The following is a 111,708-nucleotide window of genomic DNA, read 5'->3' as shown; positions in this document are numbered from 1 at the left end:
AACCACGCCGCCGCGCGGATCGCCTTCATCGCCTCGCGGCGGCGTTCGGTGGGCAGGGTCTGGATGTAGACCTGCCCGTCGAGGTGGGCGACCTCGTGCTGGAGCATCTGCGCGAAGACCTCGGTGCCCGAGACCTCCACCGCCGCACCCGTCGCATCGACTCCGCGCACCCGCGCGAACTCCCAGCGCGGTGTCGGGAAGAAGAGGCCGGGCACGGACAGGCACCCTTCGTCGATGTCGCGCAGCCGGCCACCCACCTCGACGATCTCCGGGTTGAAGACCACGCCGGTGCGATCGTCGAGGTCGTAGCCGAAGGCCCGGAGGCCGACCCCGATCTGGGGGGCCGCGACCGCCGCGCGGCCCGCAGGCCGCGCGGTGTCGGCGAGGTCCTCGGCCAGAGCCGCGGTGCTCGCGTCGAACGTGGTCACCGGCGCGCACGGGCTGCGCAGCACCGGGTCGCCCCAGAGCCGGATCTCCCGTTCAGCCATCGATGACCACCACGAGGTCGCCGCCCTCGAGCTGCTGGACGTTGCCGATCGCCACGCGGGAGACCGTTCCGGACACCTGGGTGGTGATGGCGGCCTCCATCTTCATCGCCTCGATCGTCGCGACGGTCGCCCCGGCCTCGACCTCATCGCCGACGCCGACCTGGAGGGTGACGACTCCGGCGAAGGGGCTGGCGACGTGCTGCGGGTTCGTCGGGTCGGCCTTCTCCGCGGTCTTGACGTCGATCTCCACGGACCGGTCGCGGACCTGCAGGGGGCGGAGCTGTCCGTTGAGGGTGAACATCACCGAGCGCATCCCGCGCTCGTCGGTCTCGCCGATCGCCTGGACGCCGATGAGCAGGTTCTTGCCCTTCGCCAGCTGCACGACATGCTCCTGGCCGGCGCTGAGGCCGTAGAGGTACTCCGAGGTCTCGACGACGGAGAGGTCTCCGTAGTTGGCCCGCATCCGCTCGAACTCCTTCGTCGGCCCGGGGAACAGGAGCTCGTTGAGCTTCGCCTGCCGGGTCGCACCGGGAGCCTTCAGCGCCGCCTCGTCCGCGGGGTCGAGGTGCTCGGCGACGGGCCTGTGGTTCCGGCCGGCCAGCGCCTTGGTCCGGAACGGCTCGGGCCAGCCGCCGGGAGGATCGCCGAGCTCCCCGTTGAGGAATCCGATCACCGAGTCGGGGATGTCGAACTTCTCCGGGCTGGAGGCGAAGACCTCCGGATCGGCGCCGACGCCGACGAGGTGGAGCGCGAGGTCTCCGACGACCTTCGAGGAGGGCGTGACCTTGACGAGGTGGCCGAGGATGTCGTCGGCGGCCTCGTACATCCGCTCGATCTGCTCGAACTTCTCCCCCAGGCCCAGTGCCACGGCCTGCTGGCGCAGGTTCGACAGCTGTCCGCCCGGGATCTCGTGGCGGTAGACGCGCCCGGTCGGCCCGGGCAGTCCCGATTCGAACGGTGCGTAGACCTTGCGCACGGACTCCCAGTACGGCTCGAGATCGCTGACGGCGGAGAGGCTGAGCCCGGTGTCGCGCGGGGTGTTCTCGAACGCGGCCACAAGCGCGGAGAGACTCGGCTGACTGGTGGTCCCCGCCATCGCCGCCGAGGCGCCGTCGACGGCGTCCGCGCCGGCCCCTGCGGCGGCGAACAGGGTCGCGAGCTGACCGCCGGCGGTGTCGTGCGTGTGCACGTGGACCGGCAGGTCGAAGTTCTCGCGCAGTGCGGTGACGAGCCGAGCGGCGGCGGCCGGGCGGAGCAGACCGGCCATGTCCTTGATCGCGAGCACGTGTGCACCGGCCTCGACGATCTCCTCGGCGAGCCTGAGGTAGTAGTCGAGGGTGTAGAGCTCCTCACGCGGATCGAGGATGTCCGAGGTGTAGCACAGGGCCACCTCGGCGACGGTGGTGTTCGTCCCGCGCACGGCCTCGATCGCCGGTCGCATCTGTGCGACGTCGTTGAGGGCGTCGAAGATGCGGAAGACGTCGATGCCGGTGCGGGCCGCCTCGTCGACGAAGGCGTCGGTGACCGCGGTCGGGTACGGGGTGTAGCCGACGGTGTTGCGCCCGCGCAGCAGCATCTGCAGGGCGATGTTCGGCACCGCCTCGCGCAGCTGGGCCAGCCGCTCCCACGGATCCTCGCCGAGGAAGCGCAGCGCGACGTCGTAGGTCGCCCCGCCCCAGGCCTCGATGCTCAACAGCTCCGGAGTCATCCGCGAGACGTGCCCGGCGACGGCGAGCAGGTCGCGAGTGCGCACGCGGGTCGCGAGCAGCGACTGGTGGGCGTCGCGGAACGTCGTGTCGGTGACGGCCAGTGCGGTCTGCTCGCGCAGGGCCCGGGCGAAGCCCTCGGGGCCGAGCTCGAGGAGACGATCGCGGCTGCCGGGGGCGCCCGGGGTGCCGAGGTCGATCTCGGGCAGCTTGTCGGCGGGGCGGATGCGCACGCTCGGCTCGCCGTGGGGGCGGTTGACGGTGACATCGGCGAGGAAGTCGAGGATCTTCGATCCCCGGTCCGCGCTGACGCGGGCGTCGAGCAGGTGCGGGCGCTCCTCGATGAACGAGGTCGCGAGGTCGCCGGCGACGAAGGACTCGTCCTCGAGCACGGCCTGGAGGAACCCGATGTTCGACGACACCCCGCGGATGCGGAACTCGGCGAGTGCGCGCCGGGCCCGGGACACCGCCTGACGGAAGTCGCGGCCGCGGCAGGAGAGCTTGACGAGCATCGAGTCGAAGTGCGCGCTCACCGAGGCGCCGGCGTGGACGGTGCCGCCGTCGAGGCGGACTCCGGCCCCCCCCGCCGACCGGTAGGCGGTGATGGTGCCGGTGTCGGGGCGGAAGGAGTTGGCCGGGTCCTCGGTGGTGATGCGGCACTGCAGTGCGGCTCCCCTGATCCGCATGTCCTCCTGGCGCAGTCCGAGGTCAACGAGGCTCTCCCCCGCGGCGATGCGCATCTGGGAGGCGACGAGGTCGACGTCGGTGATCTCCTCGGTGACGGTGTGCTCGACCTGGATGCGCGGGTTCATCTCGATGAAGACGTGCTGCCCGGCGCGCGGACCCTCCGTCTCGAGGAGGAACTCGACGGTGCCCGCGTTCTGGTAGCCGAGCGCCTCGGCGAACTTCAGCGCATCGGCGTGGAGCGCCTCGGCGATGGCGGGGTCGAGGTTGGGCGCCGGAGCGATCTCGATGACCTTCTGGTGCCGGCGCTGCACGGAGCAGTCGCGCTCGAAGAGGTGGATCGCATTCGAGTCGTTGTCGGCGAGCACCTGCACCTCGATGTGCCGCGGGCGCTGGACCGCCTGCTCGATGAAGACCGTCGGATCGCCGAAGGCGCCTTCGGCCTCGCGCATCGCCGCCTTGAGCGCCTCCTCGAGCTGCGCGGGTTCGGACACCCGGCGCATGCCGCGGCCGCCGCCGCCGGCGACGGCCTTGACGAAGAGCGGGAAGTGCATGGACTCGGCGTCGGCGAGCAGCTGTGCGATGTCGGCCGAGGGCCGAGTGGAGTCGAGCACCGGGATGCCGGCCGAGCGGGCCGCGGCCAGCGCCTGGACCTTGTTGCCGGCGAGTTCGAGGACATCGGCGGAAGGCCCGATGAAGGTGATCCCGTTCTCCTGGCACGCCCGCGCCAGGTCGGGGTTCTCGGAGAGGAAACCGTACCCGGGGTAGATCGCGTCGGCGCCGGACTCCTTGGCCACGCGCAGGATCTCCTCAACGCTGAGGTAGGCGCGGACGGGATGGCCCTTCTCGCCGATCTGGTAGGCCTCGTCGGCCTTCATCCGATGCTCGGAATTGCGATCCTCCCAGGGGAAGACGGCGACCGTGGAGGCACCGAGCTCATAGGCCGCACGGAACGCGCGGACGGCGATCTCCCCACGGTTTGCCACAAGAACTTTGGAGAACGTCATAGTCTCTCTCTTCGTATTCGATCGCCGCATGGCGACTGGTCGACGGTCTGGCGTGACCAACTCTACTCAGTGACCTTCGTTACCCCGACGAGGGGGTCGCGGACCGCGACTCGGGCGTGGTCGAGACGGGAGTTGAGGCGGCGATACGTTACCGTAGGAGAGTGCTTGTCCTAAGTATCAGCAGCCTCAAAGGCGGAGTCGGTAAGACGTCCGTGACGCTCGGCCTGGCCTCGGCCGCCTACAACCGGGGAATACCGACGCTCGTCGTCGACATGGACCCGCAGGCGGACTCCTCGACCGGCCTCGACGTGCCGACGTCGACGCGCGTTGACATCGCTGATGTCCTCGCCGCCCCCAAGTCGCAGAAGATCCTCTCCGAGGCGATCCTGCCATCCGGGTGGGTCGGCGAGAAGATGGGCCACCTCGACGTGATCTCCGGGTCTCCCCGCGCCGCCGAGTTCGACCGTCCCTCCCTCTCCGAGAGGTACCTGCGCCGGCTCGATGACGCCCTGGTCCGGATCGCGAAGGGCTACCGTCTCGTCCTCATCGACTGCCCGCCGAGCCTCAACGGGCTCACCCGCACCGCCTGGTCGGCGAGCTCCCGGGTCGCCGTCGTCACCGAGCCGAGCCTGTTCTCGGTGGCCGCCGCCGACCGCGCCCTGCGCGCCGCCGACGAGCTGCGGCAGCGCGGCGCCTCCGATCTCCAGCCGCTGGGACTCGTCGTCAACCGGGTCCGCGCCGGATCGACCGAGCACGACTACCGGATCCAGGAGATGCGGGAGATGTTCGGTCCCCTCGTCCTCAATCCCCCGCTCGCCGAGCGCGCCGTCATGCAGCAGTCCCAGGGCTCGGCTCGTCCGATCCACTCCTGGCCGGGCAAGCCCGCCGAGGAGGTCGCCGCCTCGTTCGACACTCTCCTCGAGCGCGCACTGCGCTCCGAGAGCATCAGGTCCCGGCGGAGCACCGGCCGCAAGGACGGGGACGGGGCATCGACTCGCACCCCGTCGACCGGTGGCGGCTCGACCGGCGGCGCAGAGGCGAAGACGCCCGAGAGGAGCCGTCGGGGGCGGTAGTCGCCCGCATCCGACAGCTCCGACGACACAGATCCGACGACGACACAGATCCGACTGAGCGTCCATGACACGGATCCGACTGAGCGTCGATGACACGGATCCGACTGAGCGTCGATGACACAGCATCCAGGAGACGACAGAGCTGGGGCCCGACCGAAAGGTCGGGCCCCAGCTCTGTCGTCTCTGCCGTTTCGCTGCCCGGTCGGGCTCGGCGGGCTCTCACCGCCGTCGCGCGGTGCTCAGCCCAGCTTCTTCGCCCGGCGCTGGGCGAGTTCGTCCATCGCGACGACGGTGGAGTCGTCCTCGGGCAGGCGCTCGCTCGGGAGCTCGGACAGGCTGCCCTCGACCTCGTTCCAGACCCGGCCGACGGCGATGCCGAAGACGCCCTGACCGCCCTGGAGGAGGTCGACGACCTCGTCGGGCGAGGTGCACTCGAAGACGCTCGCGCCATCGGACATCAGGGTGATCTGCGAGAGGTCCTCGACTCCGCGCGAGCGCAGGTGCTCGACGGCGGTGCGGATCGACTGCAGCCCGACTCCGGTGTCGAGCAGGCGCTTGACGATCTTGAGCACGAGGATGTCGCGGAAGCTGTAGAGGCGCTGGCTGCCCGATCCGGTCGCGTTGCGGATCGAGGGCGTGACGAGATCGGTGCGTGCCCAGTAGTCGAGTCGCCGGTAGCTGATGCCGACGACCTTGCACACTGTCGGACCACGGTAGCCTGCCTCTTCGTCGAGCACGGGCAGATCGTCATCGAACAGGAGACCTTGAGCAGCCGACGGCAGCGGCGCCGACTGATAGGTTTCATGACTTGAGCGGTTCACACCGACTCCTCCTTATAGTCCCTGGGGGAAGCGAGGTCGCTTGGAAGGGCAGAGAACAGTGCTATTCTAACGCTCTTCGCTCGGCGAACCTACAGCGGGATTCAACAACTCCAAACTATTCGGGCCCGCCGCCCGGGACAAACACCTCGAGGTAACGATTTGCGCGTGTCGCCGTTACCGGAGTATTCGAACAGCCTACTTCTCGTCGGCCCTCTTCGGCTTCGCGGAGGTGAGCAGCTTGGTCTTCACCGTCGAGGCGTACTTGTCGACATACTCCTGGCCGGACAGCCGCATGATCTCGTACATGATCTCGTCGGTGATCGACCGCAGGAGGAACCGGTCGGTCGGCAGGCCCTCGTACTTGGAGAAGTCCATCGGCGTGCCGAAGACGACGCCGACCCGGGCGAACTTCGGCAGCAGCCGCCCGGCCGGGGAGATCCGGTCGGTGCCGATGATCGCCACGGGGATGACCGGAGCTCCGGACTCGAGGACGAGCCGGGCGACCCCGGTGCGTCCGCGGTAGAGCTTCCCGTCGGGGCTGCGGGTCCCCTCGGGGTAGATGCCGAGCGAGTTGCCCTCGCGCAGCACCTTGAGCCCCGATTCGAGGGAGGCCTGGGACCCGCTGCCGCCGGCGCGGTCCATCGGCAGCTGGTTGTTGAGCTTGAAGAACCAGCGGGTGACCGTCCCCTTGATGCCGCGCCCCGTGAAGTAGTCCTTCTTCGCGAGGTAGACGACCGGTCGGGGGGCGAGGAGCGGAACGAAGATGGAATCCATGAAGTGCATGTGGTTTCCGGCGATGATGGCGGGACCTTCTGTCGGCAGATTGTCGACACCGCGAACCCAGGGACGGAAGAGAATCCGCAAGATGGGTCCGGCCACGACTCGCTTGAGAAACCAATAGAACACGAGCACCCTTCCATGTCACGACGCTTTGTCGTCACCGGTCATCCTATCGCGGCGCCGGCGGCGTCCATCCATGCCATGCTAATGGCATGGAGATCGACTTCACGCCACAGACTCCGGCCACCGCCGCGTACCGCCGTCTGCGTCCCGGCGCCTCGGCGGCAGTCCTCTTCCTCCACGGGATCACCGGCTCACCGGCGGCGTGGACGCCCATCGCCCGAGCCATCGGCGAGGAGGGCCTGAGCGTGAGCGTGCCGCTGCTGCCCGGCCACGGAAGCACCTGGCAGGAGCTCAACCGCACGGGGTGGCGCGAATGGAACGAGGCCGCCGTCGCCGAGTACCGTGCGCTGGGATCAGCTCACGAGCGCGTGGTCGTCGCGGGCCTGTCGATGGGCGGGGCCCTCGCGCTGTCCCTGGGCACGCTCGACACCCCGCCCGCGGAGATCCTCGTCGTCAATCCCGCCCTGCGGGTCGACTCCCCGCTGGCTCCGGGACTGGGGGTGCTCAAGCACCTCGTCAGATCCGTGCCGGCGATAGGCAACGACATCGCCCACCCCGACCGCGACGAGCACGCCTACGAGCGCACGCCCGTCGGCGCCGTCGCCTCCTTCTCCTCGGCGCTCAAGGGACTGCGCGAGACCCTGTGGACGATCGACACGCCGATCACCGTGTTCGTGTCGGGCAGCGACAACGTCGTCGGTCCCCGGTCGCTGGCTCTCCTGCGGTCCCGGCTGCCCCGGACACCCCGCATCGTGTCGCTGCGGCGCAGCCGGCACGTCGCGACCCTCGACCACGACGCACCGCTCATCGCCGAGGCGATCCTCGAGTCCGCGCGCGGCGGGACGGCCGGGGACCGGGAATAGGTCGGGCGTCGGGATTGCTGAGGTGGACATGACAGACGAGAACGACGAGCACTGGCGCGATGAGGTGCCCGACGTCGAGCGGATCGGCGACTCGGACCGGATCAGCGACCGGGACTGGACCGAACTCGTCGACCGCCTCGGCGAGGCGGAGACCTCCGCGGCCGACCTCCCCGTGAACGAGGTGCGCGAACGCCTCGAGGAGGCCGAGCGGTGGGAGCCGGGACCGGCCGCTCCCGTCGGCTGGCGCACGGCCTCGCCGACCCTGGTCCTGTCCGCGGTCGCGGCTCTGGCGGCCGTCGTCGGGCTCCTCGTCGGGGTCCTCTTCCTCCGCCCCCTTCCGGGCTGGTACCTGCCGGTGGTCATCGCCCTCGGCCTGGCCGGCGCGGTCGGCCTGTTCTTCCACCTGCCCACGCAGCGCGGGCTCGACGACGGCGACGGAGCCGCGGTGTGAGCCGGTCGATCGTCCCGGCCGAGCGCCGCTGCCCGAGGGACCGGTCGCGCCAGGGCGGGATCCGCTCGTGTCAGGACCGGATGGCACACTGACATCCATGTCAGGTCATACTCCCTTCGATCGCGCTCCGTCGGCCGTCGACCGCGGCCAGCTGTCGTTCGACAGCCTCGGCACTCCCCTGCACGAGGTGACGTTCGTCGTCGTCGACCTCGAGACGACGGGGACCACGGCCGGACGCTCGGAGATCACCGAGATCGGAGCCGTGAAGACCCGCGGCGGCGAGGTCATCGGTGAGTTCCAGTCCCTCGTCAAGCCCGAGGAATCGGTCATCAGCCCCTTCGTCGCCAGGCTCACCGGGATCACTCATGCCCTCGTCGACGATGCGCCGTCGATCCGGTCGGTCCTGCCGAGCTTCCTCGAGTTCGCGGTCGGATCCGTGCTCGTGGCCCACAACGCCCCGTTCGACATCGGGTTCCTCAGAGCCGCCTGCGAGAGGCTCGACTACCACTGGCCCCGGCCCACGGTCCTCGACACCGTCACCCTCTCCCGCCGGGTGCTCGGCCGCGATGAGGTCCGCAACCACAAGCTCGCGACCCTCGCCGCCCACTTCGGCACCGCCGTCGAACCCGATCACCGCGCCCTCTCCGATGCCCGCGCCACGAGCGAGGTCCTCCACCGGCTCCTCGAGCGGTTCGGCGGCTTCGGGGTGACGACGCTCGAGGACCTCGCGACGGTGCGACAGGCCGGATGGGCCAAACGGCAGGCGAAGTCCCACCTCGCCGCCGGTGTTCCGGCCGAGCCCGGCGTCTACATGTTCCTCGACGGAACCCGCCGGGTCCTCTACATCGGCAAGTCCGGCAACATGGCCCGCCGGGTCCGCGGCTATTTCAACGCCTCGGAGAACAGGGGCCGGATGGCGGAGATGATCACCGCGGCCCAGGAGGTCAGCTGCCTGCCCTGTGCGCACTCGCTCGAGGCCGAGGTCCGCGAGGTGCGGCTGATCGGGGAGCTCGCCCCGCCCTACAATCGGCGCTCGAAGAACCCGGAGCGCAACTCGTGGATCGCGCTCAGCGGCGAGGACTTCCCCCGCCTGTCCGTCGTCCGGTCGCCCGCGGCCCTCGAGCGCTCGCCCGCCCCGGCGCTCGGCCCCTTCCGGTCCCGGAAGTCCGCGCAGGCCGTCAAGGAGCTCCTCGACACCCTCTACCCGGTGAGGCGCTGCACGACGAAGATCAGGGCCTCCCGGCTCGAGGCGCACCGGCCCTGCGTCAGCGCCCAGGTCGGGCAGTGCGGCGGACCCTGCTCCGGGGTCATGGACCGACAGGCCTACCTCGAGCAGATCTCCGGTCTCGTCACGGCACTCGGCGGCGACCTCACCGGGTTCCGAGCGCTCTGCGCCGAGCGCATGGCCAGGCTCTCGGGAGAGGCGCGGTACGAGAGCGCCGCCGAGGTCCGCGATGCGATGCGCTCTCTCGAGGTGACGACCGCCCGCGCCGAGCTGAGCTCCTCACTGCGCGGGATCGAGGAGATCCTCGCCTGGGCTCCCGGCGAGGAGCGCGGCATCGACCTCGCGGTCATCCGGCACGGCAGGCTCGCCGGGGCGGGTCATGTCGGCTCCCCCGGACTCGTCGACAGCACGCTCCGGTCGCTGCGGGCGACCGCCGAATGGGTGCCCAGGCCCGGCCGGTACCCCGCACCCACCGACACTCTGCCGGAGGAGACGCGGCTGCTGGCCCGGTGGCTCGAGGCCGCCACACCCGTGGTCATGACGGACGGCTGGGCGCTGCCCCGGGTCGGGGCCGCGAGCCGGGGACCGGACTCAGGGAGCGGTCGCCTCGGCGACGGAGCGTGAGACGGCGATGAGCTCATCGAGCTTCTGCGCCCCGAGACCGGTGTCGATGGTGTCTGCGGCGAGGGAGACCTTCGCGGCGATCCGTTCGGTGAAGCTGCCGGCCGCCGATTCGTCGGCCGCCACGAGCGCCGCGGCGGCGTTGATGAGGACGATGTCCCGGACCGCCGACCGCTGACCGCCGAGCACGGAGCGCATGATCGCGGCGTTCTCGTCCGGGCCTCCCCCGCGCAGGTCGGCCTTCGTCACGCGCTCGAAGCCGAGGTCGAGCGCGTCGAACGTCGTGTGCTCCACCTCGCCGTGCCGGACCTCCCAGACGTCGTTGATGTCGGTGTTGCTCAGCTCGTCGAGCCCGTCCCGGGATCGGAACACGACGGCCTGATGCCCGCGCGCGGCGAGAGTGCCGACGACGAGGGGCGCCATCTGGGCGTCGGCGACGCCGATCGCGGTGTGCCTCGCGTGAGCCGGATTGGTCAGGGGACCGAGGATGTTGAAGGCGGTGGGCACGGCGATCTGCCGACGCACCGCGGCGACGAACTGCATCGAGGGATGGAAGACGTTGGCGAAGCAGAACGCCAGCCCCACCGTCCGAGCGATGTGACCGGTCTGCTCCGGTGTGATGTCGAAGCGCACGCCCAGGGCCTCGAGGACGTCGGCCGAGCCCGACGCCGAGGAGGTCGCGCGGTTGCCGTGCTTGACGACGCACTGCCCGGTCGCCGCGACGATCATCGCGGCCGTCGAGGAGATGTTCGCGGTCTTCGCACGGTCCCCACCGGTGCCGACGATGTCGACGGAGTCCTCGAGGCCGGGCAGGGGCACGGCGTGGTCCATCATCGCCGAGACGAGTCCGGTGATCTCCTCGACCGTCTCGCCCTTCGTGTGGTGCGCGGCGAGGAAGGCGGCCATCGTCACATCGGGAGTCTTCCCCGACATGATCTGGTCCATCGCCCACGCGGCCGTGCGGCCGTCGAGGTCCTGCTGGTGCATGAGACGCATGAGCAGGTCCGGCCAGTTGGGGGACTCATCGTGCGCTGCGGGCGCGGACCCGGCCGGACCATTCGTGCTGGGGGTGTGCGTCATGGCGAAGAGTGCTTTCCTGTGGGCTCTGCCACCGGCGGCGACCGCCTCGGTGGACCTTCCTGCGGCATCCTATCCTGTCCGCCTCACACCCGCCGCGAGCGTCCGACACGCGGGCGAAACGCGAGGTCGGAGGGCGCCTGACGCACCAGCGCGCGGTTTTCGCTACATCGTGTAGAAAAATATCGACCGAAACCTGGGTAAAAGGTGAAAACTCACCTCAAGACGAGTAATAATGGGTCTGTGTCAACTGCCACTGCATCTCAGACAGCGCCAGCACATCCGGTTGTCAATCGTCCGAATGTGACCACGGTGGGCTTCATCGTGTTCCTCGCGAGCGACCTGATGTTCTTTGCCGCGCTCTTCGCCATGTACTTCACCATCCGATCCGTCGTGCCGGGTCTGTGGGAGACGCAGACCGAGATCCTGAACGTCCCGTTCGCTCTCGGCAACACCATCGTCCTGGTGTCGTCCTCCTTCACCTGCCAGATGGGCGTCTTCGCAGCCGAGAGGTTCCGTCCGCGCCGCACCGGTTCGCTGCTCAACATCTCCAAGTGGGGAATGATCGAGTGGTTCTACCTCACGTTCCTCCTCGGTGCGATCTTCGTCTCCGGACAGGTCATGGAGTATGCAGAACTGGTCCACGAGGGCATCGCCATCAACTCCGACGGCTACGGCTCGGTCTTCTACCTGACCACGGGCTTCCACGGCATTCACGTGACGATCGGTCTGATCTGCTTCCTGCTCGTCATCGGACGCGCCTACGGAGCGAAGAAGTTCGGTCACCACGAAGCCACCTTCGCCATCTGCGTGTCCTACTACTGGCACTTCGTCGACGTCGTCTGGATCGGACTCTTCGGCGTCATCTATCTCCTCCAGTAGAGCACCGACGATCAACGGCTGACGGACCCACGACATTTACAAGCAAAGGACGATCACGTGAAGCTTCTAGCAGATCGCCGCAGACACCCCATGGCACTGGTTGTGCTCCTGCTGGTGGGCTTGCTGCTGACAGGTGGAGCATACGCACTCTTCACCCAAACCTCGAGCGCGAAGGCCACGACTGCCAGCGCCTCGGACATCGACGAGGGGCAGAAGCTCTTCGCCGCCAACTGTGCGACCTGCCACGGCATGAACGCCGAGGGCACCCGCAACGGCCCGAGCCTCATCGGCGTCGGCGCCGCCGCTGTCGACTTCCAGGTGGGCACGGGACGCATGCCGCTGCAGGCCAACGGACCGCAGGCACCGGTCAAGGAGCCGCAGTTCGATGACGAGCAGACCGCCCAACTGGCCGCGTACGTCGCGTCTCTCGGCCCCGGTCCCGCCATTCCCGAGGACGAGTACCTCGATGCCTCGAAGGGAGACCCGGCCGCCGGCGGAGGACTCTTCCGCACCAACTGCGCCATGTGCCACAACGTCGTCGGAGCCGGCGGAGCGCTGACCCGCGGCAAGTATGCGCCGAACCTCTCCGAGGTCAGCAACAAGCACCTCTACGAGGCCATGCAGACCGGCCCGCAGAACATGCCCATCTTCAACGACGCGAACCTGACTCCGGAGGACAAGCGCGACGTCATCGCCTACGTCAACGAGGTCACGGACAACCCGTCGCCGGGCGGCTTCAAGCTCGGCTCGCTGGGACCTGTGGCCGAGGGCCTCTTCATCTGGTTCTTCGGACTCGGCGCCGTCATCGCGCTCACCGTGTGGCTGTCGTCCAGGGCGAAGTGAGTCCGAAATTGTCGTTACCCAACCATCACGAGAAAAGACGGGGAATTCAATGACCTCGAAAGAGCACTCCGGCGGCGGCAGCCAGCTCGAGGAGTTGAACGGGTTCACCAACCCGGGGCTGCCGGAACACAAGCCCAGGCTCACCGACAGCGACCCCAAGGCTCAGAAGGTCGCCGAGCGCCAGGTGGCACTGTGGTTCCTCCTGTCGATGATCGGAACCATCTGGTTCATCGTCGCGTACTTCCTGTTCCCCCTCGAGGAGTCGATGCAGAGCATCCGCCTGCACACGACGTTCGTCGGACTCGGTGCGGCCCTCGCGATGTTCGGCATCGGCGCCGGTGCCGTCCTGTGGGCGAAGAACCTCATGAGCGATCACGAGGGAATCGACGAGCGCCACGACATCAACGGCAGCGAGGAGGATCAGGCGATCGCCCTGGAGATCCTCCACCAGGCCAATGAGGAGTCGGGCATCGGACGCCGTCCGCTGATCCGCAACACCCTCATCGCCGCTCTGGCCCTCGCTCCCCTGCCCGCGGTCCTCGTCTTCCGCGACCTGGGACCGCTGCCCGGCGACAGCCTGTTCCACACCCTGTGGGACAAGGGCGTGCGTCTCATCCGCGATCCGGGCGGCATCCCCAGCCCCGAGTCCGAACGTCCCATCCGCGCCGACGAGGTGACGATCGGGTCGGCCTACCACGTCCTTCCCTCGGGCATCGGTGACCACGACAACACCGACCACCCCATCAATGAGAAGGCCAAGGCCGCGGTGCTGCTCATGCGCATCGATCCCAAGGAGCTCAAGGAGGATCCGGCCCGCGCGAACTGGTCGCACGACGGCATCGTCGCGTACTCGAAGATCTGCACCCACGTGGGCTGTCCGGTCGCCCTGTACGAGCACCAGACGCATCACTTGCTCTGCCCGTGCCATCAGTCGACCTTCGACGTCACCGAGCACTGCAAGGTCATCTTCGGACCGGCCAAGCGCCCGCTCCCCCAGCTGCCCATCACCGTGGACAGCGAGGGCTACCTCGTGGCGCAGTCGGACTTCCCTGAGCCCGTCGGACCTACGTTCTGGGAGATCAACCACCCATGAGTACAACACAGCCCACCACCGCCATCGGGAAGGCCGCGAACTTCACCGAGACCCGCGTCGGGGCATCCGTTCTGGTTCGCGAGTTCGGTCGGAAGATCTTCCCTTCCCACTGGTCGTTCATGCTCGGTGAGGTTGCTCTCTACAGCTTCGTCATCGTCGTCCTCTCGGGGACCTTCCTCACGTTCTTCTTCCATCCTGCGATGGGCGAACTCCACTACGAGGGTCCCTTCGTCCCGCTGCGCGGTGTCGAGATCTCGGAGGCGTACAACTCGACGCTGGCGATCTCGTTCGAGATCAGGGGCGGACTCTTCATCCGTCAGATGCACCACTGGGGTGCCCTGCTGTTCGTCGCGGCCCTGAGCATCCACATGCTCCGCGTGTTCTTCACGGGTGCCTTCCGTCGGCCGCGCGAGCTCAACTGGATCGTCGGCGTCCTGCTCCTCATCATGGGCATGGCCGCCGGGTTCACCGGCTACTCGCTGCCAGATGACCTGTTGTCGGGCAACGGTCTGCGCATCATCGACGGCATCATCAAGTCACTGCCGCTGGTCGGGACGTACGTGTCGTTCTTCCTCTTCGGCGGGGAGTTCCCCGGCATCGACATCGTCTCGCGCCTGTACACCCTGCACATCATGATCGTGCCGGCTCTGATCATCGCGCTCATCGGCGTCCACCTCGTGTTCGTCGTCGTCCACAAGCACACTCAGTGGCCCGGCGCCGGACACACGGAGAAGAACGTCGTCGGCGAACCCGTGCTGCCGACCTTTGCGGCCAAGGGCGGAGGGTTCTTCTTCCTCATCTTCGGTCTGCTCTCGGCGATCTCGGCGCTGTTCACGATCAACCCGATCTGGAACTACGGCCCCTACGATCCCTCCCCAGTGTCGGCGGGCACACAGCCCGACTGGTACATCGGATGGGCCGACGGCTTCCTTCGCATCGTTCCGGGCTGGTTCGAGTTCTACATCGCCGGATGGCCGATCTCGTTCAACATCAACAGCGCGGTCATCGTCATGGGCGGGGTCTTCGGAGTCATGTTCGTCTACCCGTTCTTCGAGGCCTGGCTGCTCAAGGACAAGCGCGAGCATCACATCCTCGATCGTCCGCGCAACAACCCCACGCGCACCGCGATCGGCGTGGCCGGGATCATCTTCTACTGCAACATGTGGGCCGCGGCCTCGGGCGACCTCATCGCCGTGTTCTTCCACATGTCGCTCAACGACATGATCTACATCTTCCGGTTCCTGTTCTTCTTCGGACCGATCATCGGCTACATCATCACGAAGCGGATGTGCATCGGCCTGCAGCGCAAGGATCGCGAGATCGCCCTGCACGGGCGGGAGACGGCCAACATCATCCGACTCCCCCACGGCGAGTTCCTCGAGCGTCACGAGGCCCTTCCCCCGCACAAGCTGTGGAAGCTCACCTCGTTCGAGTCGCCGGAGTACGTGCCGGCGGAGCCGAACGCCGACGGCAAGATCACCCGTGGGGAGAAGATCCGCGGATCGCTGTCGAAGTTCTTCTTCGAGGACCGTGTCGCACCCGTGACCAAGCAGGAGCTCGACGAGTCCCATCACGGTCACCATGAAGTCGGAGCCGGCGACAAGGCGCAGATCGGTCACTGACCGATGAACGTCGCCGGTTGAGACCGGATCAGCGAAGAGGGGCCAGCATCGTGCTGGCCCCTCTTTCGTCGTGCCCGGACGCACGGATCGGTGATGTGGCCGGTCGCCCTCGCACAGACTGAGGTGCAGGCTGCAACGGCGGACTGTGGCGAACCGGCCCCGCTCCCGGCCCTGTTCGCCATAGTCTGCCCTTGCCTGCTCCCCCGCGAGATGACCGTGGCACGCAACCGGAAGCGATCCTCCCACGGCGTCGGTGACATCGTCCTTCAGTCCCCCTCGGCACCTGCTGGACTCTCGCTGTCGACGATGAATCTGTCGCACCTCCAGCTGGACGGTCGCAGCAGCCCGGGCAAGCGGTCGTCCGACGCGATTGTCAACGGCCAGTAGGAATTGCCCATCAACGGTCACAGGACACCAGGCGATGCAGTACTCACGGGCGCCTGTGGCCCTCGCCCGGCGCCGAGGAAGTCGTTGGAACCGCGCACTGTACTGACTTCGGCTCGATCAACGGCGGCATTTCGATCCGGAGTTGGCCTATTGCATGGTTTCAATGACCTCCAGCCGCCCAAGGCTCTTCGGCTGTCACCCGGTGGTCGCGATATGCCGCATTCCCCGAGGTTTCTCACCCGACACCCATGTCACTTCTCTGCCGAGGCGCTGCCCAGTTCTCTGCGAATGTGGCGGCACCTGCCCAGAGACACCGCAGTGAGGACGTGCCGTTCGCGCTCCGGTGCTTCCACGTGGTCCCGGAGGCGCTGGGTCTGCCCTTCTTCGCCGTCCCAGTTGGACGTGCCGGTTCCCGTGGGTCCGCGCGCTTCCATGGCCGCCAACGCATGTCCGGGTGACGCGGGCCTACGCCGGCCCTCAGTTGACGCCGATCCTGAGCCTCCGCGCACCTCCTGACGGTCCGGTCCCGCCCAGACGGTCCGGTCCCGCCCAGACGGTCCGGTCGCGCACCGAAGGCGTGCAGCAAGCCAGACGGCCTTGCCCCTGCGCGCTTGACCGACGATCGGACGTCTGCGGGTGAATGCACCGGCGGCCCGGACTCGAGTGAGTCCGGGCCACCGGTGTCAGTGCTTCAGCCGTAGGACAATCCCTGGCGGGGAAAACCGACGGGTCAGTGCGCGTGATCTCCGCGGTCGTGCTCGTAGGTCAGACCGACGAGGGCGACGAGGCCGATGACGACGCCGAAGGGGAAGATCCACCAGCCCATCGCGATGCCGTAGAAGGCGACCGCCGCGCCGGCGGCGCACACGATCGGCCACCAGCTCCACGGGCTGAAGAACCCGTAGTCGGCGTCGGCGTCGGAGATCTCGGCGTGGTCGTTGTCCTGAGGCTGGACGCCGACACGACGGTCGGTCAGCCACAGGTACACACCGATCATGATCGCCATCACCCCGACGAGCAGCAGTGCCGGGAAGCCGACGAGCTCCGAGTAGTCGGTGTGCCAGCCGTAGTAGATGCCGACGAGGATGAAGAACACGCCGCACAGGTTGAAGACATAGATCGACGACTTCACTTGGAGCTACCTCCGACGAGTTGGGGCTCGGACTGGCCGTGGGCGTATTCGAGCAGTTCCGGGTGGTTCACATCGAATGCCGGGCGCTCCGAGCGGATGCGCGGCAGCGAGGTGAAGTTGTGGCGCGGGGGCGGGCACGAGGTCGCCCACTCCAGGGAACCGCCGTAGCCCCACGGATCGTCGACCGTGACCTTCGGAGCATTGCGGGCGGTGACCCACACGTTCCAGAAGAACGGAACCATCGACAGACCCAGGAGCAGCGCACCGACGGTGGAGACCTGGTTCATCCAGGTGAACCCGTCCTGCGGCAGGTAGTCTGCGTAGCGACGCGGCATGCCGTCGACGCCGAGCCAGTGCTGGACGAGGAAGGTGCCGTGGAAGCCGAGGAACAGCATCCAGAAGTGGATGTGCCCGAGCTTCTCGTTGAGCATCCTGCCCGTCCACTTCGGCCACCAGAAGTAGAATCCGGCGAACATCGCGAACACGACGGTGCCGAACACCACGTAGTGGAAGTGGGCGACGACGAAGTACGAGTCCGAGACCGACTGGTCGAGCGCGGGGCTGGCCAGGATGATGCCGGTGAGTCCGCCGAAGAGGAAGGTCACGAGGAAGCCGATCGCCCACACCATCGGAGTCTCGAAGGTGATCGACCCTCGCCACATCGTGCCGATCCAGGCGAGGAACTTCACCCCTGTCGGCACCGCGATGAGCATCGTCATGAAGGCGAAGAACGGCAGGGCGACCACGCCGGTGACGTACATGTGGTGAGCCCACACGGTCACGGACAGTGCGGCGATCGCGATCGTCGCGAAGACGAGGCTCTTGTAGCCGAAGATCGGCTTGCGGCTGAACACGGGGATGATCTCGGTGATGATGCCGAAGAACGGCAGAGCGATGACGTAGACCTCTGGGTGTCCGAAGAACCAGAACAGGTGCTGCCAGAGCACCGGACCTCCGTTCCCGGGACTGAACACATGGGATCCGAGCACGCGGTCGGTGCCGAGCACCAGCAGAGCCGCCGCCAGGGGCTGGAAGGCCATGAGCACGAGGATGCCGGTGATGAGGACGTTCCAGGAGAAGATCGGCATGCGGAACATGGTCATGCCGGGGGCACGCATCGTGATGACGGTCGTGATGAAGTTGACCGAACCGAGGATGGTGCCGAATCCCTGCAGAGCGAGCCCGAACACCCACAGGTTGCCGCCGGCCCCCGGTGTGAATGTCGTGTTGCTCAGCGGCGCGTAGGCGGTCCATCCGAAGGCCGCCGCACCCTGCGGGGTGAGGAAGCCGGAGATCGCGATGAGGCTGCCGAAGAGGTACATCCAGAAGGCGAACGCATTGAGGCGCGGGAACGCCACATCGGGAGCGCCGATCTGCAGAGGCATGATGACATTGGCGAAGCCCGCGAACAGAGGGGTCGCGAACATCAGCAGCATGAGTGTGCCGTGCATCGTGAACAGCTGGTTGTACTGTTCCTTGGTCTCGATGATCTGCATTCCGGGCTCGAAGAGCTCGAGGCGGATGATGAGCGCCATCACACCGCCGACGCAGAAGAAGAAGAACGACCCGATCAGGTACATGTACCCGATCGTCTTGTGGTCCGTCGACGTGATCCAGTCGACGATGATCCTGCCCTTGCTCCGCGGAGTCAGCGGAGCGTCAAGAGCCGGCTGATTCATGGTAGCCGTCATGGCTGCGCACCTTCTTTCGGGTACCAGTTGCGGTCGTATTCCGGTCCGAGGATGCCGGTGTTGCCCTGATCGGCCAACGACTGCGTGTATTCGGCGAACTCCTCCTGGGAGACGACGCGCACGTTGAAGAGCATCTCGGAGTGGTACTCACCGCAGAGCTCGGCGCACTTGCCGACGTACTCGCCTTCCTTCTCGGCACGCACATGCAGACTCTGGTCGTGCCCGGGGATCATGTCGCGCTTCTCGAGGAAGGCCGGGATCCAGAAGGAGTGGATGACGTCACGGGACCGCAGGCGGATCTCGAGGTCGGTGTCAACGGGAAGGTAGAGCGTCGGGGCGTTCTCCCCCGGAGCCTCGGTGCCGTCGAGCGGAACCTGGGTGCCCGCGTAGTGGACGTTCTCGGTGACGTAGTTGAAGTCCCACGCCCACTGCTTGCCGGCGACCTCGATGACCTGCTCACCCGGAGTCCGGTCATCGGTGGTCTTCTCCATGACCTGGACGGACTGGAAGAAGAACCCGAGGATCACGATGATCGGCGTCACCGTGAACAGGATCTCGATCGGCATGCTGTAGCGCAGCTGGACCGGCAGTCCGCGATCGTTCTTGCGCCGTCGATAGGCGATCATCGCCCACAGGATGAGGGCCCAGACGACGACGCCCAGCACCAGCAGGGCGATCCAGGCTCCGTTCCACAGCGCCGTGTAGGCCTCGGTGTGGTTCGTCGCACCCTTCGATTCGACGGGGAAGAATCCTGTTGCAATCTGCTCTTTCGTGCAACCCGATAGCAGCGCCGGTACAGTCACGGCGCCCAGAATGCCGAGCCGCTTCGCCCAGGACCTCTTCGGTCCCGGCTGATTCGGAGAATCCACGTGCAGCCTTTCACAACCTTCTTCGCCTCGCACGAGGTGCCAGGCGAATCCTTACTTTGTCATCTACCAGACTACCGCTACAGGCGGTAGAAATTCACATGCAGATGATCATTTGTTGAGAATAGCCTGACAGTGGTTGCCTCGGAGTGCGGAATCTAGCCGCGCGGCGTACTCGAGGCCGCTGATCTCCGACACGCCGAGGGTGGCCAGATGTGGTGTCTGCCACTGGGTGTCGATGATCCAGCTCGCATCCCCATCGGCGGCATCCTCCGAGGTGGAGGGGCTGTGAGAGGGTGCGTCGTCGAAGATTCCGACGAGGTGGGCGAGGGCGGCCTTCGAGGCGTCCGTCTCGGTGTGGAACATCGACTCGCCTGCGAAGAGCGAGCCGATCGCGACCCCGTAGAGACCGCCGACGAGCCGCCCCGAGGACCACACCTCGACCGAATGCGCCCACCCCTCGCGATGGAGCTGCGTGTAGAGGCGGATGATGTCGGCGGTGATCCAACGCCCCGGTCGGGAGGGATCGGCACAGGCACGGATGACCTCTTCGAAGGCCCGGTCGACGCTGAACTCGAACCGCCGCGCCGACTTCCTCAGGCTCTTGCTCACTCTGAGGCGGCCGGGCAGCAGCACGCCTCGGCGACGCGGCGCCCACCAGCCGATGCGCCCGGTGCCGCCCTCCCCGATCCCCATCGGGAACAGACCGGCCCGGTACGCGGAAAGGGCCTGGGGCTGCGTGGCCGTGGGTGACACGGCACGCAGATCCTCCAGGTCCATCAGCGGTGAGTCTGTCGTGAGCGGCGGGTCAGTGGAACGAGTCGCCGCATGCGCAGGAGCCGCCCGCGTTCGGGTTGTCGATCGTGAAGCCCTGCTTCTCGATCGTGTCCGAGAAGTCGATGGTCGAACCGTTGAGGTACGGAACGCTCATCCTGTCGACGATGACCTCGACGCCGCCGAAGTCGCGCACGGCATCACCGTCGAGGTAGCGCTCGTCGAAGTAGAGCTGGTAGATCAGGCCGGAGCAGCCGCCGGGCTGCACGGCGACTCGCAGCCGCAGATCGTCGCGCCCCTCCTGCTGGAGAAGGCTGCGCACCTTGTCGGCCGCGGCAGGGGACAGATCGACCTCGTGGGTGGCGATCTCTTCGTTGGTCGCAGTCATCGTTTCTCCTTCTATGCTCCTACCTCAAGCCTACATGCCCCTCAACGCCGACAGGGTCCCGCCCTATTCCCGAGCGGTCGGCATTCCCGTCAGGCATTCCCCTCCCGTCAGGGGTTCCGGGAGTGCCCCGTCGACAGGCGTGAGAGCAGGAGCGCCTCGGCGACGATCGCGGCTCTGAAGTCGGGCAGGTAGAGCGATTCGTTGGCGCTGTGGGCCCGCGCGTCCGGGTCCTCGACCCCGGTGACGAGGATCGAGGCCTCGGGGAACACCTCGAGGAGGTCGGCGATGAACGGGATCGATCCGCCGATGCCCATCGTCACCGAGTCGACTCCCCAGGCGTCGGTCAGCGCGTCCCGCGCCGTGCGCACCACGGGGTCGTCGAGGTTCGCCTGCCACGGGCTGCCGCCCTCGGTGGCGCCGATCGTCAGGGAGGCGCCGAAGGGCAGGTGCGCGCGCAGGTGGTCCGACACGGCCCGGACCGCGTTCTCCGGGGTGTCCCCCGGCGCCAGGCGGATGGAGAGCTTCGCCCGCAGACTCGACTGCAGGGTGTTCGAGGACATCGCGACGTCGGGGATGTCGAGTCCGATGACGGTGATCGACGGCTGCGACCACAGTCGTGAGGCCAGGGTGCCCCGGCCGATGAGGGAGGTCGAGTCGAGCACGCCGGAGTCGGTGCGGATCGTCTCCTCGTCGTAGTCGATCGCGGAGTCCGTGTCAGCGACGAGTCCGGGCACGGCCACCGACCCGTCCTCATCGTGGAGGCTCGCGAGGACGCGGGTCATCGCGAGCATCGCATCGGGCACGACACCTCCGTACATCCCCGAGTGCACCGCATGGTCGAGGGTGGCGATCTCGAACTCGAGGGCGCACATTCCGCGCAGGCTCGTCGTCAGCGCCGGGACGCCCGCCGCCCAGTTCCCGGAGTCCGCGACGACGATGACGTCCGCGGCGAGCTTCGACTCATAGGTGTCGAGGAAGCTGCGGAAGCTCGGGCTGCCCGCCTCCTCCTCCCCCTCGATGAAGAGGGTGACTCCCACGCCGAGGCGCTCGCGCAGCAGCCGCAGCGCCGTGAGGTGGACCATGATGCCCGCCTTGTCGTCGGCGGCTCCGCGACCGTAGAGCCGGTCCCCGACCTGCGTCGCGGTGAACGGCTCGGTGTTCCACAGCTCGGCCCTGCCGGGAGGCTGGACGTCATGATGGGCGTAGAGGAGGACGGTCGGGGCGCCGTCGGGAGCGGGAAGGCTCGCGACGACCGCCGGATAGCCCTCCGACCCGTCCGGGGTCCGGGCGGTGAGGATCTCCGTCTCCAGGCCGAGGTCGGCCGCGAGCCGGGCGACCGCCTCGGCGCTGGCCCTGACCTGACCGGGATCGAAGCTCTCCCAGGCCACGGAGGGGATGGACACGAGCTCGCTCAGCTGTGCCACCACCTCGTCGAAGATCTCATCCAGTTCCGCGGCCAGCTGCGCACTCCCGAGTGCTGATGTCGATTCGCTCATCCTCCAACGGTAGTATTCATTGGGTGTTCGGAAGCAAAAAGACCCCCGAGGATGCGGAATCCTCCAGCCAGCCCGTCGACCACTCAGCCGAGGCCGCTGCGGCGCGCCGTGCCGCGGAGCAGAAGAAGGGGCGGCCCACCCCCAAGCGCCGCGAACAGGAGTCGGTGCGCAGGCAGCCGCTGGTGTCGAAGGATCGCAAGGTCGCGAATCAGAAGGCCAAGGAGCAGATCCGGAAGGAGCGCGACCGCGCCAGGATCGGCATGATGAATGGCGAGGAGAAGTACCTGACCCGGCGCGACCGCGGCCCGCAGCGTCGCTATGTCCGCGACTACGTCGACGCGCGGTTCTCCATCGGCGAGCTGTTCATCCCGGCGGCGATCCTCATCCTCGTCATCGCGTTCACTCAGCCGGTGACCGTCCAGCAGTACTTCACGTATGCGGTGTGGGGACTGCTGGCGCTCGTCATCCTCGACGGCTTCATCCTCAACTACCTCCTCAAGAGCCGTCTGCGGGCGAAGTTCGGCGAGGTCGAGCGCGGACTGACGTTCTACGCGGTGATGCGCAGCGTCCAGCTGCGACCGCTGCGCATGCCCAAGCCGCAGGTCAAGCGCCGCCAGTACCCCCAGTGACCCGCCGGCACCTGGGCTGAGGCATTCACAGACCGTGCCCGCACCGACGCGGGCACGGTCAGTCGCGTCTGCTGACGCGGGCACGGTCAATCGCGTCCGGTGACGCACGCACCGTCGCGACGGCCATGGACCCGAGGGCGATCACCACTGCCCCGGTTCGTCACGCAGGACCCCTCTGTGAGAGGGCCCCACGTGACGAACCGGGGCAGTCGTCGTCCCTGACCGGGGCCGGCGCCGCGGACCGGGGCCGCCGACGCGGACCGGCAGCGCGAACCGGGGCCGCGGCTGCTCGATGCGCGACTGCTCTCGCTACCGCTGTGCGGCGAGCAGCCCGTGCGCCTTGGTTCCGCGGATGACCCGGCCGGGCCAGAAGGGGCCCGAGTAGATCATCTCGGAGTAGACCTGAACGAGGTCGGCGCCGGCGGCGAGGCGGGCGCGGACATCCCTGGCATCGGCGATCCCGCCGACGGAGATGACCGTGAGCTCGTTCCCGACGGTCGCCTTGACCAGCCGCAGCACCTCGAGTGAGCGGGCGGCGAGCGGCCGGCCCGAGATCCCTCCGGACTGCGACCTGGCGAACTCGGCCTCCTCACCGTTCAGGACGTCACGGTCGATCGTCGTGTTCGTGGTGATGAGGCCGTCGACGCCGAGGCGCACCGCGAGCCGGCAGATCTCGATGACGTCCTCGTCGTTGAGGTCGGGGGCGATCTTGACGAGCAGCGGCACATGGCCGAGCGTCGAGCGCGGGTTCTCGACCACCTCGGCGGCGGTCGCCTTGACCGCGGACACGATGGGTTCGAGGCTCGCCACCGACTGCAGATCCCGCAGTCCCGGGGTGTTCGGTGAACTGACATTGATGACGAGATAGTCCGCCAGCGGGGCGAGTGCCCGGGCGGAGGCGGCGTAGTCCTCGACGGCGTCCGCGCCGGGGACGACCTTCGTCTTGCCGATGTTGATCCCGACGATGGGACGGGCGCGCCCGGGCAGGGCCGACAGCGCCCTGCGCTGGGCCTCGATGTTGAACGAGGCCTGCCGGGCGCCCTGATTGTTGAACCCCATCCGATTGAGCAGGGCCAGGTTCTCACGCAGGCGGAACAGTCGGGGCCGGTCATTGCCCGGCTGCGCGTGGGCGGTGATCGTGCCGACCTCGATGTGGCCGAATCCCAGAGCGGACAGCGCGCGCACCCCCTCACCGTTCTTGTCGAAACCGGCGGCCAGTCCGACCCGATTGGGGAACGGCAGGCCGAGGACCTCGACCTCGTCCCTCGTGCCCCGCGCGAGGACGAGTCGCAGGAGGCGATTGAGCAGGGGCAGGGAATCGAGGAATCGCAATGCGGAGAACGACACGTGATGTGCACGTTCGGCATCCATCGGGACGAAGAGAAGTCTGAAAATCAGTGAGTACACGCATTCCAGAATACAAGGGGCGGACCTGGTCAGATGACGTGCGGTTTGAACTTCGATTCGCAATTGGCATTAGGATCGAACCCAACGCCCATCGACGACGAAAGGGAGCACATGCCTCGTGCCACCACCTCGAGCAGCTTCGCCTCGAGTGCGCCCACGAAGACCCGAGCATCGGTTCTGGTGCTGGCAGCCGCAGACGGATCGGCCCTCGGCCTCGACTCCGTGAGATCGGCCCGCACCGCCGTCGAGGACATCATGAGAGCCATCGGGTTCACCGGAAAGGCCGGGGCCACCGCCCGCATCCCCGCCCCCAAGGGCTTCTCCGCGGACAGCATCCTCCTCGTGGGCCTCGGTTCCGAATCCACCGGCTCCGACCCGGGACCGGCCGGCCTCGAGGCTCTGCGTCGGGCGGCCGGCACCGCGCTGCGGGCGCTCGACGGAGCGGACGCCATCGCCCTGGCCCTTCCCGCGAGCACCCCTGCCGCCGTCGAGGCCGTGACGGTCGGCGCCGAACTCGGCGCCTACCGGTTCCTCGCCTACGTCACCGAGGACGAGGACAAGGCGCCCGGGACGATCACGGTGCTCGGACCCAAGGGCAGGGCGTTCACCGCCGCACACGAATCCGGTGCGATCGTCGCCGCAGCGACCAACCGGGCGCGCGACCTCGTCAACACTCCCCCGCTCGACCTCCACCCCGCCTCCTTCGCGCGGATCGTCGAGGAGCAGAGCGGCAGCCGGAAGGTCACGGTCACAGTCCTCGGCGAGAAGGAGCTCGAGGCGGGCGGCTACGGCGGCATCCTCGGCGTCGGCCAGGGATCGACGCGAGGGCCGCGGCTCGTCAAGGTCGAGTACAGCCCCCGGGGAGCCAAGCGCCACCTGTCGTTCGTCGGCAAGGGGATCACCTTCGACTCGGGCGGGCTCTCGCTCAAGCCGGCGGCGAGCATGGAGGACATGAAGTCCGACATGTCCGGGGCCGCTGCCGTCGTCCAGGCGGTGTTCGCGATCGCCGACCTCCGGCTGCCCGTGCGGGCGACCGCATGGCTGCCGCTGGCGGAGAACATGCCCGGCTCCTCGGCCATCCGCCCCAGCGACGTCCTCCGGATGCGCAGCGGCAAGACCGTCGAGGTGACGAACACCGATGCGGAGGGCCGACTCGTCCTCGCCGACGCCCTTGCCGACGCCGGGGCCGAGAACCCCGATCTGCTCGTCGACGTCGCCACCCTCACGGGGGCCCAGATCGTCGCCCTCGGCAAGCGGACCTCGGGTGTCATGGGCACCGAGTCCGCCCGGACTCAGGTCACCGAGGCGGCTGAGGCTGTGGGCGAGCAGATGTGGGCGATGCCCATCCCCGAGGAGATGCTCGCGGGCTTCGACTCGAATGCCGCCGACCTCAAGAACTCCGGGCCCAGGGAGGGCGGAATGCTCGCCGCGGCGGCGTTCCTCCGCGAGTTCGTCGACGAGGACCGCGATTGGGCCCACATCGACATCGCCGGGCCGAGCTTCAACACCGGGTCCGCGTTCGGCTACACCCCGGTGGCCGGAACCGGCGCCGCGGTGCGGACCCTGGTCGAGCTGGCGAAGCGATCCGACTGAGAGGGAATTTCTACCGGACGTCGAAAACGACGTGATGATGCACACCTTGATCGATTCGGGCGGCCTGTGCTTTCACCACCCGCGAGAAAAGTGGAAAGATAAAGAGGAAAGCTGCCGGCGGCAGTCTTATCCGAAAGCTACGAGGAGTAATCCGTGAGTGATTCATTGACCTACGACCTTGTCGTCCTCGGCGGCGGAACCGGTGGCTATGCCGCGGCTCTGCGCGCTGCAGAGCTCGATATGAAGGTTGCTTTGATCGAAAACGACAAGGTTGGGGGCACGTGCCTTCACCGTGGCTGCATCCCCACCAAGGCCCTGCTGCACTCGGCGGAAGTCGCCGAGTCGGCCAAGGAGTCCGCGAAGTTCGGCATCGAGGCCGAGTTCAAGGGCGTCGACATCGCCAAGGTGCTCGAGTACAAGGACAGCGTCATCACGCGCAACTACAAGGGCCTGCAGGGCCTGGTCAAGGCGCGCGGCATCGACACCTACTTCGGCACCGGCAAGCTCGTCGGGCAGGACACCGTCGAGGTCAGCGGTGAGGACGGAATGCAGACCGTCAAGGGCAAGAACATCCTCCTGTCGACCGGATCCACCTCGAAGACCATCGGTCTCGAGGTCACTGAGCGGGTCATCACGAGCACCGAGGCGCTGCAGCTCCAGACGGTCCCGAACTCCGTCGTCGTCCTCGGCGGAGGCGTCATCGGCGTCGAGTTCGCGAGCGTGTGGAACTCCTTCGGAGCGAAGGTGACCATCGTCGAGGGCCTCAAGCACCTCGTCGCCAATGAGGACGAGACGATCTCGAAGAACCTCGAGCGCGCCTTCAAGAAGCGCAAGATCGACTTCAAGCTCGGCGTCATGTTCAAGGGCGTCGAGGAGACCGCCGACGGTGTCAAGGTCACCCTCGACGACGGCTCCGTCCTCGAGGCCGAGTACCTCCTCGTCGCCGTCGGACGCGGGCCCGTCACCGCAGGCTTCGGGTTCGAGGAGCAGGGCATCCCGATGGACCGCGGTTTCGTGCTCGCCAACGAGCGCCTGCACACCGGGGTCGGCAACATCTACGCGTGCGGCGACATCGTCCCGGGACTGCAGCTCGCCCACCGGGCGTTCGGCCAGGGCATCTTCGTGGCCGAGGAGATCGCCGGCCTCGATCCGGTCCCGGTCGCCGAGTCCGGCATCCCCCGCGTGACCTACTGCGAGCCCGAGATCTTCTCTGTCGGACTCACGTCCAAGCAGGCCGAGGAGCAGTACGGGGCGGACAAGGTCGAAGCCATCGAATACAACCTGGGCGGCAACGGCAAGTCCGTGATCCTGGGCACCACTGGTCTGATCAAGGTCATCCGCGAGAAGGAAGGACCTGTTGTCGGCATCCACGGCATCGGCGCTCGACTGAGCGAGCAGGCCGGAGAAGCCCAACTGATCGTCAACTGGGAGGCATTCCCAGAGGAAGTCGCGCAGCTCATCCATGCGCATCCGACGCAGAATGAAGCGCTCGGCGAGGCTCACCTGGCCCTCGCCGGAAAACCCCTGCACTTCCACTCATAAGATCCGAGGAGACGAAAGACATGTCGAATTCCGTGCAGATGCCGGCTCTCGGTGAGTCGGTGACCGAAGGCACCGTCACCCGGTGGCTCAAAGAGGTCGGCGACGAGGTCGAGGTCGACGAGCCATTGCTCGAGGTGTCGACCGACAAGGTCGACACCGAGATCCCCAGCCCCTACGCGGGCGTGCTGGAGAAGATCCTTGCCGACGAGGACGATGTCGTCGAAGTCGGCGGCGATCTCGCGTACATCGGTGACGGCAGCGGCGCCGGTTCGGACGAGTCCGGGTCCGACGAGGCGCCGGCCGAGGACGAGGCTCCGGCACAGGAGGAGCCCGCCGAGGCTCCGTCCGAACCGGAACAGGCCCCCGCTGAATCCGGCGGTTCGTCGGACGACGGCTCCGGCACCTCCGGCGGCGAGGGGACCGAGGTCACGATGCCCGCCCTGGGCGAATCGGTGACCGAGGGAACCGTCACCCGCTGGCTCAAGGAGGTCGGCGAAGAGGTCGAGGTCGACGAGCCCCTCCTCGAGGTCTCGACCGACAAGGTCGACACCGAGGTGCCGTCCCCGGTCTCCGGCGTCGTGCAGAAGCACCTCGCCGCCGAGGACGAGACCGTCGAGGTCGGTGCCGCGCTCGCGATCATCGGCTCCGGTGCTCCCGCCGAGGAGGAGGCTCCGGCCGAGGAGCCCGCCGAGGACGAGGCTCCCGCGCAGCAGGCTCCCGCGCAGCAGGCTCCCGCGCAGGAGAAGCCTGCCGAGTCCGCGCCGGAGAAGCCGGCCGAGCAGAAGCCGGACACGGCTTCCGAGCCGGCCGAGGCCGAAGCCGAGTCGATCGCGGCTCAGGAGCCGTCGCAGGCTCCCACCCAGACGAAGCCCGCGCCCAAGCAGGAGTCCGCTCAGACGGCCGCAGCCTCCCAGGCCGCGGAGACCGTGGGCGAGAACGCCGCCTACGTCACTCCGCTCGTGCGTCGACTCGCCCGTGAGAAGGGCGTCGATCTCGGTGCGATCACCGGCACCGGGGTGGGCGGACGCATCCGCAAGCAGGACGTGCTCGAAGCGGCGTCGAGCCGGACGGCGACACCTGCCGCGGCACCGGCCGGCGGTGAGCAGGCACCGTTCAAGCTCGAGATCCCGGAGGAGGCCGCGAAGCTGCGCGGCACGACGGAGAAGGCCTCGCGGATCCGCAAGACCATCGCCAAGCGGATGAGCGAATCCCTCGAGGTCTCGGCTCAGCTGACCCAGGTCATCGAGGTCGACATGACTCGGGTGGCGAAGCTGCGCAAGGCCAACAAGGACGCGTTCCAGTCGAAGCACGGCGTCAAGCTCACCTACCTTCCGTTCTTCGCGAAGGCCATCGTCGAGGCGCTCAAGCAGCACCCGAAGGTGAACGCCCAGTACGACCTGGAGTCCCAGGAGATCACGTACTTCGATCACGAGCACCTCGCCGTGGCCGTGGACACCCCGCGCGGACTGCTGGTCCCCGTCGTCAAGGACGCTGGAGACATGAGCATCGCCGAACTCGCCAAGGCGATCGACGATGTCGCCGATCGGACCCGGAACAACAAGATCCAACCGGACGAACTGTCCGGCGGCACGTTCACGGTGACGAACATCGGGTCGGTCGGTGCGCTGTTCGACACGCCGATCATCAACCAGCCGCAGATGGGCATCATCGGCACCGGCGCGATCGTGCGTCGTCCCGTGGTCGTCAAGACCGCGGACGGGGAGGAGTCCATCGCGATCCGCGACATGGTCTACCTGCCTCTGACGTACAACCACCAGCTGGTCGACGGAGCGGATGCGGGACGCTTCCTGCAGACGATCAAGGCTCGACTGGAGGACGGCAACTTCCAGGCGGATCTCGAACTCTGATCCACCTTGCCCCGAAGGGCCGGTCGCCCAACGCGACCGGCCCTTCGCCGTTCCCGCCCGCGCCGCCCTGGTGCCGGCCGACGGTGAACTCGGCGGCCGCGCCGACGGGGACGTCGGCCGGGCTTCGCGCCGTCTCAGGAGCCGGTGTCGATCACCTCGGCGACCTTCCACTCCCCCTCGATCCGGGTGAGACGGAATTCGACGGTGCGGGCGTCGAAGTCGACGACCTCGTCGTCGATCGTCGAGGTCGTCGACATACGCGCCGTGACGACGAGTTCGTCCGGCAACCGGTCCGTCACGTGGATCTCAGCGAGGTCGATCGTGTGCTCGGCGCCCGCGAAGGCCGCGAGGTCGATGAGCTCGTCGGCCGCGGCCGCCGTCGATCCCGGAGCCGTGAGGTCCTCGAGCGCCTCGGCGTCGCCGGCCTCGAGCGCCTCGGCGCGGCGCTCGCAGAGCTCCCCGAGGACATCGGTGACCTCGTCATCGCTCATGTCCCCTCCCGCCCCTGCGCCATCCTCAGCCGCGCCGTCCTGTCCGGGCCGATCGTCCCCAGCGTCGGAGGTGTCCCGTGCTGCGGCCGTCTCGTCAGGCTCATGCGCCGACGGCCAGGACTGGATGAGGACGGCGGTCCCGACGACGACGAGGCAGGCGGCGACGGCGAGCAGGATCGTCAGCCGACTCGAGGGCGGGCGCATGGTCAGCAGCGACGGCAGGGCGCTCAGACGGTGGCGCCATCCGGATCGTTGACGGCTCGCCCGGCGCAGCCGACGTGCCGGGTCCGCAAGGCCACCGTCGCCGGACCCACCCGCTCGCGGCGAGTCGGCTCCGCCTCCGGACCCATCAGTCCGCGCAGACGCCGCTCGAGCTCCCGACGTGCCCGCTCTCGCGGTGGTACGAGCGCTGCCATGGGATCGGGACCGAGCCGCGGGCGCCGCCTGGGCCCGGTCGCCCGTCCGGGCGGCCCCGGATGCCGGAGGCGCGGAGCCCCCCGAACGGGCCGGGCCCTCGCTCCCGCGCAGGCCGTCGCGAATAGTCCCTGCGCGCAGCCGTGCCGTCAGCGCCTGACCGGGATCGAGATCGCGCTCGGCAGGCAGCAGCGGGAGCGGGCCGGGCGTCGTCGACGCCCTCAGGCACGCGCTCACCTCGGCGATCGCCGCCGCGAGATCCTCCGCCGTCCCGCGCTTGCGGCCTCGGACCTCATCGCGACGGAGGAGATCTCGGCGCAGCGACGTCACCGCGTCGTCCGTCCCGGGTGCGTCGCCGGTCCCGGGCGCTTCGGAGGTGTCGTTGAGGAGGTCGCCGACGAGCTCCCTGAGCGGCTCCGGATGCTCCTGCAGTGCGCTGGCGACGGGCAGGAGGCAGGCGACCCACGAGGAGCCGAACGCCGCCTCATAGAGCATCTCCCCCAGACCCCGGCGGACGGAGGTGCGCCGAGGAGAGGCGATGCCCGGGATGATCCGCGGACGACCCTCGGCGTCGAGCCCGATCGCCTCGAGGGTGAGCCGGGTGGCCTCGGGACGCTCACGCAGCTCGGCGAAGAAGCCGAGGAACAGCGTGCCCAGCTCGGAGGAGGTGAGTCCGCGATACGAGCGGACGATGTCGAGGACGAGGCCGCCCGGGAGAGGATCGACGAGGAGCAGAGACCTCGTGCCCGCGGGCAGGGCGACCTCGGCCGTGCCCGCCGCCCGCGGATCGTCCTCGTCCCGACCGTGATGGTCGATCCCCCATGCGATCTCGCCGGTGGAGGATTCGAGGCGATGGATGTGGTCCGACAGGATCGCCAGATGTCGCCAAGTCATAGTTCGTCATCCCCATCGATGCCCACAACGCCTTATCATGTTATTCAATGATGTTTGATGCAGTTTGATACGTCAAGAGCGAGGTCGAAAGTGTTCTGGATCATGCTCCGACAAATTGAACACCCGCACCAAGAGTCCTAGTGTTGAGTCATGCCTCTGGCCACGGAAACGCTGGGTTTCGCGCCGAACTTCTCGGACTACCGCCGAACCTGGGACTTGCAGAAGAGATATCACGACGAAGTGATCGCCGGGACACGCGACTCGACGATCCTTCTGCTCGAACATGCTCCGGTCTACACCGCCGGGAAGCGGACGGAGGATCATGAGCGCCCCGTCGACGGCACCGAGGTCGTCGACGTCGACCGCGGCGGCAAGATCACCTGGCACGGACCGGGCCAGCTCGTCGCCTATTTCATCTACCGGCTCAACGACCCCAAAGAGGTCCGGCTCTTCGTCTCGCAGCTCGAGGACTCGATGATCCGGCTGCTCTCCGAGTACGGGATCGACGCGACGACGGTCGAGGGCCGGGCCGGCGTCTGGATCCTCGGTGACGGCCTGCGCCGCGATCGGAAGGTCGGGGCCATCGGCATCAGGATCCACGAAGGGGTGACGATGCACGGGCTCGCCCTCAACTGCAGCAACGAGCTGGGGGCGTTCTCGTCGATCATCCCCTGCGGCATCACCGACGCGGACACCACTTCCATCAGCGCCGAGCTCGGTCGGGTCGTGACGCCCGCGGATGTCGCGAACAGACTCGACGAGATTCTGCACGAGACCATCACAGCCTAGGAGATCAGACGTGACCATTGCGCCCGAAGGCCGCCGCATGCTGCGAGTCGAGGCCAGGAACTCGCAGACCCCGATCGAGGCGAAGCCGGCCTGGATCAAGGCCAAGGCCCACATCGGCCCCGAATACACTTCCCTGAAGTCCCTCGTGCGCAAGCAGGATCTCCACACGGTGTGCGAGGAGGCCGGCTGCCCCAACATCTTCGAATGCTGGGAGGATCGGGAGGCGACGTTCCTCATCGGCGGTGAGCAGTGCACCCGGCGCTGCGACTTCTGCCAGATCGACACCGGCCGGCCCGCCGACTTCGACGCCGACGAGCCCCGCCGGGTCGCCGCCTCGGTGGCGGAGATGGGTCTGCGCTACTCGACGATCACCGGAGTCGCGCGTGACGACCTCCCCGACGGCGGCGCCTGGCTCTACGCCGAGACCGTGCGCCGGATCCACGACCTCGACTACGTCGACGGCCGCGGCACCGGTGTCGAACTCCTCATCCCCGACTTCAACGCGGATCCCGACCAGCTCGCCGAGGTGTTCTCCTCGCGCCCCGAGGTGCTCGCCCACAACGTCGAGACGGTGCCGCGGATCTTCAAGCGCATCCGCCCCGCCTTCCGCTACGAGCGCTCCCTGTCGGTCATCACGCAGGCCCGGGAGGCCGGGCTGATCACCAAATCGAACCTCATCCTCGGCATGGGCGAGACCAATGAGGAGATCATCGACGCCCTCCAGGATCTCCACGACGCCGGCTGCGACCTCATCACGATCACGCAGTACCTGCGCCCCTCCCCCCGCCACCACCCCGTCACCCGCTGGGTCAAGCCCGGTGACTTCGTCATGCTGCGCGACGCCGCCGAGGAGATCGGCTTCCTCGGCGTCATGTCCGGACCGCTCGTGCGCTCGTCGTACCGCGCCGGACGCCTGTGGGCGACGGCGATGCGCCGGCGCGGGGAGACGATCCCCGAGCACCTCGCGCACCTCGACAAGCACACCCCGGCGCGGCAGGAGGCGCAGGCCGTCGTCGACACATTCGGCGCGGGCGAAGAGGTAGACTTGTCTGCTGAGCAATGAATCGGCTCCGGGCCCCTTCGATGACCTCCTTCGTCGATGACCTCGAGGCCGATGCCGCCCGCAAAGAGCAAGTGAGAGAATGAGCGAAGAACCGCGCAAAGGACTTTTCCGCCGCAAGCCGAAGGATCCCAACCGGAAGCCGGGGCGACTGGCGCAGATGCGCCAGGTGTACGAACTCGCCGCCAAGCACAACAAGGCCACCCCCTGGCTGCTTGCCGCGGCGATCCTCGGCTGCACGATCCTCGGCCTCGGCGTCGGTCTCGTGTTCTCGGGTGCCGTCTTCACCACGATCCTCGGCTTCATGGTCGGCCTCCTGCTCGCCATGTTCATGCTCGGACGCTTCGCCGAGACAGCGGCATTCGCCCAGATGGAGGGTCAGCCGGGTGCCTTCGGCGCGGTGCTCAACACCGCTCGCCGCGGCTACCTCATGGATGAGCAGCCGATCGCCGTCGATCCCAAGAGCCGCGACCTCGTGTTCCGTTCGACCGGCCGCTCCGGCGTCGTCCTCCTCAGCGAGGGGCCCAAGGCGCGCAGCGCCAAGCTGCTCGCCAAGGAGAAGAAGCGCCACGAGCGGATCCTGCCCAACGTGCCGGTTCACACCCTCCAGGGCGGGAATGAAGAGGGACAGCTGACGATGAAGCAGATCGTGCCCACCGTGCACAAGCTACCGCGCAAGCTCAACCGCGCCGAGGTGCTCGCGGTGCGCAACCGCCTCGCTGCACTCGGCACCCAGGCCAGCAGGCCTCCGATCCCCAAGGGCATCGACCCGAACAAGGCCCGGCCGAACCATCGGGCCATGCGCGGCCGCTGACCCGCACCGACCCACACTGAAGGGGGACTGCCGATTTCCGGTGGTCCCCCTTCTGGTCTCTGGGTTTCAGGTCTGTGGTCGGCTCCCCTGGGGAGCATCCCGTGCGCGCCGGTCAGCGCCTGAGGATGACGGTTCCCGCCGCCAGATCGTGGATTCCCCGGTGGTCGCGGTCGAAGATCACCGCGGGGATGACGAGGACGACGAGCAGTGCCCGGATGGTCGCCTTCGCGAAGCCGGGCACATGCCCGTCGAGCCGGCGCACCTCGATGCCGAGGATCCGATGCCCCACGGTGTACCCGAGAGTGGCGACGAGGAGGATGTTCTCCACGGCGAAGATCGCCGGGGCGAGGAGCGGGTTGTCCGAGCCGATGAGGTTGGCGATGAGCAGGCACATGAACCAGTCGATGAGGAGGGCGAGGAATCTGCGCCACGCCGGCGCGAGCGAGTGGGCTCCGGTCTGCGGGAGGCCGAGGCGCCTTCCCGGCCAGTCCCCCTCCTCGCGCTCGGTTTGAGGTCCGGACAGCCACGATCCGATGTCGTCTCGATTGATCACGGACCCAGCCTAGCGAAGTCCCGGCTGAGAGGAACCCAGGAAACATGCCCGAAACATGGGCGTCATCACCGCTTCACGCCCGGGCAATTAAGATGGACCGTGGTCACGCCGAAAAGACCACAAGAATCTATCTAGGAGACCTAAGTGTTCTCGTCTGCTGAAGAACTCGTCAAGTACATCGAGGAGAACGACGTCAAGTTCGTCGATGTCCGCTTCTGCGACCTCCCCGGTGTCGTCCAGCACTTCAACCTTCCCGCCTCCGCGTACGGCGTGGAGGAGATCACCGAAGGCCTCCTCTTCGACGGATCGTCCATCACCGGCTTCCAGGGCATCCACGAATCCGACATGAAGCTGCTCGCCGACGTCGAGACAGCGTTCGTCGATCCCTACCGCGAGGCGAAGACGCTGGTCGTCACCCACTCGATCGTCGACCCCTTCACCGATGAGCCGTACTCCCGCGATCCCCGGCAGGTCGCCGCGAAGGCCGAGGCCTACCTCAAGTCCACCGGCATCGCCGACACCGTGTTCTTCGGCGCCGAGGCGGAATTCTACCTCTTCGACTCCATCCGCTACAGCAACACCCCGGGCAACAGCTTCTACCACATCGACTCCGAGGAGGCGGCCTGGAACTCCGGCGCCGAGGAGCTCGGCGGCAACCTCGGCTACAAGACCCCGTTCAAGGGCGGATACTTCCCGGTCTCCCCGCAGGACCACTTCTCCGACATCCGCGATCAGATGTCGCTGACGCTCGAGCAGATCGGCTTCGAGATGGAGCGCGCCCACCACGAGGTCGGCACCGCCGGTCAGCAGGAGATCAACTACAAGTTCAACACCCTCCAGCACGCCGCCGACCAGCTGCTCGACTTCAAGTACGTGATCAAGAACACGGCCTTCGAGTTCGGCAAGTCCGCGACCTTCATGCCGAAGCCGCTCTTCGACGACAACGGATCGGGTATGCACTGCCACCAGTCGCTGTGGAAGAACGGCGAGCCCCTCATGTACGACGAGAACGGCTATGCCGGGCTCTCGGACATCGCCCGGTGGTACATCGGCGGGCTGATCGAGCACGCCGGTGCCGTGCTCGCCTTCACCAACCCCACGATCAACTCCTACCGCCGGCTGGTCCCCGGCTATGAGGCGCCGGTCAACCTCGTCTACTCCGCCCGGAACCGTTCGGCCGCGATCCGCATCCCGGTCACCGGCTCCTCGCCGAAGGCCAAGCGGCTCGAATTCCGCGTGCCCGATCCCTCGACCAACCCGTACCTCGCGTTCTCCGCGCAGCTGATGGCCGGGCTCGACGGGATCCGCAACCGGATCGAACCGCCGGAGCCGATCGACAAGGACCTCTACGAGCTGCCCCCGGAGGAGGCCAAGGACATCAAGCTCGTCCCCGGGTCGCTCGACGAGGCGCTCCTCGAGCTCGAGAAGGACCACGACTTCCTCACTGCTGGAGACGTGTTCACTCCCGACCTCATCGAGACCTGGATCCGGATCAAGCGCGAGAACGAGATCGAGGTCGCCAGGCTGCGCCCGACCCCGACGGAGTTCGAGCTCTACTACGCACTCTGAGGAACCTCGTCAGGGAATACAGTGGGGGTGTCGCGGGTTCTTCCCGCGACACCCCCACTCCCCTGTGCCGGTGATCCCCGCCGGCGCGGACTCGACCATGGACGGACAATGACGCATTACGATCTGCTGGTGATCGGCACCGGCTCGGGCAACACGATCCTCGACGAGCGGTTCGCCGGTCTCAGTGTGGCGATCGCCGAGGAATGGCACTTCGGCGGCACCTGCCTCAATGTCGGCTGCATCCCGACGAAGATGTTCGTCTATCCGGCCACGATCGCCGAGCACGCCGCCCGTGCCGCCCGCTACGACGTCACGGCGGAGTACGGCGGGGTCGACTGGCCCGCCCTGCAGAAGCGGATCTTCGACCGCATCGACGCCATCGAGGCCGGCGGGCGCGCCTTCCGAAGCCGGCAGCGCCAGCCCGATGTCACCGTCTACCCCGAGCATGTGCACTTCACCGGGCCGAAGACCGTGCGCACCGCCTCCGGCGAGGAGGTCTCGGCCGATCGGGTCGTCATCGCCGCCGGCGCCTCGCCGCACATCCCCGAGGTGGCGGGCCTCGACGTCGACCGCGTCGACACCCCGGGATACCCGGTGCACACCTCGAACACGATCATGCGCGTCTCCGAGCTCCCCCGACGCCTCGTCATCGTCGGCTCCGGCGTCATCGCCGCGGAGTTCGCGCACATCTTCGCGGCCCTGGGCACCGAGGTCACGGTCGTCGTGCGCGGGGACTCGATGCTCGGCGCCCTCGACGCCGACGCCTCGGCGACGTTCACGGAGATCTTCCGTCAGCGGCACACCGTGCTCACCGGCGTCCAGCCTGCCGCGATCACGGTCGCCGACGCCGAGGTGACGGTGGGGCTGGAGTCCAGCGGTCGCCTCGGCGAGGTCGACCATCCCTCCGAGCTGCGCGCCGACGCCGTTCTCATCGCCACCGGGCGGACCCCGAACACCACCGGACTTGCGGTGCGCGACGCCGGCTACGACGTCCATGACGACGGCAGGCTCGCCGTCGACGGGCACCAGCGGGTGCTCTCGGCCGGACGACCGGTGCCCGGCGTCTACGCCCTCGGTGACATCTGCTCGCCCCACCAGCTCAAGCACGTCGCCAACCACGAGGCGAAGATCGTCGCGGCGAACCTCGCCGTCGACATCGCCGCCGGGGCCCCGGGGGCCGCCGCCGAGGCGGAGCTCGCCACCGCCGTCCACCACGCGGTTCCCGGAGCGGTGTTCTCCTCCCCCGAGGCGGCCTTCGTCGGCGTGACCGAGGAGGAAGCCCGGGCGGCCGGGCACGATGTGACGATCAAGGTCCAGCAGTACAAGGACGTCGCCTACGGCTGGGCGATGGCCGACGATCCCGGGATCGCGAAGATCATCGCCGATCGGCACAGCCGGCTCATCCTCGGCGCCCACATCGTCGGCCACGAGGCGTCGATGATCATCCAGCCCCTCATCCAGGCGATGGCGTTCGGCCAGGCCGCCGACGTCGTCGCCCGCGGACAGTACTGGATCCACCCGGCGCTGCCCGAGGTCGTGGAGAACGCTCTGCTCGGACTCGACTTCGACGACTGACGGTCCCCGGGCTCAGTCGAACCCGTAGAACCGATGCTCCATGACGGTGCGGGCATGCCGCGTCGCGCGCAGGTAGTCGTCCTCGAGGTCGTGCCCGCCCCCGGCGGGGTAGCCGAGGAGGCGTGCGGTCGCCTCGAGCTCCGAGTACTCCGTCGGCAGCGAATGCGTCGTCCGGCCCTTGTAGAGCATGACCGCCGAACGGACGTTCGTCGCGAGCTGCCAGGCCGCCGCGAGCTCCTCGGCGTCCGCGGACGGGATGAGGTCCTCGGCAGCGGCGGCCCGCAGCGCCGGCAGCGTCGAGGTCGTCCGCAGTCCCGCGACCCGATGCGCGTGCTGGAGCTGGAGCAGCTGCACCGTCCACTCGACGTCGGAGAGGGATCCGCGGCCGAGCTTGAGATGGCGGCGCTTGTCCGCGTTGCGCGGCAGCCTCTCCTCCTCCATCCTCGCCTTCAGCGTCCGGACCTGGGTCAGCGCCTTCGACGACATCTGAGCGGGATAGCGCAGCGGATCGACGAGAGCCGTGAAATCGGCGATGAGCGCCTCGTCACCGGCGACCGGACGGGCCCGCAGCAGGGCCTGGGCCTCCCACGGCTGCGACCACTTGGCATAGTAGGCCTGATAGGACGAGAGGCTGCGGACCAGCGGGCCGTTCTTGCCCTCGGGGCGCAGGTCCGCATCGAGTTCGATGCCCTGGGCGCCCTCTGACGATCCCAGGCGGCTCGCCAGCTGGAGGGCCACCTTGGTGACGTGCCTGCTCAGCGCGGCCTTCGCCTCGGCGTCGAGGCTCTCCTCCCGCGGACGGTAGACGTACATGGCGTCGGCGTCGGAGAAGTACCCGATCTCCTTCCCGCCCCACCGACCCATCGCGATGACGGCGAGATCGTAGTCGGGAGTCTCCGGGGTGTCGAGGTCGAGGCGCACGGCGCGCAGGGCACCGGCGACGGTGAGGTCCATGAGCCGGCTGAGGTCGCCGGGGACCTCAGCCCTCTCCCCGATGCCGAGGACGTCACGCAGCGAGATGCGCAGCAGCTCACGGCTGTAGGTCTCGCGCAGCCGGCTCACCGCGCGGCCGCCGTGGCGCCGGAGCAGGCCGTCGACCTCCGCGTGCAGGACCTGGGGATCACGGGCGCGCAGGTTCTCGTAGTCGTCGAGCCAGGCCACGGCGGCCGGCTGGCGCAGCAGCAGCTCGGTCGCGTAACGCGACAGCGACAGCACCTCGGCCACGGACTTCGCGGCGAGGCCCGAGTCACGCAGCATCTTGAGGAACCAGCCCGAGGACGACAGGGATTCGCTCAGCCGGCGGAACGCGAGCAGACCGGCATCGGGCTCGACGCCTTCGGAGAACCAGTCGAGGAGAGCCGGCAGCACCTGACGGATGACGAGCGCCGCGCGTGACATGCCGCTCGTCAGCGCCTTGATGTGCCCGAGCGCCCCCTCGGGGTCGACGTAGCCGAAGGCGCGCAGCCGGTCCGCGGCCGCCTGCAGGCTCGTCCCCCGACTGTGGGCGTCGACGACGGCGCCGTGCACGCCGACCGCCGCTTCGAGGATCGGCCGGTAGAAGATCTGCTCGTGCAGCCGGGTGACCTTCTTCGCGTAGTCCTTCCGCGCCTCCTCGAGCCGGTCGGCGGTGCGCGGCCCGAACCGGAACACCGACCGGGCGAGGAGCCGCAGCCGGTCGTCGGTGTCGGGGATGAGGGCGTTGCGCAGCATCCGCGGGATCTGGACCCGATGCTCGATGACCCGCATGAACCGGTAGGCCGCGGAGAAGACGTGGGCGTCCTGCTGGCCGATGTACCCGTGCTCGCCGAGGGCGTCGAGGGCGAGCAGGGTGTTCGGGGTGCGGATGTCGGGGTCGCTACGTCCGTGGACGAGCTGGAGGAGCTGGGCGGAGAACTCGACGTCGCGCAGTCCGCCGCGTCCCAGCTTGATCTGCCGGGGCGCCTCGGCGGCGGGGATGAGGTCGACGACGCGACGGCGCATCGCCCGGATCCCGTCGATGAAGCCCTGCCGGCTCGCGGCCTCCCAGACCAGGGGCAGCAGCGTCTCGACGTACTCGCGGCCGAGCTCGGCGTCCCCGGCGACGGGTCGGGCCTTGAGGAGGGCCTGGAACTCCCAGTTCTTCGCGATGTCGGCGTAGTAGCGGGTGAACTCACTCATCGTGCGCACGAGCGCCCCGGCCTTGCCCTCGGGTCGCAGCGCGGTGTCGACCTCCCACAGTGCGGGCTCGGACCCGGGGTCGGAGAGGATCGCGCGCATCCGCTGCGCCATCTCCGTCGCCTTCGCCCGCTGCCTGTCGTCGGCGCCCGAGGCGAGGACGAAGACGACGTCGACGTCGGAGACGTAATTGAGCTCCCTCGCACCCGTCTTGCCGAGCGCGATCACGGACATCCGGACGTCGGCGTCCGCGTCGATCTCGCTCCGGGCGATGGCCAGCGCCGCGTCCATGGCGGCGGCCGCGAGGTCGGAGAGCACCGCCATCACCTGGTCGACGACCTCCTCGGGCTGCTCGGCGGCGAGGTCGTCGGCGACGAGGCGCAGCTGCGCGTCCCGGTAGGCCCGGCGCAGCGCCGTGATCCCCTCGTCGCCGAGGCGAGCGGCCCGGGGAGCGGGATCGCCGGGGTCGGCGCCCACGGCGCCGAGGAGGGACTCCCGCAGCGCCGACACCGAGGCGCCGGGGGTGGAGATCATGAGGAACGGCGCGGGATCGAGCAGCAGGGCGAGGGAGTCGGGGTGGCGCACGAGGTGGTCGACCATCGCCTCGGAGGTGCCGAGGACGCCGAGCAGCCGCGCGAGCAGCGGCCGGTTGAGCTCGTCCTCGGCGAGGTTCTCCGCCTCTCCCGCACGGATCGCGGAGGCGAAGACCGACACCGGGTCCTCGGCCTGTTCGAGCACGCGGAGCAGGCCGAGTGCCGCGGCATGCGGATCGGGAACCGCCTCGAGGAGGTCGATGAAGCGCGAGTCCACCGCCAAGGGCAGGCCGAGGAGCTCGTCGATGCCCGCGAGGAAGCGGGCGGCGGATTCGGAGACGGCGCTGCGGGAGGTGAGTCGGGCCATCACACGCCTACATCGAGGTGAAGTGCTTGCTGAGTTCGTACGGCGTGACCTGCGCGCGGTACTCGTTCCATTCCTGCCGCTTGTTGCGCAGGAAGAAGTCGAAGACCTCCTCGCCGAGGGTCTCGGCCACGAGATCGGACTGCTCCATCGTCTCCAGGGCATGGGAGAGGCTCGACGGCAGGGCCTGGATGCCCATCGCCCGGCGTTCGATGTCGGAGAGGAGCCAGACGTTGTCCTCGGCCTCGTCGGGCAGCTCGTACTCCTCCTCGATGCCCTTGAGCCCGGCGGCGAGCATGAGGGCGTAGGACAGGTACGGATTCGCCGAGGAGTCGAGCGCGCGGTACTCGACGCGCGCCGAGGAGGACTTCCCGGAGTTGTACTGCGGGACCCGGACGAGGGCTGAGCGGTTGCGGTGGCCCCAGCAGATGTACGAGGGCGCCTCATGTCCGGTCCACAGGCGCTTGTAGGAGTTGACGTTCTGGTTGGTCACCGCGGTGATCTCAGCGGCGTGGGTGAGGAGGCCGGCGATGAACTGCCGTCCCGTCCTCGACAGCTGGTAGGTTGCTCCGGGTTCGAAGAAGGCGTTGTTCTCCCCCTCGAACAGGGACACGTGCGTGTGCATCCCGTTGCCCGGATGGTCGGCGAGAGGCTTGGGCATGAACGACGCATAGACGCCCTGGGAGATCGCGACCTCCTTGATCACCGAGCGGAAGGTCATGATGTTGTCGGCCATCGTCAGCGCGTCGGCGTAGCGGAGGTCGATCTCGTTCTGCCCCGGCCCCGCCTCGTGATGGGAGAACTCGACCGAGAGGCCCATCGCCTCGAGCATCGTCACCGCCGAGCGGCGGAAGTCGTTGGCGGTGCCGCCGTTGACATGGTCGAAGTAGCCCGCGGAGTCGACGGGGACCGGTCGCGCGCCTTCGACGATCCCCGTGCGCGGGTCGAGGTTGTCGGTCTTGAACAGGTAGAACTCGACCTCGGGGTGGACGTAGAAGGTGAAGCCCTTCTCGGCCGCCTTGGCCAGGGTCCTCTTGAGGACGTTGCGCGGGTCGGCCGGCGCCGGCTCTCCCCCGGGCACGTGGATGTCGCAGAACATCCGTCCCGTCGGCTCCGTCTCCCCGCGCCAGGGCAGCAGGGAGAATGTCGACGGGTCGGGCTTGAGCACCATGTCGGCCTCGAACACCCGGGAGAGCCCCTCCACGGCGGAGCCGTCGAAGCCGATGCCCTCGGAGAAGGCGCCTTCGAGCTCCGCGGGGACGATCGACACCGATTTGAGCCCGCCGAGGACGTCGGTGAACCACAGTCGGATGAAGCGGACCTCACGATCCTCGACGGTGCGGAGGACGAACTCTTCCTGACGGCTCATCCTTCAGCCGTTCCATTCCGCGTCGTCGTCATCCCACGCCTCGTTGCGGGCCTTGGCCTTCTCGAGGGCCGCACGGGCCTCGGCTTCGGTGTCATAGGGGCCCATCCGGTGATTCCAGTCGCTGACCAGGCCCTTCTCGACGGCGTTGGTCTCCACGTTGAAGTAGTACTTCGAATTGGCATCCTCGACATCTCTGAACAGTCCCATGTCGACCCTTCCCTCGCGGCGTGCAGTCCTTGCCGCTTCAGCTTACCGGCTCACCCCCTCCCGCCGAGGACCGAACCTGCCGGAGCAGTTGCGGAACCCGCGGCGACAGCTGCGGAACCTGCGGGGCAACCTGCGGAGGCGGAGCCTGCCGGGGCGGACGCGGAGGCGTCGAGACTGGAACCGTTCCGGAAAACCTGCGTTATCAGTGGCATTGACCATGCTTTCAGTGCATCGGTTCCCTGCATGTCCACTGATTCCGCAAGATTTCGACCGAATCGAGCCAAAAAGGTTTGCCCCTCAGACCTTAAGCGGAATACAGTGAGATGTACCCTCAGCCGGGTCATCACGCGGCTGGATCTGCCCACGTTGGAACGGGGCGAAATGAGAGAGGAAAGCAATGCGCATTTCTGTGCCCACCGAGGTCAAGAACAACGAGTTCCGGGTCGCCATCACGGCAGCTGGCGTCCACGAGCTCGTGTCCCAGGGACACGAGGTCACGGTCCAGGCCGGGGCCGGTGAAGGTTCGTTCATCAGCGACGAGGAGTACACCGAGGCCGGTGCCACGATCGCTCCCGACGCAGCCTCGACGTGGGAGGCCGGTGACCTGGTCCTCAAGGTCAAGGAGCCCGTCGCCCAGGAGTACGGCTTCCTGCGCAAGGACCTCGTCCTGTTCACCTACCTCCACCTCGCCGCCGATGAGGCGCTGACCCAGGCGCTCATGAAGGCAGGCACCACGGCGATCGCCTATGAGACGGTGCAGCCGGACAGCGGCGGACTGCCCCTCCTGGCCCCGATGAGCGAGATCGCCGGTCGCCTCTCGACCCAGGTCGGCGCCCACAGCCTCCTCAAAGCCGAGGGCGGACGCGGCATCCTCCTCTCCGGCGTGCCCGGGGTCGACCGCGCGAACGTCGTCGTCATCGGCGCCGGCGTCGCCGGCACCAATGCCGCACGCATGGCGCTGGGCCTGGGCGCCACCGTCGAGGTCATCGACATCAACATCCCGCGCCTGCGCCAGATCGATGAGACGTTCGCCGGTGCCATCGCCACCAAGGTGTCGAACAAGTACGAGATCACGAAGTCCCTGGCCACCGCCGACCTCGTCATCGGCTCCGTCCTCATCCCCGGCAAGAAGGCCCCCAAGCTCGTCACCGACGAGATGGTCGCCGGCATGAAGCCGGGCTCGGTCCTCGTCGACATCGCCATCGACCAGGGCGGCTGCTTCGAGAACTCGCGTCCGACCACCCACGACGACCCGACCTTCACGGTTCACAACTCGGTCTACTACTGCGTGGCGAACATGCCCGGCGCGGTGCCGAACACGGCGACCAAGGCGCTGACCAACGCGACCCTGCCCTTCGCGGTGAAGCTGGCCAATCAGGGGTGGCACCAGGCCCTGTCGAACGATTCGGCTCTGGCGCGCGGCCTCAACACCCACAACGGCCACGTGACCAACGACAACGTCGCCGAAGCCTTCGGCCTCGAGGCGGTCTCGGTCCAGCACGCCCTGGCCAACTGATCCGGCGCCCGGCGGGATGTCCCGCCGGGTGGCGTGCCCCGCCGGACGTGGCTCGACGGCCGCGCTGTTCGCCGGGCGGCAGATCACACACCGCACCGTCAGCTGTACGACATCCTGTTCCACAGGGGTGGAGTGCGGCCGACGGTGCGGTGTGCTGTCTCGCCGGGGTGATGGTCTCAGGCGGGAGGCGGGGTCGTCGTCGAGCGGAAATGCTCCTCGCACAGTCGTCCGGACTCCAGCGAGTCCCCAGCCGCGATCGCCTCGACGATCGCGGCATGGTCGTGGACGGCCCGCTCGAACAGCTCGGCGGAGAACGGGTCGTGGCGGAATCCCGCGTTGATCTTCGTGTCGATGTCGATCGCGATCCGGGAGAGCTCGGGATTGTGGCAGGCCTGGGCGATCGCGAAGTGGAACTGCGCGTCGGCGGTGCGGGCGGCGGCCGCCTCGGCGAGTTCGGAGTACTTCTCCGCCAGTCTGCGGAGCCGGTGCAGCTCCTCATCCGTGCGCCGCAGAGCGGCGACCGCGGCCAGGGTGTTGTGGACGACGGCACGGGCGTCGAGGAGGTTCTTCCGCTCGGCGTGGAACTCCTCGATCCGCTCGGCCATCGGCGCGAGAGTCGCGGGCTCCGCGCTCTTGACGAACGTCCCTCCCCCGCGTCCGCGGCGGCGCTCGACGACGCCGAGGCGCTCGAGCCGCAGCAGCGCGGCGCGCACGCTCGATCGCGACACCTGCAGAGCGGCCGCCAGCGCCCGCTCTCCGGGCAGCATCGTGCCCACGGGAAGTGCGCCGACTGCGATGCCCGAGAGGATGTGGTCGGCGATCTGCTGCGGGGCGCTCGTGAGGCTGACGACGTCGCCGAGCCCGGCGAACTCCTGCGCACCTGGATCATTCGGATCGTTCATCGCACCTCCCGGTTCTCCTGCCGCCGCGCCCGGCGATCCGGCCGCCGTCCCCGGCGCATCCGTTCGCACTCGGCGATCCAGCCGCCCACGGCAGCTCGCTCCGCCCTCGGCGGTCGTGCCGCACGCGTTCGGCGGCACGACCGAGTCTAGACCGCATGGCCGACCGGCGACGCGACGACAGGCAGGGCAGGTGTGGGACAACCGCGCGATTCCACCCTAGAATCGACTCATCATGAACCCAGCTCCACGCCTGCTCACACCCGGCACGGTCTCCCCCGAGCGCCCGGTGCCCCCGCACATCGTCCGGCCCGAGTACGTCGGACGCGCCGATGCCGACGAGGGCCGCGACAGCAACTTCTACACCCCCGACGAGGTCGAGAAGGTGCGCCGGGCGGGCTCGATCGCCGCCAACGCCCTGGCCGCCGTCGGCGAGATCATCGCGCCCGGGGTCACCACCGACGAGATCGACGCGCTCGCCCACGAGTACATGTGCGATCACGGCGCCTACCCGTCGACCCTGGGCTACCGCGGGTTCCCCAAATCCGTGTGCACCTCGATCAACGAGGTCATCTGCCATGGGATCCCCGACTCGACCGTGCTCGCCGACGGTGACATCGTCAACGTCGACATCACCGCCTACATCGGCGGGATGCACGGAGACACGAACTACACGTTCTGCGTCGGCGAGGTCGACGAGGAGTCCCGGCTGCTCATCGAGCGGACCTGGGAGGCGATGATGCGCGGGATCAAGGCGGTGCGGCCCGGCCGGCAGCTCAACGTCGTCGGACGCGTCATCGAGAAGTACGCCAAGCGCTTCGGCTACGGCGTCGTCCGCGACTACAGCGGCCACGGCGTCGGACGCGAGTTCCACTCCGGTCTCATCATCCCCCACTACGACGCCGCCCCCGCCCACGCCGAGGTGATGGAGCCGGGAATGATCTTCACCATCGAGCCCATGCTCAACCTGGGCACCGAGGCCTGGGACGTCTGGGACGACTCCTGGACCGTGGTGACGAAGGATCGGAAACGATCAGCGCAGTTCGAACACACCCTCGTCGTCACCGAGACCGGTGCCGACATCCTCACCCTGCCCGATCAGGACACCGCGATCGCGCAGGGCCCCACGACCCTCGAGGACTCCAGATGACACACGGACCACAGTCACGGCTGGCCATCGGCATCGACATCGGCGGCACCGGGATCAAAGCGGCGCTCGTCGACATCGAGACCGGGAAGCTCCTGTTCAAGAGAGTGCGCATCTACACCCCGAAGCCGAGCACGCCCGAGGCGGTCGCCCAGGCGATCGGCGAGGTGTACGAACTCCTCGTCGCACGGGCGCTCGAGTCCGAGTGCGTCTCGGACCGCAGTGCGCTCGACGCGCTTCCGCTCGGCTGCGGGTTCCCCGGAGTCGTCTGCGACGGTCGGGTCGAGTTCATCGCCAACCTCGACCAGCGCTGGCGCCACTGGCCCATCGAGGACTATCTGCGGGAGCAGACCGGCAAGACCGTGTACGTGATGAATGACGCCGACGCCGCCGGTCTGGCCGAGATGAGCTTCGGCGCCGGGCGCAGGCACCGGAAGAAGACGGTGCTGATGACGACCCTGGGCACCGGGATCGGCACCGCGCTCTTCACCCAGGGGCGGTTGGTGCCCTACACGGAGTTCGGGCACATCGAGATGAACGGTCGCGACGCGGAGACGCAGGCGGCGGAGTCGGTCAAGGTGCGCGAAGGACTCGACTACCCCGAGTGGGCCCAGCGCCTGCAGCAGTACTACTCGATGATGGAGCTCCTCGTCTGCCCGGATCTCATCATCGTCGGCGGCGGCGTCTCGAAGTCCCATCAGTACTTCCTGCCGCTGATCACGACCAGGGCGCGGATGGAGCCGGCGAAGTTCCGCAACGACGCGGGCACGATCGGAGCCGCGGTGCTCGCCTCCAACGGGGGCAAGGCGAAGGTCCGGAAACGGCAGAAGGCCCCCGCCGAGGCGGTCTGACGCCGTGATCGCGTCCGTGACGAGCGCCTCGCCCTCGGCCCGTCACGGAGCCCGCCTGCTCGCCTACTCGCATCTCACCGTCGACTTCCATCAGGGCGCGATCGCGGCACTCGTGCCGTTCCTCGTCCTCGAGCGCGGGTACACGTATGCGGCCGCCGCCGGGATCGTCCTCGCCTCGGCACTGTCGTCGTCGGTCGTCCAGCCGCTGTTCGGCGCCCTCGGGGACCGCTGGCGGATGCGATGGCTGATCCCCGTGAGCATCGTCGTCGCGGGAGCGGGCATCGCGGCCATCGCACTCACGGAATCGTTCTGGGCCACCGCGCTCCTCGCCTCGGTGTCGGGGATGGGGGTCGCGGCCTTCCATCCCGCCGGCGCCGGGCGGGCGCGGGAGATCAGCGGCAACGACCATGTGCTCATGTCGTGGTTCTCCCTGGGCGGGAACATCGGCTTCGCGATCGCTCCGCTGTTCGTCGCGGTGACCGTCGGCGTCCTCGGTCTGCGCGCGAGCCCGCTGCTCATGATCCCGGCGCTGACCGGCGTCGTCGCCGTCGGCCTCATCGCGCGAGTCCATCCGGCCGGGAGTTCGGCCGGGCCGGGGCGCGGGCAGGCGGAGGGAGTTGATGATCGGCGCGGCTTCACCCGGCTGTCGCTGGCGATCGTGTGCCGGTCCATCGTGTTCGTCGGCATCGGTTCGTTCATCGTGCTCTTCATGCACCAGTATCGCGACGTCCCGGAGGGGCTGGCGGCGGCATCGCTGTTCGTCTTCTACCTCGGCGGAGCCTTCGGCACGGCGATCGGCGGTCACCTCGCCCGCCGCTGGTCCCGGACCGTGATCCTGAGGTGGTCCTACCTGGCCGGGGTTCCGGTCGTCGCCGGCATGCTCCTCATCCCCGGTCCGCTCGCCTGGGTGTGCATCGGTCTGGCGTCGATCACGCTCTACGTGCCGTTCTCCCTGCACGTCACCCTCGGCCAGGATCTCCTGCCGCGGCACATGGGCACCGCGAGCGGCGTCACGCTCGGACTGGCCGTCTCGGTCGGGGGTCTCGCCTCCCCGCTCATCGGGGCGCTCGCGGACAGGATCGGCCTGGAGTCCGCGCTGCTGCCGCTCATCGGATTGCCGGCGCTCGCGTTCCTCGTCCTTCTCGGAATGAGGGACCCTCGCGTGGATGGGTGAACCGGTGACGGGTCGTCCACTACAGTGAAGGCGTACTCACACGAGGATCGAACGGAGAAGGCCCCCAGTGGAGACAGGACGACCGAGCTCTTCTCGGGAGCGAATCGGCGCGACTCTGCTTGTCCTGAGCGCGATTCTCATTCCCGTGCAGATCGTCGTGGCAGCCGCATGGCCCAGCGGGTACTCGCTCACCGACCATGCGATCAGCGACCTGGGTGTGACCACCTGTGGAGAGTTCTCCGAACAGGGACACCGGCTCCGCACCGTCTGCTCGCCGCTGCACCCCCTGTTCAACGCCGGGATGGTGCTCAGCGGTGCGCTCATCCTCGCCGGCGCCCTGCTGACGGTCGATCACTGGCGGTCGCGGTTGGGCGGAGTCGGCATGGCATTCCTCGGACTCAGCGGTCTCGGGGTCGTCGGCGCGGGCCTCGCACCCTGGGATGTCTCTCCTGACGTGCACGACCTCGCCGCGCTCGTCCAGGCCGCCGCTCAATGGGTGGCCATGATCTGCGTCGCTGTCGTGGCCGGCCGCTGTGCACTCCGGTGGCTGACGATCGCCGCGCTCGGACTGTCGCTGCTCGGCTTCGTGGGCTTCATCCTGGCAGTGGACGGCCTCGATATTCCGCTGGTGGGATTCGGCGGTGCCGAGCGCCTGTCGTTCGACACACTCACGGTCTGGGTGGCTGTCCTCGGTGTCGTCATCCTCGAGCGCACGCGCAGGGCCTCACGGGCTCAGAGGATCGCGAGCCTCGGGTGAGAAGAGGACAGGCCACCGATACGCCGGATTCTGTGGTCGAGTCGGTCACCCTCCTCGACTGACGGCCATCTATCTGGGACCGATGTCGCCACCGGCCTCGAGCGATCCACCCGACGACTCGGCGAGCAGCCTCGAACGTCGTCTGTCTGATCTTGCTCCGGATGGGGTTTACCCAGCAGCACCGGTCACCCGGCACTCTGGTGGTCTCTTACACCACCGTTTCACCCTTACCGACCGCCCCGATCCGAGGATCGGAGGCGGCAGGCGGTCTGCTTTCTGTTGCACTTGCCCGCGGGTTGCCCCGGGTGGGCGTTACCCACCATCCTGCTCTGCGGAGTCCGGACGTTCCTCAGCCCTGCCCTAGAGCGGCACAGGACCGCGGCCGTCTGGTGACCTGTCCTCAAGCTCACCATCCTACCCGCGTCCGCCCTGACCACCGACCCGGGCGCACGGCGCCCGAGGCCCCATGTCCGCACTCTTCGTGCTTTTGCGCACGCGACCGGTGGCGCCGAGGTGAGCAAACTCACGAGAGACCGCCCGACGTCACCGTCCCGGCCCCACCTACGATGGTGGGGTGAAGATCCTGCTGCCGCCCTCCGAGGGCAAGACGCCCGCGAGTTCGGGTGATCCGCTCGACTTCGCGGCCCTCTCGGCCCCCGACCTCAACCCGCACCGGCACACGGTCCTCGCCCAGCTCAAGCAGGTATCCGAACGCGACGACGCGCTCGAGGTGCTCGGCGTCGGAGCGACCTTGGCCGGCGACGTCGCCCGCAACGTCGAGATCGACTCGCTCCCCTGCGCTCCCGCCCTGCTCACCTACTCGGGCGTGCTCTACGAGGCGATGGGCGCACCGGATCTCGTCACCGCTGCCGAGGCGGACGACACCCTCGCGGCGAAGCTGCGCGACGTCCACGTGTTCTCCGCCCTCTTCGGCCACGTCCACGGACTCGACCCGATCCCGGCCTACCGGCTGGCGATGAAGACCGAACTCGGCGCCCTCGGGAAGCTGACGTCGTGGTGGAAGCCGACCCTGGCCCAGACGTTCCGAGTCGATCCCGCCGAGGTGATCCTCGACTGCCGCTCGAGCGACTACCGGGCGGCGTGGCCGGGTCCCAAGGACCAGGTCATCACCCTCGGGGCGGTCAAGGACTCCGGCACCAAGCGCAGCGTCGTCTCACACTGGGCGAAGTACTACCGGGGCGAGTTCGTCGGTCGTCTCCTCGCCGACGAGCGGCGTCTCCCGCAGTCCCACGACGAGCTGCTCGGCCGCGCCGCCGAGCACTACGAGGTCGAGTACACGGCGGCCGCGGGCAGCAGGCCGGCGGCACTGACGATCGTCCTGCGCGACTGAGCACGACCGCGACGACGGTCGGCGCCGGTCCGGCACCGCCTCGGCGGCCGCACCTCAGCCGCGACGCAGCAGGACCGCCTCGCACTCCTCGCACTCATAGGTCTCGTTGACGTCTCCGCCGAGCATCGTCGTCCAGATCATGCCGCTGATCTCCTGACCGCAGGCCTGACAGTGCGGTCCCCCGAGGATCGCCGCGCCCGGTCCTCCCTGGGCGACGTTGTGCTCGAACCGACGGACGAGATCGCCGGGCAGCTGTGACTTGAGCCGACGCTCCTCCTCCTCGACCTCGGTGAGCTCGGCGGCGATCGCGGCAGTGCGCTCCTTGATCGAGGCCTGGGTCGTGCGTCCAGCGGCGGTCACCTCGGCGAGCCGGGTCTCGATCTCCAAGAGTTCGGACTCCGCGGTCTCGAGCTCCTCCATGAGCCCGAGCTCGGCCTCCTCGAGCTCGGCGACCCTGTCCCCGTGGCCGGCGATCTCGTGCTGGAGGGTGACGAGATCCCGGCTCGTCAGACCCGTGCCGGCGTTGAGCTCGGCGGTCTTCTTCCCGCTCAGACCGGTCTGCTTGTCGATCGCGGCGCTCAGCTCGGCGATGTCGGTCCGCAGCCTCTCCACCGTCTCGGCGGCCGCAGTCCTCTCCGCGGTGACGGCCTTGTGCTTCGCGACCAGCTCGGCCAGGGCCGGACCGTCCTTGGGGTTGTCGTGCTCGTGCCGGAGTCCGCGGCGGCGGGCGGAGAGGTCGATGAGCGCCTCGAGGCTCTCACGTTGATCGGCGGTGATCAGCATGGGCTGGTCCTTGTCGTCGTCGGGTGGGTGGTCAGTAGCGTTCGACCCACGGGTCGGTGTTCACCGCCGAGCGCTGCAGCCCGACGGTGAAGCCTCGAGCGGAGAACTCGGCGTCCAGCGCCGCGGCGGCGGCGTCGAGCCACACGGATTCCGAGGCCCAGTGAGAGACGTCGATGAGATGGGGATGGCCGCCGCGGCGATTGGCCGTGTCCCTGGCCTCGGTGGCCGGGTGGTGCCTGAGGTCGGCCGTGATGTAGACCTCCGCGCCGCTGGCGCGCACGGCGTCGAAGAGGGAGTCTCCCGCCCCTCCGCAGACGGCGACCCTGCTGACTTCGGCGGCCGGATCACCGGCGATCCTCACGCCCGTCGTCGTGCGCGGCAGCCGCGCGGACAGCGTCCGGGCGATCTCGCGCACGGGTGTCGGCGTCTCGAGGTCGCCGACCCGGCCGATGCCGGTGCCGAGTTCGCCGGACGAACCGTTTGCGGGGGCGCCCTCGGCATGGGGCACGAGGGGCTCGGCGTCCTCGATGCCCAGCAAGGAGATGAGCGCGTCGGAGACTCCCCCGCGGGCGGAATCCGCATTCGTGTGCGCGTTGTACGTCGCGACGCCGTTGCTGATGAGGGTGTGGATCGCCCCGCCCTTGAGCGTCGCCGCGCTCACCGTCGAGACCGGCCTGAGCAGGAGCGGATGATGCGTGAAGACGAGGTCGACGTCGAGGAGCATCGCCTCGGCGATGACGGAGTCCATCGGGTCGAGGGCCAGCAGGATCGACCGGACCTCGGCACCGGGATCCCCGACGGCCAGACCCACCGAGTCCCAGCCCTCCGCCAGAGCCGGCGGCCACAGCGTCTCGAACACGTCCACACAATCGCTGACCAACGGATACGTCATGGCCTCCACACTATTACACCGGTGAGCGCCCATCACCGCCGCCCGCGGCCGGGACTCTGTTCACATCTGGCCGGTCGCGAACTAGATTGGGGCCATGACCACAGCCGAGTCGATGACGACTTCTCCCCCACCCCCGATCCCCTCCGATGCTCCCCCGGCCACTCCGTCGACCGTCGCCGACATCGTCCGCCGCAGCGCGGGTCGCCACCGGGAGTCGGTGGCGATCGAGTTCGGCGACCGCACCTGGACGTACACCGCGCTCGACGCCGCAGTCACCGCCGTGGCCAGGGAACTCGTCCGCCTCGGCGCACAGAGGGGTGAGCGGATCGCCGCCTATGGCAGGAACTCGGATCTCTACGTCCTCCTCTACCTCGCCTGCGCCCGGGCGGGCCTCATCCACGTCCCGGTGAACTTCCAACTGACGAACGACGAGCTCGACCACATCCTCACCGATTCGGGAGCGCGCATCGTCTTCGCCGACTCCGAGCTCATCGCGGCCGTCGGTCGGACGGCGGCCGGAGCCGCGGCCGAGGTCCACGACTTCACCACCCTCCTGGCCCCCGCCTCGGCGGCAGCGATCGCCCCGGTCGCCGACGGCGAGTTCACCGTGGCCGACGCGGACGTCGCCCAGCTCCTCTACACCTCGGGCACCACCTCGGCGCCGAAGGGCGCGGTGATGACCCACCGCGCGCTCGTCCACGAGTACCTCTCGTGCCTGCACGCGCTCGACTTCGCGGCCTCCGACCGTGCCGTCCATGCGCTGCCCCTCTACCATTCGGCGCAGATGCATGTGTTCATGCTCCCCCTGCTCGCGGTGGGCGCGCACAACATCATCGTCCCGGCACCCGTTCCCGACCAGCTGCTCGAGCTCATCGAGGAGCGGCGGATCAACTCGTTCTTCGCCGCACCCACCGTCTGGGTGGCGCTGGCGAACAGTCCCGACCTCGCGACCCGGGATCTCGAGAGCCTCCGCAAGGCCTACTACGGGGCCTCGATCATGCCCGGGCCGGTGCTGGCGAAGCTGCGGGAGCGGCTGCCTGACCTCGGTTTCTACAACTGCTTCGGCCAATCGGAGATGGGGCCGCTGTGCACCGTATTGCGCCCGGAGGAGCACGACGACCATCCTGGATCGGCCGGCCGTCCCGTCCTCTTCGTCGAGACCCGCGTCGTCGACGACTCCGGTGCCGACGTCGCCCCCGGCGAGCTCGGGGAGATCCTCTACCGCTCGCCCCAGCTGTGCTCGGGCTATTGGCACCGGCCGGAGGCGACCGCCGAGGCATTCGACGCAGGGTGGTTCCATTCCGGCGACCTGGTGCGGATGGACGAGCAGGGTTACGTCGAGGTCGTCGACCGGGTCAAGGACGTCATCAACACCGGCGGTGTGCTCGTGGCGAGCCGGCAGGTCGAGGATGCGATCTTCGAGCTCGATGAGGTCGCCGAGGTGGCCGTCGTCGGGGTGGCCGACGAGAAGTGGATCGAGGCGATCACTGCCTTCGTCGTCCTCAGGCCGGCGGCCGCGGAGACATCTGGTGGGCTCACCGAGGCCGACGTCATCGCCCATGTCCGCGCCCGGTTGGCCGCGTTCAAGGTGCCCAAGCGCGTCGAGTTCGTCGCGGCCCTGCCGAAGAACTCGGCGGGCAAGATCCTCAAACGACGACTGCGCGGCTGAGCGCGGCCGCCGGTCACTTCCGCCGCCGGCGCCAGAGGCGCTTGAGCCGGGCCGGCAGCAGGGACAAGCGGGGCGGGTCGGGGACGTCCACCTCGGCATCGTGCTTCTCGATGAGCCCCCGAGCCTGGTCGGGTTCGACACCGGCGAAGACCATGATGTCGATCGCGGTCGTCCGGACCACCGCACGCGCCTGCGCGGACTTCTGGGGATCGGACTCATCCGCTTCGAGCATCCGATAGGACTCGAGTGCGCCTTCGGCCGCCTTCTGCCGAGCCCCCTGGTCGCCGGGGTCGACGGCCAGGGCGCGGAGCACCTCGGCGATCCTGCCGGTCACCGGTGCGAAGTCGTCCCTGTCCTCCTCGGGCAGGGCGAAGACCGACCGGATGAGCATGAGCAGACTGTTGTTGAGCAGGTCCAGCTGCCCGGCGTTCTCACTCTCCCTGACGATCGGGGCGGACCGCCACCACCACACGGGGGCATGACGGACCGTGCGGCTGCTGTTCTCCCGGGTGTCGGCGAGTTCGGTGAGCTTGTCGCGCAGGGACCGCAGGCCCCCGATCGCCTGCTCGGCACGGTCGTCGACCTCGTGCCTGAGGGATTCGGCGGTGAGTTCGAGCGAGGTCGCCATCCCCCCGAGCACATCCGCCTCGGCGCGGCGGAGGAGCGCGATGGGACGGGCCGGGAAGAGTATCTGGCTGAAGACGAGGGCGACCCCGGCCCCGATGAGGGCGTCAATGATCCGCTCGGGACCGAACTCGGGTTGACCGCCGGCGACGGTGAGGATGGCGCCGACGGCTCCCTGGGCGATGACGAGGCGGCTGCCGTCGAACGCCGTCGCCGCCGCCATCCCCACCAGGGTGGCGATGCCCATGACCGCGAATCCGGTGCCGAAGAAGGAGAGCGCCACCTCTCCCACGATGATGCCCAGCAGCACTCCGAAGAGCAGGTGGATCGCGTTGGTCCCCCGTCTCCCCGGATTCGCGTTGAGCGCGATGACCGCGGCGATCGGGGCGAAGAACGGCTGCGGATGACCGGCGAGGCGCAGCGCGATCCACCAGGCGATGGCCGCGGCGAGTGCCCCCTGGACCATGGGCCAGAAGCTCTCGCCGACGCGGGTCAGGGCTCGGCCGCTCATCGCCGTGACACGGTGCTGAGCGCGCCGAGCCCGGGACGAGATGTCAGCGCTCAGGCGTGACATGCCGCTGTCCGATCATTTCCCTGACTTCACCTTCTCCCCGGTGTCCGGATCGCGGTGGAAGCGCTTGAGCAGAGCCGCGTCGATCTCCTCGAACTCGCGGTCCTTGGTCTCCGGCACGTAGCGGCCGATGAACCACAGTCCCAGGGCGCAGATGATCGCGAAGATCCAGAAGGTCTGGCCCTGGCCGATGGCGTGGACCACGCTGAGGAAGACGAGGCTGACGAGGAAGTTCGACGCCCAGTTGACGCCGGTCGAGGCGCTCGACCCGTTGGCCCTGGCCTCGGCGGGGAAGATCTCCCCGACGAGCGTCCAGAAGATCGGTCCGAGTCCCACCGCGTAGACGGCGATGTAGAGGACCATGAACACCAGGGACACGATCGGGCTCCAGCCGGCGACGAAGGAGAGTCCGAGCAGTGCCAGGGTCACCGTCATCCCCGACAGGGAGACGAGGAGCAGCTTCCTCCGCCCGGTGCGGTCGATGAGCCGCACCGCGACGATCGTCATCGCGAGGTTGATGACGCCGATCGCGATGGAGTAGAAGATCGAGTTCGACGCGGTCAGCCCGGTCGACTGCATGATCGACGGCGCGTAGTAGATGATCGTGTTGATGCCGCCGAACTGCTGGATCGCGCCGAGGGTCAGGCCGACGATGAGCGCCGGTCGGACCCGCTCGGTCAGCAGCACGCGCCAGCTGGTCTTCTCGGAGTCGTTCGCCGGGTCCTGACCGGCGGACGAATTCGTCTTCTCCTCATCGCCCTGCCGGCGCTGTTCGATGACCCTGTCGGCGGTCTCCTCGTCGGTGATCGTCACGAAGAACTTCCGCGCCTCGTCCTCGCGGCCGTTGGCCAACTGCCACTGCGGGGACTCGGGGAGGAACCACAGGGCACCGGCGACGATGATCAGAGCGGGAACGGCGCCGACGCCGATCATCTCCCGCCAGCCCTCGATCGGGGAGAACGCCAGGTTGACGAAGTACGCGACGAGGATGCCGACGGTGATGAGGAGCTGATTGAGGGTGAGCATGCGCCCGCGAATCGCCGTCGGTGCGACCTCGGAGAGATAGATCGGGACCGTCGCCGAGGCGGCGCCCACTGCGAGTCCGAGGACGAACCGCGCGATGAGCAGCGTCCAGTAGCCCACGGCGAACACGGCGATGGCCGTGCCGATGAGGAAGATCACGCCCTGCAGTCCCAGGGCCTTGCGCCGTCCGAGGCGGTCGGAGAGCCGGCTGATCCCCAGCGCCCCGATCAGTGCGCCGAGCAGCAGGACGCTGACGACCGACCCCTGTTCGAAGGGAGTGAGGTCGAAATCGGTCTTGATGAACAGCAGAGCACCGGAGATGACACCGGTGTCGAACCCGAAGAGGAAGCCGCCGACGGCGATGATGACGCACCAGCGCCGGACTTTGCGCAGTCCTTCCTTGGGGACCTCCTCGAGCGGATCCTCGGCCTCGGCCGAGTTGGAGTCGTCGCGAGCCATTGTCCTCCTCCATTCCTGCGATGGTCCGGTTCTGTGCCGAACGCGATGTGCCGACGACTCTAACGAATGGTCGCGGCGCACGACAGAAGCTGTGGTGAATCAGCAGTTTCGACCGTCTGAGCACTTCAGTGTCGCGCATGGACCTGTCACGCAGTCGGTGCCGGCCATACACTGGCACCGAGGAGGTCGTGCCGAATGACAGTCATCATCGCCTTCTGTGCGAATCTGCTCGTGGCCATCGCGAAAACCGTGGTCGCGCTTGTCACCGGTTCGGCGTCGATGATGGCCGAGGCCGCCCACTCCTGGGCCGACGCGGGAAACGAGATCTTCCTGCTCATCGCCGACCGGCGTTCGGCTCGGGCGAAGGACGCACGTCATCCCCTCGGCTACGGCCGCGAAGCATACGTGTGGTCCCTGTTCGCCGCCGTCGGGATCTTCACCGCCGGGGCGGTCTTCTCGGTCACCCACGGCATCCATGAGCTGGCCGAACCCGCTCCCGTCGAATCGACGAATCTCGCCTACATCACCCTCGGCGTCGCGTTCCTGCTCGAGGGCGCATCATTCACCCAGGCCGTGGTGCAGGCGCGCAGGAATGCCCGCAAAGCGGATACCTCCGTGCTCCGCCTGGTGCTTGGCACCTCGGACACGACACTGCGAGCGGTGGTCGCCGAGGATGCGGCGGCGCTGGCCGGGATCGTCGTCGCCGCCGCAGGAATCCGGCTCCACGAGATCACGGGCAAAGCCGTCTGGGACGCCGTCGGATCGATCGTCGTCGGGGTGCTGCTGGGCGTCGTCGCTCTCATCCTCATCGACCGCAACCGTCACTTCCTCGTCGGGGCCAGCTCGACCCCGGCGATCCGCAGCCGGGTCGGTCGGGCGCTCCAGGAGCATCCGGACATCAACCGGGTGACCTACCTCCACCTCGAGTACATCGGGCCCGGGCGACTGTTCCTCGTCGCCGAGGTGGACCTCGACGGCGACGACCGCGAGGAGGAGGTCGCCCGGCAGATGCGCCGGATCGAGCAGGAGCTCGAAGGGCACGACCTCATCGAGACAGCCGTCCTGTCACTCTCGGTCAGCGACGAGGCCTCACTGGAGTTCTGAGGCGACGCTCCGGATGAGGATCGACGGATCGAAAGGGTAGCCTGATATATCAACTGTGTACTAGACTCTGCACTGCACGGCACCAACAGAACTCGACGAGGAGTGGATCAACATGCAGCAACTCGCGCAACGGCTCGACCGACTGGGCACCGAAACCGCCTTCAGCGTCGCCCAGGCAGCCGCCGCCTGGAAGGCGAAGGGGAACCGGGTCTACCCCTTCCACCTCGGCGACATCAACATCCCCACCGCCCCGAACATCGTCGAGGCGATGAACAAGGCGATCGCCGACGGCTACACCGGCTACTGCCCCGGCCCGGGGATCCCGCAGCTGCGCGAGGCCCTCGCCGAGGACATCGGATCCCGCCGCGGGATGGAGCTCGACCCGGGCAACGTCGTCGTCATGACCGGCGGCAAGCCCGTCATCACCAAGTTCCTCCAGGCGGTCATGAACCCCGGCCAGGAGGTCCTCTACCCCAACCCCGGATTCCCGATCTACGAATCGCAGATCGAGTACCTCGGCGGAACCGCCGTGCCCTACCGGTACCTGCCCACCGACTCCGGCTTCGCCATCGACCTCGACCAGGTGCGCGACGCCATCACCGAGAACACCGCGGCGATCATCTACAACGACCTGCAGAATCCGATCTCCGCGGAGTCGACGGACGCCGAGCGCGAAGCGATCGCCCGCATCGCCGAGGAGCACGACCTCTGGGTGCTCTCCGACGAGGCCTACTTCGAGACCCGCTACGAGGGCGTGTCGAGTTCGATCGCCTCGCTGCCGGGCATGGCCGAGCGCACCGTCATCCTCTACACGTTCAGCAAGAAGTTCGCGATGACCGGATCCCGGCTCGGCTGTGCGGTCGCCCCCACGGAGATCGCCGAGGTGCTCAGCACCCTGAACACGAACGACGAGTCGTGCACGACCCACTATGTGCAGTGGGCGGGCGTCGAGGCGCTGCGCGGCACCCAGGAGCCGGTGGCGCAGATGCTCGACGTCCTCCGGGATCGTCGGGACGCCGCATGCGAGGTCCTCAACTCGATCCCGGGGATGAACATCGCGGTCCCGCAGTCGACGTTCTACCTGTTCCCCGATGTCACCGAGGCGATGGAGCGCAAGGGCTTCGCCGAGGTCGGCGACTTCGCCTCGGCGGCCCTGTACGAGACCGGGGTGTCCTTCTGCACCCGCGAGCACTTCGGCCGGCGCCAGCCCGGTGAGGACCGGCAGTACATCCGCCTGGCCTACTCCGGCATCGACACCGACGACATCCGTGAGGGCCTCGGCCGCCTGCGCGAATGGGTCGAGGCATGAGCCGCGTCGTCGTCACGGGGCGCATCCCCGACGCCGCGCTCGAGAAGCTGCGCGCCGAGCACGAGGTCGATGCGTGGACCGAGGCGGATTCGATCGGCCGCGACGAGCTGCTCAGCCGCGTCTCCGGAGCCGATGCGATCGTCAGCCTGCTCACGGAGAGGATCGACCCCGAACTCCTCGACGCCGCAGGACCCCAGCTCAAGGTCGTCGCCAACGTCGCGGTCGGCTACGACAACATCGATGTGCCCGCATGCACCGAGCGCGACGTCGTCGCGACGAACACCCCCGGCGTGCTCACCGAGGCGACCGCCGACATCGCGTTCGGGCTCATCCTCATGTCCACCCGCCGCCTCGGCGAGGGTGAGCGGCTCATCCGCTCCGGTCAGGCGTGGAAGTGGGGCATGTTCTTCCTGCTCGGCTCCGGTCTGCAGGGCAAGACGCTGGGCATCATCGGCATGGGCGGGATCGGGCAGGCGACCGCGCGGCGGGCGAAGGCCTTCGGCATGGAGGTCGTCTACCAGTCGCGCAGCGAGATCGATCCGTCCACCGCGGCGGAGCTCGGTGCCCGCCGGGTCGATCTCGACGAGCTGCTCGCCGTCTCCGACGTCGTCTCGGTGCACTGCCCCTACGGTCCTGCGACCCGCCATCTCATCGGCGCCGAGCAGCTCGCGGCGATGAAGGACTCGGCATACCTCATCAACACCGCACGCGGTCCGATCGTCGACGAGGCGGCCCTGGCCGTCGCCCTGCGCGATGGCACGATCGCCGGTGCCGGTCTCGACGTGTTCGAGAACGAGCCCCAGGTCCACCCCGACCTCCTCGACCTCGAGAACGTCGCCCTGGTGCCCCATCTGGGGTCGGCGACGATCGAGACCCGCACGGCGATGGCGACGCTCGCCGCCGACAACGCGCTCGCCGTCCTGAGGGGAGACGAACCACCGACGCCGGTCCGGTGAGCGCATCGCACGCTGATGTCGCGGCTCTCCGCCTGGAGAGCCGCGACCTTCTTCGTATCCGGTGCTCGCCCGAGGCCCGCTACAGCAGGGCCGCGACCTTCTGCGCGGTCTCCGCGGCCGAGCTCGGGTTCTGACCGGTGACGAGCCGGCGGTCGGTGATCGCGAACGAGACGAACGGCAGCTTCGCCTTCATGTAGTGGGCGCCGCGCTTCTTCATCTCCTCCTCGGCGTTATAGGGGACGAGCTTGTCGACACGGGCCAGGACCTCCTCCTGCCAGGCGAAGCCGGTGACGGTCCTGCCGGCGACGAGGAGCGAGCCGTCGGACAGCCGCGTGTTCAGCAGACCGCAGTACCCATGGCACACCGCGGAGACGATGCCGCCGCGCTCCCAGATCTCGCGCGTGATCCTCTGCAGGCCTGCGCTGCCCGGGAAGTCGTACATCACCGCGTGTCCGCCCGTGAAGTAGATCGCATCGTACTCGGTGGAGTCGACCTCGTCGGGGCTGAGTGTGCTGTCGAGCAGGGCCATCCGCTCCGCGTCGTGATGCCAGGCCTTCGCGACCTTGTCGTACGTGGGGAACTTCAGTGATCGCGGCTCCAGAGGTGATCTCCCGCCCTGCGGGCTGACGATCGACTGGGCGAACCCGTGGTCGTCGAACACCTCCCAGGCGTGGACGAGTTCGGAGAGCCACAGTCCCGTGGGGTGAGAAGGGTCGTCGTAGTGGCTGACGTTGGTGACGACGTGGAGAATGCGCTTGGTCATGGGAGGTTCTCGCTTCCTCGGCAGCGGTCCGGACACCGGCATCGGTCGGGTGTCTCGGTTCCACGAGGCTATGAACTGATGCGAGCACTGTCAACGGCTCCGGCGGTCGGACTCACCGGTGGTGAGGGCTGACGTACCATGAGTCCATGTCCGTGGCCGTGCGCAGACGAGACGTGGTCGAGCCTCTGGGAGTGGCGGTTGCCGGCCTGCTGGTGGCGGCCGGGCTCGTCTCCCTGCGCGTGAGCGGACACGCGAGCTTCGCGACGGATCCGCTGGGCGCGCTGGCCCTGGTCGGTGCCGCCGTCGTCGCGGCCGCGGCAGGGGTCCGGCTCTCCGCGGCCGGTGCCCGCCGCGCGGCGACTTGGTCGAGGTGGCTGACCCTCGCCGTTCTCATCTATCCGGTCACGGCCCTGTGGGCGGTCGGATCCCATGCCGTCGGCCTCCCGGGCGCGGCGCTCGCCATCGCGGTGTGGAGCTCTGCGTGGATCCCATCGCTGGTCTTCGGACAGCTGACGGCCTCGGCCGCGATTCGGGAGGTCGGACGGCGCCGATCCTGGCCGCACGCGGTGGTGCTCGTGTCGATGGGCCTGGCCGTGGTGACCAACCTCGTGCTCGTCGTGCCCGCAGCGCCGTTCACCGGTGTCCCCACCATCGCACCGGAATCCTGGCACACCCGCCTCGCCCCGCTCGGCCTCGCGGTCACGCTCCTGAGCGGGCTCGCCCTGCTCCTCCTGCCGGTCCGCCTCTGGCGGGCGGCCCTGACATCCGAGGGCGCTGCCCGTTCCCGGTTCGCCGTGGCGGCGGCAGGGACGAGTGCCGCACCGCTGACGATCGTGTTCTGCCTGCTGCTCGCGGCAGCGCGCAGTCCTGGCGGTGTTGACCCGTCGCTCGGTTCAGTGGCCTTCCTCGTGGCGTTGGCGGCCTCGGGCGCCTTGAGTGCGGCGTGCGCGGTGCTGGCCTCCCGTGGTGCCGTCGCTCCCTCTCACCTGTTGATCGTCGTGCGCGGAACGGGGATGACCGCCGCGGCTCTCCTCGTCATCGGACTCGGCACCATGGCGGCCGCACCCGGCGTCGGATTCGGGGCCACCGCGACCGCTGTGCTCATCGCGGCCGCCACCGTGGTGGTCCTCGGTGGGGCATGGTTCGGCACCGGGGCGCTGGCGCGGTCCCTGCTCACCGTCGCCGATCCCCTCGCCGCAGTGCCGACGCGGCTGGAGCGGCTGACACCCCGGGAGAACGAGGTGCTCGCCCTCCTCGCCGAAGGCGCGAGCAACGCCGGGATCGCGCAGCAGCTCGTCGTCTCCACCCGCACCGTCGATGCCCACCTGCGCTCGATCTTCGCGAAACTCGACCTCGGCGGCCCCGGCGACCTGACGAACCGACGGGTCAGGGCGGCCCGTATCTGGCTCGAGGCCCAGGAATAGGTGGAACCGCCGAGGCGCATCGGCGTCATCGCCGATGCCCTCCACCTGCCCGGTCGGGGAGAGTCGAAGGTAGCGCGGCCCGCGCCACCGATGTCGACTCGACCCGGGAGAGAACCATGACCACCGCCGAAGTGCCATCCCCATCACCCGTCTCCCTCCCCCACCCGCCCCTCGGTCGATCCGCGCCGTCTCGGGTGACGCTCGTCGTCCTCTTCGTCCTGCTGCTGGTCAGCCTTGCCGCCCGGACCGTGTTCACGCTGTGGGAGCCGGTCTTCGACGGCGAGATCCGCTACGACGACGTGCGCCGGCTCGGCGACGCCTATTGGCCGATGAATCTGTATGTGGGCGGTCCCGGCTACGCGGTCTCCTGGGTGGTGACCGCCGTCTTCATGGTGCTGCTCGGTCGGGGCCGAAGCGCCGTGGTCAACCTCATCGGCGCCCACCTCGCAGGGGTGGGCGGAATGATCTTCGCCCTGGCCATCACCGCCGAGGTACTGCCGTTCGTCTTCGCCGACAGCTCGGCGCTGCCGGAAGTTGAAGCCCGAGCCCTGTTCGACGCCTTCAACGCGCAGCTGCCTCTGCTGGTCCCGGCGATCCTCGGGGCGACGACCGCGATCGGTCTCGGCGTCCTGCTCGTGTTCGCGACCGCCCTGTGGACCGGGGCAACGCCGAGGTGGTTCGCGGCAGTGGGCATCATCAGCCTCGTGGTGCTCCTCGGCGCCCCGCTCGAGAGGCTGCCGCACATGGTCACGGTCGTCAGCTACCTGCTCCAGGTCACGCTCCTCGCCGGACTCGGCTGGTACGGACTCCGGAGCGGTCTGCGTGCCACCGCTGCTCAGGCACGGTGAGGCTGCGAGGATCGAAAGCCATCGGCGGGAGGAGAGGATCCACGCCGGATTCTGCTGCGGCGGGGGTGACGTCCAGGGCGACGCCCGGGTGACTTCGCTTCCGCGGTGAGAGTTCGATGGTGGGCCCAGAGGGACTCGAATTCTCTGCCGAGGGGTGACCACTCCCCCACTACCCCGGTTTCAAGCGGTTCTGGCTTCCCTTGCATGTCGTTAGATCACCCAGTTTTACGATGAAAGTGAGTCAAATGTGAGTCACGAGATTCGGGCCCGGAAACCACGAACCCCCGGCGGGCCGGAATGAATCGGCTGGCCGGGGGTCGGTGGTTCTTCAGAGGTGGTCCCATTCTACCTCAGTTGGCCCTTCCCAGGAGCTGGACGGCCTGGAAGATCGGCTTGCCGTAGCGGAAGCGAACCTCGGGGGCGTCGATCGTGTAGTCGTATCCCTGCCACCGAATCCGCGTGTACCTCGGGTCATACTCGATCGGCTCCATGAGCGCGGTCAGCTGCCGAGTGAAGACCAGGCCAGGACTGGTGCCCTGATCGTCAAGGCCAGTCGATTCGTAGTAGACGTGAGACTTGACCGGGATCAGGGTCGGGTTGTTCCAGTCCGGAGTGGGGACGCCGCGCACGTCGACCAGCGTCGCAATGACCAGCTGGATCGTCTGAGTGTAGTGAATCCCGATCATCACAGTGCCCGTTTCCGGTAGGCGTTGAGCACCGCCAGCTCTGCGAGCGTGAAGCCCTCGAACACGGTCGGCGTCTCCGAGTACTCGCCCACCTGGAACCGCTTCACCTGCGTCGGGTTCGCCGCGACCCGGATGACGGCGAGCTTGACCGCGGAGACGACAGACGGCTTGGCCTGCAGACCGTCGATCGAGAAGCCTTCCCCGCGGGTGTACTCCTTCGCCATTTCCCAGATCACGTCGACGTACGCCGAGGCGAGGGTGACCGCCTCGGCGTCGTCGGCGCGGTTCATGAGCGTGGCGATCTCGGCCCCGGTCGGCTTCGACTGCCAGTCAGCCATGATCAGGGCGCATCCGTGAGGACGATGACGCCCTCGGGGTGGAGCAGCCCGAGGTCGAACCGTGCAGTGACCCGGATCGCCTGCTCGTCGAACTCGGCGTAGCGCTGATCGAGCAGCTTCACGGTCGGGTTGGTGTCGCGGGCGACGGCGACCTCGGCCATGTTCGCCAGGACCGCCTTGCCGGTCGGCAGCTTGTTCGTGACGGTCACCGGGATGCCGAACAGGGTGTACGACGCGCCGGCAGTGAGGTCGGAGACGATCAGGTACTTACCGTCCGCATCCTTGAGCTTGCGCAGCGCGAAGAAGTCCGTCCCGCTGATGAACCACCGGGTCGGGGTCACCTCCGCAGCCGAGGCCATGGCAAGGGCGTCGAGCAGGCTGTCCGGGTTGGTGGTGTCGAGAACGGCCTGCTGAGCGCCAGCCTGGTTGACGATGCCGGTCACGGATCCGTTGGTCCCGTCACCAACGAGGAACGCGGTGTCGAGCTTGCGGGACACGTCGGAGACGAGGCGCTCCTTGAGCACCGCGTCGAGGCCGACAGTGGACTGGCGCAGCAGTTCGTTCGTGAAGCGGATGAGCGTCTTGATCGACTTCCGGTCCCGCGGCATCAGCGTCACCTCGTCGAAGTTGACGTCGTGCTCGGGGATGAGCTCACCCTCACCGACCCATGCGGGGCTCGAGGACGAGACGAGCTTCGGGATGCGCAGCGGCTCGGCGGTGTCGAAGATCCGCACGCCCGAAGACAGGAAGATCGACTGCGCCTCAAGTGGCTGGATGAGCAGGGCGGACACCTGCTCTTTGAGCAGTTCGGGATTCGCAGCGGTGGTTTCAACCATGATTGGCACCTTTCAGAGAAATGAGTGATCGTTTCCCTCGGTGCCAGACCGACGATGGGGAGCCGCCACCAGGACGACTCCCCACCAGTATACCCCCGCGGGGTGTTCCAACTATTCTGTCGGCGCTTCAAACTTCCGCAGGTCGTCTTCAAGCGACTTCAAGAAATTGCTCGCGCGGTTGAGCTCAACGGTCGCTTCTTGCGCCAGCTCTTCGGCGTGACTGGCCATATAGCCGACGAACATCGAAGCGTCGGATCCGTTCGTGGTCCTAAACTTCACTTCGATTGGCCCGAACTTGAGGTCGGCCATTGTGTGGTTCTTCCCGGCGTATCCATCGAAAGCACGGGCGATCTTCTGCTTCTCGATCTCCGTGAGCTCCCGGTCCATCCGCACGGTCACATAGGCCGTGTTGTGAACTGAGTACCAGTCAACGTCGGATTGGTCTCGGTCAACCGTTACTTGCTCAAGGCGGTAGGGGTTCAATGGTTCCATGGCTTCTCCTTCACGTTCGCGACCGCAGTATCGCTGCGAGATCGACCGTAGCACTGTCCTCTGACACGCCCTGGCCGACATTGCCGGTCGGGGTGCGCTTGGCCAGGTACGGCTTGCGGGCCAGCAGCTCGTCGATCGCCGCCGTCAGTGCCTCGGCGTCCTCGAGGTGCTTCTCGTTGAACTCGAGGTCGTCGGGGTCCATGAGTCGCCCTGTGGCCGCGACGTAGGCGCTGTGGAGCTTGTGCGCCAGGTCGTCGGCACGCTGGGCCCGCTGGCGGTAGCGGGCGTTCTCATCCCGCAGCTTCTCGACGTACTCACGCGGGAAGGTGTCGTCCTCGCCCTGCTCCTGGTCCTCGGGCGTCTCGTCGGTGGGGTGTGTCTGGTCTACCCCATCCTCGTTGGGCGCCTCGGTTGCCGGCTCCTGCCCGGTGGCGGTGACCTCGACGTCCTCGGTCTCGGTGACGGTCTGGTCGGTCATGATGCTTCTCCTTGTCGTGTTTCATTGGCAGCGGCGAACAGCCCCGCCGCCGCCAGACTTGCGGGCTTGTTCATTCCCCGGCTCTCGAGGATCTGGGCGAGGTCGGCGCGGGCCTGCACATCGGCGATCGCGCCGCGTGCTGCTTCCCGGTCCTTTGCCGCCTCGATGCGGGAGATCTCGTCGGCGTTGTAGCCGAGGCGCTCGAGCGCGACCGCGGCGGGCAGGACGCCGGCCTGGACGAGCTTCGTCACCGCGTCGGCCTCCTGCGCGGCTGAGCGGGTCGACGGGTCCGCCCACGTCACCCCGATCTCGACCGTCGCCGGGTCGACACCGGTCTGGACCGCGGTGATGAGCTGAGCGACCTGCTTCCATGAGCGTCCGAAGATGCCCTGCTTCGCCTCGGCCTTCGCTGTCAGGGTGGCCTCGGATGCGCGGATGCTGTCGGCGCTGGTCGGGTTCGACCCGGACAGGCCGAGCATGTGATCGGGCAGACCAGAGACCGCACTGATCTCGCGCATGATGACCCCGATCGCGTTCTCGTAGCCGATGAGGTCGGCGCCGGCCAGTTGACCGAACTTCGCATCGGCCGCTTCCGAGATCATCATCCGGTCGGATTCGCCGTAGGGGTTGACGACCTCCTTGGTCCCGTCCTCGGCTTCGATTTCGTCGAGTTCGATGCCGGTCGCCCACCGGCGCGGGCGGGCCGAATACTCCGAGGCGGTGAGCAGGTCCGTCGTCAGCTTCACCGCGGCATCGGTGAGGGCGAGCACGTCGAGCATCTCGGACACGCCGCGGGTGAGCAGCCGGCCACCGTTGCGGAACGCGACGACCGGGGGCCGGCCAAGCGAGTTCGGCAGCGCCTCGACGGGCTCGAATCCCGTCGTCGTGGCACCTGTCGTGCGGGAGACGTAGTGCACGATCTCGTCCGGGCCGTACCAGACGGCTCGGGCGCCGTCCTTCGTCGACCACCGCTTCACCGCCGAGGTGACCTGCCGAGTTGCCGGGTCAGTGGTCACAGCGACTTGCGTGGCCGATTCCACGGACACCAGCGGTCGCCCCTGAGTGTCAGCCCAGACGATGACGTAGGAGTCGCCGAGCAGCAGGGCTTCACGGTGAACGACCGACGAGAGCGTGTCCATGTCGTTGGACAGCCACGCCGACCACACGTCAGGGCGGGTGAACCCGGTGACGCGCAGACGCTCCGCGATCGTCTCGACGACCAGGCGCGGGACGTTGACCGAGACCGACGACAGGCGGTTGCCGAGGTTCTCCCGCGCCTCGGGCGACAGGAACGTCAACGGCTGCTTGCCTTCGTAGTAGCGGGTCAGCCGAGTGTACTCAGCCGCCGGCTCGTCGATCTTCTGCAGGATCTCCGTGAGCTCGTTCTTCGTTGGCATCTTTCTACCTCCTGAATGACACCGTGCGGCGTCTCTTCGGTTTCTTCGTCGCCCTCCACGTGGCTCGTGAGTGGGCCATGACCAGGCACGCGGCCAGGTCGATCTTGCGGGCGTGGCGCGACCTCGAGGCCTTCGCCAGCCTGATCCCGCGGTCACCCTCCGTCACCACAGCGGCGGCGACATGGGCGGCGAGCTTCGGGTCGCCCGAGTGCGAGAGCTTCCCGTTGACGGCGGCTGAGTACAGATCCCCAGTCGCCGCAGTCAGTCGGGTCGGTGAGTGCGGGAACTCCACGACCGGCAGACCCTCGGCCTCGAGCACCTGCAGTGTCCGCGTCCACCGGAACGGGTCGGCAATGATCTCAACGACCTCGAATCGCCGGCACGCCGCCCTGATCGTGTCCTCGACCTCCGAGACCGGCACCCGCCAATGGTCGTCACCGGGAGGCTTCTCCCACACGGCAAGGGGGTGGAAGTGGGGCTCCGTCGCCACGGTGCCGATGAGCAGCGCCGTGGTGTCGTCGGAGAAGCTGCCGTCGAGAGCGATCACGACCTCGGCGCCGTCCTCGATGAGCTCACCAGTGTTCAGGCCGTCCCACACACCGGGCGGCAGGAACCCGCCCTCGGTCTCCGACGCCAGCTGACACAGCCGAGCACGCCGGAACGTCGCCTCGCGCGTCTTCGGCGGCATCAGGGCGTGGAGAGCGTCACGGTGAAGGAAATCGTCGAGAGCGGGATTGGCAAGCTCCCAGCAGTGAGTGCAGTCGACCGGGTGGTGCTCGAATCCTGCCGCCGAGTACTCCCGGAACCGCAGTGTCGTGTCCTCAGGGTGGTCGGCGGCGTACTCGCGCAACGACAGGAGCACCTGATCGTCAAGATTCGGGCCCGGTGTCCCGATCGCCACCAGCACGGACCGTTCCCGCTTGCCCTGAGCCAACTGCACGACCTCGAACAAGTCACGGTTGACGACGCCGGCCTCATCGACGATCGCCATGACGTAATCGAGCCCCTCTGCCGATGCTGCCGAGGCCGGCATGACCTGGAACGTCGAGTCGGTGGCCGGATAGTACAGGCGGTCCTTGAACACCTGGCACCGGGCCGAGAGTTCGTCGGAGAGCTCCACCATGCGACGGGCCGCGTTGAACGCCAGACCCGCCTGCCGCTCGTCGACGGCGAACACGACGACGTTCGCCCCGTCGCCCCAGTTGAAGAACGCGTACAGGGCGATCGCGGCGTTGAGCGTCGTCTTGCCTTGGCCGCGGGGCAGCATCAGCCCGACAGTGCGAGCACCCGAGTCGAGGACGTCGGCGGCGATCTCCACCTGCCACGGGCGCAGCCTCAGCTTCGTCCGCGCCCCGGTGCCCTTGGGCACCTTGACGAACTTCTCCGTCCACTTCACGAACCGCTCCGATTCGACCTTCGTCCGGGGACGGAATGGCAGCGGAGAGTCATCGACAGCGGCCTTCGGCCCAGCCTTCACGGTCGGTCTCCCTTCTGCCCGAAAATACCCCGCGGGGGTGTATAACGCTCCCTGCGGCTACCGGGCGGCGTCGGGGAGTAACTTAGGTGGGGGTCATCCCCCCGGATCTTCGCGGCGATAGCTGCTTCGACTTCGGGACTCGCCTTGACTCCGGCGAGTTCCGAGTTACAGGGCTTGCACAGCACGCGGAGGTTGGGCAGTTCGTAGGCCCATTCGGGTCGGTCCGTGAAGCGGACGATGTGGTCGACGCTGAGCCGGTCTCTGGATCCGCAGCGTTCGCAGAAGGGCTGTTGCCGGCGCAGTCGTCGACTGAGGTTCTTCCATCTCGTGCGGTTCGCATATGCGGGATGGTCGACGTTGGGTGTGCCTGAGTGCGTCGGCAGCTGGTGGTCGTCGCACCGAGTGTCGAGGCTGGGCGTGCCGCAGACGATGCACGGCTTGAGTCGGGTCATGGCGCCATGTCCTCCGTCCAGGTGTTCTCACAGCCGTCGCACTCGTAGGCATACGCGATCTTCGTGCCCCATGGTTCTGCAGTGCAGGGCTCGGTCCTGGTGCCGCATGAGGGGCACGATGAGAGTGGCCTACTCATCGGTGATCCTCGGGTGGTTCTCGATCTGCTCGCGCAGTTGCACGAGGAATCGGGTCGGATCTCCTGGTGTCCCGGTCGCGCTCGAGCCGGTGCCGAGGATGATGTCGACGAGGGCAGCGATCAGTCCCACCGGGTCGGCGTTGTGGACGATCGCCTCGATCGCCTTGTGGTCGTCATTCGCTTGGGCCTGAACGAGGGCCAGGGCGTCGAGATAGTTGTCTCGCAGTGTCATGGTCAGCTCACCTTCAGTTCGTAGTTGACTCCCGTTGCGAAGTCGGACGGCGGTTGCCGTCCTTGCGTTGGGTCGAAGTAGCGTCCATCGTTGATCGCAGTACGCAGGAACGTCTTGAGCCACTTCCCGGCTTCGTAGCGATCGGCTGCTTTCGCGGGGATTGAGAACTTCTCTTCGAAGTACTCAGCGAAGTCCTCACCGAACATCTCCCAGATCTCCCCTGAGACCTTCTCGGCTGCTTCGTCGTATTCGAGTTGGCAGACTTCTTGGCTGACTCTGCCGATCTTCGACTGCTTCATGGCTTCACCGGCGGTCTGAATCCACGTGAGCAGATTCTTGTACGCGGTCTGGTCGAGATCCTTGAGCGCCACGATGTTGGTGGCGGGCGCGATCGATTCGGCAGAATCGGTCGTAACACAGTCCATGATCTGATCTATGTTCTGATCTATAACCTGATGGGGTCCCACTGAGTGTGACCCTTCCTGCACAGTGGGTGTGACCCTTGTGCACACTGAGTGTGACCCTTCGCCCACTGAGTGTGACCCTTGTGGATCGAGAAGGGTCACAGTGGGTGTGACCCTTTCATCTCCTGGATTCTCGCCGTGGAGCCGATGCGGATAGCCGAGGCGGTAGACGTTCGCCCAGCCCTTCTTGACCTGGTTTCCCCCTTGCTCGACGAGGACGAGATAGCCGAGCTCGATGAGGCGGTTGAGGCACTTGTCCAGGCTGTTCCGGTGGATGCACGATTCCTCGATGAGGCGTTTGCGTCCCGGCCTGATGTTCGCGCCTTTCGCGTCCGAGTAGCTCCACAGAATCGTCAGCAGCCTGTGCTCAGCGTGGCTGAGGTCATCGGCGCCCCGCATGCACGCGTTGAACCAGTCGAACTTCTTCATGGCCTATACCTGAGCTCGAGCCCTGGGGTACGCCGGACGTACCCCAGGCGAGCTCATTCCCTTCTCTCCCGGCATGGGCGTTACGGTTGGTTGTCACGCGCGAGGTCGCGCCCTGGCGGGTCTCTCGGGTCGGGTCGGCGCCGGCTCGATATCGTCGAGCATGAGCGGGTCGACGAGGATCTGAGCCACGCGGTCGGGGTCATCGTCGAATCGTGCGAGCACGGCCTCGGGCTTGCAGGTGGCGACCCAGACCACTCGATCCTCACGCGGATACAGAGTGTTCGTGACCAACGCCTGCGCCGTGGCCTTGTCCGCGGTCCACGACATGCGATCGACCTCTTCGGGCACGGCGGTGCGGTAGATGACCCGCGGGAGCCGCGTCATCGGCGTGCGGATGCCGTTGACCACGTAGCCGACCGCCCGGAACAGTTCGATCCACTTGCGCTGCCCGAGCAGATCCTCGGGATAGTACGATTCCCGCATCCACGCATAGCCGAGATGGTCGGCCAAGTTGTCGAGGTCGTCGATGCGGCCTTCTTCGAGCCGGCGGTAGAGCTGTTTGGCGGTCAGCACGACGACGGCCCCCTGAGGTCCAGTCCGGGCTCGTCGCCGAGCTTGCGCACCCGCTCGGCGAGAGCGCAGAACCAGTCGGCCATGGTCTCGAGGTCGTCGAGCTCGATGCTCAGGCACGCCCGACGCTCGCCATTCGACCCGACCTGCAGATCCACGTACCAGGGCGTGGTGTAGCCGTAGCCTCGCTCCTCGAGGCGCATGGGCGTGGCCTCGAGGAAGTACGACTCCCCATCGGTCTCGGCGACTCGCTCGAATCGACGCGACGGACCCTGGTGGGCAACGTCGGGCCCGCCGTGCGAGGTGCACAGAGACGGAACACACCCGGCCATGTGACGAATCGGCTTGTAGGTCGGATCTTCGAACTTCTCCCATTCGCGCTCGACGGGAGTCGTGTCAGTGGGCTGTGGGACAATGGGGGTATCGTTCTTCATGGTCTGTTCACCTTCCAAGGGGTTCGGATCGGCGGCATCGGGTGAGTTCTTGGCGGGACCCCCGGTGCCGCTTTCGTTGTTGTGGCGAGCGATCGCATCGCCCGAGACCTCGAATGGGTCATCGTCAGGGACGCGCTCGTACATGGCGTTGAGCTTGGCCGCTGACAGATTGCCGAGGACGGCGACGTCGCGCCGGTCGTCGTCGAGGGTGTTCATGCCGTCCGCTCCTGTATGGCGTCCCGCTCGTAGGCGAGCACGTCCTCGAGCCGGTAGTAGACGCGGCGCCCGAGCTTGAAGAATCGCGGCCCCTTGCCCTTGTGCCGGAGAGCGGCGAGGGCTGGCGGCGTGGTGTCGTATCGCTTCGCGAGCTCTTCGGGAGTGAAGACCTCGGAGGTCGTCGTGGTGGTCATTTTCGCATCCCTTCGTTTCCACTACGGTGTATTGCACCGCGTTATGGGATACGTTGTCATCATTTATTGATCGTGTCAAGCCTGGTGCGGTATCGTTTCCAATATGGCGGATAAGAGTGATAGACAACGGGGTAATCCAATTGATCAGACTGGGATGCAGGTCGCGACGAACGTCAGAAGATGCAGGCTCCGACAAGACTGGTCGCTGTCGACTCTCGCGGAGGTGATGACCACCAAGGCGGGGAGAACCATCAACGCCTCGGGTCTGCAGAAGATCGAGGCGGGAGTACGCCGTGTCGACGTCGATGACCTCATGGCGCTCGCACTGTGCCTCGGGGTGACTCCCAACACGCTACTGCTTCCGTACTCGTATTCCGACGAAACGTCTTACGCGATCACCGGGGGCGCCGATGCCTGGACTGGTCGGCAGCTGTGGGAATGGGCAAGGGGTCGCGAGGCGCTGCCCGTCGAGGTGGCTAACACCGAGGTGGCGCAGCTACTCGACCAGCTAAGGCGTCACGAGTTCGTGCTCAACAACAACCCAGACGAGAGTGACGGCCAGGACGATGGCGACGATTGAGGCATACGAGACCAAGGCGGGCAAGCGCTACCGGGTGCAGTACACGAAACCGGACGGCAACCGCACGATGAAGCGCGGCTTCGCCACCAAGCGGGACGCCAATGACTGGCTGGCGCAGACTCAGGTGAACGTCGCCAGCGGATCATATGTGGCGCCCTCGGCTGGACGAGTGACGGTCGGCAGCTTGTGGCCGGCCTGGTACAAACGCAAGTCGCGACTCAAGAAGTCGACTCTCCGCGGTTACGAGACAGCGTGGCGAGTCCATGTCGAGCCGGTCTGGGGCTCGAGGGCCGTGGCGACGATCAAACCCACTGCCGTCGAGGACTGGATCGCAGAGCTCAGCGGGTCTGGCAAGTCGGCCACGGTTGTCAAGCGGGCCAATGGGGTGCTCAGTGGCATTCTTGCCGACGCCGTGAAGGATCAACGCATTGCCTCGAATCCTGCGGCCAAGCCCGAGAACATGCCGAAGAAGTCGAGCCGCGATCACGTCTATCTCACACACCAGCAGGTGCAGACGATGGCCGACAGTGCCGACGGGCAGTGGTCGACTCTCATCCTGTTCGCCTGCTACACAGGACTCCGGTGGGGTGAGCTCACGGGGCTTCGAGTGAAGGCGCTCGACATGCTTCGGCGCCGGGTGCGGGTCGCCGTCAACGCGGTCGAGGTGGGATCGACGATCGTCGAGGGTGAGCCGAAGTCGTGGGAGCGCCGCTGGGTGCCGTTCCCGAAGTTCCTCGCACCACTCCTGGCGCAGCAGTGCGAGGGCAAGCAGCCTGACGATCTGGTGTTCACCGCACCATTGCGCGGCGGCTTCATGCGACACCCGAAGACGGGCAAGGGGTGGTTTCACCGGGCCTCGCTCGCAGCCGGCGCCGAGGGAATGGTCATTCATGACATGAGGGCGACTGCGGCGAGCTTGGCGGTCTCCGCTGGGGCGAACGTCAAGGTCATCCAGCGGATGCTCGGGCACAAGTCCGCTGCCATGACTCTCGACACCTATAGCGACCTTTTCGACGACGACCTCAACGCCGTTTCGGACGCGCTAGATTCCGCTCGTTCAGCACAGCTTTCACAGAATGTGAGTCAAAAACGAGTCAATTCGGCCTCGGAGTGAATGCACAAGAGCCGCGATCCTTGAATTCTCGGGGATCGCGGCTCTGATTTCGACGTGGGCCCAGAGGGACTCGAACCCCCGACCCTCTCGGTGTAAGCGAGATGCTCTAGCCAACTGAGCTATAGGCCCCACCTGCATGTTCAGCGCAGATGCCGCTCAACGTGCTCAACCAGTATGCCACACTCGCCGATGACGACAGAATCTCCTGCCGCCGCGGCGAACGCGTCATCCGGAGCACTCCGATTCCGCGCGCACCTCCCGGAGCAGCTGTTCGGAGATGCGGACGAACCGCTCCCCCGCCTCGGCGTCGTCGATGTCGAACATCGCGCGATTCTGCTCGATCGCCACCGCCCCCAATGCGTGAGCCATGATGCCTGCCGAGGCCGAGCCCAGACGGTCGGGCGAGAGCGCGGCGGGAACGACTGCGACCGGCGAGAGTGAATAGCCGAGGAGCATGATCTCGGCCCCGTCCCTGAAGCGCAGCATCACGTCACGCAGGGCGATGACCACCGTCAGCGGATCCGTCGAAGCAGGGCAACGGGCGCTCACCTCGGCGCTCATCCGCTCGGCGAGGAGCACGAGCAGCTCCTGCTTGCTCTTGACGTGCCAGTACAGAGCGGACGGCTGAACGTCCAGCTCACGGGCCAGTCGTCGCATCGAGAGGTCACCCAGACCGTACCGGGAGAGGATGTCCAGAGCGGTCGTCGTGATGGTCTCGACGGTCAGGGCCAATGAGACGTTCCTTTCATCTGCGCGCATCCCACGATCTCGATTTCTCAGATCGCGTTGTCCTCGCTATAGTAGTTCCTGGTCACGGGATATGGCGCAGGTTGGTAGCGCGCCTCGTTCGGGACGAGGAGGTCGTGGGTTCAAATCCCGCTATCCCGACCATTGGAATGTGCCGCGACATCGTTCACTCGATGTCGCGGCACATTTCTCATTTCCGGGCCCTTGTGATCACGGCTCGGCCTGCCTCCGCGTGCGTGGCTTCACCGAGGGTGCACTGATCGGACGAGAGTGGAGCTCACGAGGTGACCCGTCAGCGAGTCAATGCACTTTCGGCGGCCGGCGGCGGCGAAGGACAAGGCCCCTTTTGCGAACGAGGTCCGGGTGATAGAAAGGACGGACCGCCTGATGATGGGAGGCCGCGATGGCCAGGAGTGAACGCACCAGTCCGATCACGCCCGCCGGGGAGGGCAAGGGCGCATGGCTCACCGCATTGGAGCAGGGGGCGAATCTGCTGCAGAATACGACCCCGCTCAAGGACTTCGACGTCTACGTCGTGGGGTTCCATCCGGCAAAGGACGATCCGCAGATGCAGATGGAGGCCCACCACTTCTGCCGCGTCGTCAACGACGATCTCATCCAATGCATCCTCTTCGACGGGAACACCCGCGAGGCGAACCTCATCGGCATCGAGTACATCGTCTCCGAGGACCTGTTCGCCACCCTCCCCGCCGAGGAGCGCTCCTACTGGCATCCGCACAACTTCGAGATCCTCTCCGGACAGCTCATCGCCCCGGGCCTGCCCGCAGCAGCGGAGTAGGCACTGATGAAGCGCCTGCTCAACAGCTACGGCAAGACCTGGCACACGTGGCACACCGGTCGCCATGACCGGCCCGGCGAGGGGCACCGGCTGCCTCTGGGAGACCCGATGCTCATGTGGTCGTTCAATCGCGACGGCGAATGCGATCCGGCCATCGAGCACGACCGGGAGGAAGCGATGGATCTCGACACCTCGACGACGCGGGCTCAGCGGGAGTCCTTGGCCGCCGAGGCGCATCCGCAGGAGGGAGTCAATGCCCTGGCCGACGCGTTCAGCGGGTCCGCTGCCCTGCCCGGGGTCGTCGATGTCGAGGATGCTCGGCCCTGACGAGCCTTGCCGACCGATGTCGCCGATCTCCGCTGTCCGGTCTCCTCTCGCATCCGCTGTCGACTAGGGTACTACTCATGACGTCACATCACAGGTCCGGCGAGCCGGTCCTCGACCTGCGCTCCGTTCCCGCCGCCGCACGAGGGCAGGCGGTGAACCGGGCGGTCGACCAACTCGGCGTGGGAGACAGCCTCCTTCTCCTCAGTGACGGCGACTCCCGGCAGTTGGGGTCCGAGCTGGAGCGGGAGTACGCCGAAGCGCTCACCTGGGAGATCGCCCCCGATCCTGACACCGTCGGAATCCGCGTGACGAAGCATGCCTCGACCGCGCTGCCGCGCAGAGTCGGCTCGAGCGTCGAGGACGCCGCACCTGCGACTGCCTCTGCCGGCTCCGTGTGGCAGCTCCGGCCCTCACGCCGGAGCCTCGACGCCAACGTCATCGCCCTCCCGCCCGGAGACGAGATCCGCGACCATGTCGGCCCCGACCTCGATGTCCTCATCCACGTCCTCTCCGGGACCGGGGTGTTGACGACCGAGACGACCCGGATCACACTGGAACCCGGCGGGCTCGTGTGGCTGCCGCGCCGCTCCCGGCGCCGTTTCACCGCGGGCCCGGGCGGCCTGCGTTATTTCACGGTGCATCAGCGGAAGCAGGGGCTGGGCATCGCCGCCGCTCCCCCGCCGCATTCTCTTTGAAGGACGCTGATCATGGCTCCCACACCCACCGGTTCCCGCGAACGGCACGACGACGGCGACCACCTCGTGCTCACCCGGCGGATCAGGGCCGCTCGCGCCGAGGTGTGGGCCGCGCTCACCGTCCCCGCTCGCACAGCGGTGTGGATCGGGACCTGGACGGGCGACCCGCGCAGCGGGACGGTCGACGTGACGATGGGCTTCGAAGGCGACGGGGCCGAACCGCAGACGTTCACCATCGACGACTGCCAGGCACCCCACCGCCTTGCGGTCACCTCGGCGGCGCCAGGGGCCGAGGGGCCCGACGAGGTCTGGCACATCGAGATCGACCTCGTCGAAGCGGTCTCCGGAGACAACGCCGAGACCGAACTGCGCTTCAGCCAGCCGCTGTCGGATCCGGCCGCCGCCGAGAGCATCGGACCGGGATGGGAGTACTACATCGACAGGCTCGCCGCGGCCGCGGTCGGCACCGATGTCGAGGCGATCGACTTCGCCGACTACTTTCCGGCGCAGAGCCGCTACTACCGCGATCTCTTCACGACCCGGCCGTGACCGGCACCTGCGTTTCGGACCGGTCCTTGGTCAGCCCGCCGGACCGGTCCCTCGTCAGCCCGCCGGGTCGGGGTCGTCGGTGCGGGACCAGGCGATCGCGATGAGCCTGCGCAGCACCGCCTCGTCGATGTCCGAGAGCTTCTTCACGTACACGCAGCCGGCACCCTCCGTGTAGGTGCCCAGAGACGGCAGCAGGGCGGCTCCGTCCGGAAGGTCCTTGAGCCCGTAGAGGGAGAGCTGCGCCTTCCGCGGGGAGAAGCCGGTCTTCGGCCACACTCCTCGTGTGCGCGGGTTGGCGGGCGAGACGTACCTGTACTCCCCGTACCCGACGATCGACGGTCCCCACATGACGGGCCGGGCTCCGGTCACCTCGGTGAAGATCGCCTCGAGGCGCAGTCCGTCGAGACGGCGCCGCTCGGGAGTCGCGGACTCGAGGAACTCGTGGACATCGACGTCGGTGGGCAGGGTCTTCTGAGTGGCCATGGTCCCAGTATGGCCGACTCACCGCCGCGTGAACATCTCCTCGATGATATCGAGGAGCGCCATCGCCTCGTCGAAGTCCCCGCGCATCGTCCAGTAGGGCAGATCGTGGGCCTGGCCGTCGGCGAAGGCCGGAATCCGCGAGTACGGCGACTCGTTCTCGAGGTCGTCGACGCCGATGTCCGCGTTGTTGAAGCCGATGACGAACACGGTCTCCGACCGCACGACGTCGGGAAGGACCTCGAGCGAGGGGGCGAAGAGATCCCCGCCGGGAGTGTAGGGCTCGATGTCGTTCTCCTCGAACAGCGGTGCGGTCCTGAAGCCCAGGGGCTCGAGTTCGGCGGAGAGGCTCTTGCCCTCGATGAGGATGTAGGGGGTGTCGAGCCGGTCGATCGAGAGGATGGAGATCTCACCCTCAGGGACAGTGATGTTCTCCCTGACCTCGGCGACGCGGGCGTCGTACTCCTCGACGGCCCGATCGTACGCGTCCTTGCGGCCGAGTACGTCGGCGGCGATGAAGGAGAACTGGTCCTGCCACGTCTGCTTGTCTCCCGAGACGATGACCGTGGGGGCGATCTCCTGCAGCCGGTCGTAGGAGTCGGTCGCATGCTTGAGCGGGAATCCGATGCCTCCGGCGATGATGAGATCGGGGTCGGCCTCGATGATCGCCTCGAGATCGAAGCCGTCATTGCTCCAGGGCAGGAAGGTCGTCCCCTGCTTCTGAGCCTTCTCGGCCCAGAACTCGGAGTACTCGCCCTCCGCATTCGTCACCTCGGGGGTCATCGCCGCCACCGGAGCGTCCATGTCGTAGAGGTATCCGGCGAGGGCGTAGTTGAGCACGACGATCCGCTGGGGATCGGCCGGCACCTCGACCTCGCCCTGCTCGGTCGCCACAGTCCGGGCCGAACTCGCCGGCGGTGCGGACTCGGGTGAGTCCGACGAACCGCTGCACGCGCTGACCACGAGCATGGTGGAGGCGAGGACGACGGCGGTGATTCTGCGGAACACGGACATGGAGCACCTCTGGTTCTGGGAACATTGCCTCAGCAGAGGCTAACCTAAGTATCACGACCGACTTCGACAAAGGCGACATGAGAACCCGACCAGCACGACACCGACTCCTCCCGCCCGACACTGCCGATCCCCATCGCGCCGTCCGGTTCGACGGACACGCCGTCCATTCCCATGACCACCCCCAGCTCATCCACGTCGTCAGCGGCTCCGTCGTCGTCGACGTCGGCACTGAGGCAGTGGCACTCGGGCGCGGATGCAGTCTGTGGCTGGCAACCGGGGTTCCCCACGCGGTCCGGTCCCAGCGGGACAGCATCATCCTCGGTCCGCAGCTCTCGTCGGGGACCGAGCCCCCGGACCGCTGGCTCCTCCTCGAGCGGAACGAGACGCTGGGCGAACTCGCGCTGCTCATCCTCGCCCGGTCCCCGATGTCCGCCGCCGAGATCCCACGGTTCCGGGCCGCCCTCGACGAGCACCTTCGCGACCTCGCCGCTGATGATCTCTTCGTCCCCGAGGTGAGGCATCCCAGGATCAGGACCCTCGCCACCGACCCGTTGATCCTGCGCTCACCGCTGACCTCACTCGCCGCCGCCCGCGGACTGAGCACCAGGCACCTCGAGCGGCTGATCAGGGCCGAGACGGGGATGACCTTCGTCGCCTGGCGGACGCGGAGGCGGATCAACCAGGCGCTGCGGCTCATCCGCGCCGGGGCCGGACGATCCGCGGCCGCCCGCGCGGTGGGCTATCAGAGCAGCGACGGACTGCTCAAGGCGATCGAGCGGCTGACGGGGCTGTCCCGTGAGGATCTGCGGGAGGACCTGTCCGGTGCCGTGCGCGACTGGTGCCGACAGCGACGGTCGGCACCGGCGTCAGTCCTGACCGAGTGAGCTCACCCAGTCCGTGCCGTCCTGCACCTGGTAGATGAGATTGGTCCGCGTGTGCGCGACGGCTGGGTACCGGGTGAGGTAGTCGAGGACGAACGACTGCACCTCCTCGGTGTCGCGGGCGACGATGTGCAGGAGATAGTCGTCGGCACCTGCCATGTGGTACATCCTCACGACGCCGGGGAACCGCGGGACCGCGGCGGTGAAGGCGTCGATCTCGGCACGGTCGTGCTTGGCCAGGCGGATCGAGATGAGCGCCTGCAGGGGGATGCCCACTGCCCGGGCGTCGATGTCGATCCCGAAACCCCTGATCACTCCGCTCGTCCGCAGCCGCCGCAGCCGCAGTGACACCGTCGACTCGGAGATCCCGAGCTGGGCGGCCAGGGCCGCCCCGGGCGCCCGCGCGTCCTCGCTCAGGGCGCGAAGCAGCTTCCGATCGATCTCATCGAGTTCCACCTTCTGCGACATGGCTCACAGTCTGGCAGACTTTCCTCAAGAACCTGCGGCAGACAGGGCCGATTCCGCAGATTCGTGAGAACTGCTGGATCGCTGCGGCAGAACGCGCTTCGATGAGGTCATGACTACGCTGCATCCTCAGACCCGAATGGTCCACGGGGGAATGGACGGCCTCACCGAGGCGGGCGTCCATGTCCCCTCCATCGATCTCTCCACGACGAACCCGGTGATCGACATCGGCACCGGCGGCGACTCGTACGAATGGCTCGCGGGCGGACACGCGCTGCGGGACTCGGACTCCGCGGTCTACCAGCGCCTGTGGCAGCCGGGCGTCGCCCGGTTCGAGACCGCGCTCGCCGACCTCGAAGGCGCCGCCGAGGCGGTCGCCTTCTCCACCGGGATGGCCGCGCTCACCGCGGCCCTGCTCGCCGCGGTCGACGCGGGCACCGGACACATCGTCGCCGTGCGCCCGCTCTACGGCGGCAGCGATCATCTCCTCGAGTCCGGACTGCTCGGCACCCGGGTCACCTGGACCACGGAGGCCGGGGTCGCCGCGGCGATCGAGCCCGACACCGGCCTCGTCATCGTCGAGACCCCGGCCAATCCGAGCCTCGACCTCGTCGACATCGCAGCGGTCGCCGCCGCCGCGGGACCGGTGCCCGTGCTCGTCGACAACACCTTCTGCACCCCATTCCTCCAGAGGCCCATGAACCACGGGGCCGCGCTCGTCCTCCACAGCGCGACGAAGTACATCGGCGGGCACGGCGACGCGATGGGCGGGGTCGTCGCCGCGGACGCCGACTGGGCGCAGCGCCTGCGCCGGGTTAGGGCGATCACCGGGGCCCTGCTCCACCCGATGGGCGCCTACCTCCTCCACCGCGGTCTGCGGACCCTGAGCGCACGGATGAGCGCGATGCAGGCGACCGCGGCGGAGCTGGCCGCTCGGTTGAGCACCCATCCCGCCGTCGGCACCGTCCACTACCCGGGTCTGCCCGGGCAGGACCCCAAGGGACTCCTGCAGCGGCAGATGGACGGGCCCGGAGCGATGATCGCCGTCGACCTCGCCGGTGGGTTCGACGCCGCCAGGACCTTCGTCGAGCACTGCCGCCTCGTCGTCCATGCCGTCTCGCTCGGCGGCGTCGACACGCTCATCCAGCATCCGGCCTCGCTGACCCACCGCCCCGTCAGCGCCGAGGCGAAACCGGGCGACGGGCTCGTGCGGATCTCCGTCGGACTCGAACACGTCGACGACCTCGCCGCCGATCTCCTCTCCGCCCTCGACAGGGTGCGCGACGCCGCCTGAGCCCATCCCTTGACATTGACGCGACGTCAACTCCTAAGCTGATCGGCATGGACTGGTCCATACAGGAAATCGCGCGGTTGACGGGAACGACGAGCCGAACCCTGCGTCATTACGACGCGATCGGCCTGCTGCCTCCCACGCACAGGACCGACAGCGGAAGCCGCTGCTACGACGAGGAGGGGCTGCTGCGTCTGCAGCGGATCCTCCTGCTCAAGGAGCTCGGGCTTCCGCTGTCCCGGATCGCCGAGGTGCTCGACGCCTCCGACGATCCGGTCACGGCCCTGCGCGAGCATGTGCTCGAGCTCGGACGCGAGCACGAGCGCATCGAGAGGCAGATCGGTGCCGTCACCGCCACGATCGCACGATTGGAAGCAGGTGAGCCTCTCATGGCGGAGGAGATGTTCGATGGATTCGACCATCGACAGTACGAAGAGGAAGTGACCGAACGCTGGGGGCGCGATGCCTATCAGCGCTCGGCGAGGTGGTGGGAGTCGATGACCGACTCGCAGCGCAGGGAGTGGAAGGCGAAGGCCGACGACCTCGGCCGGCACTGGGCGGCCGCCGCCGAGGCGGGAGACGCTCCCGACTCGCAGCGGTGTCGCGACCTGGCCCGGCGGCACGTCGAATGGCTGAGCTCGATCCCGGGCACCCCGGCGGCCGAGCCCGGCGGCGACCTCGACGGCTACGTCCGAGGATTGGCCGAGATGTACGTCGAGGACCCCCGGTTCGGAGCCAACTACGGAGGAGGGCAGGGAGCGCAGCTGGTCCGCGATGCCCTCAACCACCACCTCGACGAGCTGCGGTCACGGTAGGTCGGCCGGCGCCCGCGACACGCCTGCGGCAGGACCGGTCACTGCTGGTCCAGGGCCCGTCGGATCTTCTCGGCGGGCCCGGCCAGGGCGTCGGCGTCGAGCATCGGCGAGCGGTCGCTGAGGTCGAAGTCGGCGATCGAGTTCGTCGGCCAGACATGGATGTGCAGGTGCGGGATCTCGTAGCCCTGGATGAGCACGCCGATGCGCTCGCAGTCGAACGCCGCCTGCTGGGCGCGCCCGATCCGCTTCGCCACGGCCATGAGGTGATCGATCAGATCCTGATCCGCGTCGATCCAATGGGAGATCTCCTCGCGGGGGACCACCATGACATGGCCCTCCGTGAGCGGGGAGACGTCGAGGAACGCGACGCAGCGATCGTCCTCGTGGACGAAGGTCCCGGGAATCTCACCGGTGATGATCTTGGTGAACAGAGTCGGCATGGTCTATCCCCTCTCGGCTGCGCTCATCGCCTCGGCGATGTCGATGTGGAAGTCGCGGACCTGCGTCCGGGCGACTCGACGGCTGCTGACGATCGTACCCGCCGTCGAGACGACGAACACTCCGCGCTCGGCGACTCCGTGGCCGTCGTCGAAGACGCCGAAGGACCGCGCGACCTCACCGTGGGGCCAGAAGTCCGATCCCAGACGGAACGTGACGCCCGCGGTCTCGGACCAGGCGGCCAGCGTGTACTTGGAGTCGGCGGTGATGCCGATGATCTCGATCGGAGCCGCCTTCTCCCCCAGCTCCTCATGGAGACTCTGCAGGGAGCGGATCTCATCGCCGCAGACGGGCGAGAAGGCGAACGGGAGGAAGGCGACCAGGACGGTCGACCGCTGCCGCACCTCGGCGAGGTCGAGCACGGACCCGAACTGATCGGGCACGCGGAACCCCGGTGCCCGATCACCCGGGACCAGGATCACGAATAGTTCTTCTTGCCGACGAGCCGGAAGCCGGCCCAGTCCTCAGCGGCGCTGACGGTCGAGGTCACGTGCATTCCCGCGGTCGGAGCGGCCTCCGAGATCTCGGCCGGGCTGATGTGGCCGGGGCGGTTGGCCTTGGGAGTCAGCAGCCACACGACTCCCCCTTCCTTCAACGTGACCTGGGCATCGACGAGACCGTCGATGAGATCATCGTCGTCGGAGCGCCACCACATGAGGATGACATCGAACACGTCGTCGACATCCCCGTCTGCGATCTTCTCACCAGTGATTCTCTCGATCGCCTGACACAGATCAAGATCGACGTCATCGTCGTAGCCGATTTCTTGCACATAGTCCCCCGTTTTCAGCCCAAGATTCTGGCCGAGTTCCGACGGGAGAGTCGACGTGGAAGATGTCCTTTCCGAAGCGGAGTTGCTCATGGTCTCATTGTTCCGTCAACTGTGGTCGAGGCGCAAATGGCCACGCGCCCCAACGACCGCATTCATCGGCAAACGACAGCGAATCGCAGGCACCTGCCGACAGCTCGACTGGCGGTCGGACATCTCACAAGGATCCGGCCCGACGAACCCCGGGCGAGAGGACTAGGCTGATGAGTGAATCGGGTGGACCCTGCGCTCAGTCTCGATCAGACCTGTCGTCCACTTGATCGCGTGATCTTCGACCACCGGGAAGATGACGACAGCGACAGAGAGGAACTCACCGTGGACAATCGCACTCAGAGCGGACCGATCCTCAACGGCCTGCCCAGCCAGGTGCCCGACATCGATCCGGAGGAGACCGACGAGTGGCTGGACTCCCTCGACGCGCTCATCGATGAGGGCGGCCGGTCACGTGCCCGCTACGTCATGCTGCGGATGCTCGAGCGGTCGCGGCAGCGGCAGATCGGCGTTCCCAGCCTCACCGCCACCGACTACGTCAACACGATCGGCCCGGAGAACGAACCGTGGTTCCCCGGCGACGAGGAGGTCGAGCGCCGGTACCGCAGCTGGAACCGGTGGAACGCGGCGATGATCGTCCACCGCGCGCAGCGCCCCGGCATCGAGGTCGGCGGCCACATCTCGACCTATGCGTCCTCGGCCACGCTCTACGAGGTCGGCCTCAACCACTTCTTCCGCGGCAAGGACCATCCCGGGGGCGGGGACCACATCTTCTACCAGGGCCACGCCTCCCCCGGCATGTACGCCCGCGCCTTCCTCGAGGGCCGGATGAGCGCCGACGAACTCGACGGCTTCCGCCAGCAGCAGTCCCACTTCATCGACGGCCGGCCCGCCGGCCTGCCCTCCTATCCACACCCTCGCCAGCTGCCGCACTTCTGGGAGCACCCGACGGTGTCGATGGGCATCGGACCGATGAACGCGATCACCCAGGCGCAGTTCGACAAGTACCTGCTCAACCGGGGCATCAAGGACACCTCGCAGCAGCAGACCTGGGCGTTCCTCGGCGACGGGGAGCTCGACGAGCCCGAGAGCCGCGGCATGCTCCACGTCGCCGCCTACGAGGAGCTCGACAACCTCAATTTCGTCATCAACTGCAATCTCCAGCGCCTCGACGGGCCGGTGCGCGGCAACGGCAAGATCATCCAGGAGCTCGAGGCGTTCTTCCGCGGCGCCGGGTGGAACGTCATCAAGGTCATCTGGGGTCGGGAATGGGACGAGCTGCTCGCCAAGGACCGCGACGGGGCCCTGGTCAACATCATGAACGAGACGCCCGACGGCGACTACCAGACCTACAAGGGCGAGTCCGGCGGCTTCATCCGCGACAACTTCTTCGGCCGTGACCCGCGGACGAAGGCGCTCGTCGAGGACTACAGCGACGAGCGGATCTGGCGGCTCAAGCGCGGCGGCCACGACTACCGCAAGGTCTTCGCCGCGTACAAGTCCGCGTTCGAGCACACCGGGCAGCCGACCGTGATCCTCGTCAAGACGGTCAAGGGCTACTCACTGGGACCGCATTTCGAGGCGCGCAACGCCACCCACCAGATGAAGAAGATGACGGTCGACGACCTCAAGCTGGCCCGCGACCACTTCCAGATCCCGATCTCGGACAAGCAGCTCGAGGACGACCCGAAGCTGCCGCCCTACTACCACCCGGGTGAGGACGCCCCGGAGATCAAGTACCTGCAGGAGCGGCGGGCTGCCCTCGGCGGCTACTCCCCCGAGCGCCGCAGCACCCACATCGACCTCAAGCTGCCCGGGGACAAGGCCTATGAGGTCGGCAAGCGCGGGTCGGGCAAGCAGGAGATCGCGACGACGATGGGCTTCGTGAGGATCCTCAAGGACCTCATGCGGGACAAGGAGTTCGGCAAGCGGTTCGTGCCGATCATCCCCGACGAGGCCCGCACGTTCGGCATGGACTCCTTCTTCCCCACCGCGAAGATCTACAACCCGCACGGGCAGAACTACGTCTCGGTCGACCGCGACCTGTTCCTCGCCTACAAGGAGGCCACGGACGGTCAGCTGCTGCACGTGGGCATCAACGAGGCAGGGGCGACGGCCGCGCTGACGGCCGCCGGCACCTCCTACGCCACGCACGGCGAGCCGATGATCCCCTTCTACATCTTCTACTCGATGTTCGGCTTCCAGCGCACCGGCGACTTCTTCTGGGCCGCCGGGGACCAGATGGCCCGCGGATTCGTCCTCGGCGCCACCGCCGGGCGCACGACGCTGGTCGCCGAGGGCCTCCAGCACGGGGACGGGCACTCCCCGCTGCTCGCCTCGACGTATCCGTCGGTGGTCTCCTACGACCCCGCCTACGGCTACGAGATCGCCCACATCGTCCGCGACGGACTCGAGCGGATGTACGGTCCCGACGACGGACGCGATCCCGATGTGCTCTACTACATCACCCTCTACAACGAGCCGATGGTGCAGCCGGCCGAACCCGAGGGCCTCGACGTCGACGGGGTGCTCCGCGGCATGTACCGGCTCGCGTCGGGACCGGACAACGGCGGGCCCAAGGTCCAGCTCCTCGCCTCGGGTGTCGCCGTGCCCTGGATCCTCGAGGCACAGCGGATGCTCGATGAGGACTGGGGAGTCTCGGCCGACGTGTGGTCGGTGACCTCCTGGTCCGAACTGCGCCGGGAAGCGCTCGAATGCGACGACGAGCGGCTGACGAACCCGGAGGCCGAGCCCCGGGTGCCGTTCGTCACCGCGCAGATGGCCGAGGCGGAGGGACCGGTCATCGCGACCTCGGACTACATGCGCGCGGTTCCCGATCAGATCCGGCAGTACGTGCCCAACCACTTCACGTCGCTGGGCACCGACGGCTATGCGATCTCCGACACGAGGCCCGCCGCCCGCCGCTACTACCTCGTCGATTCGGCGTCGGTGGTCACGCAGGCGCTCATCTCCCTGGCCGACACCGGGGTCATCCCGATCGAGAAGGCCGCCGAGGCGGCTCGGAAGTACGAACTCGACGACGTTCGGGCCGGCACCACGGGATCGACGGAGGGTGCCAGCGCCTGAGCCGACACTGAGCAGCGCACCGCGAATATGGCCGAAGTCGACAAGGCTTCGGCCATATTTGTGCGTTTCGCCTCGTCTTTGGCGGTGTCGGACAATCCGATTGTCGCCGATCCTTTAAGGTAGTCCTCATGACAACTGACGCCGAGACCCTCCGGCGCCGTGCAGAGACAGGACGTCGACTGCGGGCGGGAGTGGGAGTCCTTTCCACAGTGACGCTGCAGAGACTCGAGTCCCGCCTCCCCTGGTATCGCAGCATGTCCCCCTCGGATCGCTCCTGGGTGAGCCTGCTCGCCCAGTCCGGCATCTCCTCCTTCATCGACTGGTACCGCCGCCCGGACACGGACCTGCGCGTGGTGTCCGAGATCTTCAAGTCCGCTCCGCGCGACCTCATCCGCTCCGTCAGCCTGCAGCAGACACTGCAGCTGCTCAAGGTCGTCGTCGAGGTGGTCGAGGAGCGGGTGCCCGACATCGCCCGCTCCGCCGAGCAGCCGGCCCTGCGCGAGGCGGTGCTCGTCTACTCCCGGGAGATCGCCTTCGCCGCCGCCGACGTCTACGCCCGGGCCGCCGAGGCGCGCGGCAGCTGGGACGCCCGCCTCGAGGCGATGGTCGTCGACGCCCTCGTCCGCGGGGACTCGGTCGACGAGCTCGCCAGCCGCACCGCCGCGTTCGGGTGGCAGTCCGAGGGTCCGGTCACCGTCCTCGTCGGCCGCGCCCCGCAGCGTTCGGCCAAACGCGGGGTCGACGAGATCCGGCGTCGGGCCCGAAAATGGGCCGAGGACGCGCTCGTGGGCATCCACGAGAACCGGCTCCTCATCGTCCTCGGCGGTGTCACCGACCTCGACCCGGCCGTCGAGGCGCTCTCGGAGTGCTTCGGGCCCTCCGAGGTCATCGTCGGACCCAGCGTCTCGAGTCTCGCCGAGGCGGCCACCTCGGCGAAGGCGGCGATCATGGCACTCAAGGCGGTCACCGCGCGCCCCGACTCACCGCGTCCGGTGCGGGCCGAGGAGCTGCTGCCCGAACGGGCGCTGGCCGGGGACACCGTCGCCCTGACCGAACTCATCTCCCGCTACTACGAGCCGCTGACCTCGGGAACGGGCCAGCTGCTCAAGACCGTCAGCGCCTACGTCGAGTTCGGCTCCTCCCTGGAGGCGACCGCGAAGGCCCTGTCCGTCCATCCCAATACGGTGCGCTACCGTCTGCGGAAGATCACCGAGGTGATCTCGCTGGACCCGACGGTCGCGCGCGATGCGTTCGTCATCCACATCGCCTTGGTGTACGGACGACTGTCAGATGCCGGACTGTTGTCGCTGTCCGACAAATCCGGGTGAGCAGAACCCACCATCCACTAGATTGATCACGTCGCCGAGCGAAAAGAGAGAACTTCAGTGCTAGCCATCACGTGTCCGGGCCAGGGCGCCCAGAAGTCGGGATTCCTCTCCTCCTTCCTGGAGCTCGAGGGCTTCTCCGCACAGATCGACGAACTCGCCACCGTCTCGGGGATCGACCTCAGGATGCACGGCACCGAATCGGATGACGAGACGATCAAGGACACGGCGCTGGCGCAGCCCCTGCTCGTCGCCTCGGCGATCGCCTGCGCCCAGGAGCTCGGCGTCACCCCGGCCTTCGTCGCCGGTCACTCCGTCGGTGAGATCGCGGCCGCGCAGATCGCCGGCATCCTCTCGCCGGCCGACGCCATGCGCTTCGTCGCCGTACGCGGTCAGGCGATGGCCGGCGCGGCAGCCCAGACGCCGACAGGGATGGCGGCGGTCGTCGGCGGAGAGGCCGCTGACGTGCTCGCGGCCATCGACGCGGCCGGCGCGGCTCCGGCCAATGTCAACGGCGGCGGTCAGACCGTGGCCGCCGGCTCCCTCGACAGCCTGGCCGCGCTCGCGGAGAACCCGCCGGAGCGGGCCCGGGTCATCCCGCTGGCCGTGGCCGGCGCGTTCCACACCGAGTACATGCGGCCTGCGACGAACGAACTCGTCGACACCGCGCGGCACATCGACGCCGCCGACCCCTCGGTGCCGATCATCACCAACGCCGATGGATCCGTCGTGCAGTCGGGAGAGACGTACATCGAACTGCTCGTCAAGCAGGTGACGAACCCCGTCCGCTGGGACCTGTGCCAGGAGACGCTCGTGAGCGCCGGGGTCACCGGCCTCATCGAGCTCGTCCCCGGCGGCACGCTGACGGGGATCGCCCGCCGCGCCATGAAGGGTGTGGAGACGTTCGCCATCAAGTCCGCCGCCGATCTCGACGGCGCGCGCGAATTCGCCTCCGCCCACGCCTGAACCTCGAAGGGAACACCTCATGCCCACCTTGAACACCGCAGAGTCCGGCCGCTTCTCGAAGATCGCCGGCATCGGCGCCTACCGCGCCGAGAACCTCGTCACGAACGACGACATCGCCGGCCCGATCAACTCCTCCGATGAGTGGATCCGGCAGCGCACCGGCATCATCACGCGTCGGCGGGCCAGCGCCGAGGTCGGCGTCCTCGAGATGTGCGAGGAGGCGGCCCTCGAGGCGATCGCCTCCTCCGGGCTCAAGCCGGAGGACATCGGCGGAGTGATCATCTCCACGGTGACGTTCCCCTACTTCACGCCCTCGGCGGCCGCCGCGCTCACGGACAGGATCGGCACGGGCCCGGTCCCCGCGTGGGACATCAGCGCCGCATGCGCCGGCTACTGCTACGGCATCGCTCAGGCCGACGCCCTCGTGCGGGCCGGGACGATGGACAACATCCTCGTCATCGGAGCGGAGAAGCTCTCCGACGTCATCGACCCCACCGACCGCTCGATCTCCTTCATCCTCGGCGACGGGGCCGGCGCGGTCGTCGTGTCGTCCGCCGATGAGCCCGGCATCTCGAAGACCGTCTGGGGATCGAAGGGAGAGAACTGGTCGACGATCAGGATGACCGACTCCCTCATCGACGTCCGCGACGACCGGGACACCCCGTTCCCGACGCTGCGTCAGGACGGGCCGACCGTGTTCCGCTGGGCCGTGTGGGACGGCGCCGAGGTCGCCAAGGAGGCCCTCGCAGTCTCCGGCATCGAGGCCACCGATCTGGCCGCCTTCATCCCCCACCAGGCGAACATGCGCATCATCGACGAGCTCGCCAAGCAGCTGAAGCTGCCCGAGACCGTCGTCATCGCCAGGGACATCGCCGACAACGGCAACACCTCGGCGGCATCGATCCCCCTGGCGACCGAGCGGCTCCTGCGCGAGCAGCCCGAGCTCAGCGGCGGCCTCGCCCTGCAGATGGGATTCGGGGCCGGTCTCGTCTACGGCGCGCAAGTGATCCGCCTCCCTTAACCCACCTCGTTCGCGGAATTCCTCCGCGGATGTCCTAAGATGTTCGGCGGGACACTCGTCGAAAAGTTCCGAACCCGACCGAGCACCTCTCGGTTGTCACTAGAAAGTAGGAAAGAAATGGCATTCACCGAAGCTGAAGTCCTCGCCGGACTGGCAGAGATCGTCAACGAAGAGACCGGACTGGCCACCGAAGCGGTCGAGCCGAACAAGTCCTTCACCGATGACCTCGACATCGACTCCATCTCGATGATGACGATCGTCGTCAACGCCGAGAAGAAGTTCGGAGTGAAGATCCCGGACGACGACGTCAAGGACCTCGTCACCGTCCAGGACGCCGTTGACTACATCAACAAGGCTCAGGAAGCCTGAGCGCCTGACCTGAGAACACGGCCCGTCCACCGGCGGGCCGTGTCCACACTTTTCGACACTATCGACGAGGTTTGTACCATGACACCTAAAGTTGTCGTCACCGGGATTGGTGCGGTGACCCCACTGGGCGCAACAGCCGATGCCACGTGGCAAGCCGTTCTGGCAGGCGTGTCCGGCGTCCACACGATGGACAACGATTGGGCGGAGAAGTACGGCTTGACCGTCGATTTCGCCGCGCAGGTCGACCCACAGGTCGTCCCCGACAAGCTCAAGCGAGTGCAGGCCAAGCGTCTCGACCCCTCCAGCCAGTTCGCCCTCATCTCCGCACGCGAGGCGATGGCCGATGCCGGGCTCGAGGAGACCGACCCGGACAGGACGGCAGTCGCCTGGTCGACCGGAATCGGTGGTGTCTGGACCCTTCTCGACGCATGGGACACCCTGCAGTCCGAGGGTCCCCGGCGGGTCATGCCCCTGACCGTGCCGATGCTCATGCCCAACGGTCCCGCTGCGGCCATCGGCATGGAGTTCAAGGCCCGGGCCGGTGTGCAGACCCTCGTCTCGGCCTGCGCCTCGTCGACCGAGAGCCTGGGCCACGCCTACGACCTCGTCAGTTCCGGTCAGGCCGATGTCGTCATCGCCGGCGGTTCCGAGGCGGCCATCCATCCGATCACCCTGGCGGCGTTCAATTCGATGCAGGCGCTGTCCCGTCGCACCGATTCCCCCGAGACCGCATCACGGCCCTACGACGTCGACCGCGACGGCTTCGTCATGGGCGAGGGCTCCGGCACCCTGATCCTCGAGACCGAGGAGCACGCGAAAGCGCGCGGGGCGAAGATCTACGCCGAGGTGGCCAGCTGGGGAATCTCGAACGACGCCTACCACATCACCGGCGGCGAGCCCGGCGGGAAGTACGCTCTGCGGGCGATGCAGGAGGCCCTCGACTCGGCAGGCCTGTCGCCTGCCGACATCAAGCATGTCAACGCCCACGCGACGTCCACCCCGGTCGGCGACATCCCCGAATCGGTCGCGATCCACGAGCTGCTCGGCTCGCACATCGACGATGCGCTGGTCAGCGCGACCAAGTCGATGACCGGTCACCTGCTCGGCGGAACCGGTGCCGTCGAGTCGATCCTCACCGTCAAGGCGCTGCAGGAGCGCAAGGCTCCCCCGACGATCAACATCGACACGGTCGATCCCGAGGTCCACATCAACATCGTCCGGGACACCCCGGCCGATCTGCCCGCCGGCGACATCGCGGCGATCTCGAACTCCTTCGGCTTCGGCGGCCACAACGCCGTCGTCGCGTTCAAGTCCGTCTGATGATCTGAGTGGCACTCGTGCGGCACCCGGCTGCGTGAGAGGTGAGGCCCCGGCGGAATCCGCCAATCCGCCGGGGCCTCTCGTCGTCTGCGGTGCCGACATCGTCGCGTCGTGTGCGCGCCGACCGCGGGAAGGACGAACGCCCCGAGGGGCACGCTGGAGGTAGGACAGCGTGCCCCTCGGGGCGGCATCGGCTGAAGCAGGAGGTCGGGACGCTCACCGTCCGGTCAGCGCAAGCTCGATTCCCGCCGACCGGTGCTCATCGGAGGAGAACCCGGTCGGCCGAGGTGGGGAGAGTCGGTTCCGGTTCAGCCGACCTTGGTCAGCCAGCGCACGGGTGCGCCCTCGCCGGCATGACGGAAGGCGTCGAGTTCCTCGTCCCACGCCTCGCCGAGGGCGAGAGCCATCTCCTCGGCGAGTTTGACGGGGTCTCCGGCAGCGCGTTCCATGACCGAGCGGATGCGGTCCTCGGGCACCATGATGTTGCCCGCCGAATCCGTCACGGCATGGTAGATGCCGAGATCAGGGGTGTGGCTCCAGCGACCGCCGTCGACTCCCGCGGAGGGTTCCTCGGTGACCTCGTAGCGCAGCGAGTCCCATCCGCGCAGAGCGGATGCGATGCGGGCCCCGGAGCCCGCGGGCGCGCGCCAGCAGACTTCCGCGCGCACAAGGCCTCGCGCCGCCGGCTGGGGTGTCCAGTCGAAGCGCGCTTGTGCGCCGATCGCCCCGCCCGCTGCCCATTCGATGTGCGGGCAGAGCGCGCGAGGTGCTGAGTGGACGAAGAGTACGCCCTGTGTCATATCCATGTGTGCCTCCTACCTCGGATACGTCTTCCCCTACGATCCGAACGGAGGTACAGGGCCCATGATAGACGAGAATCACGGTGAGACCAAACACCAAACCGCCTGGTGGCGCCCGGTATCGAATCGTGATGTGCGACCGGACTGCGGGGTGCGGCATTCTCTCTGCCGGCAGGGCAGCCATCTGAACGACGAAGCCCCACCGGCGCATGCGCTGGTGGGGCCCTGCATGGATCGGTGCCCCCGGCCGGACTTGAACCGGCGACCAAAGAATTATGAGTTCCCTGCTCTGACCAGCTGAGCTACGGGGGCAGACCGACACAAGATTAGCACCCGCCCGGGGCGTGCACCCATTCCGGGGACACGCCGGCGTCACTCGTCGACTGCAGGCATGATCCGCGTCAGCACGCTGCGAGCGGCGTCGACACAGGTGTAGCGCTCGGTGGTGATGTAGACGTCGTACATCGTCTGCCCGTCGCTGCCGGGGCCGTTGCGCTTCGAGGCCGCGACGAGCCCGGACCAGTCGGGGCCGACCACGACGACCCCGTGCTCGTTGCGGATCGGGTCGGAGGCGTCGGCGATTCCGCCGCGCACGCCGGGAACCGGCGGGATGGTGAAGCCGCCGGAGAACATCGCGGTCAGGCCGACCGTGTCACGGATGCGCTCGTAGCGCTCGTGGGTCGCCTGGGAGAACGTCTCGTCCTCGCCGAAGACCCCGAGGGCGATGGTGGCGGCACCCGAGGCCAGGGCGCGCTCCTCGAGGGCGGCGATCTGCTTGAGCAGGAGCTCCCAGTTCATCACCAGCGGCTCGCGGTGCAGGCCCTGAGCGATCGAGTAGGGAGTGCCTGTCGCCGGGAGATTGCGGGAATGATGATCGGCCAGCGCATCCTCGATCGGCTGCTCGAACGGTTCGGGCGATCGGGTCGACCGGCCGAAGTAGGGGCCGGACATGTACCGTGCGCCGAGCGCCCGCACCCGGTCGAGGTCGGCCTCCGAGGACACCCCCTCGGCGAGGATGACGGCGTTCGTCCTCTCGAGGTGGGCATGGAGCAGGCGGTTGAGCTCGGCGAGGTGCGAATCGCAGTCGATGCGCAGGACATCGGGGTGCAGGCCGACGACGGAGGGATTGACGAGGGGCACGAACGACGCGCTGCGCAGGTCGGCTCCGACCGCGGACATGCCCACACCCCAGCCCATCGAGCGGGCCTGACGCACGGAGCGCAGGACCGACGCCGGTGACGAGGACACCCGGGACGCATCGAGCTGCAGGATCACCGAGCGATCCGGCTCGGCGGTGCGATCCTCGAGCGTCGCGAAGGACTCCTCCTCCGCGCGGATGAACAGACGATTCGAGTTCGGAAGGCCCGCCGCCTCGGCGGTTCTGATGGCGGTGTCCCGCAGGGAGGCGTCGATGTCGCCGATGAGCTCAGAGGAGTGCATGGCGCGACGGAGGTTCTCCGATTCCGCATGACCGAGCGCGGGATCCCCGACGGGGGCTTGGAAGATCTGGTAGCCGACCTTGTCGAAGGTGAGGGAATCGACGACTGGCGCGAAGTAGGTCTCGATTCCGCCCGAGCGCACAAGCTCTTCGAGATCCAGCCTCTGTTCGTTCATCGTCTCAGTCAACGTGCGTCCTTCCGGTTTCGATCTGCAGCAACAGTCTTCCACAGAACCGACACCCCGGATTGTCTAAACTCCGTAACATTATTGCGCTGTCAGCTAACCCCTGTGGCCGCGCCGCACCTCGGCGAGGCCGGCGACACCGGCCAGAATGACGACAAACGAGATTGCCGCGAACGACCACATCATCGCGGCGTTCCAATCGCTGACGGCGACGACGGCGAAGGCCAGCGCGGTCATCATGGCCAGTCCCATCGACGTCCCGATCCGCTGCCCGGTCTGGAGCACTCCCCCGGCCGAGCCGGCGTAGCGCAGCGGGACCTCCTGCAGCGTCAGGGTCTGGTTGGGGCTGATGACGAGTCCCTGGGCGATGCCGATGAGGCTGAGCGTCGCAAGCATCCACCACTCGCTGCCGATGCCGAGGGTGAGCAGCCAGACGACCCCGATCGTCGTGACCAGTCCGGCCAGGCAGGTGACGATGCCCCACAGCACCATCTTCCGCCCGACCTGGAACACGAACCGGCCGGAGAGATCGGCCGACACCGCCGAGAGCAGCGCCGCGGGCAGACCGATCATGCCGGCGGCCAGAGCCGTGTGCCCGAGTCCCTGCTGCATGTAGACGGCGACGAGCACCCACACGCTGGTCACCCCCATGAAGTAGAGGGTGATGATGATCGATCCGTTGCTGAAGCTCTTCGTCCGGAACAGGACGAGGTCGACCATGGGTGCGCGCCCCCGCCGCGAGTATGCCCGCTCCCACCGCACCCAGATGAGGATCGTCAGCAGTCCCACCGGCAGAGCGAGCCAGACGAGAGGCGCCCCCGAGGATTCGACGAACGGGAGCAGGACCAGGAGCACGCCGAGGCCGAGCAGGACCGTGCCCACCGGATCGAGGTCGCGTCTGCCTCCGGAGACCGAGGGCTCCCCCTCCTCGGCGATCGCACGCCAGGCCGAGGACGGCAGCCAGCTCTTGGCGAGCACGAGCGACAGGGCGGCAAAGGGCACGTTGACGAGGAAGGATGCCCGCCAGCCGTGCTCCTGGCCCAGCAGCGCGATGAGCACTCCGCCGAGCACAGGCCCGATCGCGACCGACACCCCGACGACGGTTCCCATGAGCCCGAAGGCACGACCGCGCCTCGGACCCTGGAAGTACTGCTGGAGGAGCCCGACGACCTGCGGACTGAGGAATCCCGACCCCAGCCCCATGATCACGCGGGCGATGTTGAGGGTGAGCGGATCGGGGGCGAGCCCGGAGATGAGGGACGCGAGACCGAACAGCCCGACTCCGATGGCGAACAGCTGGCCCCGACCGAAGACGTCTCCGGCCCGTCCTGCGGCCACGAGGACCACGCCGAAGGACAGGGCGTACCCGGTGAGCACCCACTGGAGCTCGGACGAGGAGGCGCCGATGCTCGTCGCGATCGACGGCAGCACGACGTTGATGATCGACACCGACAGCAGCGACATGAACAGCGGAACGAGGGCGATGATGAGAATGCGCCTCTGGGTCTGGGTCAATCCGCTCTCATCGCTCACACCTTCACGTCTACTCCCTTGCTCGCCGAGGCGCAAGACAGGAGTCATCGCATCTTCACAGGTGAGATCGCCGAGGTGGGGCGTCAGTGGTCCAGAGCGTACCCTTCGACCGGGCCCTCGGGACCGGGCTTCCAGCCCAACGCCGGGGCGACGTGCTCGGCGAAGGACTCGAGGATGTGGAGGTTGTAGTCGACCCCGAGCTGATTGGGCACGGTGAGCATGAGCGTGTCGGCGGCCTCGATCGCCGGGTCCGCCCGGAGCTCGTCGATGAGCCTGTCGGGCTCGGCCGCATAGGTCCGCCCGAAAGTCGAGCGCAGTCCGTCGATGATTCCGATCTGGTCACTGTCGGCCCCGCTGCGCCGACCGAAGTAGAGATCGTCGAGGTCCGTGGTGATCGGGAAGACGCTGCGGCTGACCGACACTCGCGGTGTCCAGCCGTGGCCGGCGGCCGCCCACGCCTGCCGATAGCGATCGATCTGCTCGCGCTGGAGTTCGCCGAACGTCACTCCCGTGGCTTCGGTGAGCAGGGTCGAGCTCATGAGATTCACTCCCTGCTCGGCCGCCCACTCCGCGGTGGCCCGCGAGCCGGCTCCCCACCAGATCCGGCGGTCGAGGCCGGCCGAACGCGGTTCGATCGGGAGTCTCACACCGGGACCGAACTGAGCGGGATCGGCGTCGACCATCTCCCGGCCCCTGATCGCCGAGAGGAACCTGGCGAACTTCGTCCGGGCGATCTCCGCTCCCTTGCCGTCGACAGTGTCCTCATAGCCGAACGCCTCCCAGCCGCGCAGGGCAGGCTCCGGTGACCCCCTGCTGATGCCCAGGGCCACGCGTCCGTCGGAGAGGAGATCGAGCGCGGCGGCCTCCTCGGCGAGGTGGAGGGGATTCTCGTAGCGCATGTCGATGACGCCGGTGCCGACCTCGATGTGCCTCGTCCTGGCGGCGATCGCCGACAGCAGCGGAATCGGTGCGGCGGCCTGCTTCGCGAAGTGGTGAACGCGGAAGTACGCTCCGTTGACTCCGATCTCGTCGGCGCCGACCCCGATCTCGACTGCCTGCTGCAGCGCTTCCCGCGCGCCGAAGTCTCCGGAGATCGGTCCGGTGCCGTAGTGGCCGAAGCTGAGGAATCCGAATGCCTTCATACCCCGCTAACCTGGTTGATCGTTCAATTATTCCGCTGGTTCGGTCGGGAGACGACGATCCTGCCGAGACGGAGTGGCGGCCTCACCGCCGGTCGTCGGGATCGATCCGGCGGATGGTGCGGGCGGGGTTTCCCACGGCGACGACGTCGGCAGGCAGGTCCCTGGTAACGACGGCGCCTGCTCCGACCACGGTGTTCGGCCCGATGGTGACGCCCGGGCACACGATGACCCCACCCCCAAGCCAGACATTGTCACCGATGGTGATCGGTTCGGCGGCCTCGAGCTTGTCGCGTCGCGGTTCGGGGTCGATGGGGTGGGTCGGGGTGAGCAGTTGGACGTGGGGGCCGATCTGGCAGTCCTCACCGATCGTGATCGCCGCGACGTCGAGCGCGGTGAGCCCGACGTTGACGAAGGTCCGCGCACCGACTCGGAGGTTCTCACCGTAGTCGACGAACAGGGGCGGTCGGATGACCGCGTCGGCGCCGAGGTGGCCGAGCAGCTCCTCGAGCAGGGGGCGCGCCATCGCCTCGTCCTTCAGGAACGCCCGCTGATAGGCATCGGCGAGTCGAGCGGCCCGCAGGGCGATCCGTTCGCTCTCCGGGTCGTCAGCGATATAGAGGTCACCGGCGAGCATCCGCTCCCGGTTCGTGCGCTCGTCGCCCTCGAACCAGTCGGTCATGGCCTCCACGGTAGTACGGTCGCGCCGACGATTCCCACCGACCCGTCGCACGTCACGGCGTCGTGCACCCCGCCGCGTGCACGACGAAGGCCCCGTCGCGAACGACGGGGCCTTGACCTGCTCCCCCGGCTGGGCTCGAACCAGCGACCCTTCGATTAACAGTCGAATGCTCTGCCAACTGAGCTACGGAGGACTGACGCAGTTGCCAGCGCACGAGTAGACAGTCTAGCAAAGTCCGCGCCGCGCAGACAAAGCGCCAAGACGTGGTTTGGCTCACATCCGACTCGTATCGGGGCGGCCCGAGCTCCCGGCTGTAAAATCGAGACGTTCCTGCCTGTCCATCCCCACAGCGGAAGAGGCGCACGTGACCATAGTGGCAATCGTCCTCGCTGTACTCGCGGCCGTGGCCCTGGCCTACGGTGCCCTGTTCCAGCATCATGCCGTCGCTGACCAGGACGAATCCCACAACGGACTGAGCTGGGCCCACTTCAAGGAGCTGCTCGGCAGCGGCCGATGGCTGCTCGGACTGCTCGTCCTCGGACTCGGAACGGCGGGCAACTTCGTCGCGCTCGCATTGGCACCCGTCATGGTCGTCCAGCCGATCGGCGCTTTCTCCCTCATCGTCTCGGTCCTCCTCGGCGTGTGGCATCGTGACCTCCAGGTCAATCGTCGGCTCGTCGCGGCCGTGGCCGGCTGCATCGTGGGGGTGACGATCTTCGTCGCCCTCGCCGCGACGACGGCCCGGACCGAGGTCCACCTCGGCCGCGACGCCCTGCCGCTCGTCTGGATCTCGGCGATCGTCGTCGTCATCGGGCTGGCCATCATGGTCGTCTGGCGCCACGCCCCTCAGCTCGTCCTCATCACCGCCGCCGGACTGCTCTTCGCCTGCGTGGCGACGAACGCCCACCTCGTCAGCGTCCAGTTCCTCCGTGCGGGAATCGACCAGGTGACGTGGACCAATGTCGCCTGCCTTGCCGCCGCTGGGCTGATCGGCTCGTGGTTCGTGCAGAACGCCTATGCCGCCGGTCCTCCGGAGATGGTCATCGCCGGACTCACCGTGGTCGATCCCATCGCCGCGGTCGTGCTCGGGGCGGTCGTGCTCGGCGAGGCCTCCGCGGCTCCGGTGTGGCTGGTGACCGTGATGACGATTACAGGATTGGCCGCGTGTCTGTGCGTCGCTGTATTGTCGCGGTATCATCCAGACGTCCGAGATCGAGAAGAGGAACGCCGAGTCGCTCGCCGCACAGACTTGTCGACCGACACCGAGGAGTGCTGAACCCTGTCCGAGCATAGACGCCCCCGAGCCCGGCGCATTCTCATCCCCTCCGAAACCTATGCCCCCGAGGTCAATGGCGCCGCGAAGTTCGCCGAGCGCCTGGCCGCGGGACTGGCCGCCCGGGGCAACGACGTCCATGTCGCCTGTCCCTCGGCGACCGGCAGGGCCTCGGTGAGCGTCGAGGACGGAGTCACCGTCCACCGCCTGACCTCCCACCGCTGGCCGCTGCACCCGACATGGACGATCTGCATGCCGTGGGAGACCAAGCCCGAGATCGCTCGCCTCCTCGACACGCTCAGACCCGACGTCGTCCACACCCAGGCCCACTTCGTCATCGGCCGGTACGCCTTCTCCGAATCGATCAAGCGCAACATCCCCGTCGTCGCGACCAACCACTTCATGCCCGACAACGTCCGCCCCTACGTCCGGGCTCCGAAGAAGCTCATCGACGGGGGCACCGCGCTGGCCTGGTGGGATCTGCGCCGGAAGTTCCAGTCGGCGGACTTCATCACGGTCCCCACCCAGCTCGCGGCCGATCTGCTCACCCAGAACGGCTTCACCTCACCGATCAGGGCGGTCTCCTGCGGCATCGACCTGCAGCGCTTCTCCCAGGTCAACGGCTCCGCGCCCGCCGTCACCCAGGGCAACGGCACGATGCCGACCGCTCGCGCCGAGGCGACCGGGGGCGGCGGGGACGCCCGTGCCGATGACGTGTCGCAGGCTCCGCCGCGGGTGCTCTTCGTCGGCCGTCTCTCCGCCGAGAAGCACGTCGACGACATCGTCCGCGCCGTCGCCCGCACCGACCCGTCCTTCGGGCTCGAGCTCGACGTCGTCGGCGGCGGTGACCAGGAGGAACCGCTCAAGGCCCTCGCGGCCGAGCTGGGGATCGCCGATCGCGTCCACGTCCTCGGCAAGATCAGCGACAAGGCGCTCATGGACGCCTACCAGCGCTGCACCTTCTTCTGCATGCCCTCGACGGCGGAGCTCCAGTCCATCGCGACCCTCGAAGCGCTGGCCTTCGGCAAACCCGTCGTGCTCGCCGACGCGGTGGCCCTCCCCCATCTCGTCAGGGACGGGGTCAACGGCTACCTGTTCCCTCCGCGGGACATCGCCGAACTCGCCGAGCGCTTCACCCGGATCTGCACCCAGGCACCGGAGGAGCGCCGGGCGATGTGCCAGGCCTCCCTCGACCTCGTCGCCGTCCACGACATCGAGTACACGCTCGACACCTTCGAGACGATCTACACCCGGGTCATCGAGGACAAGGAGCGCTCGGCGGCCTGAACACCGTCGGCTCGCGGACCATCCGGTCGAGGTCGAGTCCGTCGACCATGTCGTCGACGCCTCTCCACGGCCTCTCGCCGGCGGCGGGTCCGAAACCCAGCGACTCGCACACCCAGGCGAACACGTCCTCCGGAGACCAGCCCAGTCCCTTGAGCTGCTGATAGGTCACGGCCCCGTCGCGTTTGGCCAGCCGCGCCCCGGTGGGGCTGAGGACGAGTGGGACGTGGACCCACCCGGGCATGGGCAGACCGAGCAGTCGGGCGAGGTGGGCCTGTCGCGGGGCCGAGCTGGCCAGGTCGTCGCCGCGCACCACCTCGTCGACCCCGCTCGCCGCGTCGTCGACGACGACGGTGAGGTTGTAGGCGAAGACCCCGTCACCGCGCCTGAGCACCAGATCGTCGACGACCGCCGTGACCGGACCGAGGAGCGCATCGTCGATCGTCACCTCGAGGTTCTCCGCACGCAGACGCAGGGCTGGCGACCGTCCCGCGGCCGCCAGCCGGTCCCGCTGCACGGCCCGCTCCTCCTCGCCGAGGCTGCGGCACGTTCCCGGATAGGCGCCGGGTGGGGCGTGGGGTGCGCTCGGCGCCTGCTGGATGTCGCGGCGCGAGCAGTAGCACTCGTAGACGAGACCGGCGACGTCGAGGTGCCGGATCGCCTCGGCGTAGTGCTCGTGACGGGTCGACTGGACGAGCGGGGGCTCGTCGGGGACGACGCCGAGCTCGGCGAACACCGCGAGCTGGGATTCGGCGGAGCCTGCCCGCACCCGGTCGAGATCCTCGATCCGCCACAGGAACCGTCGCCCGGTCTGCCGTGCACGCGCATAGGCTAGCAGGCCCGAGCGGATGTTGCCGATGTGGAGGTCACCGCTGGGGCTCGGGGCGAACCGCCCCGCCCCGATCGCTGCCCGGCTCACTACTCGGCGATGAGGTCGCGGTACTGGGGGAAGCGGCGCAGGTACTCCTGGACGTAGCTGCACGTCGGGATGATCGCCCCGCCCTCGGACCGGATCTGGTCGAGGACATGGGTGACCAGGGTGCGGGCGAACCCGCGGCGGGAGAAGTCCTCGGAGATGATCGTGTGCTGGAGCTCGAGCGTCGTGTCGTCGACGACCCGGTACCCGAGGAAGCCGATGAAGGTCACGGGATCCTCGGTCGTGACCATCTCGAACCGGTCCCTCTCGGGGTGCTTCGTCACCGTGACGGGGGTCGGGTTGAGTTCCGGCTGCATGCGCGACTCCTTGGGGTCTTCGAACGGTCACCCCTAGTCAAACACACCGGCGGGCGCGAGCACAGGGGCCGTTCGACCCGGACCTCGGATCGAACGGCCCCGCGCGCCGCCGGTGACCTCGTCGGGACTCAGGTGACCGTCTTGGCCGAGAGTCCCTCCGCGTCGACGTGGGCGGTGGTCTTGCGCTGCAGGCGCTTCTCGAGCCAGCGCGCGATTCCCGCGACGATCATGTTGATGACGATGAACAGGACCGCCCCGACGAGGAATGTCGGCAGCAGGTTGTTGTACTCGCGGCCGATGAGATTCACCTGGTAGAGCAGGTCCTGGTAGGTGACGATGAAGCCGAGGGCCGAGTCCTTGAGCAGGACGACGATCTGGGCGATGATCGTCGGCATCATCGCCCGCAGCGCCTGCGGCATGAGGACGAGGCTCATCACCTGGCCCGACCGCAGTCCGATCGCCATCGCCGCTTCCTTCTGCCCCTTGGGCACGGCGAGGATGCCGGCGCGGATGATCTCGGCGAGCACCATGCCGTTGTAGAGCGTGAGCCCGATGACGACGGACCAGAAGGGTCCGATCGTGTTGCCGAAGATGAGGAACATCGCGAAGATGAGCAGCAGCACGGGCACACCGCGGAAGAACTCGAGCACGATGGTGCCCGGCACCGAGATGAAGCGCCGGCTCGACAGCCGCAGCAGCGCGAACACGACCCCGACGACAAGGGCGAGCAGCGAGGCGACGACGGCGACCTTGAGCGTGGCGAGCATCCCCTGGAGCAGCACCATCTGGATCTGCGCGAACGTGAAGGGATACCACTTGGCCGCCTCGAGCTGACCGGCGTCGGCGAACTTCCAGATGATGAACGCGACGATCCCGGCGAGCACGAGCGCGGAGACGATGGAGATGATGACGTTGTTGCGGCGGGCCTTGGGTCCGGGTGCGTCGAAGAGCACCTGAGTCGGGGCGGTCATCGCAGGATCACCAGCTTCCTCTCGAGGTAGTCGAAGATCCGGCCGAGGATCAGCGCGAGGAGGAGGTAGGCCAGCGCGGTGCCGAACAGGATCGGGATGACGAGGTCACCGCGCAGCTCGATGGCATTGCGCATCGCGGAGATGAGCTCGCGGTTGTTGAACGCCGAGGCGATCGAGGTGTTCTTGAGCATCGCGATGATGACGCTGCCCAGCGGCGGGATGACGGTGCGGAACGCCTGCGGAAGGATGACCTCGCCCAGCGTCTGGCCGAAGGTGAGCCCGACCGCGCGGGCGGCCTCGGCCTGCCCGACGGGGATCGTCGCGATGCCGGACTTGAGGGTCTCGGCGACGAAGCAGGCCGTGTAGGCGGTGAGCGCGATGGTCGCGTAGACGAACGAGTTGAACGAGCTCGACCCGCCGAAGCGGATGTCGAGGAACGGCAGTCCGAAGGCGCAGAAGAACATCACCAGGGTCAGCGGCGTGTTCCGCACGACGTTGATGTAGGTCGACGCGGCCACTCGCAGCACGGGTGTCGGTGAGACCCGCATGCCGGCGAGGATCGTGCCGAGCACGAACGACCCGACGAGGGCGACCGTGAAGAGCTTGAGGGTTCCCCAGACGCCGCTGCCGAAGAGCCGGAGGAGTTCGGGAAGGTCCATTCCAGGTTCCTTAATCGATGCGAGGGCACCCGCGGGTGCCCTCGCATCATGTCAATCCGCTGCCGGCGTCAGTAGCGGTCGATCTCGGGCATCTGCACGCCTTCGGCGGAGCCGAGGGTGTACTCGAAGGCCTCTGTCCACTTGCCGTTGTCCATTCCCTTCTCGAGGGCGTCGTTGACCGCATCGCGCAGGGCCTGGTCGTCCTTGGGCAGGCCGACGCCGTAGGGCTCCTCGGTGAAGGGCTTGCCGACGACCTTGAACTCGCCCTCGAACTGTGCGGCGTAGCCGCGCAGGATCGCATCGTCGGTGGTCACCGCGTCGACGGACCCCGACTGCAGGTCGGTCACGCACTTGGAGTACGTGTCGTAGGTGACCAGTTCGGCCTCCGTGTACTTCTCCTCGATGTTCTGCGCGGGAGTAGAGCCGTCGACCGAGCAGACCTTCTTCCCGGCCAGATCCTCGGGACCGGCGATGTCGGAGTCGGCGGCGACGAGCAGATCCTGTCCGGCGACGTAGTACGGACCGGCGAAGTCGACGACCTTCTTGCGCTCATCGTTGATCGTGTAGGTGGCGACGACCATGTCGACGTTGCCCTGCTGGAGGAACGGCTCGCGGTTGGCCGAGACCGTCTCGGTGAACTCGATCTGATCGGCGCTGAACCCGAGCTCGGCGGCGACCATCTTGGCGATCTCGATGTCGAAGCCCTCCGGGGTGTCCGAGCCGGCCTTGACGTTGCCGAGTCCGGGCTGGTCGAACTTCACGCCGACCGTGAGCTTGCCGGCGTCCTTGGCCGCCTGCCAGGTCTTCGAGTCGGCGACATCGGCCGATTCGTTGACCGTGTACTCGGGGGCCGCCTTGGTCTCTCCGCCCCCCTCGGCCGGGGCGTCGGGGGTGCCGCCCTGGCCGCAGCCGCTGAGTGCGAGCAGTCCCACCGCGACTGAGGCGATTGACAGGCTGAGCTTCTTCATTGCTTCTCCTAGTGAGGTTGGTGCAGGGATCCGGGGGTGTGGATCTGAGGAATCAGTGAGTGAGGATCTTGGACAGGAAGTCCTTGGCGCGGGAGCTCTGCGGGTTGGTGAAGAACTCCTCGGGTTCGGCCACCTCGACGATCTCGCCGTCGGCCATGAAGACGACGCGGTTGGCCGCCTTGCGGGCGAATCCCATCTCGTGGGTGACGACGACCATCGTCATCCCGTCACGGGCGAGCTCGACCATGACGTCGAGGACCTCGTTGATCATCTCCGGGTCGAGCGCCGAGGTGGGCTCGTCGAAGAGCATCACCTTCGGCTTCATCGCCAGCGCCCGCGCGATCGCGACGCGCTGCTGCTGCCCGCCGGAGAGCTGCGCGGGGTACTTGTCGGCCTGGTGGGCGACGCCGACGCGTTCGAGCAGGGCCATCGCCTGCTTCTCGGCCTCGGCCTTCGAGAGCTTGCGGACCTTGATCGGGCCCAGGGTGACGTTCTCGAGGATCGTCTTGTGGGCGAAGAGGTTGAACGACTGGAACACCATGCCCACGTCCGAGCGCAGGGCCGCCAGGGCCGCGCCCTCGGCGGGCAGCTCCTTGCCGTCGATGGTGATCGTGCCCGAGGTGATCGTCTCGAGCCGGTTGATGGTCCGGCACAGCGTCGACTTGCCCGAGCCCGAGGGGCCGATGACGACGACGACCTCGCCGTGCCGGATGTCGAGATCGATGTGCTTGAGCGCGTGGAAATCACCGTAGTGCTTCTCGACGTTCGCCATTGACACAAGTACCTGTGATTCAGCTCTCATGGCCTCTGATCTTAGTGAATGGAGCGCGCTGAGGAGAAACCCCGCGTGCTCCCGGCTCAAATGCAACCGACTTGTGACCTGGGGAATCGGTCAGTGCGTCCCGCCCCTCACGATCCGCTCGCCCTCCTCGCGGAGTTCGACCTTGCGGATCTTGCCCGAGACCGTCATCGGGAAGGACTCGCGGACCTCGACGTAGCGGGGGATCTTGAAGTGGGCGAGATGACCCGTGCAGAACTCCCGCACCTCCTCCGCGCTCAGCGACTCCTCGCCGTCCTTGAGGATGACCCAGGCCATGAGCTCCTCCCCGTACTTCTCGTCGGGCACTCCGATGACCTGGACGTCCCTGATCTTGGGGTGGCGGTAGAGGAACTCCTCGATCTCGCGCGGGTAGATGTTCTCGCCCCCGCGGATGACCATGTCCTTGATCCGCCCGGAGATGTCGACGTAACCGTTCTCGTCCATGATCCCCAGGTCGCCCGAGTGCATCCAGCGGGCCGCGTCGATCGACTCGGCGGTCTTGTCGGGTTCGTTCCAGTAGCCGAGCATGACGGAGTAGCCGCGGGTGCAGAACTCCCCCTTCTGGCCGCGGGGAACCGTCTGCCCGGTGACGGGGTCGACGATCTTGACCTCGAGGTGCGGCATCACCCGCCCCACGGTCTGGGTCCTGGCCTCGAGCGAGTCGTCGACGCGGGTCATCGTGGAGACCGGCGAGGTCTCGGTCATTCCGTAGCAGATCGCGACCTCGTCCATGTGCATGTCGTCGATGACCCGGCGCATCACCTCGACGGGGCAGGGGGACCCGGCCATCACCCCGGTGCGCAGGCTGGCCAGGTCGAAGCCGGGGAACTCGGGGTGCTCGAGTTCGGCGATGAACATCGTCGGCACGCCGTAGAGGGAGGTCGCGCGCTCCTCGGCGACGGCGCGCAGGCTCGCCAGGGGGTCGAAGCCCGGGGAGGGCAGGACGATCGAGGCGCCGTGGCTCAGTGCCGCGAGGTTGCCGATGACCATGCCGAAGCAGTGGTAGTACGGGACCGGCAGGACGACGACGTCCGCGGGGCCGTAGCCGAGGAGCTCGCCGATGAAGAAGCCGTTGTTGAGGATGTTGTGGTGGCTCAGCGTCACTCCCTTGGGGAAGCCCGTGGTCCCCGAGGTGTACTGGATGTTGATCGGATCGTCGGCGGACAGCGCGTCCATCGCCTGGCGCAGGCGCACCTCGTACTTCGCGTGCGCGTCGTCGAGCAGTCCCCGACCGAGGTCCATGAGCAGGGCGAAGGACTCGCGTTCGGAGATCACCGACTCGCCGAGGAGGTCGCCCGGGACCGTGTCGATGAAGAGCAGATCGAGGCCGGCCACCTTTCCGGCGACCTCGGTGGCCATCGCGTGGTAGTCCGAGTGCGGTGGCGCGGTGATCTGCGAGACGAGCAGGCTCATTCCCGACTGCTTGACGACGTATTCGAGTTCGTGGACGCGATAGGCGGGGTTGACGTTGACGAGGATCGCCCCGATCTTCGCCGTCGCGTACTGGATGAGCGCCCATTCGGCGACGTTCTGGGCCCAGATCCCGACCCGGTCGCCCTGGGAGACGCCGCGTTCGAGCAGTCCCGCCGCGAGGGCGTCGGTGTCGCGGTCGAACTGCGCATAGGTCCACCGTCGACCCGAGTGGCGGTCGGTGAGGGCGGGCGCCTGGGCGTGCACGGCGGCGACGGCACGGAAGTTCGCGGGGATGGTCTCGCCGAGCAGCGGTGTCGTCGAGGGGCCTGAGGAATAGGAGAGCTGTGGCATGTGACGGGTCCTTTCCGCAGAGGGCAACTGTGACTTACTGCACAGTACTCCATCGGCGGTCGCCGGCGCAGAAGCTCGTGAGGAAATCGTGGCCGGGATCGCCCGGAGCGGTCCTGACCTCGGTGAGCGGTGCGACGGTGACGGCAGTCCCCTTGTCGATGTGCACGAGCGTCGTCGCGAGTGCAGTGACGTCGTCGACGTCGTGGGTGATGAGCAGTGCGCTGCGCCCGGTGAGCTCGTGGGCCAGCACCTGCCGGGTCTCGATGCGGACGTCGACGTCGAGGGCGGCCAGGGGCTCGTCGAGGAGGAGCAGCACCGGATCGATGACGAGTGCCCGGGCCAGGGCGATCCGGGCGGCCTGTCCCCCGGACACCGCTTCGGGGCGGCGGTGGGCGAGATGGCCGACGCCGAGGCGCTCGAGCATCGCCGCGGCCGTCCGCCGGGCCTCGGACTTCGGTCGCCCGTGCGCGCGCAGCCCGAAGGCGACGTTGTCGATGACGCTGAGATGGGGGAAGAGCAGGGGGTTCTGCCCGAGGTGGACGATGCCGCGGGCATGGACGGGCGGCCACTGACCGGCCGCGAGGTCGAAGATCGGCGAACCGTCGATGCGCAGCCGGCCCGTGTCGGGAAGGAGGGCGCCGGTCATGATCCCGAAGAGGCTCGACTTCCCTGCGCCGTTGCGTCCGATGATCGCCGTCGTCGATCCCCCGGGCAGAGTCAGGTCGAGGGCGAGTCCGCGTTCGGCCAGGCGCGCACGAAGGCTGATGGCCCCGGGCCGCTCGGCTCCGGAAGTCGGCGCCCCGGCGGGAGGTGGATCCGCGCGCCGGTCCGCCTCGGGGCGCCCATCCGCCTGGGAGTCGCTCTCGGGTCGGATCCGCAGGTTCGGGGCGTGCGGGGAGCGGTAGGCGAGGACGATGATGAGCACCGCGACGGCGATGAGCAGCAGCGACAGCGCGATCGCCGCACCGGGGTCGGATTCGCGCACGAGGTAGATCTGCAGCGGCATGGTCCGGGTGACGCCGGACAGCGATCCCGCGAAGGTCAGGGTCGCCCCGAACTCCCCGAGCGACCGGGCGAAGCACAGGATCGCCCCGGTGATGATGCCCTGCCGCAGCAGCGGGAGGGTGATCGAGACGAGCACCCGGGTGGGTCGGGCCCCCAGCTCGGCGGCGGCCAGTTCGTGGTCCCGACCGCGGGAGGCGACAGCGGTCTCGACCGACATGACCATGAACGGCAGGGAGACGAACACCTGGGCGACGACGACGGCCGCGCTCGTGTAGGCCAGCCCGAGGCCGAGCTCCTCGAGGGTCGAGCCGAGGACCGCGCTGCGTCCGAACGTGTAGAGCAGCGCGAGCCCGCTGACGACGGGCGGGAGCACGAGCGGGAGGAGGATGAGGGTGCGCAGGATCCGGTGCCCGGGGAACGGCCTCGCCGCGAGCAGGCAGCCCAGGGGGAAGCCGATGAGGACGCAGACGAGCGCGGAGATCACCGAGGTCGTCAGCGACAGTCCCATGGCCAGCCGCGATTCCGGGGCGAGCAGGACCTCGCCGAGGTGGGCGAGGTCGACGCGGGCGCTCAGCCCGATGATCGGCAGGAGGAGGACGGCGACGCCCAGTCCGGCCGGCGCCCAGAGCCATCCCGGGGCTCCCGGTCGCCGGTCCGCGACTCGCCTGCTCACGGCGCACCGAACCCGGCGTCGGTGAGGATCCGCTGTGCCCGGTCGGAGCGGAGGAACTCGACGAAGGCGCGCGCATCGGCCTCTTCGCCCCCGGCGACGGCGGCGGCCGGGTAGCGGTTGACCACGTCCTCGGCGCCGTCGAGGACAACCTCGTCGACGTCCGGGTCGGCGCGGCGCACATCGGTGCGGTAGACGATCCCGGCATCGGCCTGGCCGCTGCTCACCTTGCCGAGGACATCGGTGACGGAGTTCTCCTCGCTGACCGGATCGAGGTCGGCTCCGACCGCCTGCTCCCACCGCTGGGTCGCCGCCCCGCAGGGCACCTGCGGGGCGCAGACGACGAGGTCGACGCCGGCGAGGTCGTCCGCCGAGGCGATCGCCCGCGGGTTGCCGGCGGTCACCGCCAGGCTCAGGGTGTTGGTGGCGAACACCGCGGGCTGCCCGACGAGGGCTCCCCTGGACTCGAGATCGCCCATCGTCTCCACGTCTGCCGTGGCGACGACATCGGCAGGCGCCCCTTCGGAGATCTGGGCGACGAGGTCGGCCGAGCCCGCGAAGGAGAATCGGACGTCGACATCGGTGGAGAAGCCGTCGGCGAGGTCCTCGAACACCTCCGAGAGCGAGGCCGCAGCGAAGACCGTGAGCGTGCGCTCACCGGGGGACGCACAGCCGCTGACGGCGACGAGGAGGAGGGCGCAGAGCGCGACGGCGGACTTCATTCTCCCATCGTAACCGCAGATGCGTCTTTCCAACCGTGCTTGAACCGCATCCGCGGCTGCTCAGTGCTCCTGGGGTCGGTCGATCGAGATCATCGTCGCCTTGACCGAGGCGGTGGCCACGATTCCGGCCTCGAGGTCGAGCTCCCGGCATGCCTCGGCCGACATCAGCGACACCACCCGGTACGGTCCGCATTGGAGGCTGACCTGGGCCATCACCCCGTCGACGACGACATCGGTGACGAGACCGGTGAAGCGGTTGCGCGCCGAGCTGAGGACCCCGCTGGGGTCGTCGAGCGTCGCACCGGACTCCTGGGCGATGGCGGCGAGCTCGCGTCCGTCGACGACGACGCGGTTCGACTCGTCCCGACCGCCGGTGATCCTGCCGTCGGCGATCCAGCGCCGCACCGTGTCGTCGCTGACGCCGAGGAATCGCGCCGCCTGACCGATGCGCAGACGGCTCATTCGAGGGCTCCCACCCATTCGTCGTCGCCGTCGGTGAAGTACTGGTGCTTCCAGATCGCGACCCGCACCTTGACCTCGTCGACGAGCTCGGCGCAGGCGGCGAAGGACTCGCGCCGGTGCGCCGAGGCGACGACGGCGGCCAGCGCCACATCGCCGATGACCAGATCCCCGACGCGGTGGACGACGGCGATCCTCACCTCGGGGTGCCGGGATGCGATGTCGGCGGCCACCTCGGCGAGCTGCGCGGCCGCGAGGGGATGGGACTCGTAGGACAGCCGCAGCACCCCGCGACCCTCGTCGTGGTCGCGGATGACGCCGGAGAAGCCGACGACGGCCCCGCAGTCCTCGGCGGCGACGAGAGGTTCGAGATCCTCGGTGCTGATGGGCGTCTCGACGATCGCGGTGTGGACGACGCTCATCCCTCCCGGCTCCAGTCCCCGCTGCGTCCGCCGGACTTCTCGACGACCTTGATGTCGCCGATGACGGCCCGGTTGTCGACGGCCTTGATCATGTCGAAGATCGTCAGGGCCGCCACCGACACCGCGGTCAGTGCCTCCATCTCGACACCAGTCTTCGACACGGTCCTGACGGCGGCGCGGATGCGCACGGCAGCGGAGTCGAGCTCGAACTCGACGTCGATACCAGTCAGCGGCAGAGGATGGCACAGCGGGATGAGATCGCTCGTCTTCTTGGCCCCCATCACCCCGGCGATGCGCGCCACGGGCAGGGCATCGCCCTTGGGCAGCCCCGCCTCGGCGATCATGTCGATGACCTCCGGACGGGTGGTGATGACGGCGGTGGCGACGGCCCGTCGCTTCGTCACGTCCTTGTCCCCCACGTCGACCATGTGGGCCGCGCCGGTGTCGTCGATGTGCGACAGTGTCATGAGATCCTCCAGGTCTTGAGCACGACGTTCTCGTCGGCACGGTCGGTGCCCGGGGCGGAGTCTCGGCCGCCGGGGGCGTCGGGTCCATCGTCGCACGGCGGGATGAAGACGAGGTGCGTGCTCCGGGCGTAGCTGTGGAGCAGGTGGGAGCGCGACCCGCCGACGAGTTCGAGCCCGGACCCGGCGAGCACGGCCCGCCGGATCTGCAGCTTCCCGCTCGGGGGCGCCTCGTCGAGCCCGCCGGGAAGGCGGTGGTGCTCGACGGGGCGCGGGTCCTCGTCGACGTCGAGGCGCAGCAGCGCCGGCCGGAGGAACATCTCGAAGCTGATCAGGGCGCTGACGGGGTTCCCGGGCAGAGCCACCCACGGATGCCCGGCCAGCGTTCCGCAGCCCTGGGGTCCGCCGGGCTGCATCGCGACGACGGTGAAGTCCATGGCCGCGGTGGGGTCGAGGTCCGCGGCGAGTTTGACGACCTCATGGGCGCCTTTGGAGACGCCGCCGGTGGACACGACGAGGTCGGCGTCGCTCGCGCTCACCTGCTCGAGCAGGGCCTGCGGGTCATCGGGGACGCTCAAGGTCTCCACCGAGGCACCGAGGCGGTGCAGATGAGCGGCGAGGGTGATCGCGTTGGCGTCGTGGATCCGGGCGGAGGCCTCGGGGCCGTCGCCCGGCGCGGCCGCGATCTCGTCGCCCGTGCTCACCAGCAGCACCCGGGGCAGCCGCAGGACCTCGAGCCGGTCCACTCCGCAGGCGGCCGCGACTCCGAGGCGGGCGGGTGAGAGCATCGCCCCGGCCTCGAGGACCCGGGTGCCGGCGGTGACATCGCTGCCGCGGCGGCGGACGAAGTCACCGGCTGTCGCGGGCCTGAGTAGGGTGATCTCGGGGGCGTCGAAGCGTCCCGGCCGCGTCGCTTCGACGGGCACGACGAGGTCGGTGCCGGGAGGCAGCGGGGCGCCGGTCATGATCTCGACAGCGGTCCCCTCCTCCACCTCGGTGCCGACGGCACCCGCCGCGACGCGGCCGCGCACGGGGATCGGACCGCCGGTCCCGGCCGTGGACGCCGAGAGTGCGTACCCATCCATGCTCGAGTTGTCGAACCCGGGGACGTCGATCGGCGAGCGGACATCGGCGGTCAGCCGACGCGGCCGATCGAGCAGCCGCGTGAGCTCGAGCGTCTCCGTTCCACCCAGTGGAGAGATCAGCTCGCTCACACGTCGACGATGCATGATGGGTTGTGTCATGGGACGATACTATCGAAGGTGTCGTCGACGAGGAGGAGGACCGCAGATGGGCAGGATCAGCTTGCCGACGCCTGTGCCGAGGACTCCGACGGTCGACCCCGGAGCGACGTTCACCGCCCATCGGGAGGACTCCCTGCTCGACACGTTCGGGCGTCGGGCGCGCGACCTGCGCGTGTCCCTCACCGACTTCTGCAACCTCCGCTGCAGCTACTGCATGCCGGAGGAGGGCGTCGAGTTCATGTCCCGCGAGTCGGCGATGACGGCCGAGGAGATCGTGAGATTCGTGAGGATCGGGGTCGAGAAGTTCGGCGTCGACCAGGTCCGGTTCACCGGTGGCGAGCCGCTGACCCGCCGGGATATCACCGACATCATCGCCGGGGTCGCCGACCTCGACCCGCGGCCCAACATCGCGTTGACGACGAACGCGATCGGGCTCGACAACCGGGCGCAGAGGCTCAAGGACGCCGGTCTCGATCGCATCAACGTCTCGCTCGACACCGTCGACCCCGACACCTTCGCCCGGATCACCCGGCGGCCGTTCCTCGACCGCGTCCTCGCCGGCATCCGCGGGGCGCAGGACGCCGGTCTCGACCCGGTCAAGATCAACGCCGTGCTGCTCCCGGGAGTCAACGACCAGCAGGCTCCCGATCTCCTCGCCTGGTGCCTCGAGCGGGGCCTGCGCCTGCGCTTCATCGAGCAGATGCCCCTCGATGCCGGACACTCCTGGGCGCGGACGTCGATGATCACGGCCGCGGACATCTTCGCCCTGCTCGACCCCCACTACATCCTCACCCCGGACTCGGCGCCGCGCGGCGGTGCCCCCGCGGAGAAGTTCCTCGTCGCCCGCCGGGATCGGCCCGATGTCGTCCTCGGCGACGTCGGGATCATCGCCTCGGTGACGAGGCCCTTCTGCGCCGACTGCACGCGGACCCGGCTCACGGCCGAGGGACGAGTGCGCACCTGCCTGTTCTCGCGCACCGAGGTGGACCTGCTCTCGGCCATGCGCGCCGGCGCCGACGACGAGACGATCGCGAACCTGTGGAAGGGCGCCCACTGGGCGAAGCTCGCCGGCCACGGGATGGACTCCGAGGATTTCGAACAGCCCCAACGACCCATGAGCGCCATCGGAGGATAACGTGTCACAGGTCAGCGTCCGCTTCTTCGCCGCCGCCCGCGAGGCCTTCGGGACGAAGGAGCAGTCGATCACCGCCGGCAGCCTCGGCGACGTCGTCTCCACCCTCACCGAGGCGGCCAGCCCCGAGGCGGCGACCGTCCTGTCGCGCTCGAGCTTCCTCGTCAACTCCGTCGCCGCGACCGACCGTGATCATCCGCTCGCGGAGGGCGACACGATCGACGTCCTCCCGCCCTTCGCCGGCGGCTGAGCCTGGTCGTCGTCGCCGGCCGAGCGGAATCGCCGGCTGCTGAGCCGACGAGACCTCAGAGTCGGGAGAGGTAGGCGAGGTATCCCCCGGACACCGAGCTGACGTCGAAGCCCCGCGCGCGCAGGGCGGCACAGGCGCGGGCCGAACGGACGCCGGATCGGCAGTAGAGGGCGACGCTGCGACCGGCGATGGCCTCAGGATGCTCCAGCAGCTCGTCCATCGGCAGGTGCTCGGCACCCGGGACCATCCCGGCCGACACCTCCGCGGGCTCCCGGATGTCGATGAGGTCGACCCCACCGGGGAACTGCGCCCACGTCACGGTGGGCGTCTCGTCCGTGCTCGTCGGGCATGCGGCCGTTCCCTGCTCCCCCGCCCCTTCGCCGTAGTCGCCGAGGTGGCTGTGCAGGTCCGCCACCGCCGGTCGCCGCGGATTCCGACCGACGGGCACCGTCTCCCAGGTCGCGGTGAGACTGTCGTAGATCGACACGGCATCGTGCAGCGGGGTGCCGATGCCCGCGAGGAGCTTGATCGTCTCCATCGCCATCGCCGCCCCGATGC

At 67.9% G+C, this 111,708-nt stretch carries 108 protein-coding genes, 4 tRNA genes, 1 other RNA gene and 1 pseudogene (2 of these 114 running past the window's edge); 48 read left to right on the top strand and 66 right to left on the bottom strand.

The features are described from left to right. Positions 1–488, bottom strand: partial view of a peptide deformylase gene (locus DFO65_RS09195; protein WP_113904120.1) — the 5' portion only. It extends 28 nt beyond the left edge of the window; the window shows 488 of its 516 coding nt (coding positions 1–488); the start codon lies at positions 486–488; the stop codon falls past the left edge of the window. Continuing rightward, the gene (locus DFO65_RS09190; RefSeq protein WP_113904119.1) at positions 481–3,885 is read right to left on the bottom strand and encodes a pyruvate carboxylase; all 3,405 of its coding nucleotides are present in this window, start codon (positions 3,883–3,885) and stop codon (positions 481–483) included. The genes DFO65_RS09195 and DFO65_RS09190 overlap by 8 nt, the downstream gene beginning before the upstream one ends. Positions 3,886–4,046: 161 nt before the next feature. On the opposite strand from DFO65_RS09190, the gene DFO65_RS09185 reads away from it, so the two are divergent. Continuing rightward, positions 4,047–4,958, top strand: a complete 912-nt coding sequence (locus DFO65_RS09185; RefSeq protein WP_245940576.1) for a ParA family protein — start codon at positions 4,047–4,049, stop codon at positions 4,956–4,958. Between the two features lie 239 nt (positions 4,959–5,197). Here DFO65_RS09185 and DFO65_RS09180 read toward each other — a convergent pair whose 3' ends face one another. Together DFO65_RS09180 and DFO65_RS09175 are read right to left on the bottom strand one after the other, a co-directional pair. After that, positions 5,198–5,779 (bottom strand): MerR family transcriptional regulator, encoded by a 582-nt coding sequence (locus DFO65_RS09180; RefSeq protein ID WP_113904118.1) that lies wholly within the window; start codon positions 5,777–5,779, stop codon positions 5,198–5,200. A gap of 195 nt (positions 5,780–5,974) precedes the next feature. Beyond that, positions 5,975–6,658: a lysophospholipid acyltransferase family protein gene (locus DFO65_RS09175; protein ID WP_342766922.1), complete on the bottom strand. Its 684-nt coding sequence runs from the start codon at positions 6,656–6,658 to the stop codon at positions 5,975–5,977. Positions 6,659–6,771: 113 nt separating this feature from the next. Here DFO65_RS09175 and DFO65_RS09170 point away from each other — a divergent pair, with 113 nt between their 5' ends. From DFO65_RS09170 to DFO65_RS09160, 3 genes are all read left to right on the top strand, one after another. Continuing rightward, complete coding sequence (locus DFO65_RS09170; protein ID WP_113904117.1) at positions 6,772–7,545, top strand: alpha/beta hydrolase; 774 nt, start codon at positions 6,772–6,774, stop codon at positions 7,543–7,545. Positions 7,546–7,573: 28 nt separating this feature from the next. Then, entirely contained in the window at positions 7,574–7,996 is a 423-nt protein-coding gene (locus DFO65_RS09165) for a hypothetical protein (RefSeq protein WP_113904116.1), read from the top strand. A 97-nt stretch (positions 7,997–8,093) separates the two neighbouring features. Further along, positions 8,094–9,845: a DEDD exonuclease domain-containing protein gene (locus DFO65_RS09160; RefSeq protein WP_113904115.1), complete on the top strand. Its 1,752-nt coding sequence runs from the start codon at positions 8,094–8,096 to the stop codon at positions 9,843–9,845. Here the strand turns inward: DFO65_RS09160 and trpD are convergent. Further along, a complete protein-coding gene (gene trpD, locus DFO65_RS09155) occupies positions 9,813–10,922 on the bottom strand; it encodes an anthranilate phosphoribosyltransferase (RefSeq protein WP_113904114.1) in 1,110 nt (369 codons plus the stop codon). The two genes, DFO65_RS09160 and trpD, sit on opposite strands and share 33 nt — an antisense overlap. 240 nt (positions 10,923–11,162) lie before the next feature. Here trpD and ctaE point away from each other — a divergent pair, with 240 nt between their 5' ends. The 4 genes from ctaE (at position 11,163) to qcrB (ending at position 15,359) form a co-directional block, all read left to right on the top strand. Beyond that, on the top strand, positions 11,163–11,801 hold the full coding sequence (gene ctaE, locus DFO65_RS09150) for an aa3-type cytochrome oxidase subunit III (RefSeq protein ID WP_428844222.1): 639 nt from the start codon (positions 11,163–11,165) through the stop codon (positions 11,799–11,801). A 90-nt stretch (positions 11,802–11,891) separates the two neighbouring features. Continuing rightward, positions 11,892–12,644: a cytochrome bc1 complex diheme cytochrome c subunit gene (qcrC, locus tag DFO65_RS09145; protein ID WP_428844223.1), complete on the top strand. Its 753-nt coding sequence runs from the start codon at positions 11,892–11,894 to the stop codon at positions 12,642–12,644. Between the two features lie 49 nt (positions 12,645–12,693). Next, positions 12,694–13,737 carry a cytochrome bc1 complex Rieske iron-sulfur subunit gene (gene qcrA, locus DFO65_RS09140; RefSeq protein ID WP_113904111.1) on the top strand — a complete coding sequence of 348 codons (1,044 nt, stop codon included), beginning with the start codon at positions 12,694–12,696 and terminating at the stop codon, positions 13,735–13,737. Beyond that, on the top strand, positions 13,734–15,359 hold the full coding sequence (gene qcrB / locus DFO65_RS09135; RefSeq protein ID WP_113904110.1) for a cytochrome bc1 complex cytochrome b subunit: 1,626 nt from the start codon (positions 13,734–13,736) through the stop codon (positions 15,357–15,359). The genes qcrA and qcrB overlap by 4 nt, the downstream gene beginning before the upstream one ends. 1,117 nt (positions 15,360–16,476) lie before the next feature. Here qcrB and DFO65_RS09125 read toward each other — a convergent pair. The 6 genes from DFO65_RS09125 to DFO65_RS09100 form a co-directional block, all read right to left on the bottom strand. Further along, positions 16,477–16,878, bottom strand: a complete 402-nt coding sequence (locus DFO65_RS09125; RefSeq protein WP_113904108.1) for a cytochrome c oxidase subunit 4 — start codon at positions 16,876–16,878, stop codon at positions 16,477–16,479. Further along, positions 16,875–18,569: an aa3-type cytochrome oxidase subunit I gene (ctaD, locus tag DFO65_RS09120; RefSeq protein ID WP_113904107.1), complete on the bottom strand. Its 1,695-nt coding sequence runs from the start codon at positions 18,567–18,569 to the stop codon at positions 16,875–16,877. The genes DFO65_RS09125 and ctaD overlap by 4 nt, the downstream gene beginning before the upstream one ends. After that, on the bottom strand, positions 18,566–19,438 hold the full coding sequence (gene ctaC / locus DFO65_RS09115) for an aa3-type cytochrome oxidase subunit II (protein WP_113904106.1): 873 nt from the start codon (positions 19,436–19,438) through the stop codon (positions 18,566–18,568). Before ctaC ends, ctaD begins: the two co-directional genes overlap by 4 nt. A gap of 108 nt (positions 19,439–19,546) precedes the next feature. Beyond that, positions 19,547–20,215, bottom strand: coding sequence for a leucyl/phenylalanyl-tRNA--protein transferase (aat, locus tag DFO65_RS09110; RefSeq protein WP_113904105.1), 669 nt, complete (start codon positions 20,213–20,215; stop codon positions 19,547–19,549). 28 nt (positions 20,216–20,243) lie between these two features. After that, on the bottom strand, positions 20,244–20,597 hold the full coding sequence (locus DFO65_RS09105; protein WP_113904104.1) for a HesB/IscA family protein: 354 nt from the start codon (positions 20,595–20,597) through the stop codon (positions 20,244–20,246). A gap of 107 nt (positions 20,598–20,704) precedes the next feature. Beyond that, on the bottom strand, positions 20,705–22,093 hold the full coding sequence (locus DFO65_RS09100) for a dipeptidase (protein WP_113904103.1): 1,389 nt from the start codon (positions 22,091–22,093) through the stop codon (positions 20,705–20,707). A 23-nt stretch (positions 22,094–22,116) separates the two neighbouring features. Between DFO65_RS09100 and DFO65_RS09095 the strand changes: the two genes are divergently transcribed. Next, complete coding sequence (locus DFO65_RS09095) at positions 22,117–22,722, top strand: DUF3043 domain-containing protein (protein ID WP_113904102.1); 606 nt, start codon at positions 22,117–22,119, stop codon at positions 22,720–22,722. Positions 22,723–23,031: 309 nt separating this feature from the next. Here the strand turns inward: DFO65_RS09095 and DFO65_RS09090 are convergent, their stop codons facing one another. Next, the gene (locus DFO65_RS09090) at positions 23,032–24,129 is read right to left on the bottom strand and encodes a quinone-dependent dihydroorotate dehydrogenase (RefSeq protein WP_113904101.1); all 1,098 of its coding nucleotides are present in this window, start codon (positions 24,127–24,129) and stop codon (positions 23,032–23,034) included. A gap of 111 nt (positions 24,130–24,240) precedes the next feature. Here DFO65_RS09090 and DFO65_RS09085 point away from each other — a divergent pair, with 111 nt between their 5' ends. The 3 genes from DFO65_RS09085 (at position 24,241) to sucB (ending at position 29,132) form a co-directional block, all read left to right on the top strand. Next, positions 24,241–25,722 (top strand): leucyl aminopeptidase, encoded by a 1,482-nt coding sequence (locus tag DFO65_RS09085; protein WP_113904100.1) that lies wholly within the window; start codon positions 24,241–24,243, stop codon positions 25,720–25,722. A 153-nt stretch (positions 25,723–25,875) separates the two neighbouring features. Continuing rightward, positions 25,876–27,264, top strand: coding sequence for a dihydrolipoyl dehydrogenase (lpdA, locus tag DFO65_RS09080; RefSeq protein ID WP_113904099.1), 1,389 nt, complete (start codon positions 25,876–25,878; stop codon positions 27,262–27,264). A gap of 20 nt (positions 27,265–27,284) precedes the next feature. Continuing rightward, a complete protein-coding gene (gene sucB / locus DFO65_RS09075; RefSeq protein ID WP_113904098.1) occupies positions 27,285–29,132 on the top strand; it encodes a 2-oxoglutarate dehydrogenase, E2 component, dihydrolipoamide succinyltransferase in 1,848 nt (615 codons plus the stop codon). 134 nt (positions 29,133–29,266) lie between these two features. Here the strand turns inward: sucB and DFO65_RS09070 are convergent, their stop codons facing one another. After that, positions 29,267–30,931: a hypothetical protein gene (locus DFO65_RS09070; RefSeq protein ID WP_113904097.1), complete on the bottom strand. Its 1,665-nt coding sequence runs from the start codon at positions 30,929–30,931 to the stop codon at positions 29,267–29,269. Between the two features lie 150 nt (positions 30,932–31,081). On the opposite strand from DFO65_RS09070, the gene lipB reads away from it, so the two are divergent. The 3 genes from lipB (at position 31,082) to DFO65_RS09055 (ending at position 33,594) form a co-directional block, all read left to right on the top strand. Beyond that, a complete protein-coding gene (lipB, locus tag DFO65_RS09065; RefSeq protein ID WP_113904096.1) occupies positions 31,082–31,720 on the top strand; it encodes a lipoyl(octanoyl) transferase LipB in 639 nt (212 codons plus the stop codon). A 10-nt stretch (positions 31,721–31,730) separates the two neighbouring features. After that, positions 31,731–32,783 (top strand): lipoyl synthase, encoded by a 1,053-nt coding sequence (gene lipA / locus DFO65_RS09060; protein ID WP_113904095.1) that lies wholly within the window; start codon positions 31,731–31,733, stop codon positions 32,781–32,783. A gap of 79 nt (positions 32,784–32,862) precedes the next feature. Continuing rightward, positions 32,863–33,594 carry a DUF4191 domain-containing protein gene (locus tag DFO65_RS09055; protein WP_113904094.1) on the top strand — a complete coding sequence of 244 codons (732 nt, stop codon included), beginning with the start codon at positions 32,863–32,865 and terminating at the stop codon, positions 33,592–33,594. 112 nt (positions 33,595–33,706) lie between these two features. On the opposite strand, the gene DFO65_RS09050 is transcribed toward DFO65_RS09055, so the two are convergent. Next, the gene (locus DFO65_RS09050; protein WP_113904093.1) at positions 33,707–34,147 is read right to left on the bottom strand and encodes an RDD family protein; all 441 of its coding nucleotides are present in this window, start codon (positions 34,145–34,147) and stop codon (positions 33,707–33,709) included. 144 nt (positions 34,148–34,291) lie between these two features. Here DFO65_RS09050 and glnA (DFO65_RS09045) point away from each other — a divergent pair, with 144 nt between their 5' ends. Together glnA (DFO65_RS09045) and DFO65_RS09040 are read left to right on the top strand one after the other, a co-directional pair. Next, complete coding sequence (gene glnA, locus DFO65_RS09045; RefSeq protein ID WP_113904092.1) at positions 34,292–35,716, top strand: type I glutamate--ammonia ligase; 1,425 nt, start codon at positions 34,292–34,294, stop codon at positions 35,714–35,716. A 108-nt stretch (positions 35,717–35,824) separates the two neighbouring features. Beyond that, positions 35,825–37,291 (top strand): mycothione reductase, encoded by a 1,467-nt coding sequence (locus DFO65_RS09040; RefSeq protein ID WP_113904091.1) that lies wholly within the window; start codon positions 35,825–35,827, stop codon positions 37,289–37,291. A gap of 12 nt (positions 37,292–37,303) precedes the next feature. Here DFO65_RS09040 and DFO65_RS09035 read toward each other — a convergent pair whose 3' ends face one another. Genes DFO65_RS09035 through DFO65_RS09025 form a run of 3 tightly spaced genes read right to left on the bottom strand, consistent with a single transcriptional unit; the run spans position 37,304 to position 41,918 of the window. Then, entirely contained in the window at positions 37,304–40,345 is a 3,042-nt protein-coding gene (locus DFO65_RS09035; RefSeq protein ID WP_113904090.1) for a bifunctional [glutamine synthetase] adenylyltransferase/[glutamine synthetase]-adenylyl-L-tyrosine phosphorylase, read from the bottom strand. A 7-nt stretch (positions 40,346–40,352) separates the two neighbouring features. Further along, positions 40,353–41,711, bottom strand: a complete 1,359-nt coding sequence (glnA, locus tag DFO65_RS09030) for a type I glutamate--ammonia ligase (protein WP_113904089.1) — start codon at positions 41,709–41,711, stop codon at positions 40,353–40,355. Between the two features lie 3 nt (positions 41,712–41,714). Further along, positions 41,715–41,918 carry an SPOR domain-containing protein gene (locus DFO65_RS09025; RefSeq protein ID WP_113904088.1) on the bottom strand — a complete coding sequence of 68 codons (204 nt, stop codon included), beginning with the start codon at positions 41,916–41,918 and terminating at the stop codon, positions 41,715–41,717. Between the two features lie 397 nt (positions 41,919–42,315). Here DFO65_RS09025 and ald point away from each other — a divergent pair, with 397 nt between their 5' ends. Beyond that, positions 42,316–43,434 carry an alanine dehydrogenase gene (gene ald / locus DFO65_RS09020; RefSeq protein ID WP_113904087.1) on the top strand — a complete coding sequence of 373 codons (1,119 nt, stop codon included), beginning with the start codon at positions 42,316–42,318 and terminating at the stop codon, positions 43,432–43,434. Positions 43,435–43,610: 176 nt separating this feature from the next. Here the strand turns inward: ald and DFO65_RS09015 are convergent, their stop codons facing one another. After that, a complete protein-coding gene (locus DFO65_RS09015) occupies positions 43,611–44,336 on the bottom strand; it encodes a FadR/GntR family transcriptional regulator (protein ID WP_113904086.1) in 726 nt (241 codons plus the stop codon). A 232-nt stretch (positions 44,337–44,568) separates the two neighbouring features. Here DFO65_RS09015 and map point away from each other — a divergent pair, with 232 nt between their 5' ends. The 4 genes from map (at position 44,569) to DFO65_RS08995 (ending at position 48,262) form a co-directional block, all read left to right on the top strand. Then, a complete protein-coding gene (gene map / locus DFO65_RS09010) occupies positions 44,569–45,483 on the top strand; it encodes a type I methionyl aminopeptidase (RefSeq protein WP_113904085.1) in 915 nt (304 codons plus the stop codon). Then, a complete protein-coding gene (gene ppgK, locus DFO65_RS09005) occupies positions 45,480–46,331 on the top strand; it encodes a polyphosphate--glucose phosphotransferase (RefSeq protein WP_113904084.1) in 852 nt (283 codons plus the stop codon). The genes map and ppgK overlap by 4 nt, the downstream gene beginning before the upstream one ends. A gap of 4 nt (positions 46,332–46,335) precedes the next feature. Next, positions 46,336–47,505, top strand: a complete 1,170-nt coding sequence (locus DFO65_RS09000; RefSeq protein WP_220151283.1) for an MFS transporter — start codon at positions 46,336–46,338, stop codon at positions 47,503–47,505. Between the two features lie 67 nt (positions 47,506–47,572). Then, positions 47,573–48,262, top strand: coding sequence for a DUF998 domain-containing protein (locus tag DFO65_RS08995; RefSeq protein ID WP_113904083.1), 690 nt, complete (start codon positions 47,573–47,575; stop codon positions 48,260–48,262). A gap of 3 nt (positions 48,263–48,265) precedes the next feature. On the opposite strand, the gene rnpB is transcribed toward DFO65_RS08995, so the two are convergent. Next, positions 48,266–48,660, bottom strand: an RNA gene (gene rnpB, locus DFO65_RS08990) — RNase P RNA component class A. 176 nt (positions 48,661–48,836) lie between these two features. On the opposite strand from rnpB, the gene DFO65_RS08985 reads away from it, so the two are divergent. Beyond that, a complete protein-coding gene (locus DFO65_RS08985) occupies positions 48,837–49,613 on the top strand; it encodes a YaaA family protein (protein WP_113904082.1) in 777 nt (258 codons plus the stop codon). 54 nt (positions 49,614–49,667) lie between these two features. On the opposite strand, the gene DFO65_RS08980 is transcribed toward DFO65_RS08985, so the two are convergent. Both DFO65_RS08980 and DFO65_RS08975 read right to left on the bottom strand, forming a co-directional pair. Continuing rightward, positions 49,668–50,396, bottom strand: coding sequence for a zinc ribbon domain-containing protein (locus tag DFO65_RS08980; protein ID WP_113904081.1), 729 nt, complete (start codon positions 50,394–50,396; stop codon positions 49,668–49,670). 31 nt (positions 50,397–50,427) lie between these two features. Further along, complete coding sequence (locus DFO65_RS08975; RefSeq protein ID WP_113904080.1) at positions 50,428–51,288, bottom strand: Nif3-like dinuclear metal center hexameric protein; 861 nt, start codon at positions 51,286–51,288, stop codon at positions 50,428–50,430. A gap of 94 nt (positions 51,289–51,382) precedes the next feature. Between DFO65_RS08975 and DFO65_RS08970 the strand changes: the two genes are divergently transcribed. Then, positions 51,383–52,957, top strand: a complete 1,575-nt coding sequence (locus DFO65_RS08970; protein ID WP_113904079.1) for a fatty acyl-CoA synthetase — start codon at positions 51,383–51,385, stop codon at positions 52,955–52,957. A gap of 13 nt (positions 52,958–52,970) precedes the next feature. On the opposite strand, the gene DFO65_RS08965 is transcribed toward DFO65_RS08970, so the two are convergent. Together DFO65_RS08965 and DFO65_RS08960 are read right to left on the bottom strand one after the other, a co-directional pair. Continuing rightward, the gene (locus tag DFO65_RS08965) at positions 52,971–54,092 is read right to left on the bottom strand and encodes an FUSC family protein (protein WP_181778679.1); all 1,122 of its coding nucleotides are present in this window, start codon (positions 54,090–54,092) and stop codon (positions 52,971–52,973) included. A 75-nt stretch (positions 54,093–54,167) separates the two neighbouring features. Continuing rightward, the gene (locus DFO65_RS08960; RefSeq protein ID WP_113904077.1) at positions 54,168–55,634 is read right to left on the bottom strand and encodes a sugar porter family MFS transporter; all 1,467 of its coding nucleotides are present in this window, start codon (positions 55,632–55,634) and stop codon (positions 54,168–54,170) included. 195 nt (positions 55,635–55,829) lie between these two features. On the opposite strand from DFO65_RS08960, the gene DFO65_RS08955 reads away from it, so the two are divergent. From DFO65_RS08955 to DFO65_RS08945, 3 genes are all read left to right on the top strand, one after another. Further along, positions 55,830–56,738, top strand: a complete 909-nt coding sequence (locus tag DFO65_RS08955) for a cation diffusion facilitator family transporter (RefSeq protein ID WP_113904076.1) — start codon at positions 55,830–55,832, stop codon at positions 56,736–56,738. 112 nt (positions 56,739–56,850) lie between these two features. Then, the gene (locus DFO65_RS08950; RefSeq protein ID WP_113904075.1) at positions 56,851–58,047 is read left to right on the top strand and encodes a pyridoxal phosphate-dependent aminotransferase; all 1,197 of its coding nucleotides are present in this window, start codon (positions 56,851–56,853) and stop codon (positions 58,045–58,047) included. Next, positions 58,044–59,003 carry a 2-hydroxyacid dehydrogenase gene (locus DFO65_RS08945; protein ID WP_113904074.1) on the top strand — a complete coding sequence of 320 codons (960 nt, stop codon included), beginning with the start codon at positions 58,044–58,046 and terminating at the stop codon, positions 59,001–59,003. Before DFO65_RS08950 ends, DFO65_RS08945 begins: the two co-directional genes overlap by 4 nt. Positions 59,004–59,082: 79 nt before the next feature. On the opposite strand, the gene DFO65_RS08940 is transcribed toward DFO65_RS08945, so the two are convergent. After that, a complete protein-coding gene (locus tag DFO65_RS08940; RefSeq protein ID WP_113904073.1) occupies positions 59,083–59,766 on the bottom strand; it encodes a type 1 glutamine amidotransferase domain-containing protein in 684 nt (227 codons plus the stop codon). A gap of 146 nt (positions 59,767–59,912) precedes the next feature. Between DFO65_RS08940 and DFO65_RS17285 the strand changes: the two genes are divergently transcribed. Both DFO65_RS17285 and DFO65_RS08930 read left to right on the top strand, forming a co-directional pair. Further along, positions 59,913–61,190: a helix-turn-helix transcriptional regulator gene (locus DFO65_RS17285; protein ID WP_245940569.1), complete on the top strand. Its 1,278-nt coding sequence runs from the start codon at positions 59,913–59,915 to the stop codon at positions 61,188–61,190. A gap of 116 nt (positions 61,191–61,306) precedes the next feature. Next, positions 61,307–62,038 (top strand): hypothetical protein, encoded by a 732-nt coding sequence (locus tag DFO65_RS08930; protein WP_147233317.1) that lies wholly within the window; start codon positions 61,307–61,309, stop codon positions 62,036–62,038. Positions 62,039–62,388: 350 nt separating this feature from the next. Here the strand turns inward: DFO65_RS08930 and DFO65_RS08925 are convergent, their stop codons facing one another. From DFO65_RS08925 to DFO65_RS08865, 13 genes are all read right to left on the bottom strand, one after another. Then, positions 62,389–62,724, bottom strand: a complete 336-nt coding sequence (locus DFO65_RS08925) for a hypothetical protein (protein ID WP_113904071.1) — start codon at positions 62,722–62,724, stop codon at positions 62,389–62,391. After that, positions 62,724–63,062: a hypothetical protein gene (locus tag DFO65_RS08920; protein WP_113904070.1), complete on the bottom strand. Its 339-nt coding sequence runs from the start codon at positions 63,060–63,062 to the stop codon at positions 62,724–62,726. Before DFO65_RS08920 ends, DFO65_RS08925 begins: the two co-directional genes overlap by 1 nt. Before the next feature lie 2 nt (positions 63,063–63,064). Further along, on the bottom strand, positions 63,065–63,898 hold the full coding sequence (locus DFO65_RS08915; RefSeq protein WP_181778678.1) for a phage major capsid protein: 834 nt from the start codon (positions 63,896–63,898) through the stop codon (positions 63,065–63,067). A 111-nt stretch (positions 63,899–64,009) separates the two neighbouring features. Beyond that, a complete protein-coding gene (locus tag DFO65_RS08910; RefSeq protein ID WP_113904069.1) occupies positions 64,010–64,390 on the bottom strand; it encodes a hypothetical protein in 381 nt (126 codons plus the stop codon). A gap of 10 nt (positions 64,391–64,400) precedes the next feature. After that, complete coding sequence (locus DFO65_RS08905) at positions 64,401–64,868, bottom strand: hypothetical protein (protein ID WP_113904068.1); 468 nt, start codon at positions 64,866–64,868, stop codon at positions 64,401–64,403. Continuing rightward, positions 64,865–66,265, bottom strand: coding sequence for a phage portal protein (locus DFO65_RS08900; RefSeq protein ID WP_113904067.1), 1,401 nt, complete (start codon positions 66,263–66,265; stop codon positions 64,865–64,867). Before DFO65_RS08900 ends, DFO65_RS08905 begins: the two co-directional genes overlap by 4 nt. 4 nt (positions 66,266–66,269) lie before the next feature. Further along, positions 66,270–67,742 (bottom strand): terminase large subunit domain-containing protein, encoded by a 1,473-nt coding sequence (locus tag DFO65_RS08895; protein ID WP_113904066.1) that lies wholly within the window; start codon positions 67,740–67,742, stop codon positions 66,270–66,272. Further along, positions 67,739–68,194: an HNH endonuclease gene (locus DFO65_RS17455; RefSeq protein WP_113904065.1), complete on the bottom strand. Its 456-nt coding sequence runs from the start codon at positions 68,192–68,194 to the stop codon at positions 67,739–67,741. Before DFO65_RS17455 ends, DFO65_RS08895 begins: the two co-directional genes overlap by 4 nt. Positions 68,195–68,323: 129 nt before the next feature. Next, the gene (locus DFO65_RS08885; protein ID WP_113904064.1) at positions 68,324–68,563 is read right to left on the bottom strand and encodes a hypothetical protein; all 240 of its coding nucleotides are present in this window, start codon (positions 68,561–68,563) and stop codon (positions 68,324–68,326) included. Between the two features lie 2 nt (positions 68,564–68,565). Further along, positions 68,566–69,456 (bottom strand): helix-turn-helix domain-containing protein, encoded by an 891-nt coding sequence (locus tag DFO65_RS08880; protein ID WP_113904063.1) that lies wholly within the window; start codon positions 69,454–69,456, stop codon positions 68,566–68,568. Positions 69,457–69,549: 93 nt separating this feature from the next. After that, positions 69,550–70,029, bottom strand: a complete 480-nt coding sequence (locus DFO65_RS08875) for a hypothetical protein (RefSeq protein WP_113904062.1) — start codon at positions 70,027–70,029, stop codon at positions 69,550–69,552. Beyond that, a complete protein-coding gene (locus DFO65_RS08870; RefSeq protein WP_113904061.1) occupies positions 70,023–70,676 on the bottom strand; it encodes a hypothetical protein in 654 nt (217 codons plus the stop codon). The genes DFO65_RS08875 and DFO65_RS08870 overlap by 7 nt, the downstream gene beginning before the upstream one ends. Beyond that, the gene (locus tag DFO65_RS08865; protein WP_113904060.1) at positions 70,673–70,870 is read right to left on the bottom strand and encodes a helix-turn-helix transcriptional regulator; all 198 of its coding nucleotides are present in this window, start codon (positions 70,868–70,870) and stop codon (positions 70,673–70,675) included. The genes DFO65_RS08870 and DFO65_RS08865 overlap by 4 nt, the downstream gene beginning before the upstream one ends. Before the next feature lie 226 nt (positions 70,871–71,096). On the opposite strand from DFO65_RS08865, the gene DFO65_RS08860 reads away from it, so the two are divergent. After that, positions 71,097–71,450 (top strand): hypothetical protein, encoded by a 354-nt coding sequence (locus DFO65_RS08860; RefSeq protein WP_147233315.1) that lies wholly within the window; start codon positions 71,097–71,099, stop codon positions 71,448–71,450. Then, positions 71,437–72,564, top strand: coding sequence for a site-specific integrase (locus DFO65_RS08855; protein ID WP_113904058.1), 1,128 nt, complete (start codon positions 71,437–71,439; stop codon positions 72,562–72,564). Before DFO65_RS08860 ends, DFO65_RS08855 begins: the two co-directional genes overlap by 14 nt. 55 nt (positions 72,565–72,619) lie before the next feature. Here DFO65_RS08855 and DFO65_RS08850 read toward each other — a convergent pair. After that, positions 72,620–72,693: transfer RNA gene (locus DFO65_RS08850), tRNA-Val, on the bottom strand. Positions 72,694–72,789: 96 nt separating this feature from the next. Next, on the bottom strand, positions 72,790–73,296 hold the full coding sequence (locus DFO65_RS08845) for a TetR family transcriptional regulator (protein WP_113904057.1): 507 nt from the start codon (positions 73,294–73,296) through the stop codon (positions 72,790–72,792). An 82-nt stretch (positions 73,297–73,378) separates the two neighbouring features. On the opposite strand from DFO65_RS08845, the gene DFO65_RS08840 reads away from it, so the two are divergent. The 4 genes and pseudogenes from DFO65_RS08840 (at position 73,379) to DFO65_RS08825 (ending at position 75,681) form a co-directional block, all read left to right on the top strand. Further along, positions 73,379–73,455 (top strand) — tRNA-Pro (locus tag DFO65_RS08840). A gap of 259 nt (positions 73,456–73,714) precedes the next feature. Further along, positions 73,715–74,437 (top strand): annotated as a pseudogene (locus tag DFO65_RS08835) (OBAP family protein). A gap of 77 nt (positions 74,438–74,514) precedes the next feature. Continuing rightward, positions 74,515–75,132 (top strand): cupin domain-containing protein, encoded by a 618-nt coding sequence (locus DFO65_RS08830; RefSeq protein ID WP_113904056.1) that lies wholly within the window; start codon positions 74,515–74,517, stop codon positions 75,130–75,132. A 12-nt stretch (positions 75,133–75,144) separates the two neighbouring features. Beyond that, positions 75,145–75,681 (top strand): SRPBCC domain-containing protein, encoded by a 537-nt coding sequence (locus tag DFO65_RS08825; protein ID WP_113904055.1) that lies wholly within the window; start codon positions 75,145–75,147, stop codon positions 75,679–75,681. A 54-nt stretch (positions 75,682–75,735) separates the two neighbouring features. On the opposite strand, the gene DFO65_RS08820 is transcribed toward DFO65_RS08825, so the two are convergent. Next, complete coding sequence (locus DFO65_RS08820; RefSeq protein ID WP_113904054.1) at positions 75,736–76,164, bottom strand: DUF1801 domain-containing protein; 429 nt, start codon at positions 76,162–76,164, stop codon at positions 75,736–75,738. Positions 76,165–76,182: 18 nt separating this feature from the next. Beyond that, a complete protein-coding gene (locus DFO65_RS08815; protein ID WP_245940567.1) occupies positions 76,183–77,175 on the bottom strand; it encodes an ABC transporter substrate-binding protein in 993 nt (330 codons plus the stop codon). Between the two features lie 77 nt (positions 77,176–77,252). Between DFO65_RS08815 and DFO65_RS08810 the strand changes: the two genes are divergently transcribed. Next, positions 77,253–78,059: a helix-turn-helix domain-containing protein gene (locus DFO65_RS08810; RefSeq protein WP_113904053.1), complete on the top strand. Its 807-nt coding sequence runs from the start codon at positions 77,253–77,255 to the stop codon at positions 78,057–78,059. Here DFO65_RS08810 and DFO65_RS08805 read toward each other — a convergent pair. Beyond that, entirely contained in the window at positions 78,042–78,524 is a 483-nt protein-coding gene (locus DFO65_RS08805) for an Lrp/AsnC family transcriptional regulator (RefSeq protein ID WP_113904052.1), read from the bottom strand. The two genes, DFO65_RS08810 and DFO65_RS08805, sit on opposite strands and share 18 nt — an antisense overlap. A gap of 109 nt (positions 78,525–78,633) precedes the next feature. Between DFO65_RS08805 and DFO65_RS08800 the strand changes: the two genes are divergently transcribed. Next, the gene (locus DFO65_RS08800) at positions 78,634–79,815 is read left to right on the top strand and encodes a trans-sulfuration enzyme family protein (protein WP_113904051.1); all 1,182 of its coding nucleotides are present in this window, start codon (positions 78,634–78,636) and stop codon (positions 79,813–79,815) included. 47 nt (positions 79,816–79,862) lie between these two features. Continuing rightward, a complete protein-coding gene (locus tag DFO65_RS08795; RefSeq protein WP_113904050.1) occupies positions 79,863–80,627 on the top strand; it encodes a MerR family transcriptional regulator in 765 nt (254 codons plus the stop codon). A 38-nt stretch (positions 80,628–80,665) separates the two neighbouring features. Here the strand turns inward: DFO65_RS08795 and DFO65_RS08790 are convergent, their stop codons facing one another. The 3 genes from DFO65_RS08790 to DFO65_RS08780 are packed head-to-tail and all read right to left on the bottom strand — an operon-like array spanning position 80,666 to position 81,987. Next, on the bottom strand, positions 80,666–81,067 hold the full coding sequence (locus DFO65_RS08790) for an HIT family protein (protein ID WP_113904049.1): 402 nt from the start codon (positions 81,065–81,067) through the stop codon (positions 80,666–80,668). 3 nt (positions 81,068–81,070) lie between these two features. Continuing rightward, entirely contained in the window at positions 81,071–81,547 is a 477-nt protein-coding gene (locus tag DFO65_RS08785) for a redoxin domain-containing protein (protein WP_113904048.1), read from the bottom strand. Continuing rightward, the gene (locus tag DFO65_RS08780) at positions 81,544–81,987 is read right to left on the bottom strand and encodes a DUF3052 domain-containing protein (RefSeq protein WP_113904047.1); all 444 of its coding nucleotides are present in this window, start codon (positions 81,985–81,987) and stop codon (positions 81,544–81,546) included. Before DFO65_RS08780 ends, DFO65_RS08785 begins: the two co-directional genes overlap by 4 nt. Positions 81,988–82,269: 282 nt before the next feature. Here DFO65_RS08780 and aceE point away from each other — a divergent pair, with 282 nt between their 5' ends. The 6 genes from aceE (at position 82,270) to DFO65_RS08750 (ending at position 90,033) form a co-directional block, all read left to right on the top strand. Continuing rightward, positions 82,270–85,032, top strand: a complete 2,763-nt coding sequence (aceE, locus tag DFO65_RS08775; protein ID WP_113904255.1) for a pyruvate dehydrogenase (acetyl-transferring), homodimeric type — start codon at positions 82,270–82,272, stop codon at positions 85,030–85,032. A 254-nt stretch (positions 85,033–85,286) separates the two neighbouring features. Further along, positions 85,287–86,360, top strand: coding sequence for a PucR family transcriptional regulator (locus DFO65_RS08770; protein WP_245940562.1), 1,074 nt, complete (start codon positions 85,287–85,289; stop codon positions 86,358–86,360). 57 nt (positions 86,361–86,417) lie between these two features. Then, on the top strand, positions 86,418–87,323 hold the full coding sequence (locus DFO65_RS08765; protein WP_181778677.1) for an ACP S-malonyltransferase: 906 nt from the start codon (positions 86,418–86,420) through the stop codon (positions 87,321–87,323). A 19-nt stretch (positions 87,324–87,342) separates the two neighbouring features. Next, positions 87,343–88,344, top strand: a complete 1,002-nt coding sequence (locus tag DFO65_RS08760) for a beta-ketoacyl-ACP synthase III (RefSeq protein WP_113904044.1) — start codon at positions 87,343–87,345, stop codon at positions 88,342–88,344. Between the two features lie 117 nt (positions 88,345–88,461). Next, positions 88,462–88,713, top strand: a complete 252-nt coding sequence (locus tag DFO65_RS08755; RefSeq protein ID WP_113904043.1) for an acyl carrier protein — start codon at positions 88,462–88,464, stop codon at positions 88,711–88,713. A 78-nt stretch (positions 88,714–88,791) separates the two neighbouring features. Continuing rightward, entirely contained in the window at positions 88,792–90,033 is a 1,242-nt protein-coding gene (locus DFO65_RS08750; protein WP_113904042.1) for a beta-ketoacyl-[acyl-carrier-protein] synthase family protein, read from the top strand. 308 nt (positions 90,034–90,341) lie between these two features. Here the strand turns inward: DFO65_RS08750 and DFO65_RS08745 are convergent, their stop codons facing one another. The 7 genes from DFO65_RS08745 to DFO65_RS08715 form a co-directional block, all read right to left on the bottom strand. Then, positions 90,342–90,833, bottom strand: a complete 492-nt coding sequence (locus tag DFO65_RS08745; protein WP_113904041.1) for a DUF3145 domain-containing protein — start codon at positions 90,831–90,833, stop codon at positions 90,342–90,344. Positions 90,834–91,071: 238 nt separating this feature from the next. Further along, a tRNA-Ile gene (locus DFO65_RS08740) sits at positions 91,072–91,145 on the bottom strand. 60 nt (positions 91,146–91,205) lie between these two features. Further along, positions 91,206–92,447, bottom strand: a complete 1,242-nt coding sequence (locus DFO65_RS08735; RefSeq protein ID WP_113904040.1) for an EAL domain-containing protein — start codon at positions 92,445–92,447, stop codon at positions 91,206–91,208. Between the two features lie 105 nt (positions 92,448–92,552). Further along, positions 92,553–93,971 (bottom strand): MFS transporter, encoded by a 1,419-nt coding sequence (locus tag DFO65_RS08730; protein ID WP_245940561.1) that lies wholly within the window; start codon positions 93,969–93,971, stop codon positions 92,553–92,555. Between the two features lie 101 nt (positions 93,972–94,072). Beyond that, positions 94,073–95,131, bottom strand: coding sequence for an LLM class flavin-dependent oxidoreductase (locus DFO65_RS08725; protein WP_113904038.1), 1,059 nt, complete (start codon positions 95,129–95,131; stop codon positions 94,073–94,075). 82 nt (positions 95,132–95,213) lie between these two features. Next, on the bottom strand, positions 95,214–95,810 hold the full coding sequence (locus tag DFO65_RS08720; protein ID WP_113904037.1) for a maltose acetyltransferase domain-containing protein: 597 nt from the start codon (positions 95,808–95,810) through the stop codon (positions 95,214–95,216). Positions 95,811–95,930: 120 nt separating this feature from the next. Further along, positions 95,931–96,003 (bottom strand) — tRNA-Asn (locus DFO65_RS08715). A 171-nt stretch (positions 96,004–96,174) separates the two neighbouring features. Here DFO65_RS08715 and DFO65_RS08710 point away from each other — a divergent pair. After that, positions 96,175–97,086, top strand: coding sequence for a DMT family transporter (locus DFO65_RS08710; protein ID WP_245940560.1), 912 nt, complete (start codon positions 96,175–96,177; stop codon positions 97,084–97,086). Between the two features lie 3 nt (positions 97,087–97,089). After that, a complete protein-coding gene (locus DFO65_RS08705; RefSeq protein ID WP_342766921.1) occupies positions 97,090–98,370 on the top strand; it encodes a glycosyltransferase in 1,281 nt (426 codons plus the stop codon). Here DFO65_RS08705 and gluQRS read toward each other — a convergent pair. The 13 genes from gluQRS to DFO65_RS08640 form a co-directional block, all read right to left on the bottom strand. Beyond that, positions 98,339–99,286: a tRNA glutamyl-Q(34) synthetase GluQRS gene (gene gluQRS / locus DFO65_RS08700; protein WP_113904034.1), complete on the bottom strand. Its 948-nt coding sequence runs from the start codon at positions 99,284–99,286 to the stop codon at positions 98,339–98,341. The genes DFO65_RS08705 and gluQRS overlap by 32 nt on opposite strands. After that, positions 99,286–99,600, bottom strand: coding sequence for a GNAT family N-acetyltransferase (locus DFO65_RS08695; RefSeq protein WP_113904033.1), 315 nt, complete (start codon positions 99,598–99,600; stop codon positions 99,286–99,288). Before DFO65_RS08695 ends, gluQRS begins: the two co-directional genes overlap by 1 nt. A gap of 128 nt (positions 99,601–99,728) precedes the next feature. Beyond that, on the bottom strand, positions 99,729–100,571 hold the full coding sequence (locus tag DFO65_RS08690) for an amino acid ABC transporter permease (RefSeq protein ID WP_113904032.1): 843 nt from the start codon (positions 100,569–100,571) through the stop codon (positions 99,729–99,731). After that, the gene (locus tag DFO65_RS08685) at positions 100,568–101,230 is read right to left on the bottom strand and encodes an amino acid ABC transporter permease (protein WP_113904031.1); all 663 of its coding nucleotides are present in this window, start codon (positions 101,228–101,230) and stop codon (positions 100,568–100,570) included. Before DFO65_RS08685 ends, DFO65_RS08690 begins: the two co-directional genes overlap by 4 nt. A gap of 68 nt (positions 101,231–101,298) precedes the next feature. After that, entirely contained in the window at positions 101,299–102,198 is a 900-nt protein-coding gene (locus tag DFO65_RS08680) for a glutamate ABC transporter substrate-binding protein (RefSeq protein ID WP_113904030.1), read from the bottom strand. A gap of 52 nt (positions 102,199–102,250) precedes the next feature. Continuing rightward, on the bottom strand, positions 102,251–102,970 hold the full coding sequence (locus tag DFO65_RS08675) for an amino acid ABC transporter ATP-binding protein (protein ID WP_181778685.1): 720 nt from the start codon (positions 102,968–102,970) through the stop codon (positions 102,251–102,253). 120 nt (positions 102,971–103,090) lie between these two features. Then, complete coding sequence (locus DFO65_RS08670; protein WP_113904254.1) at positions 103,091–104,782, bottom strand: AMP-binding protein; 1,692 nt, start codon at positions 104,780–104,782, stop codon at positions 103,091–103,093. 34 nt (positions 104,783–104,816) lie between these two features. After that, positions 104,817–106,460: an ABC transporter permease gene (locus DFO65_RS08665; RefSeq protein ID WP_220151284.1), complete on the bottom strand. Its 1,644-nt coding sequence runs from the start codon at positions 106,458–106,460 to the stop codon at positions 104,817–104,819. After that, the gene (gene modA / locus DFO65_RS08660; RefSeq protein ID WP_113904028.1) at positions 106,457–107,179 is read right to left on the bottom strand and encodes a molybdate ABC transporter substrate-binding protein; all 723 of its coding nucleotides are present in this window, start codon (positions 107,177–107,179) and stop codon (positions 106,457–106,459) included. Before modA ends, DFO65_RS08665 begins: the two co-directional genes overlap by 4 nt. Positions 107,180–107,239: 60 nt before the next feature. Further along, complete coding sequence (locus DFO65_RS08655; RefSeq protein ID WP_113904027.1) at positions 107,240–107,641, bottom strand: TOBE domain-containing protein; 402 nt, start codon at positions 107,639–107,641, stop codon at positions 107,240–107,242. Continuing rightward, positions 107,638–108,060, bottom strand: coding sequence for a molybdenum cofactor biosynthesis protein MoaE (locus DFO65_RS08650; protein ID WP_113904026.1), 423 nt, complete (start codon positions 108,058–108,060; stop codon positions 107,638–107,640). Before DFO65_RS08650 ends, DFO65_RS08655 begins: the two co-directional genes overlap by 4 nt. Further along, positions 108,057–108,527, bottom strand: coding sequence for a cyclic pyranopterin monophosphate synthase MoaC (gene moaC, locus DFO65_RS08645; RefSeq protein ID WP_113904025.1), 471 nt, complete (start codon positions 108,525–108,527; stop codon positions 108,057–108,059). Before moaC ends, DFO65_RS08650 begins: the two co-directional genes overlap by 4 nt. Continuing rightward, positions 108,524–109,768: a molybdopterin molybdotransferase MoeA gene (locus DFO65_RS08640; protein WP_113904024.1), complete on the bottom strand. Its 1,245-nt coding sequence runs from the start codon at positions 109,766–109,768 to the stop codon at positions 108,524–108,526. Before DFO65_RS08640 ends, moaC begins: the two co-directional genes overlap by 4 nt. Positions 109,769–109,814: 46 nt before the next feature. Between DFO65_RS08640 and moaA the strand changes: the two genes are divergently transcribed. Both moaA and DFO65_RS08630 read left to right on the top strand, forming a co-directional pair. Beyond that, positions 109,815–110,903 (top strand): GTP 3',8-cyclase MoaA, encoded by a 1,089-nt coding sequence (gene moaA / locus DFO65_RS08635; RefSeq protein ID WP_113904023.1) that lies wholly within the window; start codon positions 109,815–109,817, stop codon positions 110,901–110,903. A gap of 1 nt (position 110,904) precedes the next feature. Further along, complete coding sequence (locus DFO65_RS08630; protein ID WP_113904022.1) at positions 110,905–111,150, top strand: MoaD/ThiS family protein; 246 nt, start codon at positions 110,905–110,907, stop codon at positions 111,148–111,150. Positions 111,151–111,205: 55 nt separating this feature from the next. Here DFO65_RS08630 and DFO65_RS08625 read toward each other — a convergent pair whose 3' ends face one another. Beyond that, positions 111,206–111,708, bottom strand: the 3' end of a protein-coding gene (locus tag DFO65_RS08625) for a ThiF family adenylyltransferase (RefSeq protein WP_113904021.1). Its footprint extends 598 nt past the window's final position; 503 of the gene's 1,101 nt are visible here — the last part of the coding sequence; its start codon lies off the right edge, out of view; it ends in the stop codon at positions 111,206–111,208.

The organism is Brevibacterium sanguinis (assembly GCF_003315415.1).
Taxonomy (GTDB): Bacteria; Actinomycetota; Actinomycetes; order Actinomycetales; family Brevibacteriaceae; genus Brevibacterium; species Brevibacterium celere_A.
This window is presented reverse-complemented; position numbering and strand designations above follow the sequence as displayed.

What these genes read in the sequence shown, in the direction of transcription:
- DFO65_RS08770 (WP_245940562.1), top strand. Translation starts at nt 85,287, where the DNA reads ATGTCCCCCTCGGATCGCTCCTGGGTGAGCCTGCTCGCCCAGTCCGGC.
- DFO65_RS09105 (WP_113904104.1), bottom strand. Translation starts at nt 20,597, where the DNA reads ATGACTGCGACCAACGAAGAGATCGCCACCCACGAGGTCGATCTGTCC.
- ctaD (WP_113904107.1), bottom strand. Translation starts at nt 18,569, where the DNA reads ATGACGGCTACCATGAATCAGCCGGCTCTTGACGCTCCGCTGACTCCG.
- DFO65_RS08685 (WP_113904031.1), bottom strand. Translation starts at nt 101,230, where the DNA reads ATGGACCTTCCCGAACTCCTCCGGCTCTTCGGCAGCGGCGTCTGGGGA.
- DFO65_RS08970 (WP_113904079.1), top strand. Translation starts at nt 51,383, where the DNA reads ATGACCACAGCCGAGTCGATGACGACTTCTCCCCCACCCCCGATCCCC.
- DFO65_RS09040 (WP_113904091.1), top strand. Translation starts at nt 35,825, where the DNA reads ATGACGCATTACGATCTGCTGGTGATCGGCACCGGCTCGGGCAACACG.
- DFO65_RS17285 (WP_245940569.1), top strand. Translation starts at nt 59,913, where the DNA reads ATGTCCGTGGCCGTGCGCAGACGAGACGTGGTCGAGCCTCTGGGAGTG.
- qcrB (WP_113904110.1), top strand. Translation starts at nt 13,734, where the DNA reads ATGAGTACAACACAGCCCACCACCGCCATCGGGAAGGCCGCGAACTTC.
- DFO65_RS08860 (WP_147233315.1), top strand. Translation starts at nt 71,097, where the DNA reads ATGACCACCAAGGCGGGGAGAACCATCAACGCCTCGGGTCTGCAGAAG.
- DFO65_RS08640 (WP_113904024.1), bottom strand. Translation starts at nt 109,768, where the DNA reads ATGACACAACCCATCATGCATCGTCGACGTGTGAGCGAGCTGATCTCT.
- DFO65_RS08790 (WP_113904049.1), bottom strand. Translation starts at nt 81,067, where the DNA reads ATGCCGACTCTGTTCACCAAGATCATCACCGGTGAGATTCCCGGGACC.
- ppgK (WP_113904084.1), top strand. Translation starts at nt 45,480, where the DNA reads ATGACACACGGACCACAGTCACGGCTGGCCATCGGCATCGACATCGGC.
- DFO65_RS08680 (WP_113904030.1), bottom strand. Translation starts at nt 102,198, where the DNA reads ATGAAGAAGCTCAGCCTGTCAATCGCCTCAGTCGCGGTGGGACTGCTC.
- DFO65_RS08865 (WP_113904060.1), bottom strand. Translation starts at nt 70,870, where the DNA reads ATGACCACCACGACGACCTCCGAGGTCTTCACTCCCGAAGAGCTCGCG.
- moaA (WP_113904023.1), top strand. Translation starts at nt 109,815, where the DNA reads ATGGGCAGGATCAGCTTGCCGACGCCTGTGCCGAGGACTCCGACGGTC.
- DFO65_RS09085 (WP_113904100.1), top strand. Translation starts at nt 24,241, where the DNA reads ATGCCTCGTGCCACCACCTCGAGCAGCTTCGCCTCGAGTGCGCCCACG.
- trpD (WP_113904114.1), bottom strand. Translation starts at nt 10,922, where the DNA reads ATGACGCACACCCCCAGCACGAATGGTCCGGCCGGGTCCGCGCCCGCA.
- qcrC (WP_428844223.1), top strand. Translation starts at nt 11,892, where the DNA reads ATGGCACTGGTTGTGCTCCTGCTGGTGGGCTTGCTGCTGACAGGTGGA.
- DFO65_RS08930 (WP_147233317.1), top strand. Translation starts at nt 61,307, where the DNA reads ATGACCACCGCCGAAGTGCCATCCCCATCACCCGTCTCCCTCCCCCAC.
- DFO65_RS08650 (WP_113904026.1), bottom strand. Translation starts at nt 108,060, where the DNA reads ATGAGCGTCGTCCACACCGCGATCGTCGAGACGCCCATCAGCACCGAG.
- DFO65_RS08880 (WP_113904063.1), bottom strand. Translation starts at nt 69,456, where the DNA reads ATGAAGAAGTTCGACTGGTTCAACGCGTGCATGCGGGGCGCCGATGAC.
- DFO65_RS08690 (WP_113904032.1), bottom strand. Translation starts at nt 100,571, where the DNA reads ATGACCGCCCCGACTCAGGTGCTCTTCGACGCACCCGGACCCAAGGCC.
- modA (WP_113904028.1), bottom strand. Translation starts at nt 107,179, where the DNA reads ATGAAGTCCGCCGTCGCGCTCTGCGCCCTCCTCCTCGTCGCCGTCAGC.
- DFO65_RS09070 (WP_113904097.1), bottom strand. Translation starts at nt 30,931, where the DNA reads ATGACTTGGCGACATCTGGCGATCCTGTCGGACCACATCCATCGCCTC.
- DFO65_RS08940 (WP_113904073.1), bottom strand. Translation starts at nt 59,766, where the DNA reads ATGACCAAGCGCATTCTCCACGTCGTCACCAACGTCAGCCACTACGAC.
- DFO65_RS08825 (WP_113904055.1), top strand. Translation starts at nt 75,145, where the DNA reads ATGGCTCCCACACCCACCGGTTCCCGCGAACGGCACGACGACGGCGAC.
- aat (WP_113904105.1), bottom strand. Translation starts at nt 20,215, where the DNA reads ATGGACCTGGAGGATCTGCGTGCCGTGTCACCCACGGCCACGCAGCCC.
- lipB (WP_113904096.1), top strand. Translation starts at nt 31,082, where the DNA reads ATGCCTCTGGCCACGGAAACGCTGGGTTTCGCGCCGAACTTCTCGGAC.
- moaC (WP_113904025.1), bottom strand. Translation starts at nt 108,527, where the DNA reads ATGACACTGTCGCACATCGACGACACCGGCGCGGCCCACATGGTCGAC.
- DFO65_RS08975 (WP_113904080.1), bottom strand. Translation starts at nt 51,288, where the DNA reads ATGACGTATCCGTTGGTCAGCGATTGTGTGGACGTGTTCGAGACGCTG.
- DFO65_RS09190 (WP_113904119.1), bottom strand. Translation starts at nt 3,885, where the DNA reads ATGACGTTCTCCAAAGTTCTTGTGGCAAACCGTGGGGAGATCGCCGTC.
- DFO65_RS08885 (WP_113904064.1), bottom strand. Translation starts at nt 68,563, where the DNA reads ATGACACTGCGAGACAACTATCTCGACGCCCTGGCCCTCGTTCAGGCC.
- sucB (WP_113904098.1), top strand. Translation starts at nt 27,285, where the DNA reads ATGTCGAATTCCGTGCAGATGCCGGCTCTCGGTGAGTCGGTGACCGAA.
- DFO65_RS09165 (WP_113904116.1), top strand. Translation starts at nt 7,574, where the DNA reads ATGACAGACGAGAACGACGAGCACTGGCGCGATGAGGTGCCCGACGTC.
- DFO65_RS08910 (WP_113904069.1), bottom strand. Translation starts at nt 64,390, where the DNA reads ATGGAACCATTGAACCCCTACCGCCTTGAGCAAGTAACGGTTGACCGA.
- DFO65_RS08670 (WP_113904254.1), bottom strand. Translation starts at nt 104,782, where the DNA reads ATGCCACAGCTCTCCTATTCCTCAGGCCCCTCGACGACACCGCTGCTC.
- DFO65_RS09160 (WP_113904115.1), top strand. Translation starts at nt 8,094, where the DNA reads ATGTCAGGTCATACTCCCTTCGATCGCGCTCCGTCGGCCGTCGACCGC.
- DFO65_RS08725 (WP_113904038.1), bottom strand. Translation starts at nt 95,131, where the DNA reads ATGAAGGCATTCGGATTCCTCAGCTTCGGCCACTACGGCACCGGACCG.
- DFO65_RS08965 (WP_181778679.1), bottom strand. Translation starts at nt 54,092, where the DNA reads ATGAGCGGCCGAGCCCTGACCCGCGTCGGCGAGAGCTTCTGGCCCATG.
- DFO65_RS08805 (WP_113904052.1), bottom strand. Translation starts at nt 78,524, where the DNA reads ATGTCGCAGAAGGTGGAACTCGATGAGATCGATCGGAAGCTGCTTCGC.
- DFO65_RS08915 (WP_181778678.1), bottom strand. Translation starts at nt 63,898, where the DNA reads ATGGTTGAAACCACCGCTGCGAATCCCGAACTGCTCAAAGAGCAGGTG.
- glnA (WP_113904089.1), bottom strand. Translation starts at nt 41,711, where the DNA reads ATGAGCCGTCAGGAAGAGTTCGTCCTCCGCACCGTCGAGGATCGTGAG.
- DFO65_RS09035 (WP_113904090.1), bottom strand. Translation starts at nt 40,345, where the DNA reads ATGGCCCGACTCACCTCCCGCAGCGCCGTCTCCGAATCCGCCGCCCGC.
- DFO65_RS08795 (WP_113904050.1), top strand. Translation starts at nt 79,863, where the DNA reads ATGGACTGGTCCATACAGGAAATCGCGCGGTTGACGGGAACGACGAGC.
- DFO65_RS08855 (WP_113904058.1), top strand. Translation starts at nt 71,437, where the DNA reads ATGGCGACGATTGAGGCATACGAGACCAAGGCGGGCAAGCGCTACCGG.
- DFO65_RS08695 (WP_113904033.1), bottom strand. Translation starts at nt 99,600, where the DNA reads ATGCAGCCGGAACTCAACCCGACCCCCGTCACGGTGACGAAGCACCCC.
- DFO65_RS08920 (WP_113904070.1), bottom strand. Translation starts at nt 63,062, where the DNA reads ATGGCTGACTGGCAGTCGAAGCCGACCGGGGCCGAGATCGCCACGCTC.
- DFO65_RS09015 (WP_113904086.1), bottom strand. Translation starts at nt 44,336, where the DNA reads ATGAACGATCCGAATGATCCAGGTGCGCAGGAGTTCGCCGGGCTCGGC.
- DFO65_RS08720 (WP_113904037.1), bottom strand. Translation starts at nt 95,810, where the DNA reads ATGACCGACTGGTTCGAGGGCGACGAGCGCACGAACCGGGAGCGGATG.
- DFO65_RS08675 (WP_181778685.1), bottom strand. Translation starts at nt 102,970, where the DNA reads ATGGCGAACGTCGAGAAGCACTACGGTGATTTCCACGCGCTCAAGCAC.
- DFO65_RS08820 (WP_113904054.1), bottom strand. Translation starts at nt 76,164, where the DNA reads ATGGCCACTCAGAAGACCCTGCCCACCGACGTCGATGTCCACGAGTTC.
- qcrA (WP_113904111.1), top strand. Translation starts at nt 12,694, where the DNA reads ATGACCTCGAAAGAGCACTCCGGCGGCGGCAGCCAGCTCGAGGAGTTG.
- DFO65_RS08955 (WP_113904076.1), top strand. Translation starts at nt 55,830, where the DNA reads ATGACAGTCATCATCGCCTTCTGTGCGAATCTGCTCGTGGCCATCGCG.
- DFO65_RS08870 (WP_113904061.1), bottom strand. Translation starts at nt 70,676, where the DNA reads ATGAACACCCTCGACGACGACCGGCGCGACGTCGCCGTCCTCGGCAAT.
- DFO65_RS08960 (WP_113904077.1), bottom strand. Translation starts at nt 55,634, where the DNA reads ATGGCTCGCGACGACTCCAACTCGGCCGAGGCCGAGGATCCGCTCGAG.
- DFO65_RS08735 (WP_113904040.1), bottom strand. Translation starts at nt 92,447, where the DNA reads ATGAACGAACAGAGGCTGGATCTCGAAGAGCTTGTGCGCTCGGGCGGA.
- DFO65_RS17455 (WP_113904065.1), bottom strand. Translation starts at nt 68,194, where the DNA reads ATGACCCGACTCAAGCCGTGCATCGTCTGCGGCACGCCCAGCCTCGAC.
- map (WP_113904085.1), top strand. Translation starts at nt 44,569, where the DNA reads ATGAACCCAGCTCCACGCCTGCTCACACCCGGCACGGTCTCCCCCGAG.
- DFO65_RS08800 (WP_113904051.1), top strand. Translation starts at nt 78,634, where the DNA reads ATGACTACGCTGCATCCTCAGACCCGAATGGTCCACGGGGGAATGGAC.
- DFO65_RS08745 (WP_113904041.1), bottom strand. Translation starts at nt 90,833, where the DNA reads ATGACACAGGGCGTACTCTTCGTCCACTCAGCACCTCGCGCGCTCTGC.
- ald (WP_113904087.1), top strand. Translation starts at nt 42,316, where the DNA reads ATGCGCATTTCTGTGCCCACCGAGGTCAAGAACAACGAGTTCCGGGTC.
- DFO65_RS08980 (WP_113904081.1), bottom strand. Translation starts at nt 50,396, where the DNA reads ATGCTGATCACCGCCGATCAACGTGAGAGCCTCGAGGCGCTCATCGAC.
- DFO65_RS08780 (WP_113904047.1), bottom strand. Translation starts at nt 81,987, where the DNA reads ATGAGCAACTCCGCTTCGGAAAGGACATCTTCCACGTCGACTCTCCCG.
- DFO65_RS09055 (WP_113904094.1), top strand. Translation starts at nt 32,863, where the DNA reads ATGAGCGAAGAACCGCGCAAAGGACTTTTCCGCCGCAAGCCGAAGGAT.
- DFO65_RS09025 (WP_113904088.1), bottom strand. Translation starts at nt 41,918, where the DNA reads ATGGGACTGTTCAGAGATGTCGAGGATGCCAATTCGAAGTACTACTTC.
- DFO65_RS08760 (WP_113904044.1), top strand. Translation starts at nt 87,343, where the DNA reads ATGCCCACCTTGAACACCGCAGAGTCCGGCCGCTTCTCGAAGATCGCC.
- DFO65_RS08750 (WP_113904042.1), top strand. Translation starts at nt 88,792, where the DNA reads ATGACACCTAAAGTTGTCGTCACCGGGATTGGTGCGGTGACCCCACTG.
- DFO65_RS08830 (WP_113904056.1), top strand. Translation starts at nt 74,515, where the DNA reads ATGACGTCACATCACAGGTCCGGCGAGCCGGTCCTCGACCTGCGCTCC.
- DFO65_RS08945 (WP_113904074.1), top strand. Translation starts at nt 58,044, where the DNA reads ATGAGCCGCGTCGTCGTCACGGGGCGCATCCCCGACGCCGCGCTCGAG.
- DFO65_RS08755 (WP_113904043.1), top strand. Translation starts at nt 88,462, where the DNA reads ATGGCATTCACCGAAGCTGAAGTCCTCGCCGGACTGGCAGAGATCGTC.
- DFO65_RS08810 (WP_113904053.1), top strand. Translation starts at nt 77,253, where the DNA reads ATGAGAACCCGACCAGCACGACACCGACTCCTCCCGCCCGACACTGCC.
- DFO65_RS08905 (WP_113904068.1), bottom strand. Translation starts at nt 64,868, where the DNA reads ATGACCGACCAGACCGTCACCGAGACCGAGGACGTCGAGGTCACCGCC.
- DFO65_RS08655 (WP_113904027.1), bottom strand. Translation starts at nt 107,641, where the DNA reads ATGAGCCGTCTGCGCATCGGTCAGGCGGCGCGATTCCTCGGCGTCAGC.
- DFO65_RS08950 (WP_113904075.1), top strand. Translation starts at nt 56,851, where the DNA reads ATGCAGCAACTCGCGCAACGGCTCGACCGACTGGGCACCGAAACCGCC.
- DFO65_RS09100 (WP_113904103.1), bottom strand. Translation starts at nt 22,093, where the DNA reads ATGAGCGAATCGACATCAGCACTCGGGAGTGCGCAGCTGGCCGCGGAA.
- DFO65_RS08815 (WP_245940567.1), bottom strand. Translation starts at nt 77,175, where the DNA reads ATGTCCGTGTTCCGCAGAATCACCGCCGTCGTCCTCGCCTCCACCATG.
- DFO65_RS09170 (WP_113904117.1), top strand. Translation starts at nt 6,772, where the DNA reads ATGGAGATCGACTTCACGCCACAGACTCCGGCCACCGCCGCGTACCGC.
- DFO65_RS08925 (WP_113904071.1), bottom strand. Translation starts at nt 62,724, where the DNA reads ATGATCGGGATTCACTACACTCAGACGATCCAGCTGGTCATTGCGACG.
- DFO65_RS08900 (WP_113904067.1), bottom strand. Translation starts at nt 66,265, where the DNA reads ATGCCAACGAAGAACGAGCTCACGGAGATCCTGCAGAAGATCGACGAG.